This is a genomic window from Microbacterium wangchenii (assembly GCF_004564355.1).
GTDB classification, from domain to species: domain Bacteria; phylum Actinomycetota; class Actinomycetes; order Actinomycetales; family Microbacteriaceae; genus Microbacterium; species Microbacterium wangchenii.
This window is the reverse complement of the sequence record NZ_CP038266.1, coordinates 3,714,612-3,826,407: the sequence shown is the minus strand read 5'-3', so window position 1 is coordinate 3,826,407 and position 111,796 is coordinate 3,714,612. Positions and strand designations below refer to the sequence as shown.

Below are 111,796 nucleotides of genomic sequence, written 5' to 3'. Positions count from 1 at the left end.
CCGCTCGGCGTCGTCATCTACTGGTTCGTCAGCAACCTGTGGACGATGGTCCAGCAGTTCATCGTCATCCGCGAGATGCCCACCCCCGGCTCCGAGGCGGCGAAGGCCCGCGAAGAGCGCCTCGCACGCAAGGGCAAGGCGATCGATTCCAGCGGCAAGGTCGTCTCCATGGAGAAGTACCAAGCTGAGCAGCAGCGCCTTCTCGAGGAGGCGGAGCGCGCGCGTGCCGCCGCCCCCAAGCGCCAGCAGCCCGTCGGTAAGCAGCGCGCCAAGAAGCAGGCGCCCAAGCAGCAGGGACCGAAGCAGCCCGCGCCGAAGCAGCCCGGACCGGGCGCGCAGGGACAGAAGCGCCCCTCTAGCGGAGGTGCGCCCAAGCCAGCGGACGGCTCTTCGTCTCCCGACTCCCCCACCACCTCCTGACGCACGAAGGACGATCATGACCTCCGAATCCACCGACGTCGCCCCCGCCGCTGCGGTCGACGTGAGCGACGAGCAGCTCGAGCAGGAATCCGACGTCGCGGCGGACTACCTCGAAGAGCTTCTCGACATCGCCGACATCGACGGCGACCTGGCGCTCGAGGTCCGCGGGGGTCGCGCCTACGTGTCGGTCGAGGCCGATGCATCCGATTCCCTGTCGCGGATCTCGGATCCCGACACGGTGCAGGCGCTGCAGGAGCTGACACGCCTGGCGGTGCAGAACCGCACGGGACGGTTCTCCCGCCTCATCCTCGACATCGCCGGCTCGCGCGAGACGCGGCAGCGTGAGCTGGAGGAGCTCGTGGACCGTGCCGTCGAGCGCCTTGACACCGGCGCATCGCAGGCATCCCTTCCGCCGATGTCGAGCTACGAGCGGAAGCTCATTCACGACATCGCCGCCGACCGCGGCCTCGCCTCGGAGTCCTACGGCGAAGGCGCGGACCGCCACACCGTGCTGCGTCGCGCTTGACCGTTTCACGTGAAACATCGATGAACGAGATCGAGCCCGAACCGGCAGCCGCTGCGACGCTGTTCGGCGAACGGATCGACCTGGCCCGGAGATTCACCGAGGCGCTTGCGCGCCACGGTGAGGAACGGGGGCTCATCGGGCCGCTCGAACCGGCGCGGATCTGGTCACGCCATGTGCTCAACAGTGCGATCGTCGCTCCGCTGTTCTCCGGCCGCGTTGGCGACGTCGGGTCGGGCGCCGGTCTCCCTGGCCTCGTCCTCGCCATTGCGCGCCCGGACGTGTCATGGGTCCTGATCGAGCCGATGGAGCGCCGTACTGCGTGGCTCACGGAGCAGGTCGAGGCCCTCGGGCTCGACAACGTGGAGGTCGTGCGCTCGCGCGGCGAGGATTGGGCCGGGGCGGGATCCCTCGACGCCGTCACCGCTCGCGCCGTCAGCGCGCTGCGCACCCTGATCCCCTTCACCGCGCCGCTGGTGCGCGATGGTGGCGAACTTATCCTCCTGAAAGGCGCCAGTGCGCAGAAGGAGATCGACGCGGCCGCCAAGCAGATCCGTGCGTATCGCCTGACGGACGTGCGGGTGGAAACCGTGGGCGCCGGCCTCCTCGACGAACCGACACGCGTGGTCCGTGCGCGCGTCCGGGCGTAGCCCACTTCGCGTACTTCCAATTGCGACTTTCGGCACGCGATCGCAGGCCTGAGTTGCCTGCCAGGTTCGGGCCGTGACCGCGGACGCAGCCGCTGTCCGTTTCACGTGAAACATCGCGGACGGTTGTGACCTCGGCGATCGAATCCGCGCGCCTGGGCCGCGGTGCGTCTCATCGCCACGCAGTTCGTCTCATTTGCCTACCGGGGGCTAGGCGTTTCACGTGAAACATCGGCCACCGGGGTGTCCCGCGGATGCATTGCGGCTGCGTTGGTTCTCGGCCCGTTGCGCGTCGGATGCTTCACGCGTGAGCGCTGCAACCCGGTGCCTCACGCAGAACTCAGGCGATTCGCCTTGTCGGGGGCGACGCCAGTCGCGGAGAGTCGATTCGACCTGAGTTCCGAGCGGTGGGACGTTAGGCTCCGCCGGCGTGTGAGCCGTGTGCGCCCCAACACCCCATCCTTCTACGGCGCGAGGCCTGCGGTTTCACGTGAAACATCAGCTCCGGAGTGCGCCGCATGGATTGCAGCTGTGTTGCGCTACGGCGCCAGGGAGGGTCGGACACTTCATCAGAGCCCGCGGCAACACTCGGTCGCTCGCGCAGAACTCAGGCGATTCAGGCTGAGGGTGACCAGTGCGGCGGCGCACACCCGATCGGGTCTGAACTCTGCTCGGAGACGGGTCGTGAACAGCGTTCGCAGCCTGCTGCGGAGTGTCGAGTACGGTGACGAGGACCGCGCCGGGCGGGATGCCTCGTGGGAGCACTGACCCCGAAAGACGGTCTGATTCGGCGCAGCCGTCGCCCGCTGCGCGACCAGCCGCGGTCTGTGGTGGGAGCCGCCATCCGAGCCCGCCCCTCTGAACTCACGCGATGATGCCGTCTAATTTCCGATGACGCCGGAATCTCCCGCATTCGCCCGAGTTCTGCACGGTCTAAGCAACTGCGCCAACCGACCGCCCGACGACCGACGGCGAATAGCCGTCGAACCGACAACCGACAAGCACGGATGCGTCGGGGGTGGTGACGCACGCGCGGCCTTCCTGTCGCCGTGCAGGAGATCCGGTCCCGGGCGCGGGATCAAGCCGCCGGGGGGTGGATCGCGCCTGAGTTCTGCTCCACTGCCGACCGTGGGGACAACTGAGGCGATGACGTCGGTCGTGAGGCACGCGGGGCCGCCGTGTCGATGGGTTCGGAGTGCGGGCGGCGCGACACGGCGCTTCGGCGGGAGGTGAGTTCGTCAGGCCGCCGGTCCAGAACTCGGGCGAATCCAGCTGCTGGCGCCGAAGACCGGGGCGAAACCACCGTTTCGCCTGAGTTCTGCGCGACGCGCGCGGGTGTTGGCGCACCGCTGGCGCCCGAAAGTTTCACGTGAAACATCCGCGGCCGGGATCCGCGCGCGTCAGCCTGCCGTCGGGGGGTGTCACTCGCCGCGGGTAGACTGGAGCGTCTGGATCCGACCGGCAAGGGAGAGCGTTTCACGTGAAACAATCCGACGACTCCGGGTCCGGCATCACGTTCGACTCTCCGATCGCCCGTGAGTTGGCGGATCTCTCCGCCCGGCGACGAGCTCTGGAAGAAGTGGCGGTCGAAATGCCGACGCGCACCCGTGTCTTCACCGTGTCGAACCAGAAGGGCGGCGTGGGAAAGACCACGACCGCAGTCAACCTGGCGGCGGCGCTGGCCGGCGTCGGTGCCCGCGTGCTGGTGATCGACCTCGACCCGCAGGGCAACGCCTCCACCGCACTCGGCGTTCCGCACACGGCCGACACCCCGAGTGTCTACGACGTACTCATTGACGAGTTCCCGCTCGCCGACATCGTGCAGAAGAGCCCGGAGTCCGACAATCTCTTCTGCGCGCCGAGCACGATCCACCTCGCCGGTGCAGAGATCGAGCTGGTCTCCCAGGTCGCGCGCGAGCACCGCCTGCGCACGGCGCTCGACGATTACCTCGCCTCCGATGAGCACCGCATGGATTTCGTGATCATCGACTGCCCACCATCGCTGGGTCTGCTCACGATCAACGCCTTCACCGCAGCATCCGAGGTGCTCATCCCGATCCAGTGCGAGTACTACGCGCTCGAAGGCCTCAGCCAGCTGCTAGGAAGCGTCCGGATGATCCAGCGCCACCTCAACACCGGCCTCCACGTGTCGACCATCATGCTGACGATGTATGACGGGCGCACGCGCCTGGCGCAGCAGGTGGCGGAAGAGGTGCGCTCGCATTTCCCCGAGGAGGTCCTCCGGACGGTGATCCCGCGCTCGGTGCGCGTGTCGGAGGCTCCCAGCTTCGGACAGACGGTGATCGCCTACGACGGGCAATCCGCCGGTGCAGTCGCCTACCGTGAGGCAGCGGTGGAGATCATTCAACGTGGCACGAAAGAGAAGGAATCCTGATGGCGAAGCGGACTGGACTGGGACGGGGGATCGGCGCGCTGATCCCGACGACGGAACTGTCGGAGGCGCGGCCGGTCGACGTCTTCTTCCCCGGCGCGGCGGAGAGTGCATCGGCCGACGCGGCGGCCGAGCGTGCGGCAGCGGAGAAGGCGGAGCAGCAGAGCGACCTGGTTGCCGTTCCCGGGGCGCGCCTGCTCCACATCGACCCGCATTCGGTCGTCCCCAACCCCCGCCAGCCCCGTACCCACTTCGATGCCGATGACCTCGCCGAGCTGGTCCACAGTGTTCGCGAGTTCGGGGTCCTGCAGCCCATCGTCGTGCGCGACGTGGGGGAGGGGCGATATGAGCTCATCATGGGTGAGCGTCGTACCCGCGCCGCGCGGGATGCGGGCCTGACGTCGATCCCCGCCGTCGTCCGCGACACCGCCGACGAGCACCTGCTTCGCGACGCGCTGCTGGAGAACCTGCATCGGTCGCAGCTGAACCCGCTGGAAGAGGCCTCCGCGTACCAGCAGCTGCTCGAGGATTTCGGAATCACACAGGAAGAGCTCGCGTCCCGGATCGGGCGGTCGCGACCGCAGATCAGCAACACGATCCGGCTCCTGCGCCTGCCTGTACCGGTTCAGCAGCGCGTCGCCGCCGGCGTTCTCAGCGCCGGCCATGCGCGTGCGATCCTGTCGCTCGAGGACGAGGCCTCGATGCGCAAGCTCGCCGACAAGATCGTGAACGAGGATCTCTCGGTGCGTGCCGCCGAGGCGGCGGCGAAGAGCACGGACGCCGGCGTGCGCCGCACGGCACCCAAGCCGGGTACCCGGCGCGGTCACCTTGAGGAGGTGGCGGAGCGCCTTGGCGACCGACTGAACACACGCGTCCGCGTGTCTCTCTCGGCCAAGAAAGGCCAGGTCGTGATCGATTTCGCGACCATTCAGGACCTCAACCGGATCCTGGCGGAGCTGGGCGAGGACGGATTCGGCGGCTGAGGCGATCGTTCATGCCTGAGGAGGCATGAACCTGGATTGTCCCCGGTTCGGCCGCGGCGGTCGATGTGACGGCGGGCGGTCGTACGCTGGATGCATGGCATCTCACGACCACTCCCCGCGCCGCAGAGCGAGCCTGGAGTTGTTGCGCGCGGAGGCGGCCGACGAATTGTCGGTGCTGGTGCACGAGCGTCTCATGGGCGGTGAAGACCCGTGGGACTTCATGGAGGACCTCCCTACGGTCGATGAACTCGTCGTGCTCATCCTGAGGGCCGAGAACATCACGGAGAACGGTGGGGTCCGTCCCACTCGCGCACGTCACTACCGGGTCCTGCGTCAGATCGCCATCGATTACCCACCGCTCACGCGCGCGGTATGGCGCCTGCTCGGAGAGGACGAGTCCCACCGGCGGTGGGACGCCTCGGTGAACGCCTCGACCCAGGGCATCTAGGCTCGTGCCGCACACATCCAGTGGCCGGATCCCCTTCCGTGACATGGCGCTGTCGAACGTGAAGAGGAAACCGCCCCTCCGGCTGCCTGGGGACGACGCGACGATCGCGCGCCTGGCTGCGCGGGCGCGCGCGGTCATCGCCGCGGATCCGTCGATGACCGGCCTGCTGACCTCGACGTCCTCGCTCGCCCGTGAGCGTGCGAAGCGGGTCGCCGTCGCCGCGGTCGACGCCGAGAAGCCGCAGCAGCAGGCTGCTACGCCCGTGCCGAGCCCGGACGTGTGGATATGGCTGGCGGGGGTCGGCATTGCGGCGGTCGTCGTCTCGGCGGCGATGATGTACGCGCCGTTGCGGGGTGTCCGTCTCGATCAGACCGAAGCGGTGCCGCTCATGCTGACGTCCTCGATCCTCGCGATCGTCGCCCTCGGCGCTGCCGCGCTGCTGCGGCCACCGGCGCGGGACAGTTCGGGGTCGGCATCGGTGATGTCTGTGATCGCCGCGGGCGCGCTGGTCGTCGTCATCGGGTACCGGACCGTGGTCGGGACGTCCGGGGGAACCGCCTACTCTGCGGCGCAGCTGCAGCTCTGGTTCGTCTTCACATTCGCACAGCTCGCGCTCCTCATCGTCGTCGCCCTGCGGGCGCGGCGTGCGGGCGCGCGCGCGAAGCTCGCCGCGGGCGTCAACTGGCGCGGAGACCCCGAATGGCGCCGTGAGACGAAGCGGCTGCTCGAGTACGCGGCGACGCTGGCCCGCACACAGCCGGACGGGACGGCGGCGCGAGAGGACCTGCGTCAGCGCTGGGAGGCGGACCTCGCCGAGACGACCGACGTCCCGGCCGACGTCCTCGCAGAGGCGCGGGCCATCGGCCCGGGGGGGTGGCTCGTGTGGGCGGCGTACGACGGCGAGATCGACATCAGCGCAGGTGGTGCGCGCCGCTGACCGGCGCGTGAGCGCGGTGAGAGTCTTCCTCCTCGCCTCCCCGGTCGGTCAGTTCACTCCGACGCATCCTGAGCCTCCCGACACGGAGAACCCCCGGTCGCCGTGCGGCGCCGGGGGTTCGTCGAAGGATGCTGCTCAGCCGATGTACTGCGCGAGGTCCTTCTCGAGGGCGAACTTCGGCTTGGCGCCGATGATGGTCGTCTTGACCTCGCCACCCTGGAAGACCTTCATCGCCGGGATCGACGTGATCTGGTACTTCATGGCCAGGTCGGGGTTCTCATCCACGTTGAGCTTGAGAACGGTGATCTTCTCGGGGTTCTCGGCCTGGATCTCGTCCAGGATGGGGGACACCATGCGGCACGGACCGCACCACTCGGCCCAGAAATCCACCAGCACGGGACCTTCGGCGTTCAGCACGTCCTGCTCGAAGGACGCGGAGGTCGTTGCCTTAGCGCTCATCTTGATCTCCTTTTCGGGAAGCTTGTCTTAGCGGTAACGCGCCGGCGCGCGTGATTGTTCCTCAGGCGGCTTCGGCGCCGGGGAGGCCTTCGATCTGGTCTTCGGTCACCTCGGGCTGGCCCGCCTGGCCCCGCGCCGCGAGGTAGTGCTCGACGTCGAGGGCTGCCACCGTGCCGGTGCCGGCGGCGGTGATGGCCTGCCGGTAAGTGGGGTCGATGACATCTCCGGCGGCGAAGACGCCGGGTACCGAGGTGCGCGAGGAGCGGCCGTCGACCCAGATCGTCCCCTCGGGGGTCAGCTCGAGGATGCCGTGCACGAGGTGCGTGCGAGGGTCGTTTCCGATCGCGACGAACAGGCCGTCCAGCGGCAGCTGGCGCGTGGATCCGTCGACGGTGGAGCGCAGCACCACGCCGTTGACCGCATCCTCACCGAGGATGTCGGCGACCTCGGAGTTCCAGATGAACTCGATCTTGTCGTTGCTCATCGCGCGCTCCTGCATGATCTTCGAGGCGCGGAGGGTGTCCTTGCGGTGGATGATGTAGACCTTCGACGCGAACTTCGTCAGGAAGGTCGCCTCCTCCATCGCGGAGTCGCCGCCGCCGACGACGGCGATCGTACGGTCACGGAAGAAGAAGCCGTCGCACGTCGCACACCACGACACGCCTCTGCCGGAGAGGCGCTCCTCGCCCGCAAGGCCGAGCTTGCGATACGCCGAGCCCGTGGCGTAGATGACGGATGCGGCGGTGTGCACCGCCCCGCTGCCCAGCGTGACGGTCTTGACGTCGCCCTTGAGGTCGAGTGAGACGACGTCGTCGTAGACCACCTCGGCGCCGAAGCGCTCGGCTTGCTCCTGCATGCGGGTCATGAGGTCGGGCCCCTGGATGCCCTCGGGGAAGCCGGGGAAGTTCTCCACGTCGGTGGTGTTCATGAGTTCACCACCGGCCTCGACGGAGCTGGCGACCACGAGCGGCTCGAGGTTGGCCCGAGCGGCGTAGATGGCCGCGGTGTAGCCTGCGGGGCCGGATCCGATGATGATGACGTGACGCACGTGCGTCGCCCCCTTCGTGTGTTTCCTCGAGTGTCAACCCATCGTAGCCCCGGGGTATTCCGGGGCTCGGGGGTCATCCGCGTGGCAGAAAACGGCGTAGCATCCCGGCCGCGGGGGTCAGCTCCGGCGCCCGCAGGAGCGCGAGGACGCCGACGTACACGACGAGCACGACGGAGCCGATGATGCCCGCCCCCAGCGCGCCGAGGAACTTGTCGGCGGTGGTCCATCCCCCGACGCCGCCGAGCAGGAGGAAGACGCCCCATCCCGCCGCAGCGGCCGGCAGGGCGGCCAGGACGAAGCGACCCAACGCGGTGAGCCACGTCCGCACGCCGATGTCGCCGAGGCGCCGGCGCAGCAGCACGGTGGCCACGACGACCTGCACGGTGCTGGACAGTGCCTGGCCCAGGGCGATCGCGGCGGCGAGGTGTTCGATGCCCAGAACGCCGGCGTTCAGGGCAGCCTGTGCGCCCAGGGCCGTCCCGGCGACGAGGGCCGCCTGCAGGAGGGTGAAGAAGAAGGGCGTGCGGGTGTCGTCGTAGGCGTAGAACGTGCGCTGCACGACGAACAGCACGGCGAGGGGGATGAGGCACACCAGGAAGCACAGCAGGACGCCGGCGGCGGCGACGGCTTCCTCCGTGCTGCCGGTGAAGATCCGGGAGGCGGGCACCGCTGCCACGGCGAGGGCGGCGGTGGCGGCCACGACGAAGAGTCCAAGGATGCGGATGCTGCGGACGATGTCGGCGCGCACGTCGTCGTCGCGGCCGGCCGCGGCGTGCTGACTGAGACGGGTGAAGAAGGGAGTGCCGATCGAGAGCACGATGATCGAGTAGGGGAGCATGAACAGCAGCCACGCGTTCTGGGACACCATGACGCCCGGGAAGTCCTCGGCGGCGTCGGAGAGCACGCGCGACTGCACCAGACCGGCGAGCTGGCCGACGAGCACCATGAGGAACGTCCACCCGGCGAGCCGCCCGATCTGGTCGAGCCCCACGCCCCGCCACCGGAAGTCCGGGCGCACGCGCAGCCCGGTGCGGCGCCAGAACGCGAACAGGATGCCCGCCTGGATGACGATTCCGAGCGTCGCCGTGCCGGCCAGCACGGCGATCATCTCGGGTGTCCAGGAATCGACGGCGGAGATGGAGCCGAACAGCAGGATGAACCCGCCGAAGCCGGCGATCGAGACGATGTTGTTGACGATGGGCGCCCACGTGAACGGGCCGTAGACGCCGCGCGCGTTGAGTGCCTCGCCCACGAGCGCGTACAGACCGTAGAAAAGGATCTGCGGCAGGCACCAGTACGCGAACGCGGTCGCCAGCGCCTGCTGCTCCGGGGGGAATCCGGGGGCGTAGAGCTGCACGAGAAGAGGGGCGGCGGCGGTGGCGAGGACGGTGACGGCAAGGAGTGCGACGGTGCCCAGGGTGAACAGCTTCGACACGAACGCGCGGCCGCCGTCGTCGTGCGCGGCGGCCTTGACGATCTGGGGAACGACCACGGCGCTGAGGAGGCCCGTGGAGATGATCGCGTAGATGTTGTTCGGCAGCTGGTTGGCGGTCGCGAACGCGTTGCCGGCGCCGGTGGTGGCGCCGACCGCGGAGACGAGGACGATCGCTCGCAGGAAGCCGGTGAGCCGGGAGACGACGGTGCCGGCGCCGATGAGCAGGCTCGCGCGGCCGAGACTGCTCACGGGATGACCTCCGGGCCGGGATCGTCGGTGCGGACCTCCGGTTCGAGCGAGGCTTCGGCCTGCTCGCGCGCGCGGGCGCGGCGGCGCCGCACCGTGCGGAAGATCCCCAGTCCCACGAACAGCACCATGAGGCTCACGAGGATCACGAGCCCGATGGTCTCCCATTCGGCGCGCACTTCGACCTCGGCGCTCTGCACCGTGCCGATCGGCACACCCGTCGGGCTGTACAGCTGCATCGTCAGGGTCACCTTGCCGTTGCCGATGCGGGCCTGCACCGGGATGGTCACGCGCGTGTTCTGGGCGGCGGCGGCGACGACTTCGGTGCGGTCGGTGACGACGAGGCGCGGGTCGTTGGGCTGAGCCATGAGGACCAGGTTCGCCTCGTAGGGGAGGTCGTTGCGCACCCACGGGCCGAAGTTCGCGTCGTAGCTGATGAGGTTGAGCGTGCTGGAGGGCAGGATGCCCACGGCATCGAGGGTTTCCCGTGTCTGTTCGCGGTGTCCCGTCAGCGCGGCGGTGGCCGCCTCCGGCTCCGCCCGCCATGCCACCGCCAGGAGCTGCAGGATCTCCGCGCGCTGGCGCCCGGTGAGCAGCGCCGGGTCCGTCAGGATCGTGGCGAAGCTCGCGATCTGGGCCTCGTCGCCGAGCAGCTGCGTGAGCTCGGCCACGCGGGGTGCGTCGGCGGGGATGTCGCCGACGCCGACGTCGACCGGTTCGGCGGCGGTGAGCACCGGCATCTCCGCCGGGGTCACGCCGGGGGCGAGCGCCGCGGCGTTCAGCGCGGTGCGCAACCCGACGCGCTCACGGTCGGTGCCGCGATCGACGGTGACGAGGATCGGCTGCCCGCCGCTCTCGCGCGCCGCGAACGCCAGGTACGCGGTGGCCTCGGTCAGCGACGCGGCACGGCGGGGCGTGTCGGTCTCGCCGGCCGCGTGGTGCAGCGCCGCCGAGATCTCCGAGTCGTATACGAGCAGCTGCGCACCCGCGGCCGTGGCGCGGGCGCGCACGGTGCGGTTCCCGCTGCCCGCGGAGGTCGTGTCCGAAGGGACGAGGGTGAGGGGGGGAGCCCCCTCCACCGTGGTCGCGCCGAGCGCTGCGACCACGTCGCCGCCGGCGGAGCCGGTCGCCGGCCAGAAGACGCCCGCCTGCGTCGGATTGCCGATGGCCGTCAGCTGTGCGAGATCGGGCAGCGGATCTGTGCCCTCCGGGTCGTCCGCCGGCTCTGTCGGGGAGGGGGACGCTGTCGGGGAGGGGGACGCCGTCGGGTCGGGGGTGGCGGGGGGTGTCTGGGTCGGCGGATCCGCCAGCACCTCGGGGGACAGGTACGACACCAGCGAGGTCGGCTGAAGGGGCGTCGGAAGGCTCGCGTGCACCTGCGTGGCCAGATCGGCGTCGCCGAACTGCAGCGCGAAGCGGGTCAGCGGCAGCGCCTCCAGGCGCGCGAGCCACTCGATGGCGCTCTCCGGCGCTGCGGTTCCGCGCGCCCGGATCGCGGCCGGCAGGGCGGGATCGACGGCGAGGATCGCGCTGGTCCCCTCCACCGCATCCAGTTGCGCCGTGAGCTCGCCGTCGGGTGCCGTGAGCTCGGCGAGGTCGTCGACGCCGAGCAGACCGGCGCTGCCGGGCGGGGCGGTGATGGGCACCACGACGCCCACCGACGCGGTCACCGCGTCGTCGGGAACGATGAACACGCTCGTGGCGGCGATCGTCTGACCCGCCACGACGGCGGTGGCACGCAGCGGATACACCCCCGCGCCCCGCTCGGCGAGGGCCGGCACGTCCGGCGGCACCACGATGGCCGATGTGGCGTCGGCGCCCGAGACCACCGCCGCCAGGGGCGCCTCGGCAACGGGGGGGAGCGCCGCCGGCTCCGTGTCGGCGAGCCACGAGGCCAGACCGCTCCGGTCGGGGATCGGCTCGGTGCCGAGCTCGAGGGTCACCGTCGTCGCCGGCACGGTCGCCTCGGTGCCGTTGGCGATGGTCGCCGACACGGCCAGCTGGTCCCCGGGGCGCACGATGCCGTTGCCCACGGGTGACAGGGTGAGGTCGGCCTCGCCCGACAGCTCGGGCCCCGACGGAGTCGGTGTCGGCGTCGCGTGCGCGGGAACGGCCAGCATCGGCGCCACCAGAGCGGCGACCACCAGCGCGGCGCGCCCGGCGGCGCGAAGGCGCCGCAGCGGGCGGGAACGCGGCGTGCGGGCCGGGGCGGATGTGGTGTCGGTCATGTGGCTCCGGCGCGGGCAAGAGGGCGACCGCACCGCAGCGATTCTACGGGCGGCGCCTCCGAGACCCCCGTGCGCCTCGCGGGACGATTGAATGGACGGATGCTGCCGCACCCCGAACCCGCTCTCGCCGCGGCCCTCGCCGCCGATCTGCGTGCCGCCGGATACACCTCCGACGGCCTGCGCTCGGCGTGGACCGCGCCGGCGGACGAGGCGATCGCGCGTGGCCTGCGCCGACCCGCCCTGCGCGCGCTCCGTGACCGCACCGACGCGCTGGCGGTGCTCGCACGGCTCCTGGGCCTCGGAGTCGCTCAGCCGCGGGCGGCGGTGGACGCCGCCCTCCCGGCCACCGGCGCGGAGGGCCTGACCCGCCTCGGTCTGGCCGAGATCTCCGGCGACACGGTGCGAGCCGCGGCCATGGTCCGGCCGCAGTCGTTCGCCGACGACGCCGGAGAGGGCGAGTGGTGGATCGCGAGCGACCTCGACGAGGCGGCCCGCGGCGGCGGCGCCCTGCCGGAGGACCACGTGCTCGGCGTGGGCGGAGCATCCCTCACCCTCGCCGGGCTGCAGGTGCCGGATGCGGCGGAGACGGGGTTGGACCTCGGCACCGGCTGCGGCATCCAGGCCCTGCGGATGCGGCGGAGCGTCTCGCGCGTCGTGGCCACCGACGTGTCGGAGCGGGCCCTGGCGTTCACGCGGCTGAACGCCCTCCTCAACGGCGTGGACGGCATCGAGACGCGCGCGGGGAGCCTGTTCGACCCCGTCGCCGGAGAGCGATTCGACCGGATCGCCTCGAACCCGCCGTTCGTCATCACGCCGCGGCGTGCCGGCGTGCCCGCCTACGAGTACCGAGACGGCGGGCGCGTCGGCGACGCGCTCGTGGCCGACGTGATCCGCGACGCCGGCGCCCACTTGGCCCCCGGCGGCGTCGCCCAGCTGCTCGGGAACTGGGAGAGCAGCGCCGATGAGGACGGACTCGACCGCGTGCGGGCGTGGGTGGCCGAGGCGGCGGTGCCGCTGGATGCGTGGGTGATCGAGCGGGAGCGGCTCGACCCCCTCGCGTACGCCGAGCTGTGGGTGCGCGACGGCGGCACGGCGGCGGGGACCCCGGAGTTCGCCGACCTCATCGACGCGTGGCTGGACGACTTCGCCGCACGCGGGGTCACCGGCGTCGGGTTCGGATACGTGCTCCTGCGCCGGCCCCTCCAGGGCGGCCCCACCCTCGTCCGGTTCGAGCGCGTGCCCGGCACCGTGGCGGCCGCGCCCGGCGCCCACCTGGCCGCCGCCCTCGCTGCGCACGACCGGCTCACGCGGCTGGACGACGCCGAGCTCGCGGCATCCCGGTTCGTCGTCGCCCCGGATGTCACGGAGGCGCGGCATCACCGCCCCGGTGAAGAGGCCCCCACGGTGATCGAGCTGCGCCAGGGCGGCGGATTCGGGCGGGCGCTGGCCGTGGATCCGGCGCTGGCCGCGCTCGTGGGAGCAAGCGACGGCGACCTCGCCGTGGGCGCCCTCGTCGACGCGATCGCCCAGCTGCTGGAGGTGGATGCGGCGGCGCTGCGCGCAGACCTCCTCCCCCGCGTGCGCGAACTGACGTTCACGGGCTTCCTCCGCTTCGCCGACTGACCCGGCCCCGGGCCGCGGTTAGGCTCGACGCATGCTGAACATGGCCGAGGGTGTCGCGCGCCTGGATGCGCTCGCCGACTCCGCCGTCGTCGCCCGACTGGGCCGCGCCTTCGCCGACGCCGGGCACGAACTGGCCGTCGTGGGCGGGCCCGTGCGCGACGCGCTGCTCGGACGCGAGACCCACGATCTCGACTTCACCACCGACGCCCGCCCCGACGAGATCCTGCGCATCGTCACGCCGATCTCCTCCGCACGGTGGGACGTCGGGCGCGATTTCGGCACGATCGGCGCGCGCGTGTCGGGCGAGCAGGTGGAGATCACGACGTACCGCGCCGACAGCTACGACGGGATCACGCGCAAACCCACCGTCGCCTTCGGCGAGACGCTCGAGGAAGACCTCTCGCGCCGCGACTTCACCGTCAACGCCATGGCCCTGCGCGTGCCCGGCAAGACGCTCGTCGACCCCACCGGTGGCGTGGAGGACCTCATCGCCGGTCGCCTGCGCACCCCCATCGATCCGGCCGTGAGCTTCGGCGACGACCCGCTGCGGATGCTGCGGGCGGCGCGGTTCGCGTCACAGCTCGGCTTCCAGGTCGATCCGGCCACCCTCACCGCGATGGCGGAGCTCGGCGACACGCTCTCGATCGTCAGCGCCGAGCGCATCCAGGCAGAACTGGTGCGCACCCTCACCACCGACGATCCCGTGCGGGGCATCCGGATCCTCGTGGACACCGGGCTCATGGAACGCTTCCTGCCGGAGGTGCCCGCCCTGCGCCTCGAGGTGGACGAACACCATCACCACAAGGACGTCTACGAGCACTCGCTGACCGTGTTGCGTCAGGCCATCGAGCTCGAGCACGCGCGGCACCCGGGGGCCGCCCCCGACGTGCCACTGCGGCTGGCAGCCCTCCTGCACGACATCGGCAAGCCGGCCACGCGACGGCTCGAGCCCGGCGGTGGCGTGACCTTCCACCACCACGACATCAAGGGCTCGCGGATGGCGCGTAAGCGCCTGCAGGCGCTGCGGTTCGACTCCGACACGATCGGCTCGGTCGCGACCCTCATCGAGCTGCACCTGCGGTTCTTCGGCTATGCCGAGGGGGCGTGGACCGATTCGGCGGTGCGCCGGTACGTCCGCGACGCCGGTGAGCAGCTGGAGCGGCTGCACATCCTCACGCGCGCCGACGTCACGACCCGGAACAAGCGCAAGGCCGCTCGGCTGGCCGGCGCCTACGACGACATCGAGTCCCGCATCGCCGCGCTGCGCGAGCAGGAGGAGCTGGACTCGGTGCGTCCCGACCTCGACGGCAACCGCATCCAGGAGATCCTCGGCATCCGCCCCGGGCGCGAGGTCGGCGAGGCGTACCGCTTCCTGCTCGAGCTGCGCCTGGACGAAGGCCCCCTCGGCGAGGAGGAGGCCGAACGGCGGCTGCGGGAGTGGTGGGCCGCGCGCAGCTGATCCGCCGGGTCAGGCGCGCCGGTACTCGTTGACGATCACACCGGAGGCGTACGGCGTCGAGCGCTCCAGCACGAACGACCGAGGGTCATAGACCCCCGAGAACAGCGGAAGCCCCGCACCGAACACGAGCGGATTCACCTTCAGCACGAGGCGGTCGATCTCCTCGATGAGGGCACCGGCGAGAACACCGCCTCCGCACAGCCAGATCCCCACGCCCTCGCCGGCCTTCAGGCGCCGCACCAGCGCGACCGGGTCTTCGTCGGTCAGCGTGATGCCCGCGGGCACGTCGGCATCCAGGTGGCGGCGGCTGAAGACGTACTGGTCCAGGTGCGGGTAGGGATCATCCGTCGCTGCCAGGCCCGCGGCGTAGGTCTCCCAACCCATCACGACCGCGTCGAAGCGCCGGCCGTCGGCTTCGAGTCCGACGGCCTCCAGCCCCACCCGTGGCACGGTGTCGCGCCAATCGCGGAACACCATGTCGATGTGGTCGCCGGTGACGGGGATGGCGTCGAACTCGCCGTCCGGGCCGGCGATGCGCCCGTCCAGTGTCACGGCGACGTAGTACGTCAGTTCACGCACGATTGCTCCTTTACCACGACAGAAGTAGTGGTAGCGAAACTACAACAACTGTTGTGATTTGGCTAGGGTGTGGGCATGGCCCGCAATCCGTCCCGCCGTGCCTCGCTCGCCGACGCGGGCATCTCCGTGCTCGCGCGGGAGGGTGCGCGAGGACTCACGCATCGCGCCGTGGATGCCGAAGCCGGCGTGCCGGCCGGGACGACGTCGAACTACTTCCGCAGCCGTGCGCTGCTCCTGGATGCGCTCGTCGCCCGCATCGGGGAGCGGCTCGCACCCGACCCGCTCGTGCACGCGGAGTTGTCGGAGCGGGCGCCGACGAAGGACCTGTTCGCCGAGTACCTCCGCGACATCGTCCGGCGGCTCAGCACCCAGCGCGACGTGACGCTGGCGCTGTTCGAGCTGCGGCTGGAATCTGCTCGGCGACCGGAGGTGGCCGAGGCGATCGGGACGTGGCTGCGGACGGGATTCGACGGCGACGTCGCATTCAACACCGGCGCGCGGCTGCCCGGCGGCCGTGAGGAGATCGCGCTGTTCCACTATGCGATCGACGGCCTCCTCCTGGACCGGCTGACCACGCCGATCGATCCCGCCACGCCCACCGACGCCGTCGTCGAGGCGCTCGCTGCGCGTCTGCTTCCCCCCGCATCCTGAGGGTGCCCCGGCCGTTGCCGGACGAGGGGGCGGCGGTCAGTGGAAGAGGCCGAGGATCGTGGGCATCGACCACACCACCACCATGACGATCACGACGACGACCGTGACCACCGAGGTCCGGGTCTTCAGGCGCTGGCCGCCGGGGGCGACTCCCGCCGGGGGCGGCGTGATCATCGGAGCGGAGGAGGGGGCGGCGCCCGCGGCCACCGCCGCCGTGTCGACAGAGGGGCCGGATGCCAGCCGGTCGTCGCGCCAGCGGGCCCACTGCGCGAACTTGTCGAGCAGGGCGGCGACCACCGAGAACAGCCACGCCCACGTCGCCGGATCGAGCGTCGAAAGGTCGCGCTTGGCGTACAGGAACAGCCAGTCGTCGACGATCTCGACGTCCAGGGCGGCGGCGTTGTCGATGAAGCGCGCCATGATGTCGGGCGTGAACAGGTACAGCGCGTCGCGTTCGTAATCGGGCGGGCAGTAGAGCGAGAAGAATCGGTCGAAATCACCCTCGAGGCTCAGGCGCTGGTCGCGGTCGAATGCCGCGGGAAGGTTGGAGACGCCGAACAGGCCGTTGTTGCCGACGGCGTCCAGCACGATGTGCGGCAGCGGCACATCGAGTTTCACCGCGACGTATCCCCACCGGTGGGTGGTGCGGTTCTTGCCCGACCCGGTGGTGTAGCGATAGTTCGCGAACTCCACGAAGCGCGGCTGCATCCCGCGGACGATGTCGCTGGACGCCCGGGAGCTGCCGCGCTGGAAGATCAGCCCCGGCAGGGGTGGCTTCGCGACGGTGGGGAGGAAGCTCATGCCGTTCGTGCGCGCGAAGCGGTCCAGCCGGTACCAGCGCTCGCCTCCTCCGCCACCGCGGACAAGGGCCACGATGACCACGGCGATGGCGCCCCCGATGATGAGGAACGGGGCGAAGGTGAACAGCGAGACGAAGCCTCCACCGCTCGCGAGCACGGCCAGCAGCGCCGTGAACACCGTGCCGGACATGCCCAGAACGATGATGCCGAGCACGACGGCCACGGCGATCACCGCGCCCCCGGATCCCGCCATCCAGCCGGGCGCCTTGCCCTGCGCGCGGAGCTCGCGGACGAACGCCTTCGCCGCGGCGCGGTCGACCGGATCGGTCAGCGGCCGCGCGTCGAACGCGACCGGCGCCGGCGCGGTCATCCGCGGCTTCCCCGACGGCGCCCCGGCAGTGGGGCGACACGGGCGGCGACGTCGGCGGTCCACGGCATGCGCCTACGTTATCGAGCAAGCCCCGGGTGAGACACCACATTCCGTCCGAGACATACCGCGTCGCGTGGTGTCTCGGACGCGATGTGGTGTCTCGCGGATGGGGCGGGGCCGGCGATGTGCGAGGGGCGGTGCCATCCGATACACTGTGAAGGTTGTCCGGCGACGCCTGTGCGCGTCTCACCCCGGACGACATGCACACACCCTCCTGCTGACGGGAAATGCCCGGCAGCCGTTCTAGTCCGAAGGAGGTGGGTTAGTGACGCACCAGTACGAACTCATGGTCATCTTCGACCCCGAGGTCGACGAGCGCCAGGTCGCTCCGAAGCTCGACGGTTTCCTCAAGGTCATCACGACCGACGGAGGCACCATCGACAACGTCGACATCTGGGGCCGCCGCCGTCTCGCGTACGAGATCAAGAAGAAGACCGAAGGCATCTACGCCGTCGTGAACTTCACCGCGAGCAGCGAGGCCACGCAGGAACTCGACCGTCAGCTCAAGCTGAACGAGCAGATCATGCGCACCAAGGTCCTCCGTGCCGAAGAGGCCATCGCGCTCGTCGCCTCCGAGGCGCAGCGCAAGGAGGCCAAGGCTGCCCGCAAGGCGGCGGCCGCCGAGACCCGGACGGCCCAGAAGGACGCCTGATGGCCGGCGAAACCGTCATCACCGTCGTGGGCAACCTCACGGCCGACCCCGAGCTGCGCTACACGCAGAACGGGCTGCCGGTGGCGAACTTCACCATCGCATCCACCCCCCGCACGTTCGACCGTCAGGCGAACGAGTGGAAGGACGGCGAGGCGCTGTTCCTGCGCGCATCCGTGTGGCGTGACTTCGCGGAGCACGTGGCCGGTTCGCTCACCAAGGGCGCGCGGGTCATCGCGACAGGTCGCCTGAAGCAGCGTTCCTACCAGGACCGCGAAGGCCAGAACCGCACCTCCATCGAGCTGGAGGTCGACGAGATCGGCCCCTCGCTGCGTTACGCCACCGCTCAGGTGACGCGCGCGGCCAGCTCCGGTGGTGGCGGCGGCGGTGGCCAGCCGCGTCAGCAGCAGGTCGCCGCGGATGAGCCGTGGTCCACGCCCGGTTCCGCCGGCGGCGGTGCCAGCGGCGGTGCAGACGCGTGGTCCGCGCCCGGCAACTACGGGGACGACACCCCGTTCTGATTCACGCTGGATGCCGCGAGCCCTGAGCCGCAGCATCCGCGCTTCATACGAAAGAAGGAAAGATGGCTGGAAAGTCAAGCGGCGACCGCCGCAAGCCGCGGAAGGGTGGCAAGCCCACCGCTCCGGCGAAGCCCACCCGCGTCGGCGTCATTGATTACAAGGACGTCCCGACCCTCCGCAAGTTCATCTCGGAGCGCGGGAAGATCCGCGCCCGTCGTATCACCGGTGTCTCGGTGCAGGAGCAGCGTCTGATCGCCCGTGCGATCAAGAACGCGCGCGAAATGGCGCTCCTGCCCTACGCCGGCGCCGGCCGTTAAGGGGCACCCGCATGGCAAAGCTGATTCTCACGAATGAGGTCGCCGGGCTCGGAAGCGCCGGTGACGTGATCGAGGTCAAGAACGGGTACGCCCGCAACTACCTCATCCCCCAGGGCTTCGCGGTGGCGTGGACCCGTGGCGGGGAGAAGCAGGTGGCGTCCATCCGCGCCGCCCGCGAATCCCGCGCGATCCACGACCACGAAGAGGCCGTGTCGCTCAAGAACACGCTCGAGTCCAACAAGGTCAAGCTGTCGGTGAAGGCGGGTGCCGAAGGGCGCCTGTTCGGATCCGTCAAGACCGGCGACGTCGCCGACGCGGTCAAGGCCGCCGGCTTCGGAGACCTGGACAAGCGCAAGATCCACATCACCTCGCCCATCAAGGCGGTCGGTGAGCACGAGGCGACGATCCGCCTGCGTGACGACGTCACCGCTGTGATCACCCTCCAGGTGGTCGCCGCGAAGTAACGCGTGCAGCGTCCGCCCGTCGGTCGCACCCGGATGCCGCGGACCCGTTGTGGTCCGCGGCATCCGTCGTTTCACGTGCCCCCGTCACGAAAGTGCATCAGGCCCGCGAGAGTGCACCGATTCTGGTGCACTCTCGCCGGGTTCGTGCACTTTCGGCGAGGGGGATGCGCCGGAGTCGGCGCACCGTCTCACGCCGTGGCGCGCCGGAGTGCGAACAACACCGCGCCGCTGACGAGGAGGAGCGTCGCCATCAGCAGCGTCGCGGTCATGCCCGTGCCTCCGGTGTCGGCCAGGGTGGCCGGCGGGGTGGTGGAGGCGGCCAGGGCGACCGGCGCACCGATCACGCCGTCGTCCGCGATGGCGGGGCCCGCCGCGGCCGGCGGTGCACCCGGCATGGTCGGGTCGGCCGGAGTCGCGGGGTCAGCCGGATCCGCCGGGGTCAGCGGCGCGCCCGGATCCGCCGGGTCGACGATGGCCGGCGGTACGACCGTGGTGGAATCCGCCGTCGAGCAGTCGCCCACCCCGCACACCGCGTTGCCGCCCACCGTGACGGGAATCGCGACCGGTGTCACGACCTGCGTGCCGCCCGCGGTGCTGCCCTCGCCGTCCGTCGAAGGCTCCGTGCCGCCCGCGGAAGGCTCCGTGGTTCCCGCGCCCGGCACTGCGACCGTGGTCGCGGTGTCGGTCTCCGCGTCGCCGATCACCGAGACGGCGTTGCCGCCCGCGGTCACCGGAGCGGCGATCGGAGCGAGAACCTGGGTCCCCCCCGCGACGCTGTCGTCGCCGCCCGTGACGGCGTCGCCGGCGGTGCCGCTACCGGGTGAGGCCACCGTCGTGGCACCGGCGGTCGTGCTGTCGCCGAGGACCGAGATGGCGTTTCCTCCGACCGAGACCGGCGCCGTCACCGGCGCCTGCACTTGGGTTCCGCCGAGGATCGCCTCGTCGCCGGATGTGGCAGCGGATCCGCTGCCGGTGGCCGGTGGCGCCGCCGCCCCTGCCGGAGCCGCGGTGGCGGCATCGGAGGACCGGCTGTCACCGAGGACCGAGATGGCGTTTCCGCCGACGGTCACGGGCACGGCCGCATCCACGAGCGCCTGCGTGCCGCCCAGGATGCTCGCCTCTCCCGAGGCCTCCGTCGGCGGCGTCACCGCGACGGTGGGTGCGGGAGGCGCCGTGGCGGCATCGGCGGACGCGCTGTCGCCGATGACGGAGACACCGTTGCCCGTAAGGGTGATCGGAACGGTCACCGCGAGCACCGCCTGAGTTCCGGAGACGGTGCCCCCTGATCCGTCCGTTTCCGCCGTCGCTGCGGGATCCGGTGCCGGCGTCGTGCTGACGGCGTCGCGGGAGGAGGAGTCGCCGAGGACGGAGATGGCGTTTCCGCCCACGGTGACCGGGAGCTCGACCGAGATGAGACCCTGAGTGCCTGACAGCAGACCGTCGTCGCCGGACGTTTCGGCCGCGGATGCGACCCCTGCTCCGAGGACGGCGAGCCCGCCCCCCACGAGCGCTCCGAGAAGCCCTCTCTTGATGAACCTGCGCATAATGTAACCCCTTCGTGAGTGAGTGAGATGGGTGCGCGCGAACGCGCGGGATCGTCTGCCGCGCCCAGGCGCGGCGGAGCACTCACTCAGTCGGGGGAGATGTCGGTGTCGAATACCGGTGCGCCGGGGAGGGCGTCGTCGGCGAGGTGGTGCAACGACGACGCTGCGCGTGCGTGCTGAGCGTCCTCATGGCTCAGCGCGAGCAGTGCGCCGCCGCCCTGGCCGCCAGCCGCCACCATCCCGACAGGCCCATCCGTCGCGCCGTCGGGCGGCGCGGGTGAGCTCGGCCCGCCAGCGGGCGCCTGCGCGGCGGCGGCGGCGGCGACAACGGCGGCCTGCTCGAAGGAGGGCGCCCGCCCCGCGGGCCGGGGCGTCGCGCCGTCAACGGCGGGCGGGTGGACGGATGCTGCGGCGATCGATGTCGCGGCGGGAAGGACGGAAGCTTCGGAGAGGGCGGGATCCGTCCCGGCGCCCGGGGTCGTGCCGGCGTCCGGGGTGCGCAGGGCATCGGTGAGCGCGGTGAGGCCCGAGAGCGGGAGGCTCGGCAGCAGCGGTCCAGCGGATGCCGCGGAGCCGACGACGTCGGCGACGGCATCGTCAACGCCGTCGGCGACCGCGCGGAGCGCATCGTCGATGCCCGTGCCCACGAGGACGTCGGCCACGACCGGGAGCTGAGAGCCGGCGTCGACCACGGGCGCCACGATGGCGGGGACCGCACCCGCGTGCGCAGCATCCGTGATGGCCCCGGTGGTCGCCGACACGACCGTCGATACAGTCTCGTCGGTCGCACCGACCACGGCGTCGCCGGTGCGCACCACGGCGTCCACGACGGCGGTGACCGGCGTGACCACCGGCTCGGCCTCGGGCGGCACCGTGCGCGAAAGCAGCGGGGCCACCTGACTGGCCACGTCCGCCACGACCTCGTCCACCGCGCCGCTGGTGTGCTGCAGCGTGTCACCGACGCCGTCCAGCGACTCCCCCACGGCACCGAGTAGGCCCGAGCCGCGATCGGAAGACCCCTCCTGGGCGGACGCCGAGCCCGCCGAGACGAACATGCTCAGTACGCACCAGGCGAACCCGGCGAGCACCGCGAGCAGCACCAGGCGAGTCGGCCGGAGCCGAGTGCGGTACTGCGCGATGTCCACGTCTTCACCTCCGCGTGAGCGTCGGAGCCGGTGTGCTCGTGGGACAGACCGTAGGGCCTACCACCCCTGGGACTCAAGACGACTTGACAGAGTGCGCGGTTATCACTACGGCGCACGCCGTTATCCCCGGATTTGTACACAACCCCGAACCCGTATCCACGAACCTTCAACCCACACTTAAAGCACATCGACGGCGGTCACCTGTGGAAAGGGAAAGCGCAGGTCATTCGGCGATTCCGTCTTCACTATCCAAAAGTTTTCCGGAGTTGTCCACAGGTGTTGTGCACAGGCTCGGCGGCGTTTCGCGCAGTCCTTCCACAGACTTATCCACAGGCCGGTTTGCATGCCGGAAGACCCCTCCATAGCGTGGGTGCAGTCCATCAAGGACGAGCCGCTGCAGGTCGACGAGGGCGTGTCGGGGGTCCGTGTTCCGATAGGAATGCGGGATGGCGCGTGCCCGGAGACCATTGCTCCCAGCGGCGTCTCGTGCTGCCTTGATGGACCCACCCGTGCCCGACGGAGAATGGAGAGCGCGTGTCGATCGCCGACATCTCGGAAGAGCGCCTCGGCGGACCCCGCCAGGCCGAACGCACGCCCCCGCACGATCTCCTCGCCGAGCAGAGCGCCCTGGGCGGCATGCTGCTGTCGAAGGATGCGGTCGCCGACGTCATCGAGACGCTGCACGGTGCGGACTTCTACATCCCCAAGCACGAGCTGATCTTCGAGGCGGTCCTCTCCCTCTACTCGCACGGTGAGCCCACCGACGTCGTGGCCGTCACCGACGAGCTCATCAAGACCGGTGAACTCCAGCGCGCCGGCGGCGCGGACTACCTGCACACCCTGACATCCATCGTCCCCACCGCGGCCAACGCCGGCTACTACGCCTCCATCGTGGCGGAGCGGGCACTCCTGCGCCGGCTCGTGGAGGCCGGTACGCGCATCGTGCAGATGGGGTACTCGGGGCAGGGCGACGCGCTCGACCTCGTCAACAACGCCCAGGCCGAGATCTACAACGTCTCCGGTGCCGAGACCGCCGAGGACTACGTCCCGCTCACGACCGCCGTCGACGCCGCCGTCAACGAGATCGAGGCGGCGCGCGGCCGGGACGGCCAGATGACCGGCATCCCCACGGGGTTCGCCGGGCTGGACCAGCTCACCAACGGCCTGCACGGCGGCCAGATGATCATCATCGCCGCCCGCCCTGCCATGGGTAAGTCCACCCTCGCGCTCGACTTCGCCCGCGCGGCCGCCATCAAGCACAACCAGCCGACGATCTTCTTCTCCCTCGAAATGGGGCGCAGCGAGATCGCCATGCGTCTGCTGAGCGCGGAGGGCGCAATCCCGCTGCAGAGCATGCGCAAAGGAACGCTGGACTCCCGCGACTGGACGACGATCGCCGCGACCCGCGGCCGCATCAACGACGCGCCGCTGTACATCGACGACAGCCCCAACATGACCCTCGTGGAGATCCGGGCGAAGTGCCGGCGGCTCAAGCAGCGCGAGGGGCTGAAGATGGTCGTCATCGACTACCTCCAGCTCATGACCAGCGGCAAGCGGGTGGAGTCGCGTCAGCAGGAGGTCAGCGAGTTCTCCCGTGCGCTGAAGCTCCTCGCCAAGGAGCTGCAGTGCCCGGTCATCGCCCTGTCGCAGCTGAACCGTGGACCCGAGCAGCGTGCCGACAAGAAGCCGGCGCTGTCCGACCTTCGTGAATCCGGCTCGATCGAGCAGGACGCCGACATGGTGGTGCTGCTGCACCGCGAGGCCGCCTACGAGAAGGACAGCCCCCGCGCGGGTGAAGCCGACCTGATCGTGGCCAAGCACCGTAACGGCCCGACCGACACGATCACCGTCGCCTTCCAGGGTCACTACTCGCGCTTCACCGACATGGCCCCGGAGATGTAGCGACCCGCGTCGTCGGATGAGTGACGCATGGCGCCACCCTTCCGATCCGCATGGTCGTCTACTTCGCGACCGGGAGACCCCGCGCGGCGGCGTCGCGAGCGCTGTCCCGACGCGCAAGCGCCTTTCCCAGGGCCCGGAACACGACGATGCCGACGATCACCACGCCGATCGACGCGAATCGGACCGCCCAGCTCGCGGGAGTAGCGGGATCCGGCCACAGCCCGAGCACGTTCTGCACGAACCCGGGCAGGGACGGCAGATCGACGATGCCGGTCAGCAGGCTCCCCGCCGCTACCATCCAGCCCATCACGACCACGATCAGGACCAGGACTCTGGCGCTTCTCATCGACATTTCCTCTCAGACGATTCGTCGCGGGCCCCTGGACGGTTCCCGCTGAGAGGTAGTCGACACCGTGTTCTCGGAACACACGCAAGGGGCGAGCGGGTCCACAGTTCCCCCCTCGCCGCGGGCGCGCAGTCGGGGTCAATGCGCGCCGAGTCCCCCTTGCCACGACGCTCGGGACAAGTACGAGCGATTCCTGCACCTGGATCTGAATTCCCGCTGGACCTGCCCTTGTCTCCCAATACGAATGTCGCGCTCGGACGCGACTACGTCAGACGAGCTTGGATGGCGCGGATGTTCGCTGCCAGGACGCCTCGGCTGAGGAGACCGGGTCCGAGCGGACCGCTCGTGTCTTCACCGAGGAGCGGCAATCGTCGTAGCGCTGTCGTGGCTTCCGGGCTCAGCTGGTCGAGCTGCCAGCGGATCTCGTCGCGGACGGCGTCGACCTGATTGGGTCTCGACAAGCCCGCAGCTTTGGCCGCGTATGCGGCCGCCCCGAGGGCATGCGCACCCATGTGCGCCACGCCGGCGGCTTGCGCCGCTGCTCGCGCGGCCGCGATGGCCGCCGGGTTCGTGACGTCGTGTGCAGCGCGTCCCGCGACGAAACGGCGACGGATCTCTCCCGCGGCATCGAGCTCGCCGCGCGCGAATGCCCGCGTGCGAGCGATGGCATCACGCGGCCGCGAGTCGGTAGGTGACTCCCACTCGAACATCGCGAGGACTCGTTCGGCGCAGTCCGCCGCCCACCATGCCACGACTCGCCGATCGTTCTCGCTCAAGGCCTGCGGCGATCCCATCACGCAGTGCCGGAACGACGAGAAGCGCGAGCTCGTGCTGCCTCATGCGCGTCGTGGAGCAGTGAGATGGCCTGCTCCGACGTCGAGGCGGCAGGGTTCACCACTGACACCCATCCGGCCGTCCCGTACAGAGGGTGCGAAACGAACACGTCGGTATCCGCAGAGCTCGCACCCTCGTCCACGATCTGCGGTGCACGGTCGCGCCCGACGTGATGTTCACGCGGAACCGACCAGGCTCGTCGAGTCTCGATTCCTCGTCGTCGGGATAGTTCTTCGTCACGATCGTCCCGTACGGCTGAGTCCGCTCCGGCATCACACCATCCGGGGCGTAGTAGAAGAACGCATCACCCCACGCCAGCGCCGGCGAACCGCTCCCCTCTTCCGGAATGACCACGAGCACGCCCTCGAAGCCGCTGACAGCATGGACGATCTCTTTCATCTCCATCCCTCAATCGTCAGCTTCAAGTGCTTATGTGGACCTTGGCTAGATGGGAGCACGGATGCCAGCGACCAAGTCTCAAGAGGCGGGATGGACGACGGCTGCGGCCGCTCGGCTCGTGGGCTACTCCACGCAACAAGTACGCGACCTTGAACGGCTCGGAGTCCTCCCTGCCGCCGAGCGCACCCCCAACGGATACCGGCGCTACCAGGAACGCCACATCCTCGCGCTCCGCGCCTATCGCGCACTGGCCACCGCGATCGGCCCCGTGCCGGCGCGACAGATGATGCCCACGCTCGTGCAGGGCACCCTCGACGCCGCCGCCGAGAAGATCGACGACCTGCACGCCTTGCTCGCCCGCAGCCGAGACCACATTCGCGAAGCAAGCCGCGGTCTCCAAGCCGTCCTCACCGACACGACCCACGTCTTCGACGACCACGACTCCATGACGATCAGCGAGCTCGCAGAGGCACTCGGTGTTCGCGCATCGGCACTGCGCCACTGGGAGCACGAAGGACTCGTCAACCCCGACCGGGTCAGCCGGTCCCAAACCCGTCGATACAACGCCCGGGCAATCACCGAAGCACGTATCGTCGCAGCATTGCGAAGCGGCGGGCACCGCATCCCACCGATCGCGCGCGTACTCGACCAGCTTCGCCAGCACGGCCTGACGGCGGAGGCGCAAGCACTTCTCGACGAGCGGCTGACCGTCCTCAGCCGCCGTAGCGTCGTGCTCCTCGGCGCTTCAGGAGACCTCCACGCCCTGCTGAACGAGCGGGCGCAGACTGCTGCGGCCGGCTGAGACGCCGTCCGGGACATTTCTCACCGACATGGCCCCGGAGATGCAGCACCCCGCGGAGAGGTCACGACCGCGGCATCCGCGGGCCGGTCGTCGTGCCGGGAGCACCCAGGCAGCGGGGCGTCGTGCGGGTCGGCGTCGAGACTCTCGAGGTACTCGATCGAACGGCGTGACCCGCGCACGAGTGAGCGGATGCCGTGCGTGCGCTCGTCCACGTCCGGGCGATACGCCACCGCGAGGTCGTGGGTGATGCCGACGGCCGCACGCCGCAGCAGTTCGACATACGGATGGGGAGAGACGCCGTCGTTCGGCACGACGACGCCGATCGCGGCATAGACGCTCCCGCCGGGGCCGGTGACGGCCACTGCGATGCCTCGGGACTCCGGATGGATGTGCCCGTCCGTCACGGCGAATCCCTCGTCGCGCACCTTTCGCAGGTGTGCGCGCAGCTCGGGTCCGGAGCGGATCGTGCGTTCGGTGTAGGTGCGGAGGCCGTGAGCGATGACATCGTCGACGAGCGTCGCATCCGCGTGGGCCAGGAGAACCAGCCCGCTCGACGACGCGTGGAGGGGGATCCGTCCGCCGACGAGGGTCGCGTTGACGACGGCGTCGCGGGTGGAGACCCGGTCGATGTAGAGCACGTCCCGTCCGCTCAGCACACCGACCTGGGCGTGCTCGCGGACGCGCTCATGCACGGCGCCCAGCCAGGGCCGTGCGATCTCCCGGAGCCCGACGGCGCCGGGGGTGCGGCTGGCGAACTCCCACAGCCGCACGCCGAGGCGGTAGGTGCGATCGGGAAGCCGCTCGAGCAGGCCCTCGCCCTCCAGCGCGGCGACCAGGCGGTGGGCCGTGGAGACGGCGAGACCGCTGGCCTCGGCGATCTCGCTGAGCGTCAGGAAGGGGTGCCACGCATCGAAACTCTCCAGCACGCGCATGTGGCGGCGCAGCACCGATTCGCCGGCTGATTCTCGTGCCACCGCGTCCTCCTCAACGACGCCGCCATGCTAGCCCCCGCTCTGGGTGGCGCCGGCCGTCGATGAGGTCAGGCGTTCTGGCGATACACCGTTCGGGCGTAGTCGTGATACGGCGCCGGGGCGACCGTGGCACGGATGCGCACCTGTCGGTGATCGGCGTCGACCGAGTCCTTGCGCGAGACGGGGCTCTCACCCCACAGCACCTCGACTTCATCGCCGTCTCGCACGTCGGCGTCGAGGGTCGCCAGCGACATGTACAGCTGGTCGTACGACACATACCCGGCATCGGTGGAGATGCCGACCCGTTCGCCATTCCTCTGGATCTCATCCATTTGGTAGAACCCGTATCGCGCCTTGGGGAAGTCGAGGTACTTGGCAGGGGTGCCCGGCTCCAGCTGCGAGCGGACGACCGCCGCCACGTCGTCCGAATTCCAGATCAGTGTGACCTTGCGCCGGCGGACGTTCTCCGCGTGATTCTCGAGGGCCTCGCGACCGTGGAACTCGTGGTCGAAGCGCACTGAGCGACCGAGGCCGATGTCGAAAGGCGTCATGTAGTAGTCGTGGATGTCCGGCGAGTGCAGTGAGCCGCCGACCGATCCGATGCGGGCAGCAGGAAGCCACTCGCGGTACTCAGCGAAGTCGTCGTCGAACACAGCCGGGAACGGTGTCGGCACCCAGCCCGACTCGAGCGGCGACGAGGAGTACGCCTTCGCCCCGACTCGCCGGATACCGTACTCCTCGCCAGCGGCCATGAGTGCGTCGCGCACCGCATCGGCGTCCTCCCACGGTCCGTAGAACTCGAAACCTGGTTGGCCGGCCATGCCGTGGCGGAGGGCTTTCACGGGCCGGCCCGCGATCGTCACGTCGCCGATGTGGAAGAACTTGATGTGGGGCACCGGTCCGCCGAAGACCTTCTCCATGACGGAGTCGGCGTGCGGGCCCTGCAGCTCGTAGCGGTAGAACGTGGGCGGCCCCTGCCGCATCTGAGAGTTCGGCTCCAACCGGTAGCGCACATCCTTGCCGCCCTTCTGCGCCTTCTCGACGTTGAAGCGCACCCAGTCGATGAGGATGTGGTGCCCGATCAACACGAGACCCTCCGGGCCATCGGAGTTGTAGAACAGGATGCCGTCGCCGATGAGGTAGCCGTCCTGGTTGACCGAGATGAGCTGCTTGGCGACGCCGGGACGGAAGGTGGCGAAGGTGTTGGGCGAGATGGAGCTGAGCAGGGCGATGAGGTCCTCTCCGTCGAGGAACAGCTGCGTCATGTGGTGGGACTGGTCCATGAGCGCCACCGTGGTGTTCCAGGCACGCTGTTCGTCGCGCCAGTTGGTGAACTCGGGCGCCACCGGAAACGTGAATGCCGGCCAGTTCTGGTTCCGCAGCAGTTCCGCGGGGCTGCCTGCCCGCTCGATCGCCTGTGCGAGCGACTCGGCCCTGGTGTCGGTTGCGGTTGTCGTGGGATCCGTGGTCATCGTCGACCCTCCGTCTGTGTCGGGGAAGCGGATCCAGGCTACGAACAGAGGCACTCCGCCCCGTCGCGTTTTTCCATTGAGTGGGAATCGAGACCGACGTCACGACGGCCCAGCGGTCGGCTGGGAGGGCGTCGAGAGCACCGGTGCGTCGTGGGTGCCCGTCGGCACCACGGACTCGACGATCATCTCCCAAATCCCCGACGACGCCGACGCGGTCTACGTCGGGCTGGGCGGTGCGGATGCGGCGAGCTGGCGGTGCGGTAAACCGTCGGATGTGGAATCCGCAGCGGGACGCCTCCCCGAGCGGCGCCTCATCGCGCCCGATGCTCGGGGGGATGGCTCTACCCGAACCTCGAGGATCCCCGGGTCTTCACCGCCGCGATGCGCGGGTTTCTCAGCCGCCACGGCCTCTGACCGGAGGCATGGACCGCGCTGACCTTCTCTGGCATCCGCTTCACCGCCACCCGCTCAGCGACCTGCGCGACGGCTCTTGACCGAGCCGGTGACCGAGGGGCTCCAATGGACATTTCGGGCTATCGCAGCCGCATGCGGGACATCACTCACCGGAACGTGCACTTACCCATGAAAGCCCGCGGAATCCCACGGGCTTTCATGGTTTCTCGGACAGCCGGGCTGCGCGCGGCCCGCGACTGACGGGTCAGGCGCGGTCGGCGCGGTCCGTGCCGTCGTCGTAGTCGATCTGTTCCTTGCGGACCTGCTCGGTGACCGTCTCGTCCTCGGTCACCGTTTCCGTTCCCAGGCGGACACGCTCGACCGGAACGGTCTCCTTGGCGACGACGGGCCGCTCCTCCGTGAGGACGACCTCGTGCTCCTCCTCGCTGATGGCCGGCCCGTCCATGGCATCCGCGACGTTGGCGTCGGTGATGGGTTCGCGCTCCAGTCGCACCTCCTCATGGCTCACCGGGACGGTGACGGTCTTCTCCTCCGTGACGACGTACTTCCGCAGCCGTGCGCGACCGGTCTGAACCTTCTCGGTACCGACGCGGAGGCGCTCCTCGGAGCGGGTCATCGCATCGTCGGTGGTCGGACCGGACGTGTCATACCCGGTGCTCGTATCCGCCGCGCCGTCACTGGCGTCCCGGGCGGTACCGGTGCCTTCGTCGACGCTGGCGTTGCGGGAGCCGTTGCCGTAGTAGACGTACAGTTCATCTTCCTGCGCATGCTCCAGCGCCCCGTCCGCGTCGATGCGCGGTGCGTTCTTGACGAACTCCTTCGCGTAGCCCACCCGGAGGTTCTCGCCGTCCTGGTTGGCGTCATCGATGGGCACGAAGGACTCCGAGGTGCCGAAGAAACCGGTGCGCACCGCTGCCCAGGTGGGCGCCCCGGTGTCGGTGTCGAGGTAGATCTGCTGGAGCGTGCCGATCTTCTCCCCGTCGGAGTCGATCACCGCTGCTCCCATGAGACCGCCGATGTTTTCTGTGCTGATCATGACTGTTCCTATCGTTCGTTTGTTCGTACGTGTTGAGACCGGCGCGGGGCCCGCGACCGGAAGCCGTGTCACCGGGTTGTGGTGACCGGCACGGCGGTGGTGTCGGAGTCACGCTTGACGACGCTCCGCACGCCGAGCATCCCGCCGAGGGCCGCGATCACCGCGCCGAGCAGCAGCCCGGCGAAGCCCCACCACGAGGCGGCCTGAGCAGTCTCGGCGGCATCCTCCGCCGTCTGCTGCGCGTCCTGCAGCGCCTCATCGGTCTGCTCCTGCGCTTCTTCTTCGTCGACGTTGCTCTGCACGTCCTCGACGACCTGGGTGACGTCGGTCCCGGACAGTGCCTGGGTGGCGGAGCTGACAACGCCGCCGAGGAGGCTGGCGCTGAGCCACACAGTCAGGGCGAGACCGACAACCAGCGAGGTCGCCCAGGTCAAGAATCCGTGCAGCAGCCCGCTGCGCAAGGCCAGCGCGCCAGCGACGAAGCCGGCCGCGGCAAGAGCGATCACTAGGGCGATGACACTCCAGATGGTCGCCCCGATGCCTGAACCACCCAGGCCGATGCCGGCGGTGACGAGGGAGAGCAGGATGGTGACGGCCAGGAAGGTCACCACCCCGGCGATGACGGACCCCCACGAGATGTTCGCGGTGCGGCCACCCCTTTCGGTGCCGATCAGCGACTCCTTCGCGGCGTCGTCGTTGTGGTCTGCGATGACAGGTCGGGCTGCGGCGCTGTCGGTGCGATTGTTTGCCATTGTTTCGATCCCTTTGGGTTGGGGCGTCGGAGCCGCAGGAGTCGAAACGTGCGGACCGGCTACCAGCCGGCTTACACCGTAAGCAGACTAGCGTGACAGTACAGCGCCCGAAACGACTTGGCGAGGGGGGTTGCGCGTGATGGGAGGGAATGTGCTATGAGCGTCCGGGTGACGAAGAAGCCGACGGGTGCGCAGTCCGGTCGTCTGAGCCGTGGCCTGATCATCGAGACCGCGCTCGCGCAGATCGACCGGCGTGGCGCGCAGGGGTTGTCGATGCGCTCCTTGGGGCAGGAGCTCGGTGTAGAGGCGATGTCGCTGTACCGGCACGTACACGGGCGAGAGGATCTGCTGGAGGGGGTGGTGGCTCTACTGATGGAGAACCTGACCTCGGATCTTGACGATGAGCTCGCCGAGCACTGGCAGGGGTTCCTGCAAACCGTCGCCCACCACGTCCGCCAGATCGCGATTGATCATCCGCTCGCGTTTCCGCTGGTTGCCACCCGGCACCCGGCGGCACCGTGGCTGCGCCCCCCGCTACGCAGCGTCGAAGTGGTCAACACGTTTCTCGGCACTCTCATCGGGCACGGTTTCACCGATCAGCAGGCCGTGGATGCCTACCGGTCCTTCAGCAGCTTCCTGCTCGGCCACCTGCTCCTGGAATCCGCCGTGCGCGGCGCGGAAACCGGCCCGGTCGAAGAACCCCTCGACGAGGGCGACGCCACCATCCCCGAAGGCGACGGGCACGTCAGTTTGGAGGCTGCACCCGAAGTGAAACGCCTCCGAACACTGCTCAGCGAGGACCGCAGCGACGAAGAATTCGAAGTGTCACTGGAGGCACTGCTGGACCGGTTGAACCGCGAGCTCACCCAATAACGGCCCCACACCTGCTTCAGCACGACCCGCCGAGCGTCGGCAGACCACCTCCCGCGCCGTCCAGACGAGGTCTGTCGGGACGGCGCCGGAGGCGAGCGGACGGTGCTCGGTAGCCGCTCACTCCCCGGCGGTTGCCGGGGCGGTCGCGCGGTGGCCGGGGATGACCATCGTCTTGATGGCGACCGGGTCGGTCTTGGACTGCATGAGGGCCTTCTCGACGTCCTCCAGACCGAATCTCCCTGTCACGAGCGAGGCGACCTCGATGGTGCCGCTGGCGACGAGCTGGATCGCGGTGGGCCACGTGTTGACGTAGCGGAACGTCCCGGTGAGCGTGATCTCGCGGTGCTGGATCATGGCGATCGGCACCTCCAGGGTGTTCCCGCCCATTCCCACGAGCACCGCGGTGCCGCCCCGGACGATGGTCGGAAACGCCGACTGCACCGCGCGCGCGTTCCCGGACGCGTCGATGTAGACGTCGAAGTACTCGCTGTACTGGTCGAGGTCGGCTTCTGCCGGATCCAGCACGACGTCCGCGCCGTGGCTGAGGGCAAAGTCGCGGCGATGGGGGATCGGGTCGCTGATCACGACCTCTGCGGCTCCGAACGACTTCACCACCTGCGCGACGATGACCCCGATCGGGCCGGCGCCGGTGACGAGCACCTTGGAGCCCCGGGTGACGCCGCCGCGACGAGCGGCGTGCACGGCCACCGACACCGGCTCGACGAGGGCGGCCTCCTCATCCGTCATGGAATCGGGGATGGCGTGGGCGAAGTCATCGTCGACGATCACGTACTCGGCGAACGATCCGTCGATCGGCCACGCACCGTAGAAGCGGATGTCGCGGCACAGGTGGTAGCGGCCGGTCTTGCAGAACTCGCAGCGGCGGCACGGCGTCTGAGGCTCGACGGCCACGCGGGTCCCCACGCGGGTGTGATCCACGCCGTCACCCACGGCGACGATCTCGCCGGCGGTCTCGTGCCCGAGCACGACGGGGCCGCGGACGATGAGATCGCCGATCGCGCCCGTCTCGTAGAAGTGCGTATCGGAGCCGCACGAACCCACGGCGGTCACGCGCACGAGCACTTCGCCCGGGCCGGCGGCGGGCACGGGCACCTCCTGCAGCTCGATCGTGCCGGGCGTGAGCAGGACGCTGGCCTGCATGGTGGCGGGGAGGGACATGGATGGGGTCCTTTCGGAGTGTCGGTTCTCAGCCCTTGACGGTGCCGGCGGTCAGGCCGCCGACGATCCATCGGAGGGCGAAGAGGGCGAAGAGGATGCCGGGAACCATCGAGACGACGGTCGCGGCGGCCATGGGGCCCCAGTCGATCGACTGGAAGGAGATGTACTGCTGGATGCCGGTCGTGATCACCTGCGTGTTCCGGCCGCTGAGCACGAGCGGCAGCGTGTAGCTGTTCCACGCCCAGATGAACGACAGCATGAGGGCCGCGCCCAGACCCGGGGCGATGAGCCGGAACAGGACATGCCGGAACGCCGTCCAGCGCGTGCCGCCATCCACCGCAACGGCTTCCTCCAGCTCGGTCGGGAGGTCTTCGATGAAGGAGCGCAGCATCCACACCAGCATCGGCAGGGTGACCAGCTGGTAGGCGAGGATCAGCCCGAGGTAGTTGTCGGTCAGGCCGACGTTCTGGAACACGAGGTACAGCGGCAGGATGATCAGCAGCTCAGGGGCGAATCGCAGCGACAGAATGCCGAAGGCGATGTTCTCTTTGCCCCGGAAGGAGAACCGCGCCAGCGCGTAGGCCGTCGGCAGCCCGATCACGAGGGTCAGCAGAAGCGATCCGACCGTCACGATCAGCGAGTTCAGGAACGGTGTCATGAACTCCGGCCCCGTGAAGACGTCCGCATAGTTGGCGAGCGTGGGCGTGAACACGAACTTCGGCGGGTAGGCCACGATGTCCTGCGGAAGCTTCAGCGACATCAGGAAGATCCACACGATGGGCGCCAGCGCGAACACCGTCCAGATGCTCAGCAGAGCGATGACGACGGTGTGCTTGGCGATCTTCTTCCGGCGCCGCCGGGCCTGGGCGGCCAGATGCTGACGCGGATCGACGGTTCGCGCCGGGGCCGAGCGCTGGGTGTCTGCAGCGCCGCCGGCGGCGACCTGTCCTCCGAGATCAACGGTCATTTCACGGCCTCCGCGCGACGTGCCTTCAGCAGGAAGTAGGACATGAGGTAACACAGCACCCACAGCACGACGAGGGCCGCCATGGCCATCCCGAAGTTGAGGTTGCGGATGCCGTCGAGGTATCCGAGCACGTGCAGATTCGTGGTGGCGTCGACGGGTCCACCGGCGGTTGTGGTGTAGATGATGTCGAACATCTTCAGCGAGTCGATGCCGCGGAAGGCGATGATCACGATCAGCACGGGCATCAGCATCGGCAGCGTCACGGAGACGAAGTTGCGGATGGGGCCGGCGCCGTCCATGGCGGAGGCCTCCCGCAGCTCGACGGGCACGCTCTTCAGGCCCGCCTGGGCGAGCAGGATGACGAACGGGGTGAAGATCCACACATCGATGAGGATCACCGACCACAGTGCGCTGTCCGGACCGTTCAGCCACAGCAGCTTCTGCTGCCCGAGGGACTCCAGGATCCAGTTGACGACGCCGTTCTCGGTGAGCATCACCTTCCACATGAGGGCCGCGATGACGGGCGGCAGCAGGAGCGGAAGCACGATCAGGAGGCGGAACACACTGCCGTAGCGGCCGCTGTTCAGCAGCATCGCCAGCGCGATCCCGAGCACGCATTCGACGACGACGACGACCACCGCGTAGGTGAGGGTGACGCCGATGGCGCGCAGGCCTTCACCGCTGGTGAACAGGTCGATGTAGTTCTCGATGCCGTTGAACTCGGGGCCGCCCCGGTTCAGGCGGTAGGAGTTGAACGACCACCAGGCGCCGGTGAGGAAGGGATACAGGATCGCCACCAGGATCGCCAGCGCCGGGAGGACCAGGAGGTAGGGGAGATAAGGCTTATGTCTCATTGACTGCGTCGTCCAGGTCGGGGGTGGGGGCGGTGCGCGTGCGGAAGCACCGCCCCCACGGGCGGATCACTTGATGGCGTCGTCGATCTTCGCCGCGGCGTCGTCGAGCGCCTCCTGCACGGGCTTCTGACCCAGGACGGCGGACTGGATGGCGGTGGCCCAGATGTCGCCGACCTCCGTCCAGGTGGCCGACGGGGCGTACTGCCACGAGGCGTAGTCGGAGAGGATCGTCTTCCACACCTCGTTGTAGTCGCCCCATTCCGCCGTGGCTGCGGCCATCTCTTCGCTCTCGGCGACCGAGATGCGGGTGGGGTTCATGTTCCCTTCGGCGATGGCCGCGGTCAGCTGCTCCTTCGACGTCGCCCACTGGATGAACTGCCAGGCGGCACCCTTGTGCTCGGATGCGGCGTTCATGCCGAGAGACCACAGCCACAGGCTCGACGCCCGGCCCTCCGGACCCTCGGGAGGCAGGGCGTAGCCGACCTTGCCGGCGATCCCGCTGCCCTCCTTCTCGAAGTCGGGTGCCATGTGGTCGGCGTCGATGTAGAACGCCGCGTTGCCGGCGATGAAGTCCTGCTGCGCCTCGTACCAGGTGTACGTGCTCGCTGCGGCCGGCGCGGTCTGCATCAGCTCGACCCACTTCTCGACCGCCGTGACGCCGGCCTCGTCGTTGACCGTGGCCTTGCCGTCGGTGATGTCGCGAGCGCCGTAGGCCCCGGCGAAGGTGGAGAAGGGATTCAGCGTGGGATAGGTCTTGTCGCCGCGGCTGACGAAGCCGGAGATCGTCTTTCCTTCGAACTCGATGCCGTCCAGCTGCTCCGCCGCGGCGATGAGCTCATCGATGGTCTCGGGAACGGCGATGCCGTTGGCCTCGAGGATGTCGGCGCGGTAGAAGAGCGCGTAGCCCTCCTCGTTCGCGGGAATCGCCCACAGACCGCCTTCACCCGCGCCGCCGAAGTCGGTGGTGTCCCACCGCTCCGCCTCGATCAGCGCCGGGAAGAAGTCGTCGAAGTCGTAATCGGGGGCGGTCTGCTTGTCGTCGTCGACCCACGGCTGGAGGTCTTCGATCCATCCGGCGGCGGCGTACTGATAGTTCATGGGCTGCGACGTCATGAAGACGTCGTATGAGCCCGACTGGGACTGCAGTTCGGTCAGGAGCTTGACCATGTAGTCGTTCTCGCTGAGCGTCTCGATGTTGACCGTGACGCCCGTCTGCTCCTCGAACTGCGCGACGTTGCTCTGGATGGCGCCGGCCAGCGGGTGCTGGCTGAGCAGGATGTTCAGCTCCTCACCCTCGTAGTTCTTCCAGTCGAACGATTCGACATCGGCGGCCGACTGCGGTCCGCTCTCGCCCGCCGAGCACCCGGCCGCAGTGATGGCGACCGCCGTGGCGATCGCGGCGGCCGCGAATACTCGAGCCTTTCCGGGGCGGATGACTCTGTTCATGTCGTACTCCCTTGCACTCATGCGGCAGGTCCGCCTCGGTTGCGCGACGACTGCCGGACAAAAGAGTAGAGACACTGCTCCGCCGTGCGGGTAAGTTGCTCAGGTGAGCACAGCGGATATCGCCGACGCGACCCTGCGGGTGTACGTCGCGCTGCAGCACCTGCAGCTGGGACGCCCGACGACGGAGATCGCGGACGAGCTCGGGCTCTCGCGGTTCGCGATCGGGCGCATGGTGAAGCGCGCCAGGGACGAAGGACTCGTGGAGGTGGTCTCGCGGCTTCCCGAGCCGGTCGATCCTGAGCTGTCCGCGACACTGGCACGCCGGTACGGGCTGCGCTCGGCTCTCGTCGTGGTCTCGCACATCGACACCGACGATGTGGTCCGCGGGATCGTGGCGGGCGTGGCGGCAGGGCTGGTGACCGGCATGATCGGCGATGACGACGTGGTGGGCCTCGGACCCGGGCGCACGATCGTGGAGATGTGCGCGCGGATCGTCGACGTCCACACGTGCGACGTCGTGCAGCTCACCGGCGTGGCGACGGATCAGCCCGAGACCTATCTGGACGCCATCCTGCGGTTGCGCACCGTCGCGAAGGGACGCATGTTCCCCCTGCACGCGCCGTTCCTCACCACCGACCGTCGCTCCGCCCGCGTCATCACCGGGCAGGCGCCGGTCACCCAGGCGCTGCAGCGCATGGACCATCTCGACATGGCCGTCCTGACGGTCGGCGGATGGCCGTCCAGCTCGCTGCTGGCCACTCAGCTCGCGCAGAGCGGTGAGCTGGAGGGTCTGCTGGAGGCAGGGGTGGTGGCCGAGATCGGCACCACGCTGCTCGATGAGCACGGGCGGGTGGTCCGCTCGCTGGAGGGGCGGCTCATCGGCGTGACCACCGACCAGCTCGCGCGCGTCCCCACCCGTGTGGCGATCGGGGGCGGGCCGGGAAAGCGGCAGGCGGTCGTCGCCGCACTGAAATCGGGACTCATCGACGCCATCGTCACCGACCAGGTGACCGCACGGCGCGCGATGGACATGTGAGCCGAGCCCACCGGGATGCGTCGGCGCCGAGCGTCCCGAACTCCTCACATCCGTGCGTGGATCCGGCGGGAATCGGCGCACAGGCACCTGCTGGCCGCGCTTTTGAGGAGTTCGGGCGCCCGCCGCGGCCGACCCTAATGTCGAGCAGGACCCTCCGGCGGCGGGGACCCGCGCCGGTGCACCTCGAGAGGACCGCCATGCCCGAATCCATCGCCGTCGCCGGCATGCCCATCGACCTCGTCCCCTCGGACGCATCCGCGTGGTCGGTGGATCCCGCCGGCGACCGCGTGCACGGCACCGCGGCGCCGCGAAGCGACTTCTTCGTCGACCCGGCCGGAACCGGCGCGCCGGCGCACAACGCCGTGACGCTGCTCGGGCCGGCCCCCGACGGCGACTTCCAGTTCAGTGCGCGGGTCACGGTCGACTTCGCCGACATGTACGACGCGGGCGTGCTGATGCTGTGGTGCGATGAGGCCAACTGGGCCAAACTCTGCTTCGAGTACTCCCCCGACGGCGAGGCGATGATCGTGTCGGTGATCAACCGTGACGTCTCCGACGACGCCAACGCCTTCGTCGTCGACGGTGGCGCGGCGTGGCTGCGGGTGTCCCGGATCGGACGTGCGTTCGCCTACCACGCCTCCCTCGACGGGCAGCGGTGGCAACTCGTGCGGAATTTCGCGCTCGCCCCGACCGCGGCACCTGTGCGCGTGGGCTTCGAGGCGCAGGCGCCGGTGGGCGAGGGATGTGCCGTGACGTTCTCCGACATCCGCTTCACCGCCACCTCTCTCACTGCGCTGCGCGACGGCTCCTGACCGCGTCACGGATCGAGGGGCCAGGAGGCCGCTTGTCCACCCCTTGACCACCCCGTGCACGCCTGCGAAAGTGCGCAAGAGGCGGGTGACGCCGGCGACGGGATCGCCTGCCCGACGACTCCGCGGCACGGTCGCCGCGGGTGGAAGGGGCGACAGTGGCTTCGAGATCCTCGACGGGGACGCGCGCGTTGGCCTTCGGCGGAGCAGTCACCCTGGCGGCGGCACTGCTGGCCGGATGCTCCGCCGACGGGCGCGAGACGATCCGGTTCACCTTCAGCAAGCGCGAGGCGCTCGACATCATGGGCGAGCTGGTCTCGGAGTACAACGCGTCGCAGGACCGGGTGCGCGTGGAGATGGACACCTCCGGGATCGACGTGGTCGCGGCCAGCTTCGTGCGCGGAAATCCGCCGGACTTCATGCTCGCGAACTACAACTACGAAGTCGCGCGGTTCGTGGACCGGTGCGCGCTGTCGGATCTGTCCGAGACGGATGCGGCGGCCACGATCCGCGACGACCTCGACGTGCTCATGGCGCAGTACGGCACGTGCGAAGGCCGCACAAGCGCGCTGCCCTACTCGGTGATGGCGTCATCGGTCATCTACAACACGCAGATCTTCGACGACAACGGCATCGAGGTGCCGCAGACGTGGGACGAGTTGATCGCGGCGTGCGAGGCGCTCACCGCCGCCGGTGTCACACCGTTCTACGCCACGTTCAAAGACGACTGGACCGTCGCACAGGGATGGTACGACTACACGATCGGCGGATCGCTGGACCTGGTGGAGTTCTTCAACGCGCTCGCCGACCAGGGCGCCGACGTGGGCGGCGGGTCGGAGGTGTCGTTCGAGGAGGGCTTCGCCGAACCGCTCGCGCAGATGGCCGAACTCGCGACGTATACGAACGACGACGCCGAGAGCCGCGCCTACAACGACGGGAATCTCGCGTTCGGCAAGGGCGAGGCGGCGATGTACCTGCAGGGGCCGTGGGCGCTCGCCGAGATCGCCAAGACCGCCCCCGACCTCGAGCTCGGCACCTTCCCGCTGCCGATGACCAACGACCCCGCCGACCTGAAAGTGCGCGTGAACACCGACCTCGCCGCCATGATCCCGGCGGAATCCCGTCACCAGGAGGCCGCGCGCGACTTCCTGGAGTTCCTCTACCAACCCGAGAACATCCAGTCATACAACGAGTCGCAACTGGGCTTCACCCCTACGGAGGACGCGCCGCCCCCGAGTGATCCACGCGTCGAGGGCATGGCCGCCTACTACGACGAGGGGCGCTTCTATCAGGGCCCCTCCGTACTGGTGCCCAGGACGATCCCCGTCTACGCCTACGCGCAGTCGCTCGCGCTGGGCGCCGATCCGGCCGCCACGCTCCGCACGATGGACGCGGACTGGGCGCGCCTCGCCTTCCGCTCGCCGATCCCCTCGAGCGAGACCGACGCCCAGGCAGAGGAGACCTCCCGATGACCGCCACCGAAACGATCGTGAGCGGCGGTGCACGGGCGGCCAAACGCCCCAAGGGGCGCGTCGAGCCGATCTACTACGTCTTCCTGCTGCCGACCCTCGTCCTGTTCACCCTCGCGATCACGGTGCCGGGCATCGTGGGGATCTTCTTCAGCTTCACCGACTCGATCGGGCTGGGCGAGTGGAACTTCATCGGGTTCACGAACTACATCGCCCTCTTCAGCGACCCTGCCATCCTGCAGAGCTATCTGTTCACCTTCGGATTCTCGATCGCGACCGTGATCGTCGTGAACGTTCTCGCGTTCCTGCTCGCGGTGGGCCTGACCGCCCGCATCCGATTCAAGACCGGCCTGCGCACGATCTTCGTGATCCCCATGGTGATCTCGGGCATCATCATCGCCTACGTCTTCAACTTCCTCTTCTCCAACTCGGTGCCCGCCGTCGGGGAGGCCACCGGCCTCACGTGGCTGCAATCCAGCCTTCTGGCCAACCCCGACCTGGCGTGGATCGCGATCGTGATCGTGACGGCCTGGCAGGCCATCCCGGGAACGCTCCTCATCTACATCGCGGGGCTGCTGTCGGTGCCCGGCGAGGTGTACGAGGCCGCCGACATCGACGGGGCGGGCAAGATGCAGCAGATGCTGCGGATCACGATCCCGCTCGTGGCCGGCTACGTCGTGATCAACGTCATCCTGAGCTTCAAGAACTTCCTCAACGCCTACGACGTGATCGTGGGTCTGACCAATGGCGGGCCGGGCACGGCGACCCGCAGCGTCGCGATGAGCATCATCTTCGGCTTCAACACCGGCGACTATTCCTACCAGATGGCCAACGCCACGATCTTCTTCCTCGTGGCCGTGATCATCTCGCTCCTCCAACTCTCGCTCACGCGTGGAAGGAAGGTCTTCTGATGACCACGCAACCCGCCCTCGCCGCCGAGACCGCCGAAGGCGAGCTGATCGCCGAGCGCGGATCCGCCCCCGCCCCTCCCCGCTCCCGCGGACGTACAGGCCAGGAGCGCACCAGCTGGTCGTGGACGATCATCCTGATCCTGTGCACGGTGACCGTGCTGCTGCCCCTGTACGTGACGATCTCGATGTCGCTGAAGACGTCGGCGCAGGCGGTGGACGGCAACGCCTTCTCGCTTCCCGCTCCGTTCAGCTTCGACGGATTCGTCGAGGCGTGGAACCTGACGAAGTTCCCCGTCGGCGCCGCCGTCTCGCTGTTCGTCACGGCCGGCACCGTCGTCCTGACGATCGTCCTGGCGGCGTTCGCGTCCTACGCGATCGTGCGCAACTGGGACCGCCGGCTCTTCCGGTACTCGTTCTACTACCTGCTGGCGGCGATGTTCATCCCCTTTCCCGTCGTGGCGCTCCCGCAGATCCAGCTGACCGGCCGGGTCGGGCTCGACAACCCGGTGGGGGTCGTGATCCTCGCCACGATGTTCCAGCTCAGCTTCAGCGTGCTGCTGTTCACGGCGTTCCTGCGCTCGATCCCGATCGAACTGGAGGAGAGCGCACGCATCGACGGCGCGTCGACGTGGCAGACCTTCTGGCAGCTGATCTTCCCGCTGCTCGCGCCGATGAGCGCCACCGTCGGCATCTTCGCCTTCCTGTACGCATGGAACGACTTCATGATGCCCTCGCTCATCATCTCCGACCCCGCGATGCAGACGCTCCCCGTGCGCCAGAACCTCTTCCAGAACCAGTTCAGCAACAACTACAACGTCGCCTTCGCGTCATATCTGATGGCGATGGCGCCGGCGATCATCGCCTACCTGTTCACGCAGCGGTGGGTCATGGAGGGCGTCACGCAGGGCGCCGTGAAGGGATGAGTGGAGCATCCGCGCGACCCGTCGTCACCCGCCGGGTCGGCACGCGTCCGGACGCGAGCCTGGCGTACGACGTCCGAGGCAGCGGCATCCCGCTGCTCGCCCTCCACGGTGCGTACTCGGCGCGCGGGGAGGTGCGCGGATTCCTCGAGCCGGTGCTCGAGGGGCTCGCCGTGCGGCGCATCTACGTCGACCTGCCCGGCCACGGCGACTCCCGCCCGTCGGATGGCGTCGACGGCGCGCAGGGCGTGTTCGACCTCGTCGACCGGCTGCTGCAGGCGGAGGGGATCGACGGCCGGTTCCTGCTCCTCGGCCACTCGCTCGGTGGGCTCGTCGCCCGCGCGATGGCAGCGAGATACTCAGACCGCGTCGCGGGTCTGGCGCTCCTGTGCCCGTACCTGGACGGACCCCAGCGCCCGGCGCAGGCGTCCGTCGTGCGCGACGACGGCGTGTCCGGCGACCTCGACCCCGACGCGCGCGACGCCTACGAGGGGTACTTCGTCGTGCGCACGGCCGAGACCCTCGCCCGGTTCCGCGCGGCGGTGGCCCCGGCATCCGGCGCGGTGGATGACGCGGTCTTCGAGCGGGCGCTGGACGCCCTCGACGCCGACGCCGGCGTGATCGAGGCTCCCGTGCTCGTCGCGTGCGGCCGCCAGGACGGGTGGGTGGGGTGGGAGCGGCAGCAGGAGCTGGGCGCGGTCTATCCGCGCGCGACAGTGGTCACCGTCGCCGATGCGGGCCACGCCCTCCCGCACGAGCGCCCCGCCCTTGTGGCCGCCCTCCTCGCCGACTGGCTCGCCCAGGCCGGCGCCTGACCGGCCCCGCGACGCCGAAAGTGCACCATCCGGGCGAGAGTGCATCGGATCCGGTGCACTCTCGCCGAGGTGATGCACTCTCGCCGAGCCGCCGGGGCGGCCAGCGGATCGTTCGCCGGCGAGACGCTCCGCGGGCACTCAGGTAGGCACGACCTACACTGGAGGCATCCTCCTTTCCCTTCTCCAGGACGTGTCGTGACCGCTTCGCCATCCGTCCGCGCCTTCGAGGTGCGGCACCTGCAGCTCGCCCGCGCGCTCTTCGCCGCGCTGGCGGCCGTGATGGTGACGTTCTCGCCCGACCATTCCGCCGCGCTCGGGCTGTCGGTCTTCAGCGGCTTCGCGATCGCGACCGGGCTGGTTTTCGCTCTGGCCGCGTGGCTCGTGTATCCCGCTGGCGGCCGCGCTCCCGCCCTTGTGCTGGCGGCCCTCAACCTCGCCGCCGGCATGGTGGTCGGCGTCGCGCCCTGGCGCACGACGACGATGCTGTTCATCGTCTTCATCGCGTGGGGTGCGCTCACCGGCCTCGTGGAGATCGTCGCGGGCGTGCGCGAACGCCGCGGACAGGCCAAGCGGGGCGCGCCTCGCGACACGCTGAACGTCGGCATCCTCAGCGCCGCCTTCGCCGTCGGCGTCGCGGTCGTGCCCGCCGGATACGCGCTGGAGTACTACATCGAGGAGGTCGGCCAGTCGTTCACCCTGACCGGCACGATCATCGCGGTGGGGATTTTCGGCGTCTACGCCGCGATTCTCGCGGTGTACCTCGGCATCGCCGGATTCTCGCCGCGACGCGACGCGGCGGCGGCCCCCACATCTGCTGAGGAGGTCGGCGCATGACCGACAAACCCACCCGCCGCGATCTGATGCGCCCGCTGCACCTGCTGGGGCTGGCGTTCCTGACGGCGGCGTTCGCCGGCATCGTGACGATGGTCACGATGGGGTTCTTCCAGGACGGCCCCGCCGGCCAGGCCCAGCGCGCCCTGGTCTTCGGCGCCATCGCCGCGGGCATCGCGTTCATCGCGGTGCTGGTGATCGTCGCGCTGCTGCTCCTCGCCGTCGACCCCGCGCAGGTGGCCAAGCCGGTCGACCGCCCCGTGCTGCTGCCAGGCGAGGACGCCGCATCCGACGATCCCGAGGCCCGCGACGGCCGCACTCCGCCCGCGACCTGATCAGCACGCCGCTTCCGCACCCTGAATCCTCGCGATTGCGCCGGGCTCCCCGCGGCGTCGATGAGCATGCGATCGGAGCACCCGCGCTCCGCGCTACGCCGTGTCGCGCAATCGTCACAATGAGTATAAAGAGTCCTACTAGACGTATATAAATATGTTCGTTAGTGTGATCGCGTCCGGTCGGCATCGACGCCGCGGACCCATTCACATCGACGGAGATACGGATGACGCAGCGTGCGGCCCTCGGAATGCTGGCGACAGCGACTCTTGCTCTCAGCGTCGGCATCGCGACGCCGGCGGCAGCCTCGACGGCGGATGATGCCGATCAGGCGTTCGACGCGTTTGTGGACGCGTTCTGGGATCCGGCGAAGAACTACTTCTTCACCAACAGCGACCATGTGATCGACCCCGCGCACGCCTTCGGACCCGAGAAGGGGCTCTACACCGACTTCTGGTGGGAGGCGCAGCTGTGGGAAACGGTGATGGACGCCTATCAGCGCACAGGTGATGCCGAGCAGCGGCCGATGATCGACGACGTCTACGACGGCTTCGTCGCGTATCACCCCGACTTCGAGAACAACTTCAACGATGACATCGGATGGTGGGCTCAGGGTGCCATCCGTGCCTACGCACTCACCAAGGACTGCCGCTACCTTGAGCGATCGAAGCAGCTCTTCGAGGGCATCTGGGCGGAGTGGGATTCCACCTACGGCGGCGGGATCTGGTGGCGGAAAGATCCGCGCGACCAGAAGAACGTCGCCACGAACGGGCCCGCATCGATCACTGCGACGCGGCTGTATCAGGCCACCGGAGACGACGGATACCTCGACAAGGCCGAGCAGCTGTTCGACTGGGTCGACACCCACCTGCAGGTCGACGGACACGTGTTCGACCACCTCGAGGGGCCGGGCGACGGGACGCTGGTGAAATGGGACTTCACCTACAACTTCGGCAATTACATTGGTGCGGCGACTGCCCTGTACGAGGCGACGGAAGACGCGATGTACCTCGACAAGGCGATCGCCGCCGCGGACTGGGCGACCACCTACCTGACCAACGGCGGCACGGTCATCGACGAAGGCATCAACGACGGCGCTGGTTTCAAGACGATCCTCATCCGCCATCTCACCTACCTCGCGACCGTCCATGATCAGCCGCAGTATCTGCCGCTGCTGCAGGCGAACGTCACGCAGGCATGGGACCACCGCCGGGCCGGCGACAACCTGGCCGGGTGGAACTGGTCGGCGCCCACGGAGGACGGTCGCCTCCAGAGCCTCACGGCGGCGGCGGCGGTCAGCGCACTGCAGGTCGTCCCCTCGAATGGGTATTCCGGGCCGCAGCCCGGCACCGGCATCTATGACGCTGAGAACGCGGTCACGACCTCGATCGGCGCGGAAAGCTCGAGCGAGGGCTTCCTCGGCCGCGGATACCTGGCCGGATGGAACACCGACGGTCAGGCGGTGACGTTTCATGTGGACACCGCGGCCGCCGGCGCCCATGAGCTGCGGCTGCGCTACGCCGCCGCAGCGGGCGAGGCGACGCGCCGCATCCTCGTGAACGGCGCGGAAGTGGGGAGCAACCACCGTTTCCCGGGCACGGGCTCGTGGTCGACGTGGGCGGAGACCGACCTCGACAACGTCGACCTCCTCGCCGGGCACAACACCATCCGCGTCGAGTACGCCGGCGGCTCGGGCTCGAGCCAGTACCTCAACCTCGACCGGCTCCTCGTGTCGCGGCAGCTGGAGGCGGAGACCGGCGTCCGCTCGGGCGTCGATGTGGAATCGAACGCGAACGGCCACACCGGCGACGGATATCTCGCCGGATGGAACGGCGACGGCCGGGGAGTGGAGCTCGGGGCCGCCGTGGAGAAGGCGGGTCGCTATGACGTGACGCTGCGGTACGCCGCCGGCGCCGGCGAGGCGTCGCGCCGCGTGGCGGTGAACGGCACAGAGGTCGTCGCCGACCAGGCTTTCCCCGGCACCGGGTCGTGGGAGGCGTGGCAGACCGTCACCGTGCCGAACGTGCCGCTGGCGTCCGGCGAGAACACGATCTCCCTCGTGTTCGACCAGTCGGAAGGCAGTCGCAACTGGCTGAACCTCGACCACCTCACGCTGCGATACGTGCACGACGCGCCGGCGGAGTTCGACGCGCGCGAGCCCGTGTCCTTCCCCGACGGCGCGTGCGACGAGGCACCGGACGGCGCGACCGCGCCTCCCGCGAAGGGCGTGCTCAGCTCCGACAACGGGTGGGACACCGGCCTCCACGACGGCAGCTACACCGTGACGATGAACCTGTGGTGGGGGACGAACGCCGGCACCTACCGCCTCTACGAGAATGGCCAGCTTCTCGTGGAGCGGACGCTGACACCGTCGTCCCCCGACCCGCAGCAGGTGTCCGAGGCGATCAGCGGCCGCGCGAACGGCGAGTACGTCTACACCGCGGAGCTCGTGAACTCCCAGGGCACCACGCCGACCGCGCCCCTCACGGTGACCGTCCGCGACGCTCGGCCCGGAGTGCCGGTGCTGAGTTCGGACAACAACGATGGTGACGGCGACTACACGCTCACCGCGAATCTGTGGTGGGGCACGAACGCCACCTCGTACCGCTTCCTCGAGGGCAGCACCGTGATCACCGAGGGGGCTCTCACCGACGCGACTCCGTCCGCTCAGACGGCCCGCCACTCCGTGACCGGCGCGGTCCCGGGCGCGCACGTCTACCGGGTCGAATTCACCAACGCGGCGGGTGCCACGAGCAGCGCGCCCATCACCGTCACCGTCGCACCAGAGCAGGGAGCCTCGTGAACCTCTACTCACCGGACCTGGCGAACCGGGTGGTCGCCACGGTCGTCGATCGCCTCGGCGCCGATGCGGGCGACGTCTTCCGCCGGTGTTTCCTCGACACCCTCGACCGCACGATCGAGGTGCTCACCGACGGCACGGCGTTCGTCGTGACCGGTGATATCCCCGCGATGTGGCTGCGGGACTCGACCGTGCAACTGACGCCGTACCTGCACTTCCTCGTCGAGGATGAGGCGCTCGCCGACACGGCGGTGGCTGTCTCCCGCCGTCAGCTCGGCTTCCTCCTGCAGGACCCGTATGCCAACGCGTTCAACCGCGCGGCCGACGGCGGTGGGCATCAAGACGACCTCACCGACATGTCGCCGGCGATCTGGGAGCGCAAGTACGAGATCGACTCCCTCGCCTACCCCCTGCAGCTGGCTCACGACATCTGGCGCCTGACGGGTCGCACCGACCACTTGGGCGATTTTCGTGAGGCCGCACGGACCGTCGTCTCGGTGTGGAGAATCGAACAGGAGCATGAGTCCCGGTCGCCCTATCGGTTCCAGCGCACGACCGGCCCGGCGAGCGACAGTCTGGAGCGGAACGGACTCGGCCGGCCCACCGCCGTCACCGGGCTGACGTGGTCGGGCTTCCGTCCGAGCGACGACGCGTGCGTGCACCACTACAACGTCCCCGGCAACATGATGGCGGCCACCGTGCTCGGCGATATCGCCGAGCTCGCCGAGAGTGTCTTCGACGACTCCGAGCTCGCCGCATCCTCCCGGACTCTGCGAGCCGAGGTCGTCGACGCCGTCGCTCGGCACGCCGTGGTGTCTCTCCCATCGGGATCCGAGATCTACGCCTACGAGATCGACGGATGCGGCAACGCGCTGCTGACCGACGACGCCAACACGCCCAGCCTGCTGTCGATGCCGCTGTTCGGATGGTGCGCGGCGGATGACCCCACCTACCTGGCGACCCGCGCATTCGTGCTCAGCGACGCCAACCCCACCTTCTTCCGGGGCACAGCTGCCGAAGGCATCGGGAGCCCGCACACGCCACACGGCTCCATCTGGCCCATCGCGCTGGCTGTGCAGGGGCTGACCGCGCTCGACGACTCCGAGCGTCGACGCGTCTTCGACACGCTGTTGTCGACCCATGCGGGCACCGGTGCCATGCACGAGTCGTTCGACAAGGACGATCCGGCCGTCTACACCAGGCCCTGGTTCTCGTGGGCGAACGCCATGTTCTGCGAGCTCGCGCTGGAGCTCGCCGGCCTGCGCACACACGTGCGGCGCCCGACGGATGCGGAGACACGATGAGCGCCCTCGTCGACGTCACGCAGCGGGTGCTCGCGGAGGAGGAGACGGCGCCCCCGCAGAAGCGCTCCGGATGGCGGCGCCGCCTGCCCGAGCGGGGCGCATCGGGGGTGAGCGCGACCCGTCGTCAGCAGACGCGCAACGCGTGGCTCTTCCTGGCGGTGCCCATCGTGCTCTTCGTCCTGTTCCTGCTCGGCCCGATCGGGATCGCACTCGTGACGAGCTTCACCGACTACGCCGTCATCGGCGACTTCGAATGGGTCGGGGTCAGCAACTACGTCCGGGTGTTCCAAGACCCGATCTTCTGGATCGCGCTGCGCAACACCGCCTATTACACGGCTCTGTTCGTGCCTCTGGGCCTGGTGGTCGCTCTGGGCACGGCGCTCCTGCTCAACCGCAACTCCAAGGCGGTGCGGGTCTTCCGCACTCTCTTCTACATCCCGGTCATCTCCTCCACCGTCGCCACCGCGTCGATCTGGTTCTGGCTGCTGAATCCGCAGTACGGACTGTTCAACGTCGTGCTCGGGTGGTTCGGGATCAAGGGTCCTGCGTGGCTTTACGACTCGCAGTGGGCGATGATCGCCATCGTCCTGATGAGCGTATGGGCCGGCTTCGGCGCCAACATGATCATCTTCCTCGCAGCCCTCCAGGGCGTGCCCAGAGAGCTCATCGAGGCGGCGCGACTGGATGGTGCGAGCAACTGGCGGGTCTTCTGGCACGTGACGCTTCCGGCGATCTCGCGCACGACGTTCCTCATCACCACTCTGCTTCTCATCGCGGCGTTCCAGGTCTTCGACCAGGCCTACGTGCTGACGAAGGGAGGGCCGGGCAACTCCACGCTGACCCTCGTGTACTACATCTACGACCGCGGATTCGGCCGCCTGGAGATGGGCTACGCGTCGGCGCTGTCGTTCATCCTCTTCCTCATCATCCTCGTGTTCTCTCTTGCGAACGCGCGCATCACCCGAAGCAAGGCGGTCTGACGATGACGACCACGACCACCACCTCCCCCGCCGGCCCCGCGATCACCCCCGCCCGGCGCACCGCTCGGCGGCGGCGTTTCGTCGGCAGCAGCATCTGGTACCTCGCGGTCATCGCGGTGAGCATCTCGACGGTGCTGCCGCTGATCTGGACGCTGTCCACCTCGCTCAAGCCGGAGAGCGAGATCCTTTCGAGCCACCTCGAGATCATCCCGCGCACACCGACGCTGGAGAACTACATCGCGCTCTTCGTCGACGGGCCGTTCGCGCAGTACCTCACGAACTCGTTCATCCTCGCCGTCGGCGGCACGCTCACGAACGTCTTCTTCGGCAGCCTCGGGGGATACGCCCTCGCCAAGCTCAAGTTCCGGGGGAGGGTGGCCGTCTTCGGGTCGTTTCTGGCCTCGATGATGATCCCCGCCATCGTCACGATGATCCCGACGTTCCTCGTGCTGCGCTACTTCCCCCTCGCCGGGGGAAACGACCTCTTCGGTCAGGGCGGCAGCGGCTTCATCAACAACTACGGCGCCGTGCTCATCCCGTTCGCGGCGGGGGCGTTCGCGGTCTTCTTCATGAAGCAGGTCTTCGAAGCGCTGCCCGACGAGCTCGGGGACGCTGCGCGCATCGACGGAGCGAGCGAGTTCCGCATCTTCCGCAGTGTCTATTTCCCGCTGTCGACCGCGGGGGCGGCGGTGCTCGGCGTGCTGACCTTCCAGGCCGGATGGAACAGCTTCCTGTGGCCGCTGATCGTGCTCAGGGACCCCGCGATGCTCACCGTGCAGGTCGGGCTGGCCTCCTATGTCAACGAGTACGACACCGACTACGGACCGCTCATGGCCGGAACCATCATCACGAGCCTCCCCGTGCTCATCGTCTTCGTGCTCGCCCAGAAATACATCGTGCAGAACTTCGCCAGCTCCGGCACGAAGTGATCGTGGCGGAGTCGCCGCCCGGCGCTCCGATTCCTCCTACCCACCCAACACCCAACGGAGATCAGCAATGAGAACCACATACCGCTCTGTTCTCGCGGCCGGCGCCGTCGCCGTCCTCGTGGCAGGCCTCGCCGCATGCTCGGGCGGCGACACGGCCGGCACCGGCACCGGCGCCGAGAAGGTCGTCTTCTGGGGCTCCTGGTCGGGCGATCAGGTCGCCCAACTCGAGGCGCAGGCCGACGCCTTCAACGAGTCGCAGGACGACTACGAGGTCACCTATGTCCCGCAGGAACTCGTCGAGGAGCAGCTGCTCACCGGACTGGCGTCGGGTGACGTGCCCGATGTCGTGCTGTGGGACCGGTACAACACACCGATCTACGTTCCCACGAACGCACTCGCCCCGCTCGACGAGTACATCGACGAGGACGGCGTGGACCTCGGACAGTTCTACGACCAGGCGCTCGGCGAGCTGGTCATCGATGACGTCACCTACGGCATCCCGCTTCTCGTGGACAACCGCTCGCTGTTCTACAACGTCACCGCGCTCGCCGAGGCCGGCGTCGAGCCACCGACCAACTGGGACGAGCTGAGGGCGGCCGCCGAGGCGACGACCGTCCGCGACGGCGGGACTCTGACGCGGGCCGGCTTCCAGCTCAACGACCCGGGTCTGTTCAACATGTGGCTCACCCAGGCGGGCGGCCAGATGTACAGCGAGGACGGAGAGACGACGGCGTTCAACAGCCCTCAGGGTCTTGAGGTGCTCGACTTCTGGCAGAGCATGCTCGACGCGGGGGTGTACGAACTCGGCTTCGGTGAAGGAGTCGATGCGTTCGCCGAAGGCAACGTCGCCCTCAAGCTGGACGGGCCATGGGCGCTGTCGGGTCTGGACAAGACAGATACCGAGTACGGCATCGTGCAGCCTCCCGCCGGCCCGACCGGTGACCGAGGCGCCGGAATGGGCGGCTTCGGCCTCGTCATCCCGCAAGGGGCGAAGAACGCCGACGGTGCATGGGAGTTCATCAAGTGGTGGACGACCCAACCGGAGAACGGCGTCTCATTCGGTGAGATCTCGGGCTGGATCCCGGCCAACATCGAAGCGGCGAACGACGCGTACTTCACCGAGAACCCCAAGTACGCCGCCTTCATCGAGACGCTGGAGTACGCCAAGGTGCGCTCCCGCATCCCCGGAGCATCCGATGTCGAGGGCAAGGCGCTCATCCCCGCCCTCGAGAAATTCCTCGCCGGCGAGGTGACCGCCGAGCAGGCGCTCTCCGAAGCCCAGGAACTGGGCGACCAGATCCTCGCCGACAACCGATAGCCGCTGCGGCGCGGCGGGCGGCACGGTGCCGCCCGCCGCGCCATCCGATCCTCTCCAGGAGCCTCCATGACGACCGCCTCGCAGACGACGACGTGGGACGAGCGCGCCACCATCGCGCAGAACAGCCTCGATCACTTCTTCGGCGCCGACCACCCCCAGATGCTTCACAACAGCTACCCCGCCGGTGACGACTCCACCTTCAACTACTGGTGGCTGGCGCATCTCGTCGATGCCCGCATCGACGCGTTCGAACGCACCGGAGACGCCGTGTGGCTCGCCAAAGCGGAGACGGTCTACCGCAACGTGCTCGAGCGCAATGGCGGCTCGCTGTTCAACGATTACTTCGACGACATGCTGTGGTACGGCCTCGCGATCCTCCGGCTGTACGGCGCCTCGGGCGATCGGAGCCACCTCGCCGCTGCGGAGAGCATCTGGACGCACGTCGTGGACCACGGGTGGAACGACACGATGGGGCCCAGCGTGGCGTGGCGCAAGCAGCAGCCGTATTACAAGAACACCCCGGCGAACGGCCCCTTCGTCATCCTCTCCGCACGGCTCTTCCGCCGCGGCCAGGACAGCCGATACCTCGACTACGCCCTCACCGCCTATCGCTGGCTCGGCGCGACGGTCGTGCGCCCGGATGGCTTCGTCGAGGACGGCATCAACCGGGAGGAGAACGGTGAGCTCGACCGGCACTGGCGCTTCACCTACAACCAGGGGCTGTTCGTCGGTGCCGGCGTCGCCCTCTTCGAGGCCACGGGTGAGCGCCGATACCTCGATGACGCGGAGAAGACTGCTCTGGCGGCACTGCGGGAGCTGGCCGAGGAGGGGATCTTCCGGCAGGAAGGAGCCGGCGGCGACGAAGGGCTGTTCAAGGGCGTCTACTACCGCTACGTCGGCACGCTCCTCGAACACCTCGATCCCGCCGGTGAGGCCGCTCGGACGCTGGAGGGGTTCCTCCGCAGCAGCACGGACGCCTTGTGGCGCAACGCCCAGGTCGACTCGTGGCTCCTCCCCGGGGACGACTGGTCGGCGTCCGCGCCGGGCAGGGTGGACTTCTCCACTCACCTCAGCGCCATCATGGCGCTGGAACTGCGGGCACGACGCCAGGCACGGATGCTAAATTAAATATGTTCATTGGGGAGGACGGGGACCCGGAATGGTGGCTCTCTACCAGAAGGTCTTCGACGACCTTCGCGCGGCGATCGAGCGAGGGGACTACCCGGTCGGCCAGCGCCTGCCGTCCGACGCCGAGCTGACCGAGAAGCATGGTGTCAGCGTCATCACGGTGAAAAAGGCGCTCGATCTGCTGCGCAACGACGGGTACATCAGCCGGCGCCCCCGAGTCGGGACGACGGTCATCAGCGACGTCGCCACGGCGGCCCCGGCCTCACACTCCCTCACGCACCCGCTCGTCGGCCTCATCGTGACGAACTTCGACGACACGTTCGGCACGCGCATCCTCGGCGGGCTGCTGGATCGCGCGAACGCGAGCGCCAACCTGCTGGTCAAGCGCAGCCTCGGCGATGCGTCGGCGGAGGACCGACTCATCCGGGCGCTCGTCGATGGCGGGGTCCGCGCGCTCATCCTGCAGCCTAGTTCGTCGGTGTACATTCCGCCGGCCGTGCTGGAACTGGTCACGAAGGACTTTCCCGTCGTCATCCTCGACCGCGGGTTCGACGGGGTGCCGGTGTCGACGGTGTGCTCCGACAACATCGCCGCCGGCCAGCAGGCGACCGAGTATCTCTTCTCCCTCGGCCACGAGCACGTCGGACTCGTCAGCTCCGACAGCACGGTGTCGACACTGCGCGAGCGCCGCGACGGCTACGTGAAGGCGCACGCCATGCACCACATCCCTCACGACGATGCGCTGGTGTTCGACCTGGTCCATTCCACGACCCCGGGCAGCACGATCAGCCCGGCGGAAGACGTGAATCACCTCGAGGCGTATCTGCGGGACCACCCGGAAGTCACCGCCGTGGTGGCGACCGAGTACTACATCGCGGCGATGCTCCGCGTGGCCGCGGACCGCATGCAACGGCGCATCCCCGACGACCTCTCGATCGTCTGCTTCGACCACCCGGATGCGTTCTACGATCCCGGGCGCTACCGCTTCACCCACATCCGCCAAGATCAGGAGGGCATGGGGGATGCGGCGGTGGACCTCACCCTCGCGCTCATCCGCGACCCCCGCGAGGTCCGCAAGGTCACGCTGAGCACCGAGCTGGTGATCGGTGAATCCACCGCTCCTCTGCCCTAGAGCTGGTCGACGACCGCGGAAGCCAAGCCCGTGTACGTCGCGGGGCTGAGCGCGAGGAGACGCTCCTTCGCGGCGTCGCCGATGTCGAGCCCGTGCACGAATTCCGCCAGCTCGGTGGCGCCCACCCGGCGACCGCGCGTGAGCTCCTTCAGGAGCGCGTACGGGTCGGTGATCGAGGAGCGGCCGGCGGCGATCTCGGCGCGCACGACGGTCTGGATGGCCTCGGCCAGCACCTCCCAGTTCGCGTCGAGGTCGGCACGCAGCACGTCGGGCGCGAGGGAGATCTCACGCAGGCCGCGCTCGAGGTTGTCCAGGGCCAGCAGGGAGTGCCCGAACGCGACGCCGATGTTGCGCTGCGTCGTGGAGTCGGTGAGGTCGCGCTGCAGGCGCGAGGTCACGAGGGTCTGGGCGAGCGTGGCGAACAGGCCACCGGAGATCTCCAGGTTGGCCTCGGCGTTCTCGAAGCGGATCGGGTTGATCTTGTGCGGCATCGTGGACGACCCGGTCGCCCCCGCGACGGGGATCTGGGTGAAGTAGCCCATCGAGATGTACGTCCACACATCGGTGGCGAGGTTGTGCAGGATGCCGCCGGCGTGACGGGCGCGGTCGTAGAGCTCGACCTGCCAGTCGTGCGATTCGATCTGCGTGGTCACGGGGTTGAAGCCCAGACCGAGGGATTCCACGAAAGCCCGCGAGATGGCGGGCCAGTCGGCGGTGGGATCGGCGGCGAGGTGCGCCGACCACGTGCCGGTGGCTCCGGAGAACTTCGCGAGGTACTCGGATGCGGCGACCTGGGCGGCCACGCGGCGCAGGCGCCACGCGAACACGCCGATCTCCTTGCCCATCGTCGTCGGGGTCGCCGGCTGCCCGTGCGTGCGCGAGAGCATCGCGACATCGCGGGTGTCGCGGGCCAGCGTGGCCAGCGCATCGGCGACGGCTTCCAGCCGCGGCAGCCACACGCGGGTGACCGCGCGCTGGACGGTGAGGGCATAGGCGGTGGAGTTGACGTCTTCGCTGGTCAGCGCGAAGTGGGTGAGCTCGGCCACCGACTCCAGGCCCAGCGCGGCCAGGCGATCGCGCACGAGGTACTCGACCGCCTTGACGTCGTGACGCGTGACGGCCTCCTTCTCGGCCAGCCAGTCGATCTCGCTCTGGCCGAACTCGAGGTACAGGGCACGCAGCCGCGCCTTGTCGTCGTCGCCGAGGGGTGCGGTGCCGAACAGCGAGCGATCCGTGAGGGCGATCAGCCACTCGACCTCGACCTCGACGCGCGCGCGGTTGAGCCCGGCCTCGGAGAGGTAATCGGTCAGGGGCGACACCGCGGCGCGGTAGCGGCCGTCCAGGGGGCTGAGCGGCTGCGGGGGCAGAGAGGTCACGGGTCTCCCGTCGGGGGCGGTCGAAGCGTCAGACCGCGGAGCGGATCGCGGGCTCGAGCTGGCGGAACAGCGCCCGGCTCGCGCCCTCGATCATACCGAGCACCTCATCGAACATCGCCGGCGACCCGTAGTACGGGTCGGGCACGTCGAGGGACTTCGCCGCCGAATCGAACGACATCAGCAGCGCGATCTTGTCGGCGTCGCCCTCACTGCGGGCCCACCCCCGCAGCACGCGCTCGTGACTGTGGTCCAGCGCCACGACGAGATCGTTGCGGTCGAAGTCGCTCGCGGTGAACTGCCGGGCGCGGTGGCGGGAGCCGTCGTAGCCCCGGCGCATGAGGGCTTCCAGCGTCCGGGAGTCGGCGCGTTCGCCCACATGCCAGTCGCCGGTGGCCGCCGACGACGACGCCACCCGCATGCCCACACCCGACGCATCCGCGAACCAGCGGAACACGACGTCGGCCATCGGTGAGCGGCAGATGTTGCCGCTGCAGACGAAGACGACGCGGAACGGCTGCGTGGCGCTCGCGGTCATCCCCTTATTGTGGCGCCGCCGACCATTCCTGCACAGGCCCAGCCGTCCCGCCGACCGTCCACCGATGCCCGCGCGGCCGCTGCGCGGGCGGTGGTGGCGGGCACCGTGGGGCGATGACCTACCCCGTCCTCAGCCCGGCCTTCGCCCACCTGCACACGATCGACGCCGTCCTGCACACGATGGCCGCCCTCCGGGACGACGTCGACGACCTCGCGGCCGCCGCCACGCATGCTCGTGACGCGGTGCAATGGCAGGCGCCGTCGGCCCGCGCGTTCGCGACCCGGGCGGACGGGCTCGAGCGGATGCTGCGCACCGTCCGGTCCACCCTCGACCAGGCGGCCGACGACCTGCGGCACGCCCGCTACCGGATCGTGGCGTCCGCGGTGGCGCCGTGAGCGACCTGGTCATCCGCTCCGGCGGCGGCATCGAGGTCGACACGGCGTCGCTGCGATCGGCGGGGAGGCGGTTTCGGGCGCTCGCGGGGAAGGCGGATGCGGCGTCGTCGCACGTGCGCGGCGCGCCCGAGCAGCTCCTCACCGTGCCGGGGTCTCCGTCGGTGGGCGAGCTCCTGACGGTGCACACGCTCCTGCGCGACGCCGCGGCCGAGGCCGACGAACTCGCCGCGTCGCTGGAGGAGGCGGCGGACCTGTACGAGGCGGTGGAGCTGCTCGCACAGCGAGCGGTGGCGACGGCGGCCGGGGACGCTGCCGCCGTGGACCGACTCGACGCGAGACTCGAGCGCGTGGTCGCGGACCATCCCGACGTGGCGCGGAGGGCGCAGGAGCTCGTGGCAGCCGGCGGCGACGGCAGCGATCTGTCCCGCCAGGCGTGGTGGGGTTCTCGCGGCCTCGACCCGGTGGTCGGCATGCTCGTTCCCGCCACCCTGGTTGCGCTCGGCTTCGGCGTCGACGCGCTCGGCCTCGGCCCGGTGGCTGCGCGCGACCGGCTGACCGGGGGTGGCGACCCCGTCACCGTCCGGCCGCTGGCCGCGAGCTCCGTCGCACCGCCGGCCACCCTCGCGGCGGCGGCGGCGCGCATCCCCGGTTCGGGGGAGGGGCACGTGCGCGTGGAGCGGTACACGATGCCAGGCGGCTCCCAGCAGTTCGCGGTGTACGTCACCGGCACCCGCTCGGTGGGCGGATCCGATCCGTTCGACGTCCGATCCAATTTGCAGCTGTACGCCGGCGAGAAGTCGGCGTCGTACGAGGCCACTCTGAAAGCCCTGCGCGAGGCCGGCGCACGGCCCGGCGACGTGGTGCACGCGTTCGGGCACTCGCAGGGCGCCATGGTCACCGAGCGCCTGGCGCTGGAGGGTCCGTACGACACCCGCACGCTGGTGTCGTTCGGCGCACCCGTGCAGGCCGACGTGGGCGCCGGCACGCTCGCGGTGACGGTGCGTCACACCGACGACCCGATCGCCGCGCTGCAGGGCGGCGGGCATCCCGGTTCGGTGGGCGCCCCCGGCAGCCTCGTCGTCGAGCGGACGGCGGATCCGATGCCCGGCCTGCACGACGCGACGCTGCCCGCCCACCACATGTCGGCGTACGCCGAGACCGCCGCGCTCGTCGACGGGTCGGACGATCCGCGCGTGCAGCGCCTCACATCCGTCTTCGCGGGCCTGGCCCGTGCGGAGACCGTGGTGGCGCGGGAGTACGCCGCCGAGCGGGTCAGTCCCGGCGGCTCGGGCGGAAGATGAGCCCGAGGATGCCGTTGATGATCGTGATGAGCAGGGCCGCCAGTACGCCCCACCAGAAGCTCTCGACCCGCAGGCCGAAGCTCCACAGCGTCGTGATCCACGCCGTCAGCCACAGCAGGAATCCGTTGATCACGAGGGAGATGAGCCCCAGCGTCAGGATGTACAGCGGAATCGCCAGCACCTTCAGCACCGTGCCGATGATGGCGTTGACGATCGCGAAGATGAGGCCCACCAGCAGCGCCGTCAGGGCCACCTGGAACCAGTCGCCCGGCGCGAACGGGATCAGGTACACCTGCAGCACGGGGATCAGGGACACCAGCCAGATCGCGAAGGCGTTCAGGATGACTCGCAGGAGGAAACTCACGCGCCCACTATGGCAGAGCGCCCTCGGCAGGGACAGGGCGCCCGGTTAGGCTCTACGGGTGATCGACGACGACGCCCCCGTCCTCCCCCGCATCCGGCCCGAGATCGCCTCCCTGCCGGTGTACCGTCAGGGGCGCCAGGCGGCCGCCGACGCGTTCAAGCTCTCGAGCAACGAGAACCCCTTCGAGCCGTTGCCGGGTGTGCTCGACGCCGTACGCGGTGCGGCGGAGCTCAACCGCTACCCCGACGCGATGGCGATGCGGCTGCGCGAACGTCTCGCCGCCCGCTACGGCGTCGCCGTGGAAGCGGTGCACGTGGGCGCGGGGTCGGTGTCCCTCATCGCGCAGCTGATCCTCGCCGCCGCCGGTCCCGGAGACGAGGTGATGTACGCGTGGCGGTCGTTCGAGGCCTACCCGACGCTCGTCGCCGTCAGTGGCGCGACCGCGATCGAGATCCCGCTGACGGACGACTCCCGCCACGACCTTCCGGCGATGGCGGCCGCCGTGACCGAGCGCACCCGCGTCATCCTCGTGTGCAGCCCCAACAACCCGACCGGTCCGGTCGTCACCCACGACGAGTTCGCCGCGTTCCTGGACGCCGTGCCGCGCGACGTCATGGTGATCCTCGACGAGGCGTACGCCGAGTTCGTCACGGCACCCGATGCCGTCGACGGCATGCGGGTCCTGGGCCTGCTCGGCCGGCCCAACGTCGTGGCGCTGCGCACCTTCTCCAAGGCCTTCGGGCTGGCCGCGCTGCGGATCGGCTACGCCATCGGCCATCCCCGCGTGCTGGATGCCGCCCGGGCGACGATGATCCCGCTCTCGGTGACCGCCCAGGCCCAGGCCGCGGCGCTGGCGAGCCTGGACGCCGAGGGCGCCCTGCTCGAGCGCGTCGCCGCGATCGCGGAGCGCCGCGATCGCCTGGCCGCCGGGCTCCGGGAGGCGGGATGGCGCATCCCCGACGCGCAGGGCAACTTCGTGTGGCTACCCGCCGGCGCGCACACCGAGCCGTTCGCGGAGGCCTTCGCCGAGGAGGGGATCATCGTGCGCGCGTTCGCCGGCGACGGCCTGCGGGTGTCGGTCGGCGAGGAGGAGTCTGTCGAGAAGGTCCTACGCGTCGCCGCATCCGTTGTCCGTACCCTCCCAGAACGGCATCCGGGGCGCACGTTAGCGTGGGAACTGTGACAGGGCTCGAAGAGACCGGAACGCACGACGACCAGGAATTGGTGCGCCTGCTGGATGCGGATGGGTCGTTCGCGCCCACGCCGGCCGCCGAGCGGTACCGCGGCATCGCCGAGGCGCTCTCGGACGCCGAGCTGGAGCAGTTCTACCGCGACATGGTCTCCATCCGCGCGTTCGACCGGCAGGCGACCAACCTGCAGCGCCAGGGCCAGCTCGCGCTGTGGCCGCCGAGCTGGGGCCAGGAGGCCGCGCAGGTCGGTTCGGTGCGCGCCGCCCGCGCGCAGGATCACCTCTTCCCCTCCTACCGCGAGCACGTCGTCGCGCGCGTGCGGGGAGTCGACCCGCTGCACATCCTGCGGCTCATGCGCGGTCTCACGCACGGCGGGTGGGATCCCTTCGATCCGGCCAACGGCAACACGCACCTGTACACCCTCGTCCTCGGCGCACAGACCCTGCACGCGACGGGACTGGCGATGGGCCTGGTGTTCGACGGCAAGTGCGGCACCGGTGACCCGGAGCGCGACGAGGCCGTGATCGTCTACTACGGCGACGGCGCCTCCAGCCAGGGCGATGTGCACGAGTCGATGGTCTACGCGGCGAGCTTCAACGCGCCCGAGGTGTTCTTCCTGCAGAACAACCAGTGGGCCATCTCCGTCCCCGTCTCGACCCAGTCGCGCTCGCCGCTGTACCGCCGCAGCGCGGGCTACGGGATCCCCAGCATCCGCATCGACGGCAACGACGTGCTGGCCAGCTACGTCGTGTCCAAGGTCGCGCTGGATGAGGCGCGCGCCGGCGGGGGGCCCCGCGCGGTGGAGGCGATGACGTACCGCATGGGTGCGCACACGACGAGCGATGACCCGACCAAGTACCGCACCTCGGCGGAGGAGCAGTCGTGGGTCGCGCGCGACCCGATCGTGCGGATGCGCGCGTTCCTGGAGTCCCGCGGCGCCTCGCAGGCGTTCTTCGACGACGCGGAGGCCGAGGGCCAGGCGCTGGCCGACGACATCCGCGTGCGCACCACCGACTCCGCCACGACGCTGGACCCCGCACAGATCTTCGCCAACGTGTACTCCGAACCGCATCCGCGCATCGACGAGCAGCGCGAATGGCTCGCCGCGTACGAGGCGTCGTTCGAGGAGGGGGCGTCATGAGCGAGAACATGCCGCTGGGCAAGGCCCTGAACGCGGGCATGCGCCGCGCGCTCGCCGAGAACGACCGCGTGCTGTTGATGGGCGAGGACATCGGGCCGCTCGGCGGGGTCTTCCGCATCACGGAGGGCCTGCAGGCGGAGTTCGGGCCGCAGCGCGTCATCGACACCCCGCTGGCCGAGTCGGGCATCGTGGGCACCGCGATCGGGCTCGCGATGGGCGGGTTCCGTCCGGTGTGCGAGATCCAGTTCGACGGGTTCGTCTTCCCCGCCTTCGACCAGATCACCACGCAGCTGGCCAAGCTCACCTACCGGCACGAGGGCGCCGTGCAGATGCCGGTCGTGATCCGCATCCCCTATGGCGGGCACATCGGCGCGATCGAGCACCACCAGGAGAGCCCCGAGGCGTACTTCACCCACACCGCCGGGCTTCGGGTGGTGAGCCCGTCCACGTCCCACGACGCGTACTGGATGATCCAGGAGGCGATCGCCTCGCCCGATCCGGTCATCTTCCTCGAGCCCAAGAGCAAGTACTGGCAGAAGGGCGACGTCGACACGACGGCGCCGGGCCTGCCGCTGCACGCCAGCCGCATCGTCCGGCGCGGCACGGATGTGACGCTCGTGGGCCACGGCGCGATGGTCACGACGCTGTTGCAGGCCGCCGCGCTCGCGGAGGGCGAGGGCACCAGCTGCGAGGTCATCGACCTGCGTTCGCTGTCGCCGGTGGACTACGGACCGATCCTGGACTCCGTGCGGCGCACGGGGCGGATGGTCTACGCCCAGGAGGCGCCGGGATTCACGAGCCTGGGCAGCGAAGTGGCCGCGACGGTCGCCGAGCGGGCGTTCTACTCGCTCGAGGCGCCCGTGCTGCGCGTGTCGGGGTTCGACACCCCGTTCCCCCCGGCCAAGCTCGAAGCCACCTACCTACCGGATGCCGACCGCATCCTCGAGGCCGTCGACCGCGCCCTCGCTTATTGATCGGTCGCCGGATCGGTCGTCGAAAGGACATGCGATGAGCACTCAGACCTTTCTCCTCCCCGACGTGGGTGAAGGCCTCACCGAGGCGGAGATCGTGTCGTGGCGGGTCGCGCCCGGCGACACCGTGGCCGTCAACGACGTGATCGTGGAGATCGAGACGGCGAAGTCGCTCGTGGAGCTCCCCTCCCCGTTCGCCGGGACGGTCGGCGACCTCCTCGCCGCCGAGGGCGACACCGTCAACGTCGGCGCGCCGATCATCACGATCGCGGATGCCGCGGCCGCTGCGGCTGCGGACACCACCGTCCCCCAGCCCTCCGACCCGGGCGGGGCCGATGCCGGTGGCGCCGTGCTCGTCGGGTACGGCACCGGCGGGCACGTGCAGTCGCGGCGCCGGCGCCCCGCGGAGCGCCCCGTCGCCGCATCCGTCGGGGTCATCGCCAAGCCCCCGATCCGCAAGCTCGCGCGCGACCTCGGCGTCGACCTGTCCGCCGTGAGCCCGAGCGGCTCGGCCGGCGAGGTCACACGCGAGGACGTCGTCCGGCACGCGTCGCAGGCCAGCGTCTTCCGCAACATCGAAACGCCCGAGTGGGGCGCCGTGCGTGAGGAGACGATCCCCGTGCCCGCCGAGGCCGCCCCCGAGCCGGCGGCTGCGGCGCCCGCCGGAGGTGACCGCGAGGAGTCGATCCCCGTCCGCGGCGTGCGCAAGGCGGTGGCCAGCAGCATGGTCCGCACCGCCTACTCCGCGCCGCACGTGTCGGTGTGGACCGACGTCGATGCCTCCCGGACGATGGAGCTGGTCAAGCGGCTGAAGTCCTCGCCCGACTTCGCCGACGTGAAGGTCTCGCCGCTGCTGATCATGGCGCGCGCGGTCATCTGGGCCGTGCGGCGCACGCCCATGGTGAACGCGGCATGGGTCGACGGCGAAGAGGGCGCGCAGATCCGCCTGCACCACTACGTCAATCTGGGGATCGCCGCGGCCACCCCGCGCGGGCTCCTCGTCCCCAACATCAAGGATGCGCAGGACCTCAGCATGCGCGAGCTGGCCCGCGCGCTGGAGAAGCTGACCCTCACCGCCCGCGAGGGCAAGACCACCCCGGCCGACCAGCGGGGCGGCACGATCACCATCACCAACATCGGCGTGTTCGGGATGGATGCGGGCACGCCCATCATCAACGGCGGGGAGGCCGGCATCGTCGCGCTCGGCACGATCCGCCAGAAACCGTGGGTCGTGGACGGCGAGGTGCGTCCGCGCTGGGTCACCACCGTCGCCGGGTCGTTCGATCATCGTGTCATCGACGGCGACGGCATGAGCCGCTTCATCGCCGACGTCGCCTCGATCCTCGAGGAGCCCGCCCTCCTCCTGGACTGACCGCATCCCACGCCCACGGTGTGGTGATAACGATTCTCATTAGCCGGTAGAGTGGCGGCATGACGTCCTCGCGCCTGGCTCCGCTCTCCCTGCTCGCCGTGTCCGCCCTGGCGCTCGCCGGCTGCGCGAGCGGCCCCGACGCCGACGACGGAGCGGTCCGGGTGGTCGCCTCCACCGACGTCTACGGGCAGATCGCCGAGGCGATCGGCGGGGATGCGGTGGAAGTCACCTCGATCGTCACGTCGGGGGCGCAGGATCCGCACTCCTTCGAACCGAGCGCGCAGGACCAGCTCGCGGTGAGCCGCGCCGACCTCATCCTGGAGAACGGCGGCGGCTACGACGGGTTCATCGACGCCCTCATCGAGTCCTCGGGCGTGGATGCGCCGGTCCTGACCGCCGCGGAGTTCTCCCACGACTGGCCCGAGAACGCGGGGCACGAGGCGGAGGCCGCGCACACCGACGACGCCGAAGACGAGCACACCGAGCACGACCACGGCGACCACGCCCACGTCGAGGGGTTCAACGAGCACGTCTGGTACGACCCGCACGCCATGGCGCACTTCGCCGAGGCCATCGCCGACGAGCTCACCGCCCTCGACCCCGACCGGGCGGAGGACTTCGCCGCGAACCTCGAGGAGTTCGAGGCGGGCATCGCCGAGGTCGAGGACGCGCTCGCCGCCGTCGCGACGAGCGACGCGGGCGCCCAGGTGTTCGTGACCGAGCCGGTCGCGCTGTACCTCGTCACCGCCGCAGACCTGCACAACGTCACCCCGCCCGCGTTCACCGAGGCCGTCGAGGAAGGCCAGGACGTGCCGCCGTCGACGCTGCTGGAGGCCCTGCGCCTCCTCGAGGACGGCGACGTGCGCGTCGTGATCGCCAACGCCCAGACCGGCGGGCCGGAGACCGAGGAGGCCATCCGCGCCGCCGAAAGCGCCGGCATCCCGGTGGTGGAGTTCGCGGAGACGCTCCCGGAGGGTCAGACTTACCTTTCGTGGATGGACGAGAACGTCGCGGCGCTGGCCGACGCGCTGAGCCGGTGACGACCGCACCTCCCCTCCAGATCCGCGGGGCAGCGCTGCGTCGCGGAGACCACACGCTGTGGAGCGGGCTGGACCTCGAGGTGCAGCCCGGCGAGCTCATCGCGGTCCTGGGCCCCAGCGGCTCGGGCAAGACGACGCTGCTGCGCGCCATCCTCGGTCTGGAACCGCTCAGCGCCGGCAGCATCCACGCCCTCGGCACCGAGGTCCGCCGGCCCGGCAACCGCCGCATCGGCTACATCCCGCAGCAGCGGCCGCTGCCCGCCGAGACCCCGCTGCGCGGGCGCGACCTCGTCGGCCTCGGCGTCGACGGGCACCGGTTCGGCTTCCCGTTCCCGCGGCGCGGCGACCGCGCGCGGATCGATCGCCTCGTACGGGAGGTGGGCGCCGAGGACTTCGCCGACCGCCCGGTGGGCCTCCTCTCCGGCGGCGAGCAGCAGCGGCTGCGCGTCGGTCAGGCCCTCGCGGATGCTCCGCCGCTGCTGCTGTGCGATGAACCGCTCACGAGCCTCGACCTCGCCAATCAGCAGGCCGTCGTGCGCCTCATCGACCGCCACCGCCGGAACACCGGCGCCGCCGTGATGCTGGTCACCCACGACATCAACCCGGTGCTCGGCAAGGTCGACCGCATCCTCTACCTCGCCGGCGGCCGTTTCATGCTGGGCCGCCCCGACGACGTACTCAACTCCCGCGTCCTCAGCGACCTCTACGGCGCGCCCGTGTACGTGCTCCGCGCCGCCGACCGGCTCGTCGTGGTCGGTGCCCCCGACGCCGAGGACACGCACCACCACCACCACCACCACGACTCCGAGGGCGGGCACTGATGGGCGCGGATGCGTGGGACGCTCTGTTCGGCGGGCTCCCCGATTACGGCGCGATCCTCGCCCTGGTGTCCAACTCCCTCATCGCGGGTGCCGTGCTGGGGCTGGTGGGCGGGCTCATCGGCGTCTTCGTCATGCAGCGCGACATGGCCTTCGCCGTGCACGGGATCAGCGAGCTGTCGTTCGCCGGCGCGGCGGCGGCGCTGCTGCTGGGCTTCGACGTCATCACCGGTTCGATTCTCGGATCCGTGCTGGCCGCCGCGATCATCGGATGGCTCGGTGCCCGCGCGCGCGACCGCAACTCGATCATCGGGGTGCTGATGCCCTTCGGCTTGGGGCTGGGCATCCTCTTCCTGTCGCTCTACGACGGCCGCAGCGCGAACCGGTTCAGCCTGCTGACGGGCCAGATCGTGTCGGTCCAGAGCGGGCAGCTCGGCTGGCTGATCGCGATCGGAGCGGCGGTGCTCGTGGCGCTGCTGCTCATCTGGCGGCCGTTGCGGTTCGACTCCCTCGACCCGCAGTCCGCCGCCGCGCGCGGGGTGCCCACCACCGCGGTCTCGCTCGCGTTCATGCTGCTGCTCGGCCTCGTCGTGGCCGTCGCAGTGCACATCATCGGCGCGCTGCTGGTCATGGCGCTGCTGGTCACCCCCGCCGCCGCGGCCATGCGCGTGGCCTCCGGGCCGGTGTCGGTGCCGGTGCTGGCGGCGGTGTTCGGGTTCGTCTCCGCCGTCGGCGGCATCCTCCTCGCCGTCGCCGGAACCCTGCCGGTGAGCCCCTACATCACCACGATCTCGTTCGTCATCTACCTCGTGTGCCGCGTCATCGGCACCCGGCGCGACCGGGTCGTCCGCGCCCGCGCCTGACGACCGCTACAGGTCAGGCCGCCGGCCCGCGAAGAGCGGCCTGCGTCCGGGCGAGGGCCTCGACGTAGGCGCCGGGGGTGACACCGGCAACCCGGCGGAACTCGTTGGTCAGATGCGCCTGGTCGACGTAACCGAGATCGACGGCGATCCCGGCGATGTCGCCGTCCGCCACGGACAGACACCGCACGACCTCCTGGAGCCGGATGCGGCGCGCGATCTCGCCCGGGCCGCGCCCGACGTGCGTCCGCAGCGCCCGCTGGAGCGTCCGCTCGCTGGTGCCCAGCAGCGCCGCGACGTCGTGGATCCGCTGCACGTGCGGCTGGGCGGTGAGGGCCTCCAGCGCCGCGTTCGCGATCCGCTGAGACGCCCGCAGCGGCCGCTCGGCGAGCCGCGCGCGCACGAGCGCGTCGGCCAGCTCCGCGCGGCGCGCCGGGTCGGGGGCGGACGCGATCCGCTCGAGCAGCGCGTGCGCGCGGGCGTCGAGCGCGGCCGTCAGCTCCTGCTCGGGGCCCAGCGACGCCGGGTCGAGGTCGGACAGGACCGCGAGACCCGCAGGCCGCAGCCGGATCGCGAAGACGTCGCCGCGTCCGGCGAGAGTGCGCGTCCACGCGTGGGAGCGGGCCGAGGTCACGACGAACGGAGCGTCCACGTCGCCGTGCTCGATGCTGAAGGTGACGGAGGGGTGGTCGATGATGCGCTGCGCGATGGACTCGCCGGCGTCGAGATGCCAACGCACCGCCCAGTAGGTGTCCACGATCTCGCGGACGTCGTCGGGCGGGACGATCCACCGCGCATCGAATCGCGCGAGGTTGGCCGGCTGCAGCACGCCGGTGCGCTCGCTCGCGCTGATCGCTCGTGTCCGTCGCGCGCTCATTGGCGCAATTCTGCAATACGCGACGCCCGGCAGGCGACAGGATGAGCGCGTGACCACCAACTACCGGAACACCTTCATCGCCGTCGCGCCGGACTGCCCCGCCCCCGCGGCCGAGGCGCCACCGGCCGGCGCCACGCCCACGGTCGCGTCGCTGCAGTACGACCTTCTCCGCGACCATCCGTACGAACTGACCTCGGACGAGGTCCTCTTCGCGGTGTACGCGATCCGCTCGGGCATCGACGACGCGCGGCGGACCGAGGAGTGGGAGCGGTTCTTCGCGAAGGATCACGCCTGCCTGCGCGCCTCGCCGCTGCCCAAGCGATACGGATGGGGGTTGCACCACGACGGCGAGGGGCGGGTCGCGCTCGTGGGCCTGGGCACCCCCGAGTACGACGAGTTCCAGCGCCGCACCGACCTCACGCAGAAGGCCGCCATGCGCTCCTCCCGGAAGGGATGACCGCGATCCCCCGGCCAGCGACCATTCGATTCGCGCCGAGTCCGCGGCATCCGCTGGCTGCCGCACGGATGCCGCGGCACAATCGCGGATAGCGACAGGAGGCGCCATGACCGCACCCACCCGCCCCTACGAGGTGACCGAACTGGGCGCCCTGGATCAGTGGCGCGCCCACTTCGGCGGCTTCCGGCCGGAGACCTCCCGCGAGGGGCGCCGCGTCGTCGACTTCGATCTGCCGCTGCAGTACATCGGTCTCACCGCCAACGCGCTGGCACCGGGCGAGGAGGCGGGGTACTGGCACACGCATTCCCGCATCGAGGAGGTGTACCTCTTCCTCGACGGCCGCGGGCAGATGGGGCTGGACGAGGACGTCGTCGACGTCGGCCCGGGAACGGTCGTGCGCGTGGGCCAGGGGGTCTGGCGCACGTGGCGCGCCCTGCCCGACGCCGACTCGGAGCTGCGGTGGATCTGCATCCGGGCCGGTGGGTACGAGCTGCCCGAACTGCCCGACGACGCCACGCGCGACGCCGAGCGTCCTGCGCCGTGGTGAGGCGGGCGAGGCGACGCCGCGCCCGCGCCCGGGCTGCGTTCAGGGGGCGCCGGTAGGATTCGGGGCATGGCCCAGCGCAACACGTGGCAGCGCGAACGCGTGCGTGAGGCGCTCACCGACGCCCGCGGCTTCGTGAGCGCCCAGTCGCTGCACGCCACCTTGCGCGAAGAGAACACCGGCATCGGGCTGGCCACGGTGTACCGCACGCTGGCCGGAATGGCCGCGCAGGGCGAGGCCGACTCCCTGCAGAGCCCCGAGGGCGAGAACCTCTTCCGTGCCTGCACGTCGGCGGGCCACCACCATCACCTCATCTGCCGTTCGTGCGGGCTGACGGTGGAGATCGCCGCCACCGACGTGGAGCAGTGGGCGCGCGCCACCGCCGCCCAGCACGGGTTCATCGAAGCCGAGCACGTCGTCGACATCTTCGGCCGGTGCGCGTCGTGCGCGGCCGCGCAGCGAGAGCAGGCGTGACCCAGACCCGACCGGCCCCCGCACGGCAGCGCACGCGCGGTCGCGCGGTGCCCTGGCTCGCCGCCGGCGTCGCCGTCGTGGTGGCGCTGTTCGCGATCGACGCATTCGCGCCGGCGCTGTTCGCCGACGCGCTCCCGAGGCGAGCGCAGGACGGCCTTACCCTCGCCCTCAGCGTCCTGATCGAATCGCTTCCCTTCGTCGTGCTCGGTGTGCTGCTGTCGGTCGTGGTGCAGGTGTGGGTGCCGGCGGGGGCGATCGAACGATGGATGCCGCGGCGGGCGTGGGCGCGGCGTGCCGTTCTGTCGCTGCTGGGGATGCTGCTGCCGGTGTGCGAATGCGGCAACGTCCCCTTCGCCCGCGGCCTCATGATGCGCGGGTTCTCCGTGTCCGACACGCTGACCTTCCTGGTCGCCGCACCGATCGTGAACCCCATCGTGATCCTCACCACCCACGCGGCGTTCGGGTGGAGCGACGGCATCCTGGTGGCGCGCCTGGTCGGCGGCTACCTCGTGGCCAACCTGCTCGGGTGGCTGTACAGCCGCCACCCCGATCCCGACGCGCTCGTGACCGACCGGTTCCGCCAGACGTGCGCCGTCAGCCTGGACGGCCCCGGCGCGAGCGCGACCCGGACGCGGCGGAGCCTCGCCCAGTTCGTCGTCGAGCTGCGCGCGGTCATGCCGGCGCTCGTGATCGGCTCGGGCATCGCCGGGGCGGTGCAGGTGCTCGTCCCGCGCCAGACGCTCCTGGCCATCGGCTCGGACCCCGCCCTGTCGATCGCGACGATGATCGTCCTCGCGATGGTGGTGTCGATCTGCTCGAACGTCGACGCGTTCTTCGCGCTGTCGTTCGCGTCGGCGTTCACGCCGGGGTCCTTGGTCGCCTTCCTCCTTGTCGGCCCCATCGCCGACGTGAAGATGCTCGCGCTGCTGCGCACGACGTTCTCGACCCGCGTGCTCGTGGGGATCACCGCGATCGTCGTGGCGGCCGCCTTCGCCCTCGGAACGGTGGTGAACCTCCTTGTCTGACACCGCGCTGCGCCCGCTCGCGAACCGCTGGCTGGGGGTGGGCCTGGCCGCATCCCTCGCCGTGGTGACGATCGCGCTCGCCGTCACCGACCGCCTCGCGCTCTACATCAACCCCGAGTCGGCCTGGTTCGCCGTCGGGATGGCCGTGCTCGTGCTGATCGGCACCGTGGCGAGCTTCGCGCTGCCGCTGGGCGGCGAAGAGGACCACAGTCACGACCACGGCACCGCGGATGCGGCGGAGCATCCAGCGGAAGCGGCGCACCACCCGCGCCCCCGCCGTGTGGCGACCGTGATGACGGCGACCGGCGGCATCCTGGCGTCGGGCGTCGTCGTGACGATGCTCGTCACGCCCCCCGCGACGCTGTCGGCCGAGCTGGCGATGTCGCGCGACGTGGGAGCGGCGCCGCTGTTCGCGGGCACGGATGTGGTCACCCTCGCCGCCTCCGGCGACACGGCGCAGTTCGGGGTGGGGGAGTGGGCCGGCGTCTTCGCGTCGGCCACCGACCCCGACCGCTTCGACGGCGACCCGGTCACCCTCACCGGATTCGTCACGCCGGGGGACGACGGCGACTTCGCCCTCAGCCGCCTGGTGATCACGCACTGCGTCATCGACGCGCAGTCGGCCAGCCTCCCCGTCACCGCGAGCACACCGCCGCCGGCCACGGGCGAATGGGTGAGCATCACCGGCACGGTGCGCGCCGACTCCGACGGCTCGCTGCGCATCCAGGCCGACGACATCACCCCCATCGACGAGCCGCAGGACCCCTATGAGTACTGACTCCCGGCGCACCCGGGCGCGGCGCCGACGCGGTCGCGGGTTCGCCACGGTCTTCGCCGCCGTCCTCGGAGCCCTCGTGCTCGTGGGCGGAGTGGGCGCTGCCGTGACGGTGGCACAGGGACCGCGGGTGACCGAGGTGCGCGTGGATCCGGAGGCAGCCGTCGCGGCGTCGGGGTCGCGCCTCATCTTCACCACGACGCAGTCGCTGCACGACATCGACCCCGCGCAGGTGGAGGTGGCACCGGCCACGCCGTTCACGGTGGACACCTCCGGGCGCAGCGTCGGCGTGCGATTCGGGCTCCCGCTGCGCGATGACACCGAGTACACCGTGCGCATCCGCGACGTGCGCGGTCTCGGGGCGGGGCCCGCCGCCACGATCGAGGAGACGTTCCGCACGCCGGCATCCGAGGTCTTCCTCCTCCAGCGCGGCTCCGGCGACGATGCCATCTACCGCACGGGGCTGGCGGGGGAGGGCAGCACCGAGGTGTTCTCGCACCCCCACATCGAGGACTACCGTGCCACCGCGTCGCACCTCATCGTCTCCGTCCTGGAGGAGGAGCACTCGGCGCTGCTGGCGGTGGATGCCGCCACCGGCGACGTGCGCACGCTGCCCCTCCCCGGCGAAGGGTTCGTCTCCCACCTCCAGTCCGCGGATCGCGGCGAGCGGATCGGGTACACGTTCTCCGACGCCGCCCTCGGCGAGGACGGGGGCCTGGAGAGCGTGCTGTTCACCGCATCCCTGGCCGAAGGCGCCGCCGACACCCCGCCGACCCGGGTCGCCCTCCCCGGTGCCGACCCCAGCGTGGCGGAGTGGCGGTTCGTACCCGACACCGACAGCATCCTCGCGCTCACCTTCGACGGCGCCCTCGTGCTGGCCGGCGCCGACGGCGCGGATGCCGCGCCCCTGGGCACCGCCCTCGGCATCGAAGGCATCGCCCGCGGATCGAGCCAGGCCGTCATCGAGCGCAACGAGGGCAGAGTCGTGGTCGATCTCACCGACGGGACGGAGGGGGCGCTGCCGGAGCCGGCGGACGACCTCGGCGTGCCCGGCTCGGTGATCCCCGTGCCCGGTGACGACGCGGGCACGATCCGCAACTACGCCCGCATCGGGGAGGGCGCGACGTTGCTGTCCAGCTCGGTCGTGCACGTCGCCGCCGACGGGACGGTGCAGACCCTCCTGGACCTCGACCCCGCCGACGCCCTCGTGCAGACGTGTGTGTCACCCAACGGGCGGTACGCGGCGCTCCTGCTCTCACCCGACGCCGCCGCCAACCCGTACGACCGGTATCGTCTCCCGCTCCCGCAGCGACTGGAGACGCGCGTGATCGCGATCGACACTGCAGTCGAGGTCGCCGCGTTCGGCGGATTCGGGCTGTCGTGGTGCCAGGTGCCGCCGGCATGAGTGCGCACCGCCCCGCCACGCGCGCCGACCTCGGCGGGCTCCCCCTCGAGGTGGCGCCGCGGCTCCTGGGCGCGCTGCTGCGCACCGAGGTGGATGGCGAGGAGGTCGTGGTGCGGGTGAGCGAAGTGGAGGCCTACCACGGCCGCGGTACCGGCGAGGTGCCCGATCCCGGGTCGCACGCGCGGATGGGGCCCACGACGCGCAACGCCACGATGTGGGGGGAGCCGGGCCACCTGTACGTCTACCTCAGCCACGGCATCCACTCGTGCGTCAACGTCGTCAGCGGCCCGGAAGGGGTCGCCGGGGGAATCCTGCTGCGCGGCGGAGAGATCGTCGAGGGCGAGGATGCGGCGACCCGCCGGCGCCTCGAGCGGCGCGGCGTGGTGCGCTCCCCGCTCGACCTGGCCCGCGGACCCGGGCGTCTCGGCGATGCCGTGGGCCTGCGCCATCCGCAGCACGACGGCATCGACGCCGTCACCGGCGCCGTGCAGGCCGGGGCCACCGCGCGTCTGGAGCTGCGCGTGGATCCGGTGCCCGACATCGCGACCGGCCCCCGGGTCGGGGTGGCCGGCGTCGCGGGCACGGCCGCCTTCCCGTGGCGCTTCTGGATCCCCGGAGACCCGACCGTGTCACCCTTCCGGTGGGGCCGCGGCGCTCAGGAGGCTGCGGGCGAGGTCGCGCGGCCGCCCGTGCTAGACTGACTGTTTGTCTGCGCGCACTCCAGCACGCAGTTCGTACCCCTCCTCCTGCCGCAGCCCGGATCCCCGGTGCCTGAGCGTGTCGAAGGGTGCAGACAAGGGATCTTGGGTGAAGCCGTCCGGCTTCACGGTACAGAAGGAGACATCACCATGGCAGCAGTGTGCCAGGTGACTGGAGCGGTTCCCGGCTTCGGTCACAACATCTCGCACTCGCACCGCCGGACGAAGCGCCGCTTCGACCCGAACGTGCAGAAGAAGACCTATTTCGTGCCCTCGCTGGGTCGGAAGATCACGATCAACGTGTCCGCTAAGGGCATGAAGGTGATCGACGCGCGCGGCATCGAATCCGTCGTCAAGGACATGATCGCGAAGGGTGTGAAGCTCTGATGGCCAAGAAGGCTCAGGACGTCCGTCCGATCATCAAGCTGCGTTCGACCGCCGGCACGGGATACACCTACGTGACGCGCAAGAACCGCCGCAACAACCCCGACCGCATCGTGCTGAAGAAGTACGACCCGGTGATCCGCAAGCACGTCGAATTCCGAGAGGAGCGCTGATCTCATGGCCAAGAAGAGCAAGATCGCGCGCAACGAGCAGCGCAAGGTGATCGTCGCGCGTTATGCCGCGAAGCGCGCCGAGCTGAAGAAGCAGCTCGTCGACCCCACCGCCACCGACGAGCAGCGCGAGGCCGCCCGCATCGGCCTGCAGAAGCTGCCGCGCAACGCCTCGCCGGTGCGCGTGCGCAACCGCGACGCCATCGACGGTCGTCCCCGCGGAAACCTCGCCAAGTTCGGCATCTCGCGTGTGCGTTTCCGCGACATGGCGCACCGCGGCGAGCTGCCCGGTGTGACCAAGTCGTCCTGGTGACGCTTCTCACGCCTCAGCACCGCTGACGCGTCAAGGGCGGGGGTTCTTCGGAACCCCCGCCCTTAAGCTTTTCCTCCACCGCTCCCGCACGGAGGTCCCATGCCGCTCGACCCGTTCTTCGCCGAGCGTCTCCGCGTGCATCGCCGGTACCTCCTCGGCCAGGCGTGGCACAAGCTGCGCGCGCGCCTGCCGGGCGCCGCATCCGGTGCCTCCCGTCGTTCAGAACTCAGGAGATCCGGTCCCGGTGACGCCGCTGGAGCCCCGCGCGTCGGCGTGTCTCCTGAATTCCGGACGACGGATGCTGCCGCCGCTCCGGATGCGCCGCCCGCCCCGAAGCGGGGGGCCGCCGCCCCGCTCACCCCGCGCCAGCGTCACCGGCGCGCAGCACTCGCGTGGGACCGTCAGGAGCAGCGTGCCGTGGGCCTGCCCGGCCCGGCCCTGCGGACGGTCGAGCACGAGGTGCCCGTCGACGGGCACCCCTCCGTCCGCATCCGCGTGTACCTGCCGGACGAGCGCGTCGAGCCCTCGCCGGCGTGCCTCGTCTTCGGTGGCGGGGCGTTCCGCATCGGCGGGATCGACTACCCCACAGCCGACGCGGCATGCCGCCGCCGCGCCGCCGCGTCGGGCGTCACGATCATCGCCGTCGACTATGCGCTCGCGCCGGAGCACCGGCATCCGACCCAGATCGAGCAGGCGTACGCCGCGTGGGAGTGGGTGCACGCGCACGCGGGGGAACTGGGGGTGGATCCGCAGCGGATCGGGGTGTCGGGAACCTCCGCCGGCGGGAACATCGCCGCCGTCCTCGCCCTCATGAACCGCGATCGGGCGCGGCTGCCGATGCGGCTGCAGATCCTGGAGGTGCCCGTCACCGACCTCACCGTGCGATGGATCGACCTGCGTGCCACGTGGGCTCTCGGCATCCCCGCGGTCCTGGCGCTGCGCGAACTGCGCTCGGTCGCCCGCACGTACCTGCGCGACCCCCGTCGCGCACGCGCGTCCTACGTCTCGCCCCTGCGTGCCGCCTCCCTCGCCGACCTCCCGCCTGCCGTCATCCTCACCGCGGAGTACGATCCGCTCCGCCGGCAGGGTGCCGCCTACGCGGCGGCGCTTCGTCGCGCCGGGGTCGCCGCCAGCGCCGTGCGGTACCTGGGGGTGACCCACGACACCCCCGTTTTCGTCGGCGCGCTGGCGTCGGCCAGGCGCTGGGAGGACGATGTCGTGACCGCCCTGCGATCGCTGTGACGACGCCTTCCGCGTCCGTTCAGGCCGTCGCAGACGCCACATGTGCCCCATCCGACCCGCGACACGCCTGCAGTTCGGGCCGAAAGGACCCGAGATCCGCGGAATTCCGCGGGTCTGTTGATACATTCGAGGCGGTCGATCCGACCACCGGGGGCATCCGCCCCCGTCCGATGTAACGAAGGCGGCCGCTCGGCCGCCCGGGAGGACCACCGAATGGCTGACAAGTCCATCACCAAGACCGAACTCGTCGCGAGCATCGCCAGCGCGACGGGGCAGAGCCAGTCCGCCGTGTCGGGCGTGCTCGACTCCCTCTTCTCCACCGTGTCCGAGGCAGTCGCCAAGGGCAGCAAGGTCTCGATCCCCGGCTGGATCGCGTTCGAGCAGGTCGAGACCTCGGCGCGCACCGGCCGCAACCCGCAGACGGGTGAGGAGATCGCCATCCCCGCCGGCAAGCGCGTGAAGGTCACCGCGGGCTCCAAGCTCAAGGCTGCCGTCAAGTAAGACGGCGCCGGGTCGAAGGGGGGATGCTGAGGCATCCCCCCTTCGTCTTCCCTCAGGAAGGCGCACGTAGGCTGGAGGGGTGACTCTCGAACCCGCTCCGCACGGCGCTGCACCGTCGCGCGGGGACTCAGGCCCCGCAGACCCGGCGCGGTCGCTGCGCCTGGTGGGCCCGGTTCTCCTGGTCGCGGCCGCGCTGGCAGCCCTCGTGTGGGGGCTGGCCTACGGCGGCGGCGCCGCGCCTCTTCTCCTGGGCGACCCCGGTCCCCTCGTGCGGTGGGGGCTTCCGGTGGCGACCCTTGCGGTCAACCTGTCGGCCGCGGGGATGGTCGGGTCGCTCGTCCTGGCCCTGTACGCCCTGCCCGCGGGGGAGCGGGCCTTCGACGTCGCGCTGGACACCGCATCCGCCAGCGCCGCCGTCTTCACGGTCGCGTCGGCGGCGACGGGCTTCCTCACGTTCGTCAACACGATGAACGCGACCCCCAGCGCCGACGCGCTCTTCGGGCAGCAGCTGGGGCGGTTCCTCGTGGAGGTCGAGGTCGGCCGCACGTGGCTGCTCACGACCGTCGCCGGCGCTGTGCTCACCGTCCTCACCTTCGCGGTGCGCTCCTGGACGCCCACCCTCTTCGTCGGGATCCTCGCCGTCGTCGCCCTCGTCCCGATGGGGACCCAGGGTCACTCCGGGGAGGAGGCCAACCACGATTCGGCGGTGCTGGCCCTCGTCCTGCACATCATCGGCGCCGCGGTGTGGCTGGGCGGCCTCGTCCTGCTCGTCCTCATCCGCCCGCTCCTGGACCGCGCGACCCTGGCCAAGGTCCTGCTGCGGTACTCGAGCCTCGCGCTGGTGGCCTTCGTCGTGGTCGCCGTCTCCGGCACCGTGCGCGCCTCGATCGGCCTGGGCGGATGGGACGCGCTCCTCTCGCCCTACGGCGTGCTCGTGCTGGTCAAGGTCACGGCGCTGCTCGCGATGGGCGTGCTGGGGGCGTGGTACCGCAAGCGGCTCATCGGGCGCACCCACGAGGACGGGTCATCCCGCCGCTTCTGGGGCCTCGTGCTCCTGGAACTGGCGTTCATGGGCATCGCCAGCGGCGCCGCCGCGGCGCTGGCCCGCACCGCCCCGCCCGGATCGGCGACGGCGCCGACGCTTGGCACGCCCGCGGAGATCCTCACCGGCGCGCCGCTTCCCCCCGAACTGACGGTGACGCGGTGGTTCACCACGTGGGACATCGACCTGCTGTGGCTGTTCGCGGTGGCGTTCGGGCTGTTCTTCTACCTCGCCGGCGTGTGGCGCCTGCGTCGCCGCGGCGACTCCTGGCCGGTGTACCGCACGGTCCTGTGGGTCGGCGGCATGCTGCTGCTGCTGTGGGTCACGTGCGGACCCATCAACGCCTATCAGGACTACCTGTTCAGCCTCCACATGGTCGGCCACATGCTGCTGACCATGGCGATCCCGCTGCTGCTGGTGCCGGGGGCGCCGGTGACCCTCGCCGCCCGTGCCATCCGCAAACGGGATGACGGCAGCCGCGGCGGGCGGGAGTGGATCCTGTGGGCGGTGCACAGCCCGGTCGCCCGGATCCTCACCAACCCCTACCTCGCCGCGGGCCTGTTCATCGGGTCGCTGTGGCTGTTCTACTACACCGACCTCTTCCGGTGGTCGCTGTACGACCACCTCGGGCACGAGTGGATGGTGGCGCACTTCCTCATCACGGGGTACCTGTTCGTGCTCTCGCTCATCGGGATCGACCCGGTGCCCTACCGCCTGCCCTACCCGCTGCGCCTCGTGCTGCTCATCGCGGTCATGGCCATGCACGCCTTCTTCGGCGTCGCGCTCATGATGCAGTCCGGGCTCATGGTCGCGGAGTGGTTCGGCGCGATGGGCCGCACGTGGGGCCCCGATCCGCTCGCCGACCAGTACATCGGCGGCGGGGTGGCGTGGTCGATCGGTGAGATCCCGACGCTCATCCTCGCCATCACGGTGGCGATCCAGTGGAGCCGCTCGGACGACCGGATGCAGCGACGCCGCGACCGGCACGCCGACCGCACGGGCGATGCCGAGCTCGAGGAGTACAACGCGCAGCTGGCCGCCCTCGCCGAGCGCGACGCCCGCGCCTCCCGCTGATCCGCTTCTGCGGCGCGGGCTAGGGGGCGTTCTGGCCCTGCACCTGGATGGATGCGGTGCCGTCGGGCAGCACCGTGATGCCGCCGGAGACGACGAAGCGCACGTCTTCCTGCACGGTGCGCACCGAGCCGTCGAACAGCGAACGGACGTCGACGTCGATGTGCGCCACCGCCTCGGCCGGGACGATCCGCCACCCGGCGCCGTCCGGTTCCACCCGGACCTCCGGCTGCTGAACGATCGACCACGCGGGCGCGTCGACGATGCGGTTGCGCACCTGGTATCCGAACGGGCACCCGGTGGGCTGCAGCACCTGCTGCGCCGCGCACGCGCCGAGGAACTCGTTCATCCGCTGCTGCACGACGCCGATGAACTCCTCCGTCGCGTGCGCCTGGATGTCCACCGGCACCGTCGCGCGCGGCGCATCGGCGAGCACGGCCACTCCCGGGGTGGCCGAGATCGCCGTGTCCACGGCCACGGAGTACACCCCCGGTGAGAACACCAGGAGGGGAAGCGTCGCCAGCGGATCGGCGTCGACGCCGTCGGCCGACACCTGCCGCTTGTCGATCTCGAAGCCGTTGACGTCGAACCGCATCGATCCGCGCACCGTGAGGTCGAGGACGGCGAGGGGGCTCGTCGCGAAGCGCCACGACGGGGCGACCCCGGTCCACCCGTCCTGCACGACCGCGAAAGTGGTCTGCCCCTCCACGCCGGCGGCCCGGTAGGCGACCGTCACGCGGGTCAGCTCGCCATCCACGCGCTCCCCCAGGACCTCCACGTCGGTGAGCGTCGCGAGGGTGTCACGGCGCAGCAGTGCATCGGACGCGGTGGCGGGGAGGCCCGCAGCCGCCAGCTGCTCGGCATCCATCGCCACGCCGGGAAGGGCCCGGGCGTCGGTGGCGCGGCCGTCGGCGAGCAGATCGAGGTAGCGCAGGACGAAGGCGGTGGGGCTGTACAGCTCGCGGTACAGGGCCACGCCCCCCGCCGCGAAGGCGGCGATCAGAAGCACGCCCACCAGCGCGAGCGCGGTGAGGTCGGAGGCGAGGCGGCGTCGCCGACGGCGGCGTGCATGACGAGCGTCGTCCGCGACCGCTTCGGGCCGCGGAGCAGGCGTCGTTCCGGGGCTCTCCACCGTCACAGTCTAGGAAAGAGCGCCTCCGAAACCGCTGGTCGGCTCACCCGGCGTCACGGCTGAGCTCGGCGACGGCGAGACCCTGCACGATGTCGAACGCCGCGAGCTGCCCGGTCGACATCGACAGGACGATCGAGGTCAGCGGAGCCGGCCACGCCGAACTCTGGGCCATGTCGCCCACGGCCCACACGCCGTCCACGCTCGTGCGGCCGAGCCCGTCGGTGGCGACGACCCCGAACTCCGTCAGAGCGAGTCCCAGCGCCGCCGCGAACGGTGCGCGCTGCGCGGTGCGCGGTGCCGCGAACAGGCCCGCGACCTGCAGGTCGGTCCCATCGGCGAGGTGCAGGCGCAGACCGTCGGGAGTCTCCTCGACGCGGGCGAGGTCGCCGGGCGCGAGGATGCGGACGTCGGACGCGATCGGGCGGAGCTTGGCGGCCGTCATCGTCGCGTGCGAGGGCGCGTCCATGACCGCGACAGGGCGTCCGGCGAATTCGTGCCCGTGGCAGAACGGGCAGTGGGCGACGCGATCCCCCCACTGCGCGGCGAGCCCGGGGATGTCGGGGAGGGTGTCGGCGAGACCCGTGGCCAGGATCACCGTGCGCGCCGTGACCATGCTGCCGGATGCGGGGGTCACGGCGAACCCGTCCCCCTCCCGCCGCACGGACGTGACCTCGTCGCCCCGCACCTCGATGGAGTCGTACGCGGCGAGCTCCTCGCGGCCGCGCCGGCGCAGCTCGCCCGGCGCCACCCCGTCCAGGGTGAGGACGTTGTGCGCGTGCGCCGTGGCGTCGTTGCGGTACTCGCCGGAGTCGAACAGCACGGCGGTGCGGTGCACGCGGCCGAGCGTGAGCGCGGCCTGAAGGCCCGCAGGGCCGCCGCCGATGATGACCGTGTCGTACATGTCTCTCCTCTGCTCTGGTGCCGGGGAACGAGGCAGACACGGCGAGTATTCCCCCGCACGTGCACCGCCCGCCCGGGCGGGCGGCGAACGCGAACTAGCATGATGCGGTGAGCACGCCGTCCCTCTCCGCCGAACAGGAGGCGCTGTTCCGGCTCATCGAAGACACACGCGAGCACGTGTTCGTCACCGGTCGCGCGGGAACGGGCAAGTCGACGCTCCTGCAGCACCTGGCGTGGAACACGAGCAAGCAGATCGCGGTGTGCGCCCCCACGGGGGTGGCCGCGCTGAACGTCGAGGGGCAGACGATCCACTCGCTGTTCCGCCTGCCCATCGGGCTGATCGCCAACGGCGAGATCGAGCAGTCCGACGCCACGCGCAAGCTGCTCAACGCCATCGACACGCTCGTCCTCGACGAAGTGTCGATGGTCAACGCCGACCTCATGGACGGCATCGACCGGTCGCTGCGGCAGGCCCGCGGACGCCGCGCGGAGCCGTTCGGCGGGGTGCAGATCGTGATGTTCGGCGACCCGTACCAGCTGGCGCCGGTGCCGCCCCGCGGCGATGAGATGCGGTACATCCGCGACCACTACCGCTCGTTCTGGTTCTTCGACGCCAAGGTGTGGGCCGGTGAGGGCGGCGACGACGGGATCCTCGACCTCGGCCGCCACGGCGCCGACCTGAACGTGCGGGAGCTCACCGAGATCCACCGGCAGGCCGACCCCGCCTTCAAGGCGCTGCTGAACGCGGTGCGCTATGGCCGCGTCACGGCGGAGATGGCGGGAGTCCTCAACGGCGCCGGTGCCCGGACCCCGCCCCATCCGGCCGACGGCGAGCACCCCATCATCACGCTGGCCACCCGCAACGACATCGTCAACACGATCAACCGCCGCCACCTGGACGAACTGGTCGGGCGGATGCAGACGGCCAACGCCGAGATCAGCGGCGACTTCGGCCGTGGCGACGCGAACTACCCCGCCGACGTGGAGCTGCGACTCAAGGTCGGGGCGCAGGTGATGTTCCTGCGCAACGACGTGTCGTCGTTCGGGGAGCCGCCCCGGTGGGTCAACGGGACGATCGGCACCGTCACGCGGATCGCCGGCGACACCGTGCGCGTGGAGGTCGACGGCACGGAGCACGATGTCGAACCGGCCGTGTGGGAGAGGTTCCGCTACAACTACCACCCCGGCACGCGCACCCTCTCGCGCGACGTCGTTGCGGAGTTCACGCAGTTCCCGCTGCGCCTGGCCTGGGCCGTCACGATCCACAAGTCGCAGGGCAAGACCTACGAGCGCGCCGTGATCGACCTGGGCTCCGGCGCGTTCGCCCCCGGGCAGACCTATGTCGCCCTCAGCCGCCTGACCTCCCTGGACGGGCTGTACCTGTCGCGGCCGCTGCGGCCGAGCGACATCCGCGTCGACCCCGACGTGCAGCGCTTCATGAGCTCGGCCCTGCGCGCGCGCCCCTGACGCGACCTGCCTAGTGCGCCGCCCGGCAGAGGGCTCAGGCGGCGGCCTTGGCGTGGGCGAGGTCGTCGAACAGGTCGGTGTTGAAGCGGTAGGCCACGAGCACCTCGTCCATCACGCGCTCGCGCTCCGCCGCATCCCAGGGGGCGGCATCCAGCTGCTCGCGGTAGACGTCCTTGAAGGCCTTCGGATCGGCGATGTCGTCGAAGAGGTAGAAGCCGATGCCGTTGGTCTCGAACCCGAATCGTCGCTGCATCAGCCGGCCGATGAAGATCCCGCCGGAGAGGTCGCCGAGGTAGCGCGTGTAGTGGTGGGCGACGAAGCCACCCGGCCACGTCGCGCCGACCGCGCGGATGCGGTCGGCATAGCGCCGGGTCGTCGGGAGTGGCTGGACGCTGTCGCGCCACTGCGGGCCGACGAGGAAGTCGAGGTCGGCCTCCAGCGCCGGCAGCCGCGTGAGCTTGTCGGAGATGAACACCGCGGCCACCGGGTCGTTGCGCATGCGCTCGGCGGCCTGTTCGAGGGCGTCGTAGATGAACCAGTGCTGTGCGACGAGGGCGACGTAGTCCTCCCGCGTCCCCTCGCCCGTCATGAGGTCGGACATGAAGGTGGAGTGCTCGCTGGAGGAGTGGGCGGCGCTCGAGCGCTCGCGCAGCGCGGTCGAGAAGGGGATGACGTCGCTCATAGCCGTCATCATAGGGGACAGGTTAGGGGAGCCTAACCCCGAAGATGCCGCGGGTCAGTCGTGCGGACGCGGCTCGACGCCCGATCGCCGGCACGCCTCGTCGTAGAGGGCGACGATCTCCCGCCGTACTTCGCGGCGCTCCGTGATGGGGCCGCCGGGCCACGCCACACGCAACGGCGCCACGGTGCCGTCCGGACCCGTCACGTCCCAGTCGCCCCCGTCGCCGTCGAAGCCGGTCATGACCGCGGCCGTCGCATCCGCCCTGCCGAAGGCGCGTGCGACGAGCAGATTGTCGTCGGCGTGGTCGTCGTTCATATGGCCGGTCACTCCCGACAGGGCCGCGGCGTCGAAGGCGTGGGGCATGCGCCCCACCTTAAGGACAGATGTGATGTAGACGTGACCGGGCATGCAGTCAAACCCGGGGGAGCGGGCGCGGCGGTGTGTTTCAATGCATATGCGCGTCATCCGGCGCCGGCTCGATTCCACCGGGGGTGAGGATGCGGTCTCTTCGCAGTCGCGGCGTCGTCGCCGTCGCTGCGGGCCTGGTCACCCTCGTCGCCCTGTTGAGCGGATGCTCCGGACGAGACTCGGTCGAGATCGATCTGCCCCCGCAGGTCGAGGGTGCACTGCCGGACGAGACGGCTCAGCAGCTGGAAGCGGCGGTGACCAGCGCCATGACCGCCACCGGATCCTCCGGCGCGATCGTCGGGGTGTGGGCCCCGTGGAGCGGGAGCTGGGTCGCCGGTCTCGGCACGCAGGCCCCCGGCGGCGGCGGCGCCGTCGACACCGACATGGCGTTCCGCGCGGCCGACGTCACTCGCGCCATGACGTGCGACGTGATGTTCCAGGTCGCGGCCGAAGGCACCATCGAGCTCGATGACAGCGTCACCGACTACGTCAACGGGTTCCCCGACCTGGCGGATGTCACCCTGCGCCAGCTGTGCGACGGCACCGCCGGGATCGGCGCCTACACGCCGCAGCTGCAGTCGCAGTTCTTCTCCAACCTCGAGCGGCAGTGGGATCCCCGCGAGCTCGCCGGGTACGGGTTGGGACAGGACCGCATCGAACCGGGCACCGAGTACCGCGACTCCGACTCCGGGTACCTGCTGCTGGGATCGGCTCTCGAGCGCGCCACGGGCATGAGCATGCGCGAGCTCCTCGAGGAGCGCATCGCCGAACCGCTCGACCTCGCCGTGACGGCGCTGCCGACGCGTACGGCCGCACCGCCGGCGGACGGTCCGGTCCTGCCCGGATACTGGTCCACCGCCAACGCCGAGGGCGCGTGGAACTGCACCGAGCCGCCCGAGGTCACGAAGATGTCGGCGAGTATCGGCGGCGCCGACTCCGGCGCGGTCACCGACATCACCGACCTCGGCCGGTACGCACAGGCTCTGGCGACCGGCGCGCTGACGCCCGACGCATCCGATCGCTTCGAGTCCCCGCTTCCCGTCGCCGCTGACCAGCCGACGTGGTTCACCGCGGCCGGGGGCGCTTACCAGGCCGGCGCGCTCATCGGGCAGTACGGGGCGATCCCCGGTTACCTCACCGCGGCCTTCGCCGACCCCCGCACCGGCATGACCGTCGCCGTCGTGCTCAACAACTCCGGCGCGAGCCCCAACATCGGGGCGTGGCTGGCGTGGGAGCTCGCAGCGATCGCGTCGAAGGCTCCCGCCATGGAGGGAGAGACCGTCCCCGAGGCCGGTCTGCCGTGGACGGCGCAGCAGCAGCACGACGCGATCCTCGCCAACGCCATCTGCCAGCCTCCGGCCGAGTGACACGCGGGGGCGGACCGGGCAATCGCGGCTCGAGCGTCGCGGTGCTGTTCGTCGTGGTGGGCCTGGCGTGCCAGGAGGTCGGCGCTTCGCTGGCGGTTCTGCTGTTCCCGCAGCTCGGGCCGCTGGGCATGGTCATGCTGCGGCTGGTGTTCTCGGCGCTGATCCTCCTCGCCATCGCCCGGCCGCGGCTGCGCGGGCACTCCGCTCGCGGATGGCGCGCGGTGGGGCTGTTCGGGCTGGTCCTGGTGCTCATGAACGGCCTGTTCTACCTCGCGCTGGAGCGGCTGCCGCTGGGGGTGACCGTCACGATCGAGGTCCTCGGCCCGCTGACGCTGTCGATTCTCGCGAGCCGCCGCGCGTCGGCGCTGGTGTGGGCAGCGCTCGCGCTGGTCGGTGTGGTCGCCCTGGGTGGCGGCGGATGGGATCGGCTGGACCTGCTCGGCGTGCTGTACGCCCTCGGCGCCGCGGCGGCTTGGGCGTTCTACATCCTGTGCTCGGCCCGGGTCGGCCGGGAGTTCCCGCGACTGGACGGCCTGGCGCTGGCCATGGTCGTCGGAGCGGTGCTGTCGCTGCCGCTCGGGATCGCCGACGCCGGCTCGGCTCTGCTGCGGGTCGACCTGCTGGCGCTCGCCGCGGCCGTGGCGGTGCTCTCCTCCACCATCCCCTACGCCCTGGAACTGATGGCGCTGCGCCGGCTCCCGGCCGCCGCCTTCGCGATCCTCATGAGCCTCGGGCCCGCCACCGCGTCCATCGCCGGGTTCTTCCTCCTCGGTCAGCACCTGTCGCTCCTGGAGATCGCCGGCATCGCGCTGGTGATCGCCGCGAGCATCGGCGCGGTGCGTGCGGGTGCCCGCGGCGCTCGCCGCGACGCCCCGCCGGAGGGCGAGGCGCTGGCCGAGCCGATCGGCTGAGCCGCGAATCCCCCGCGGCGCTCGCCGCTTCGCCGCCGCTCAGCGCTCGCCGCAGGCACCGCAGCCGCGCCACTTTCGTGCATTCGCGCCACATCGAAGCGGCGCGGATGCACCGAAGTGGCGCAAACGTGGTGCCTGCGCGGAGGGCCCCGCAGCGTGAGGGGCGCGATAGCGTGTGGTGTCCGCCGTCGAACGCGCCGCAGCATCCGGTCGCCACACCCCCGTGGAGGAAGCCATCATGTCCGCACGCCGAGCGCTGATCGTCCGCGGGGGATGGGAGGGGCACCGTCCCGTCGAGGCCACCGATCTGTTCGTTCCCTTCCTGGAGCGCGAGGGGTTCGCCGTGCGCATCGAGGAGTCCAACGAGGTTTACGCGGATGCGCAGGTCATGGACGAGACCGACCTGATCGTGCAGTGCGTCACCATGTCGACGATCTCGGACCAGGCGCTGAAAGGCCTGCGCTCGGCGGTCGAACGGGGGACCGGACTGGCGGGCTGGCACGGCGGGATCGCGGATTCTTACCGCAACAGCTCCGACTACCTCCAGCTCATCGGCGGCCAGTTCGCGACGCATCCGTCGAAGCGCCCCGACGAGCGTCGAGGTGACGAGACCGACAACTTCCTGCGCTACCGGGTCGAGGTGACCGACCTCGGCCGCACGCACGGGATCATGGCCGGTATCGACGACTTCACGCTCGACACCGAGCAGTACTGGGTGCTCGCCGACGACCTCAACGACGTGCTGGCCACGACGACGCATCCGGTGCAGCCGTACCACCCGTGGCACCGGCCGGTCGCCTCCCCGGCGGTGTGGACGCGACTGTGGGGTGCGGGCCGCATCTTCGTCGCGACGCCGGGGCACAGCCCCTCGGTGCTCGGCGACGTCAACGTGCGCACGATCGTGGAGAGGGGGATGCTGTGGACGAGCCGCACGGCGTCGGAATAGTCGGTCTGGGCGTCATCTCGGCGCAGTACCTCGCCACCCTCGGCACCCACCCGGGGGTGCGGATCGCGGCGACCGCCGACCTGGATGCGGCACGTGCCGCGGATGTGGCCGCCCGCTTCCCCGGCTGCCGCGCGCTCTCGGTGGAGGAACTCGTGTCCGATCCCGCGGTGGACACGGTGCTGAACCTCACGATCCCCGCCGCGCACGCCGACATCGCCCTCGCGGGGCTCGCGCACGGCAAGAACGTGTACGGCGAGAAGCCGCTGGCGGCGACCTTCGACCAGGCACGCGGCGTTCTGGCCCAGGCCGCATCCGGATGGGTCGGGTGCGCACCCGACACCGTGCTGGGCGCGGGGATCCAGACGGCGCGGGCGGTGGTGGATGCCGGGGGGATCGGCCGCCCGGTGGCCGCGGTGGCCACGTGGGTGTCGCCGGGGCACGAGGCGTGGCATCCGCATCCGGACTTCTACTACCGCCGCGGGGGCGGGCCGCTGTTGGACATGGGTCCGTACTACCTCACGTCGTTGTTCCACCTCCTCGGACCGGTTGCCCGCGTGAGCGGGGCGTCGTCGCGGCCGAAGGAACTGCGCCGCATCGCCACGGGCCCCCGGGCCGGGGAGCAGATCCCCGTCGAGATCGACACGCACATCACCGGAATACTCGAGCATGCGGGCGGGGCGATCTCGACGGTCACGTTCAGCTTCGACGCGGCCGGCACCGATGCGGCCCCGATCGAGGTGCACGGCGAGACCGGGTCGCTGTCGCTGCCCGACCCGAACTACTTCGACGGGCAGGTGCGTCTGCGCCCCTCCGGCGACGAGGACTGGACGCCCATCGGAGTGCGCGCGGGATACGAAGGCGCCGGGCGGGGAATCGGGCTGCTGGACTTCGTCGCCGGTGGGCGCAGGGCCGACGGCGCGATCGCCCTGCACGTGCTGGAGATCATGACGTGCCTCATGGACTCCGCCCGCGAGGGGCGGCGGATCGAGCTGACGACGACGGCAGAGCGTCCGCCGCTCGTGCCGCTCACCCCGGCCGCGCAGTGGCAGGCGGGCTGACCCGCGTCAGTCCTCCGGCGCGGCGCGCACCGCGTGGCGGTCGGCGATGAGCGTGTCACGGACGCGCCGGCGGAGCACCTTCCCGATGAGGGTCGTGGGCAGCTCCTCCCACACGCGGTAGGCGGTCGGGCGTTTGTATTCGGCCAGGTGCTCGCGCGCGGCCGCCCGCACGGCGTCCTCGTCGAAGACGGCACCGGGTTCGAGCACGACGACGGCCGTGACGACCTCGGCGCCGCCGCCGCGGGGCACACCCACGACGGCCGAACCGGCGATGCCCGGCACCGCATCCAGGACCTTCTCCACCTCACTGGGCGAGACGTTCAGGCCCCCCGTGATGATGATCTCCTTCTTGCGGTCCACGACCGTGACGAAGCCGTCCTCGTCCTGCATCACGAGGTCTCCGGTGCGCAGCCATCCGCCTTCCAGCAGCGCCTGGGCCGTCTCCTCTGGGCGGTTCCAGTACCCCTGGAACACCTGGGGGCCCTTGATGAGCAGTTCGCCCGCCTCTCCGAGCTCCACCTCTCGGGCGGGGTCGTTGGGGTCGACCACGCGGATGTCTGTCGAGGGGAACGGGATGCCGATGGTGCCGATCTTCCGCGCGTCGTCGAAGGGGTTGGCCAGGGCCACCGGGCTCGTCTCGGTCAGCCCGTACCCCTCGTTCAGCATGCTGCCGGCCAGCTCCTCCCACCGCTTCACCACGGCGGGGGTCAGGGTCATCGCGCCCGAGATCGAGTACACGACGCCGGACAGGTCGAGCTTGCCCTCGCGGGCCACGCGGGCCAGGCGGTCGAACATGGGCGGGACGGCGGGGATGAAGGTCGGCGGATGCTTCTTCGCCGCCTGCGACACCAACTCGGGGTCGAACGTGGGGAACAGCACCGCGTTGGATCCGGTCTCGACGGCATAGATGACCGACAGCAGCAGGCCGAAGGCGTGGAACATCGGCAGGAGGCCGTAGATGCGGCCGTCGCCGTGCGTGAACCGCGGCATCCACGCGGCGCCCTGGCGGGCGTTGGCCCACAGGTTGCCGTGTGTGATGATCGCGCCCTTGGGCACACCGGTGGTGCCGGAGGTGTACTGCAGGCACGCGATGTCGGTGACGCCGGGGCGGGGAACGGACCCGGCCGGCAGCGGCGCGGACTTCTCCAGCCGTGCGAAGGGCACCATCCCGGGCGCCGCGGCGGTCAGCTTCGCGCGCGACGCGCGGGCCTTGGCCACGGGCAGGCGCAGCGCCAGTTGCGTGGTCCACGGCATCGCGCGCGTGATGTCGACGGAGACGACCGTGCGGATGCCGAGGTCGGCGGGGAAGGAGCGGATGAGGGGGGCCATCTTGTCCCACGAGATGACGTGCGACGCCCCGTGGTCGCGGAACTGCGCCTCGAGTTCGTCGCGCGTGTAGAGCGGGTTGTGCTCGACGACGATCCCGCCCAGGCGCAGCACCGCGTAGAACGCGATGACGTGCTGCGGGGCGTTGGGCAGCACGAGGGCGACGCGGTCGCCGGCGCTCACCCCGAGCTCCCGCAGCCCGTTCGCGACGCGGGAGACCCGGCCGGCGAGCTCGCGATAGGTCAGCGACGCACCGAAGAACGTCACCGCGGGGCGGTCGGCGTACTGCGCCGCGCGTTCATCGAGCAGGTCGACGAGGGAGCCGGTGGGCGCCTCGATGTCGACGGGGGTTCCTTCGGCGTAGAAGCGGTTCCACGCGCGCGAGTCGTTCAGGTGCACTCGTCCAAGGTTACGTGGGCTGCGCGGGCGCTGCGGCGCGGGGCGGCTCGCCGGCCGCGGGCTCAGCCGGCGAGGATCGTGTCGATCAGGTGCTGTCCGATCGAGGACTCGACGTCCAGGACGAGACGGGTGCGGACGCCGTCGTGGTCGCGGACCCCGATGCGCTGGGTGCGGAGATCGGCGATCGTCTGGCCGCGGCCCGGGCCGTCCGAGACGTCGACCACGATGGGCACCCGCGGTGCGCGCGTGGGCGTGACGGCGCCGGCGGCGAGAACCGCCGCGAGCGGATCGTGCAGCGCGCACGTGCGCCGGCCGTAGGTGCCGACGTAGAAGTCGAAGTAGTGGTCGAGGATCTCCCCGACGGTGCGGACGAACGGTCGCTCGTCGGCCAGCAGCATCCCGCGCTGCTCCTCGCTGAGGGTGTGCTCCATCGTCGCGTCCAGTGGGACGAGGGTGACGTCCCAGTCGCCGGCGAGAGCCTCGGCCGCGGCCCGAGGGTCGTTGAAGACGTTCGCCTCGGCCGCGGGGGTGATGTTGCCGGGGGCGAGGGCGGCGCCACCCATGGCGGTGACCTCGGCGACGCGAGCGGGGAGGGTGGGGTCGGCTGCCAGTGCGTGCGCGATGTTCGTCAGCGGCCCGATCGCGAGCACGTGCAGGCGGCCCTCGTACTCGTGCGAGAGGTCGATGAGCAGTTGCACGGCGCTCCGGGCGTCGGGCTCGCCAGGGGCGCGCGGCAGCTCCACGCCGCCGACGCCGTTGTCGCCGTGCACCCACCCCGCGCCGCCGGCGTAGGGGTGGTCGAGGTGGTCGTGCGCGCCGACGGCGACCGGGATGGCGGGGGCGCCGGCGAGGCACAGCAGGTCGAGCGTGTTGCGGGCGGCCTGCGCCGCCGAGGTGTTGCCGCTCACCGTGCCGATGCCCACCAGCTCGACATTCGGCGAGGCCAGCAGGTACGCCAGGGCGAGCGTGTCGTCGACGCCGGGGTCGCAGTCGAGGTAGACGGGGATCGGGGTGGTCATGCGGCTCCTGGAGGTCGTCGCGGATGCGGACCCCGTCGTCCACCTGCCGCCGAAAGCAGCACTGTTCGGTTATACAACCTGCGCCGCCCGATTCCCGCGCGAGCCGCGTGGTGGAATGGAGGGATGGCTTCTCCCCTCGCTTCCCTGTGCGTGGTCGGCAGCATCAACGTGGACGTCACCGCATCCGTCGCCCGCCTTCCGAAGCCGGGCGAGACGGTGCTCGGCGGCACGTTGACCCGCGACCCCGGGGGCAAGGGCGCGAACCAGGCGGTCGCGGCGGCGCGCCTGGGCGGACGCGTGCGGATGGTCGGTGCCGTGGGGGATGACACCGACGGGCGGGCGATGCTGCAGAACCTCAGCGACGCCGGCGTCGATGCCGGCGGCGTGTGGCTCGGCGACGCGCCCACGGGGACGGCCCTCATCACCGTCGACGACGAGGGGGAGAACCACATCGTCGTGTGCCCCGGGGCGAACCACGACGTGACCGTCGACGGGGTGGACTTCGCGCCGGATGAAGCCGTGCTGACGCAGCTGGAGATCCCCCTGACCGTCGTGGCGGCGCTCGCCACCGCCGTGCCGGGGTTCCTCGCCGTCAACGCCGCACCCGCCCAGCCGCTGCCGCCGGAGCTCGTGGATCGTGCCGACCTGTTTCTCGTCAACGAGCTCGAGTACGCGGTGCTCCCCGAGCTCTCGCGGGCCCCGCTCGTCGCGGTCACCTACGGATCGGCCGGAGCGGCGCTGTTCCGTCGCGGGCTCGAGGTGGTGCGCGTCGCTGCGCCGACGGTGCAGGCGGTCAGCTCCGTCGGCGCCGGAGACGCGTTCTGCGCGGCGCTGACCCTCGCCCTCCACGCGGGGTGGGACCCCGAGCGAGCGCTTCGGGCGGCGTGCGCGGTGGGGGCGGATGCGGTCACCAGGCCGGGGGCGCAGCCCGCGCTGCAGCGCCTCGACGCGTACGCCTGAGCCGGCCGATCCGCCGCTGCGTCCAGCCGACGCCGCACTCGACGTCTTCGCCGAAACGAGGCGCTTTGTGTGTTATCCAGAATATATAGTATCGTCATCCCGTCGTGAACGCCCGGTTCCGATCCGAAAGGTATGCAATGAAGCATGGCAAGGCCGCTTTGGCTCTGATCTCCGTCCCGATCCTGCTCGCCGTCTCCGGGTGCAGCGGTACCGACGCCGCCGACTCGGATGACGCGTCGGGCACGGTCTCGCTGGGCGTCATCGCCCCGATGAGCGGCAACTTCGCCCAGGTGGGCGACCATATCAGCGAAGGATTCGCGCTCGGCGTGAAGCACGCGCAGGAGGATGGACTCGCCCCCGACGTCACGTTCGAGATCGACGTCAAGGACGATCAGGCCGACGCGCAGGTCGCCGCGCAGTCCGCTCGAGACTTCATGTCCGACGGCACGATGCTTCTCGGCGGGATGCTGACGACCCCGGCGTGCAGCGCCGTCGCCCCCCTCGCCGATCAGGCAGGCGGCGTGCTCATCACCTCGGTCTGCGCCGGCAACGAACTCTCGGGGGTGTACGCCGATGAGAAGCCTTACGAGCGCACGTTCGCCGTCGCGCCCCGCGACACCATGGTCAGCGACGCTCTGGCGACCGTCCTCGCCGAGCAGTTCCCCACCGTCACCGACTACAACGTGTTCGGCTTCGACTACGCCTGGGGCCGCGACACCTGGTCGGGCTACATCGACGGGGTGAAGGCCGCCGGCGTGGACGCGGCGGTGAATCAGGAGTACTGGGTTCCGCTGGGCGAGACCAACTACCGCTCCCAGGTCTCCGCTCTGTCGAACGGACTCGGCGAGCCCGACTCCAGCGCGATGTTCCTGTCCACCTACGGCGCCGGCACGACCGCGTTCCTGCAGCAGGCGGAAGCGTTCGAGATCGTCGATCGCGTCGCGCTCCTGGCCAGCGCCGGCGGCTACGAGCCCGTCGCCCGCGGACTGGGCGGCGCTGCGCCGGAGATGTGGAACGCGTACGACTACGCATACGCCGCCTACGACAATGAGTTCAACACCCGGTTCGTCGAAGAGTTCCTCGAGGCGGCGGACGAGCGCCCGATGGCGTGGTCTTACGACGGCTATCTCACGGGCTACGCCTACGTGGCGGCCATCGACGCCGCTGGCTCGGCCGACCCCGACGCCGTCGTGGAAGCGCTTGCCGGACTGGAGTTCGAAGGGTCATCCGGCACGCTGCGATTCGATCCCGAGACGCACCAGCTCATCGCCCCCGTCGTGGTCACGCAGTCGATCGGCAACCCCGACGCGCCGGAAGGCGTCGAGTTCCTCGAGACCTTCGTGGTTCCCGCCGAGGACCTGATCGACACGCACTGACAGGCATCCGCCTCATCACCTTCAGAGGAGCGCCGTGAGCGATCTCATATCAGCCATCATTTCGGGGATAGCTCAGGGCGTGCCCCTGTTCATCGTGGCCAGCGGGCTGACGCTGATCTTCGGCGTCCTCCGCATCCTGAACTTCGCCCATGGTGCGTTCTTCATGCTCGGCGCCTTCGTCCTCACCACCCTGCTGAGCGGTCAGTCGGTGAACCTGCCGGTGTTCCTGCTCGCCGCCGTCGCGGCGGCAGGCGCACTGGCGCTCCTGGGCGCCGCCGCCGACACGGTCGTGTTCCGCAAGCTGTACGGCACCGACCACATGATCCCGCTCCTGGCGTCCTACGCGCTCCTGGTGACGCTGGACGGACTGGCGCTGATGATCTGGGGCAATCGCCCGCGGAGCCAGGCGTCGGTGGAGGGTCTGGGTGGTTCCGTCCGTATCGGCGACATCCGGATCGCCTCCTACGACCTCCTGCTGCTGGTCATCGGGATCGTCATCGGCGTGGCGCTCTTCTTCGTTCTGCAGAAGACGCAGATGGGCAAGACCGTTCGTGCCGTTTCGATCGACGAGCAGATGGCGCGCGCCCTGGGCGTGCCCGCCCGCAAGGTGCAGGTCGGCGTCTTCGCCGTAGGTGCCGCGCTCGCGGGGCTCTCCGGCGCGCTCATGGCCCCGCTGGTCAGCGTCGACGTGGGATTGGCTCCCACCTTCGCCATCCAGAGCTTCGCCATCGTCATCATCGGTGGGCTGGGATCGATCGGGGGCGCCCTGACGGCAGCCCTGATCCTCGGAATCGCCGACAGTCTCGCGGTGAACTTCGCGCCCGGGCTCTCCGGATTCAGTCTGTACATCGCGGTGGCGCTGGTACTTCTCCTGCGGCCGCAAGGACTCGCCAAGAAGCGCGTTGGGGGACACTGACATGACCACTCCGACCCAGGCAGTCGTCGCCATCCGGAGGGCGAAGCAGCCCTTGACGGGCTTCCAGGCCCTCCGGGCGAAGGTGCCGCCCTCACTCGAGGTTCTCGTGGCGTGCATCGTGGTGGCGCTGGCAGTTGGTTCCCTCTTCGACGGCTCGCTCCTGTTCCTGCTCACCACGGCCGTCATCTACGCCCTGTTCGCGTCGGCGACGAACATCCTGTTCGGATGGACCGGCGTGTCATCCTTCGGCCAGGCCGCGTACTTCGGGGTCGGTGCGTACACGGTGGGCCTGACCAAGGACTTCATCGACAACCCGATTCTCGCCGTGCTGCTGGCGATGCTCATCGCCGCGGTCGTGGCCGGGGCGTACGCGCTGCTCGCCAGCCGGATCACCGGAACCGAGTTCGCGATGCTGACCCTGATCTTCGGTCAGATCCTGTGGCTGCTGACCTTCCGGGTGCCCGAGTTGCACGGGGAGAACGGCATCCCCGGGATCAGCCGAGGCGAGCTGCTCGGTGTGAACCTGTTCGCCGATCAGGCCTTCTGGTGGTACGTCGTGGTGATCGTGACCATCGCGCTGCTCATCCTGCGGCGCATCCGCGGATCCTCCTTCGGTGCGGCCATGAACGCCGTACGCGACGACCCGATCCGTGCGGAGGCCCTGGGCGTGAGTGTGCGCTCGGTGCGCATCTGGGCGTTCGTCCTCGCCGGCGCCTTCGCGGGGCTGGCGGGTGCTCTGATGGCCCAGCACCAGGGTCTCGTCACGCCCGAGATGCTCGCGTGGGGACTGTCGGGCGAGGTGATCGTGATGTGCCTGATCGGCGGCATGCGCTCGTTCTGGGGCCCGGTGATCGGTGCCATTCTCCTCGTCCTGGTGAAGCACTTCCTGCTGGATGCCACCAGTGCCCCGGACTTCTGGGTCGGGCTGGCGCTGCTGGTGATCGTGCTCGTGGTGCCGGGAGGACTGCTGAGTCTGCCGAAGAAGATCGCTGGAGCTGTGCAGCGTCGCAGGAAGGTGGCAACCCGATGACCGACACGATCCTCCGTGTCCGAGGGCTCAAGAAGTCCTACGGCGCCGTCCACGCGGTCCGCGGGGTCGACCTGGATGTCGCCCCGGCCGAATGCGTGTCGATCATCGGGCCGAACGGTGCGGGCAAATCCACCCTGTTCGGCACGATCGCCGGAGAGCACCGGGCGACAGCGGGCACGATCGAGTTCGAAGGGCGATCCGTCACCTCGTGGTCCGCTGCCCGGCTGGCCCGGCACGGCGTCAGCCGCACCTTCCAGGTGGCGCGCTTGTTCACCTCGCGCACCGTCGAGGACAACCTCGCCATATCGCGGGCCGTTTCCGAGGGCAGGGGTGCACGGTTCTGGGACCGGCTCGGCGGGGCGGCCGCGACGCAGGCCCGCGTGGCCGACGTCATGGACGAGCTCGACCTGCATGACATCGCCCGCGTGCCGGCGGGCGTCCTCCCGCAGGGCGATCGAAAGCGACTGGAACTGGCCATGGCGCTGGTCCAGGATCCCCAGATGCTGTTGCTCGACGAGCCGACAGCGGGGATGTCGCTCGACGACACCGCACGCACCATCGCAACGCTCCAGCGCATCCGGTCCGATCACGGCAATATGACGGTGGTCCTCACTGCCCATGACATGGACGTCGTGTTCGCCCTGAGCGACCGGGTCGTTCTCATGGGTCAGGGGGTCGTGGTGATCGAAGGAACCCCCAGCGAGGTCGAGCAGGCGCCGGAGACGAGAGAGCTGTATCTGGGAGTGGTCGAATCATGAGCGTTCTGCAGCTGAACCGGGTGAGCGCCTCCTACGGCCCCGCCGGAGCGCTGTTCGGGATCGACATCGAGGTGGACGCCGGCGAGATGGTCGGCGTGCTCGGGCGCAACGGCGCCGGAAAGACGAGCACCTTCAAGGCGATCATGGGAATGGAGGTTCGCCGACGCGGGCAGATCCTCTTCGATGGCGCCGACATCACGCGGATGGTGCCCGAACAGATCGCCCGCGCAGGCATCGCGATCGTTCCGGCCGAACGACGCATCTTCTCCGGTCTGTCCGTGCTGGACAACCTTCGGATCGCCGCGCGCATGCGCAAGCAGAAACTCGACGTCGATGAGATCGTCGATCTGCTGCCGATCATGGGCCGACTCATCGATCGCGAGGGATTCCAGCTCTCAGGAGGCGAGCAGCAGGCCGTGGCGATCGCGCGGGCACTGGCGGCCAGACCGCGGGTCCTGCTGCTGGACGAACCCACGGAGGGCCTCGCGCCAGTGGTCGTCCAGGAGCTGCAGGAGTCGATCGCCGCCCTGCCTCAGCGCACGGGCGCGGCCGTCCTCGTCGCCGAGCAGAACTTGAACTTCGTGCTGCAGACGACCTCGCGTGTGTACGTCCTGGAGACCGGCAACGTCGTGCATGCGTCGGATTCCGCCGCTTTCGCCCGGGCGCCGGAACTGCAGCATAAGTTCCTGTCCGTCTCGTCGTCGCATTGACGGGCCGGGGCGGTACCCGATGATGGAGGCAACGACCCCAGGTCCCGGTATCCCAGGAGGAGCCCATGTCGCAGGGTGATGGACAGTCACGGCGTCCGTTGAGCAAGGTGGAGTACGTCCTGGAACGGCTGCGCGACGACATCCAGTCGGGTGCCGTGGCCGCCGGCTCGAACCTGCGGCAGCAAGAGCTCGCCGCCCGTTACGGCGTGAGCGCGACCCCCGTGCGCGAGGCGCTGCGGCTGCTGGAGGCGGACGGGACGATCACCTACTCCCAGCACCGTGGAGTCGTGGTCTCAGAACTGAAGCCGCAGGAGATCCATGACCTCTACCGCCTGCGCTCGGCGGCGGAGGGCAGCACGGTGGAGGCCGCGGTGCAGCGCCTCGAACCCGAGCAGATGGAGCGGATCGTCGCGGCCCACGACCGGCTCGCGGCGACCGAGGGCAAGGGCGATGCCACCGACCTCTCCCATCTGAACCGCGAGTTCCACTTCGCCATCTACGGTGCCGTCTCGCCCATCGTCTCCAACTTCATCGGGCAGCTGTGGACGGCACTGCCGGCGCGTCTGACGATCTGGGAGGTCGAGTCCCAGGCCAAGGTGCTCCTCGCGGAGCACCGGGAGATCCTCGACGCCATCGTGCGCGGGGATGCCGCGGAAGCGGGTCGGCTGATGGCCGCGCACGTCATGACCAGCGAACACTTCCGTCAGGTTCAGCAAGGCTCCTGACGTCACGAAAGGATGGTGGGCTCGATGCCCTCGACGATCGAACACGGGAACATGGTCGCGGACGTCCTGCGCGCCGCGAACCTGCCCGAGATCCTCACCGCCGTCATCGACGGCCGGTGGACCGAGCGGGGTCGCGAGGACACCGAGCAGATCATCGACCCCGGCACCGCGCGGGCGGTGCTGGCCTACGAGCGGTCGGAGCAGGCGCACGTGGACGAGGCGGTCCGGAGCGCCGAGCGCGCCTGGCCGGCGTGGGCGGCGATGGCCCCCGTTGATCGCGGACGCATCCTGATCCGGTGCGCGCAGACCATCCGCGACCACCAGGAAGTCCTGGCCCAGCTGGAATCGATCGACACCGGCAAGCCGCTGTCGCAGGCACGTGCCGACATCGCCGTCAGCGCCCGCTACCTGGAGTACTACGGCGGCGGGGTCGACAAGTTCGGGGGCGAGACGATCCCGCAGGATTCCTCCACGCTCGCCTACACGCGGCGTGAACCCTACGGAGTCATCGCCCACATCACGCCGTGGAACGCTCCCATCAGCCAGATGATGCGCGGTGTCGCCCCCAGCCTGGCGGTGGGCAACTCGGTCGTGGTCAAGCCGGCGGAGGTGACGCCGATCACCTCCGCGTTCGTCGCCGTGCTCATGGCGGAGGCCGGATTGCCTGCCGGGCTCTGCAACGTGGTGCTCGGGCAGGGGTCCGTGGTCGGGGAGGCGCTGTTGCGCCACGCGCTCGTGCAGCACATCACCTTCACCGGGTCCGTCGCCGTCGGCAAGCGCGTCGGCGAGATCGCGGCGTCGCGCATCATCGGGTGCAACCTCGAGCTCGGCGGCAAATCACCCACGATCGTGTGCGAGGACGCGGATCTGGATCGCGCGGCTGAGGCGGGGGCGCTGGCGGTCATCCGCAACTCGGGTCAGTCGTGTTTCGCCACGACGCGTCTGATCGTGCACCGCAGTGTCGAGCAGGAGCTCATCACCAAGATCGCGCAGCGCATGCAAGGTCTCACGATCGGGCACGGGCTGGGCGACCACGACATGGGACCCCTGGCATCCGCGCGGCAGAGGGAGACGGTGCTCGACCTGATCGCCGGAGCCGAAGCGGAGGGCGCCACGGTGGCCTCCGGCGGCGATCTTCCCGAGCGGGACGGGTTCTATGTGCGCCCCACGCTGCTGTCAGGTGTCGAGAACGGCATGACCATCGCCCAGGAGGAGGTCTTCGGCCCCGTCCAGTCGGTCATCGCCTACGACGAGCTCGAGGACGCCATCCGGATCGCGAACGACACTCCCTACGGGCTGTCGGCGGGCGTGTTCACGAGGGACGTGGGTCGCGCCCACCGCGTGGCCGCGCGACTTCAGGCGGGGCAGGTGCAGGTCAACCGCTACGCCGGCGCGGGGGTCGAGGTGCCCTTCGGGGGATACAAGGCCAGCGGGCTGGGACGGGAGAAGGGCATGGAGGCCCTGCACCACTACAGCCAGCTCAAGAGCGTCATCGTGTCGCTCGACTGACGGATCTACGACCAAGCGCGAAGGAGTCACCAATGGTAGTGCGCACACTCGGTTTCATCGGCCTGGGAGTGATGGGGGGTGCGATGTGTGCCAACCTGGTGCGTCGATCCGACCTTCCTGTAGTGGCGTTCGACCGCGTGGCGGCAGCTCTCGACCAGGCGGTGGAGGTCGGCGCCGACCGCGCGGGCAGCGTCGCCGAGGTGGCCCGGCGAGCGGATGTGGTGTTCCTGTCGCTGCCGAGCATCGTGCAGGTGGAGGAGGTCGTCGAGGAGATCCTGGCCGGCGACGACCGACCGCAGATCATCGTCGACATGAGCACGAGCGATGTCAACGGCACCCGGGCGTTGGGGGAGCGTGCATCAGAGGCGGGCGTCGTCTTCATCGACGCTCCGGTTGCGCGGCTGCGTCAGGCCGCCATCGACGGCACTCTGCTCATCACCGTGGGCGCCGAGCGGGAGCACTTCGACACCGTGCTGCCCCTCCTCTCCACCATGGGCAGCGACGTGGTCCATGCCGGCCCACTGGGCAGCGGCCAGGTCATCAAGATCATCAACAACATGGTGGTGTTCCAGAACATCAACGCCCTCGCCGAGGCGATGGCGATCGGCCGCGCCTCCGGCGTCGACGGCAAGGTGCTGTTCGAAACGCTGCAGCTGGGCTCCGCCGACAGCTTCCAGCTGCGCAACGCGGCCATGGACTCGCTCGTGACCGACGAGTACGCTCCGAAGCGGTTCCCCACTCTCTACGCGATCAAGGATCTGCGCCTGGCCCTCACGCTCGCGCAGGAGGCCGGGATCCATGCGCCCGGAGCAACCCAGACGATGGAGCTGCTCGAGCGGACGCGGGATGCCGGGTACGAGGACGAGTACTACCCCGTGATGATCAAGCTCATCGACGGTCGTGGCTGACGTCGGCATCCCGGAGCCGTTCGAGGCGTACGCCGTCCGCCTCGGCAGGATCGATCGCCCCGCGAGGGACAACTTCCTGCACGCCAGGGACCTGACCGGCGAAATGACGATGGACTTCGACATGTGGTTCCTCCGTCGCGGGGAGACGATCATCGCCGTCGACACCGGCATGAGCGACCGCGCGGACCCGCAGCGGGGCAGGCGGCTGGACCGTTTGCCCCGGGATGCCGCCGGTGAGCTCGGCATCGATCCGGATGCCGTGTCCGACCTCGTGATCACGCACTTGCACTACGACCACGCGGGGCGCATAGGAGACTTCCCGGCCGCTCGCGTGTGGGTGCAGAAGAGCGAACTGGACTATGTGCTCGGCCCCGACATGGGGCATCCGTCGCTGAGCCACTTCTTCGACGTCGACGACCTCAAGGTGGTGCTGGAGCGGATCTTCGCCTCCTCGGTACGGGCAATCGATGGGACGAGAGTGCTCGTGCCCGGGGTGGAGCTGCATCACATCGGCGGGCACACCCGCGGCCTGCAGGTCGTCCGCGTGTACACCGAGCGCGGCTGGGTCGTGATCGCGTCTGACGCACTGCACTACTACGCCAACCACGAGCGCCGCGACCCGTTCCCGGCCGTGGTCGACCTCCCGCAGATGCTCGAGGGGTATGTCCGCATCGAAGAACTGGCCGACACGTGGGAGCACATCATCCCGGGGCACGACCCCGAGGTCATGACGAGATACGCGTGCGGCGATCTTCCCGAGGGAATCGTCGCGCTGCACCGGCCGCCCGCCGCGCGCTGAACGTGCGCGGAGGGAACGTCGTGCTCCCTCCGCGCACGCTGCTCAGCGCGAGCGCAGCGCCCTGGCGCGGTCGGCCCGTTCGAGCACCGGCCGGAAGTGGGTCAGGAACGCGGCCGGGTTCTCCGACATCGGGAAGTGGCCGAGGCCGGGCATGATCGTCACCTCATCCGTTCCGATCGCGGCAGCCACCGCGCGGGTGTCGTCCGGTGTGGCGGAGTAGTCGTACTCACCCGAGAGAAGGAAAACGGGGCAGGTCTCGGTGTCGATCCGGCTCACGGTTTCACGGATGTCGCCGTCCTGCTTGTAGAAGTACAGGTCGCCCTTGAAGACCCCGGGGCCGCCCTGCATGTAGTGCCAGAGGGTCTCCCAGCGATCGGCCGACGGCGCCTCAGGGCCCACGAGACCCGAGACGATGCCGGCGCACACCATCCCGCCGTGGACGTCCGGCCGGTTCAGCCACTCCAGGTCGTAGTAGGGCTCCACGTGCGCGCCCGACTGCAGGCCGATGACGCCGCCGAACAGGTCGGGGTGACGCATGGCCAGGTGCAGCACGATGCGTCCGCCGATGGAGCAGCCCATCACGAGGGGGCGATCCAGCTCGAGAGCCGCCGACACGGCCAAGATCGTGTCGATGTACGCATCCGCGGTGAGGGCGTAATCGGGCTCGTCCAGGCTCCACCCCGAGGGGGGTGACGACTTCCCGTGGCGGGGCAGGTCGAAGGCGATGACGCGGTGGTTTGCGGTGACCTCCGGGTCGTTCATGACCCCACGCCACTGGCGCGAATCCGCGCCAGCCGTGTGCAGGCACAGGAGCGGGGTGCCCGACCCCGCCTCCTCGACATAGATGCGGTGGGGTCGCCCGCCGATCTCCAGCGTGACGTAGCGACCGATGATGGGGTCGAAGAGCGCGCTCATCGGCTCGCCTCCGATGCGAGCGCGAGGCGACGCGGCGCCGCAAGCACGTCTTTGAACCAGAGCAGATTCGACATGAACGGGTGCAGATCCCCCTCGGCTACGAGTGTCTTGAACTTGATCATCGCCATCAGGTCGTGCCAGCCGGGGTCGGGTGCGGGCGACCAGAATCGCTGCCAGCTGTCCGATTCCGCGCGCAGGGCGAAACTCCAGCGCGGCGACACGAAGGGTCCGGGTCGGACGGTCAGTTCCCCCGAGTGGACGGAGAACAGGTAATGCTCGTCGCCGGCGGCGGCAAGGAAGGCGGTCGTGACGAAGCGGCCGCGACGACGCAACGCGGCGTCGTCGTTGACCAGCGCGGGGATATGGGTGAACACAGCATCCTCGGTTCCAGGAGTGTACGTTATATATAATGTACAGTAGCCCATCACGACCCGGTGGGGAAGGAGACGACGGTGTCCAACGAGATCCGCATGGAGACGCACGGTGGCGTGGCCGTGCTCACGATCGACCGTCCCTCCGTCCGCAACGCGCTGAACGAGGCGGCGCTGGATGAGATCGTGCGGTGCGCGGTCCGCGTCGAGGAGGACCCCGCGATCAAGGCGCTCATCCTGACGGGGGCCGGGTCGCAGGCCTTCTCCTCCGGGCGGGACTTGAAGGAACGGGCAGCGAGGGACGCGGGCGCCGTGTCAGCCCGTCCGCCGATGCGGGATTTCCGGCGCAACGCCTTCGAGGCGATCTGGGAATGCCGCAAGCCCACCATCGCAGCCATCAATGGGGACGCGGTCGGCGGCGGGTTCGAGGTGGCACTGGCGTGCGACCTCCGCGTCAGCGTCTCGCACGCCCGGTTCGCGCTGCCCGAAGCGAAGCGAGGGCTGGGGGCGGTGTTCGGCTCGACGATCCTCGCGCGCAGTGTCCCGTCCTCGGTGTACTTCGAGTGGGTGTACCTCGGCGACTTCGTCGCGGCGACCGAGCTTCAGAGGTGGGGGCTTCTGAACCGAGTGGTGGAGCACGACGCCCTCGGCGCCGCACTGGAGATGGCGAACGAGATCGCCACCCGCGCCCCTCTCTCGATCGCACGCTTCAAGGCCACGCTCGTGCGGGGACGAGAGCTGCCCGTGGCAGCCGCACTGCGCGCCGACTTTCACCCCGACCCCTACACCAGTGAAGACCGGGTGGAGGGCGTCGCCGCCTTCGCCGAGAAGCGTGCTCCCCGGTGGACCGGTCGATGACACGTATGACACAGCCGATTTGCCACCTGACCGGAACTGGAGCCCATCATGAACTTTGATCTTCCCGACGATGTGAAGGAACTCCGCACGCACGTCGAGTCCTTCGCGGCGAAGATGCTCGCCCCCGGCGCGCTCGAGCGGGCCCATTCCCCCGAGTACCCCTGGGATGTCTCCCGGATGATGGCCGAGCAGGGTCTGCTTGGGCTCACGGTCGCCGAGGACAAGGGCGGTCAGGGCGCATCTCTGCTGGAGGCGATCATCGCCATCCAGGCGATCGCCAAGCATGATCCTCGTAGCGCCGACGTGATACAGGCCGGCAACTTCGGCGCGATCCGCACTCTGGCGGAGTACGCCAGCGACGAGCAGCGCGACCGGTACCTCGCTCCGCTCCTGGCGGGGGAGGCCATCGTCTCCCTCGGGATGACCGAGCCGGGCGCGGGCTCGGCTGTGACCGATCTCGCGACGACGGCAGTTGCGGACGGCGGGGACTTCCTCGTGAACGGGACGAAGATCTTCGGCACGCACAGCGCGGAGGCCAACTTCTACCTCGTCTACGTGCGCTTCGGTCCCGGCGTGGGCGGCATCGGCTCGGTCATCATCGATCGGGACGCGCCGGGACTGACCGTGGGAAATCCTTCCCGGTTCATGAACGGTGAGGAGTGGAGCCAGATCTACTTCGAGGACGTCCGCATCCCCGCCAGCCAGGTCCTGCTGGGTGAGGGCGGCTTCAAGAAGCAGATCAGCGGGTTCAACGTCGAACGCCTCGGCAACGCGGCCCGCTCGATCGCGGTCGGCAAGCACGCGTTCGACTTCGCCGTCGAGCACGTGCTCACGCGCGAGCAGTTCGGGCGTCCGCTCGCGGAGTTCCAGGGTCTGCAGTGGATGTTCGCCGAGCAGGCGGTGCGGCTGGAATCCGCGCAGCTGCTCCTGATGCGTGCCGCGGTCGAAGCCGATGCCGGGATGCCGTCAGCCCAGGCGACGGCCATCGCCAAGTACGCCGCCAACGAGGCGGGCTTCGGCGCCGCCAACCTCGCGGTGCAGGCCCTGGGCGGCACCGGCTTCAGCGACGAGGCGCTCGTGGAGTACTGCTTCCGCCGCACGCGGGGCTGGATGATCGCGGGTGGGTCGACCGAGGTGCTCAAGAACCGCATCGCCGAGGGGGTGTTCGGTCGCCGTTTCTCCCAGCGAGCCGGGGCATGACGATGAAGACGCTTCACGATGCCCTCTTCCATCCCGCCTCGATTGCGATCGTCGGCGCTTCCGACAACCCGGCGAAGACCACGGCGCGTCCCCTGGCATTCCTGCGGGAGGCGGGATGGGCGGGCAGCGTCTACCCGGTCAACCCCACCCGGTCCACGGTGCGCGGCGAGAAGGCCTACCCGAGCGTGACGGCCCTCCCCGAGGTGCCCGACCACGTCTATGTGCTGGCGGCCTCGGACTTGGTCGCCGGGATCGTCCGGGAGTGCGCCGAGACCGGCGTGCCGGTCGTGACGGTCATGGCCGACGGCTTCGTGGAGAGCGACCCTCAGGGCGGTGAACGCATCGCGGCGCTTCGCGCGGCCATCGCCGGCACCCGCACGCGCATCCTGGGGCCCAGCAGTCTCGGGGTCGCAGAGGTGCGCAGCGGGCTCGCGCTGACCGCGAACGCGGCATTCGCCGAGCGCGACCTGCCCGTGGGCGGCGTCTTCGTCGCGTCGCAATCCGGCAGCGTGATCGGCGCGCTGCTGTCGCGCAGCCGGGAGATGGGAATCGGCCTGGCAGCCCTGGTCTCCACCGGCGGCGAGCTGGACCTGTCACTGGGGGAGATCTGCGAGGGCTCTCTCGATGACCCACAGGTCACCAGCTACGCCCTCTTCCTGGAGAACCTCAACGCCTCGGAGGACCTGCGCCGATTCGCGCGCGGCGCCGCCGAGCGAGGCAAGCCCATCGTCGCCTACAAGCTCGGCCGGACGGCCGCGGGGGCCGAGCTCTCGGTGTCCCACACCGGTGCGATGGCCGGCGATGACGCCGTCGCCTCCGCCTTCTTCGCCGACCTGGGGATCGCGCGGGTCGCCAACTTCGAGGCCCTGCTGGAGGCGCAACTTCTCGTCGCCTCCGCGCCGCTCGAGGACCGCCCGCACCGAGCGCCCCGCGTGGCAGTGGTGTCCACCACCGGTGGTGGCGGGGCGATGATGGTCGACTGTCTCGGCGCGGCGGGCGCGGCTCCGACGGCACCCAGCGAGGAGACGGTCGCCCGGCTCGAGGCGCAGGGTGTGCGCGTCGGGCACGGCACCCTGATCGATCTCACCCTGGCGGGCACACGCTACGAAGTGATGAAAGCGGCGCTGGACGTCCTGTGCACGGCCCCCGAATTCGACGTCGTCCTCGCCGTGCCCGGCTCATCCGCGCGGTTCAGCCCCGAGCATGCGGTCAAACCGATCGCGGAGAGCGCGGGGTACGCCAAGCCCGTGGCCGCATTCGTCATGCCCGATGCGCCCGACGCGCTGAAACTCCTTCGCAAGAGCGGGATCGCGGCCTTCCGCACGCCTGAGGCGGCGGCGGATGCCATCGTTTCCGCCTTCTCCCGCCGCAGGCCGCGCGACCTGCATGTGACTGCATCGCGCTGGGAGGGCGCCACGCGGGTGATGGATGAGGCGGAATCCGCCGCGCTTCTCGCCGGCGCGGGCCTGACCTTCGCCCCCTTCGCCGAACTCGCCGTGGGGAGCCTGCCCGAGCATCTGCCGGTGGAGGGTCCGGTCGCCGTGAAGGTCCTGTCGGCCGATCTCCCTCACAAATCCGACGTGGGTGGGGTACGCCTGGGAGTGCAGGACGGCGCGGGGCTGCATGCCGCCGCCGCCGCGATCGTCGCGTCGGTGGCGGAGAAGGCCCCGGGGGTGCCGGTCGAGAGGGTCCTCGTGCAGCAGATGGTCACCGGCGTCGGTGAGGTGCTCATCGGCTACCGTGACGATCCCGCCGTCGGCCCCATCGTCCTGCTGGCCGCCGGGGGTGTGCTCGCCGAGCTGTACCAGGACCGCACCCTCCGTCTCGCGCCGGTGCAACTCGACGTCGCGCGGGAAATGGTGCAGGAGATCACCGCATTGCGCGCGTTGAGCGGCTATCGCAGCCTGCCCGAGGGGGACCTCGAGGGCCTGGCAGAGGCCGTGGTGGCGGTCTCACGTCTGGGTATCGTCTCGGATGGCGCCGTGCAGGAAGCGGAGGCGAACCCGGTGATGGTCATGACGAAGGGCAACGGCGTCGTCGCCGTAGACGCTCTGGTGCGGGTGGCCCAGGAACGGCAGCGGTCATGAGCGGACAGGTGCGCCAGGACGTCGACGGCGAAATCCTCATCCTGACGATTGACAACCCCCCGGTCAACGCGAGCTCGCAGGGCGTGCGTGCGGGCATCGCCGCGGGGATCCAGCGGCTGGTGAGCGACCCGGCGCTGGTCGCCGCTGTCCTCATCGGAGCCGGCGACTCCTTCGTGGCCGGCTCCGACCTCGGGGAGTTCGGCGGCATGGTTCCCGAGCCGCTCCTGCCCTCCGTCATCGCCGACATCGAGGACTGCGCCAAACCCGTCGTGGCGGCACTGGACGGCTTCGCGTTGGGTGGCGGACTCGAGCTGGCCCTGGGCTGCGACGCGCGGCTTGCGTCGCAGCGCGCACAGGTGGGTTTGCCTGAGGTCACCCTCGGCATGGTCCCCGGTGCCGGGGGAACGCAGCGGCTGCCACGGCTGGTCGGCCGGGAAGCGGCGCTCGAGATCATCCTGTCGGGGCGGAGGGTGCCCGCCGTCGAGGCGCACGAGCTCGGGATCGTCGACGAGATCGTCACCGGCGACCTGCTGAGCGCCGCCGTCCGGTACGCCACGACGGCCCGCAAGCGTCGCGTCGCCGAGCTGGCTGTCGCCGACTCCCCCACCGAAGACCTCGAGGCGGTCGCAGGCCGCGTGGTCCGGGGGGCGCGGCGAGCGAACGCGGTGGCAGCGCTGGAGCTCGTCGGCAGCGCGGGCAGCGGCGACATCGAGACGGCGCTGCGCCGGGAGCGAGAGCGCTTCGACGAGCTTCGTCTGTCTCCCGACGCCGCGGCCCTGCGCCACATCTTCTTCGCGGAGCGGGCGGCGTCGCGGCGAGCAGGCACGACGCCCCGGCAGCCGGGCGTGGACCGGGTCGGCATCATCGGCGCCGGAGCCATGGGAGCAGGGATCGGGGCGGCATTCGCCCTCGCCGGGATCGGCGTGCAGTTGATCGACACCGACGCGACGCAGGCCCAGCGCGGCCGCGAGCGCATACAGCAGACCCTCGACAAGGCCGTCGCCCGCGGCCGCCTCAGCGTGGAGGCAGCCGTCGGCGTGTCGGCACGACTGGGTGCTTCGACGGACTCGGCGGATCTGGGCGACGCGGACCTCGTCATCGAGGCGGTCGTGGAGGACCCCGACGTGAAGGTGTCCGTGCTGCGCGCCGCAGCCGTCGCCGCCCCCGACGCGGTGCTCGCCACGAACACGTCGTATCTGAGCGTCTCCAGGCTGGCCGAGTCGCTGGAGGACCCCAGCCGGCTGGTCGGCATGCACTTCTTCAATCCGGCCGACGTCATGAAGCTCGTCGAACTCGTACCCGGGTCGACGGCATCACCGAGGACCCTCGGGGTCGCACTGCAGGCGTCCAAGCAGCTGCGGAAGGTGGCGGTGCTCGCCGGTGACGCGGAGGGCTTCATCGGAAACCGGATCTACTCGGTCTACCGCCGGCATGCCGAGTACCTGCTGGAGGATGGAGCGCTTCCCGAAGACGTCGACGCGGCGATGGAGGGGTTCGGATTCGGGATGGGGCCGTTCGCGGTCGCGGACCTGTCGGGCCTGCAGATCGCACGCTCGCTTCGCGACCGGTGGCGTAGCACCGGCCGTCTCCCCGCTCGGTACGTCGACATCCCCGACCTTCTGTGCGACCGCGGATGGTGGGGACGCCGGAGCGGGCGCGGCTACTACCGGTACGAAGAGGGCCGCCGCATCCCCGACCCTCAGGTGCACGACATGATCGTCGCGGAGTCCGCGCGCAAGTCCATCCGGCGTCGGAGCATCGGGCCGGAGGAGATCGTCGAGCGCCTCATCGGAGCGATGGTCGTGGAAGGCGCGAAGGTCGTGCAGGACGGGATCGCGCGGCACGCCGACGACGTCGACGCCGTCGTGGTGAACGGGTTCGGCTTCCCCAGATTCGCGGGCGGGCCGATGTGGTGGGCGCGCCGGCAGGACGCGGCCACCCTCACCCGGCTGGCCGACGTGGTGGCCGCGGCAGCGCGCGAGGAGGCCGCATCCGGCGCCCTCGCCGAGGTCTTGGGGGGAGCGCAGAGCCGTGCGTGATGCTCCTCTCGCCGCAGTCCTGAGCGACGTCGCCTCGGAGGCGGCTGATCGCGCGTCGTCGCCGGAGGCCGCCCCCGCGATCGGGCGCACCCTCACCGACTGGTTCGCGGTGACCGTGGGCGGAAGTGCGGCTCCCGCCACCGCTCCACTGCTGGCCGCCCTCGGCGCAGGGTCCGGCGACGTCCCGCTGGCCGGAGGCCGCGGCCTGTTCGCGTCTGTGGAGACCGCGGCCCTCATCCACGGCACCGCCGCGCATGCGCTGGAGCTCGACGACATCTATGCCCCGGGGCTCTACCACCCCGGTGCCCCCACGATCGCCGCAGCGATGGCGGTGGCTCACCGCTCTGACGTGACGGGCGCGCAGTTCCTGCGGGGTGTGGTGGCCGGCATCGAAGTAGGGTGCCGAGTGGCCGCCGACCTCGGCCCGGCGCATTATCGCCACTGGCACACCACCGGGACGGCAGGAGCTGTCGGAGCAGCCGTCGCCGCGGCCGTGACGCGGGGCGCGACCCGCGAACAGGTCGCGCAAGCGATCGCCGTCGCCGGCACGATGGCGGGGGGAGTGCAGCAGACCTTCCGACAGGACGGCGGTGCCAAGCCGCTGCACGCCGGGCACGCCGCGCAGTCCGGCGTCGTCGCCGCGGTCACGGCGATCGCGGGTCTGACGGGCGCTCCCGATGTGCTGGAGGGGGAGTCCGGGCTGGGCGTCGCCACCGGGGCGGACACGCAGTGGGCGGCGTGCCGGGCGCCGCTGGGAGATGCCCTCCTCGTGCAGGAGCTCACAGTCAAGCCCTACCCGTGCTGCGGACACACCTTCGCCGCGATCGACGCCGGGCTGCTCCTGCGGCAGCGGGGGGTGCGAGCGGAGGACATCTCGTCCGTACGCATCGAGACGTACTCGGCGGCGGTGGAAACAGCCGGCATCCTTCAACCGCGGAAGTCGTCCGAAGCGCGGTTCAGTCTTCCACATGCGGTGTCCGTGGCGCTGGTCGAGGGCGAGGTGACGCGCTCGTCCTTCGATGAGGAGCGGATCACCGACCCTCGCGTGCGGGATCTCGTGCTGCAGTCCACCGTTCAGGCCGCGGCTGATTTCGATCGGGACTTTCCCCACCGCCGTGGCGCTCGCGTCTCCGTGACCCTCACCACCGGTGACGTCCTCACGGCCGAGGTGCGCGACCGGCTCGGCAGCCCCCAGAACCCCATCGACGACGCGGCGCTGCAGCGGAAGTTCGAGGATCTGACGGTGCCGGTGCTCGGAGTCGAACAGGCGCGACAGCTGCTGCTGGCGACCTCGTCGATCGAGTCGCTCGCCTCGATGAGGGACCTGCCCTGGACCGCGCCGGTGGGACGGTGACGACCGAGCCGATCGCGCTCCGGAGAGGCTGGCGGCGGTGTCACCGCATTCGGTGAGCCCGACGGCTGCCGGATCGTCAGTGCGTCGTGAGTTCCTCCGAGACGCGCAGGTAGACGCTGATCCACAGGCCCGGGAGCACTTCGCTGTCCCCCCAGTGGGCGAAACCGAATGACTCGTACAACCGGCGCGCCGGCGCGTTCTCGCGGCCGGTGGAGACCGTGACGCGCGATCCTTCGGCCAGCACGCGTTTCACGAGTCGCGAGGCGATCCCTCGCCGGTGGAACGACGGATCCACGATCAGTCGATCGAGGTCCACTACGCCCTCCTCCGTGCGGTAGCCGAGCGCGCCGACGACCCGGTCGCCGTCGACTTCGAGCAGCCAGCAGAGGCCGGCCGCGCGCAGATCGGCCTCGTTCTCGTGGAGGGGCGGAATGCGGTCGTCGCCGATCAGGGCGGCTTCGACGGCATACGCCTGTCGCTGCAGCGGGAGCAGGCGGTCGACGAACGCGGGGACATCGCTCTCCGCCAGCTTCAACTCGGCCATGCCCGGCTCTTACGCCGCGGTGCGTTCGGACGGGGGAGCGTTCTCGGGCCGGTTTCCCGCGGCACGGCGCATCCACAAGGTGAGGCCGATGACGGTGAGCGCGGTGAGCGTGGCGAGCGCGTTCGGCGCGGTCAGGAAGATGTCCGCGGTCGCGATCCCGTATGCCACCCACAGGATGAACCCGGGCACCAGCAGCGCGAAGTACCCGAGCGAGATGTCCTCCGCCGACCGGCGCCGCAGCATCCGGATGATCTGCAGCACCGGCGCGATCGCCATCACGATCCCCCACGCGGATGCTGCGGTTCCAAGAATCCAACTCGGCATGACGACGCCTCCCGTAGATCAAGCAGCGCGTTCGACGCTACTCCGGCAACCGATTCCGAGGCGGAAGGTTTCGCGTGTGAGCGAAGCCCGTCCGCGACACAACCGTCGCCTCAGTGTCACCTCAGCAGCCGAGCGCTGGCGAGGGCATCAACCGAAGCACGGTGCTTCCGAAGCCGCATCCTCATTGCGAGGGGTGAACATCCAGAGCCTGTTCGGCGAGAAGTTATCGGGGTCGAGTACCGACTCGAGTGGAAGGCAAGCGCTGAGGTGGCCTTCCTCGTCTCGCCACAGATATGCGACGACGTGAGAATCCGGGCATGAAGTGTCCGTGATGCTCAGCGACACAGTCGGCAAACCTCCCGGCTGTTCTCCTGCGAGGACGGACCACTCGCCGGTGACCGTTGCCGTGGGTTCCGCGGCGAAGTCGTCGACTTCGGGGACGTCCACATTGCGGCAGGTCAGTGGTGCAGGCCACTGCTGCGCTTCGAGAGTTCCATCGGGGTTGAGTACGAGCTCGATTTCCGGGCCGTTGAGCGTCGTCCAGGCTCCGACGACGTCCGATTCCTGGGAACCATATGCGTACTGCCCGGTGCTGGTGCTACAACCCGTCAATATCGCAGCGCATAGGAGCGCAGCCGCTGCCATCAGCATCGAGCGATTCACCGCGAATTCGTCTCCGCCTGCAAGAAAGGGCGACTCGCTGCAAAAGACGGCCCGTCTTGCTCGGGATCGAGTTCAGCTCGCAACTCCTTCACCGAAATTGGCGCGGTCGAGCCGAGGCCAGTGATGCTGTGGGCCGTGTTCTCGATGACGACAGCATGACCGAAGTCGGTCCTCCAGCGACTACCGACACGCTCAAGCGCGTCTGCGTGAGCACTCGGGCATGGAACGAGTGAACAAGGGAGGGTGTGCCGCGGACGGTCGGAGCTAGCTCTCGCGAAGCGCGAGTTGCGACCTTCGTTGTGTCAGGTCTCGCGAGAACGTCTCAACTGGCGTCGAGAACTGACAAGTGGAGGGGCTGACGGGAATCGAACCCGCGCTGTCTGCTTGGGAAGCAGAAGTTCTGCCATTGAACTACAGCCCCGGAAGCCTTGAAATTACTGGGATCGAGGATCCCAGTCAAGGCGACGTGTACAGGTTTGCATACGCGTGAGCGTGGTGCCCGAGTTCGGCGCCACCCCATCAGCTTACCTGTCGGACCGGGGGTTGCCGTTCGCTGACCGCGCAGTGCCGAAGATATCCGGCGTCGGGAGCTCGGATGGTGAGCCCCGTGGGTTCGGCTCTCGGGGGACCCGCTCTAGCGTGGCCGGGCCCCGACGCCTACGATACGCAACCATAGTGGTTCTCTATTACTCGAGGGCGGGGCGTGATGACGACGTTGGCGAACGCCGGGGTGGTGGAGTTCCGTCGCTACCGGCTCCGATCTGCGGCGCATGTGAATGTGTTGCATGACCTCTTTCAGAGGTACTTGATCGCGGGCCAGTCGGCTGCGGGGATGCGAATCGGTCGGCTGTACCGCGATGCTGACGCCCCGGCGGAGTTCGTGTGGTGGCGCGGTTTTGCGGATATGCGGTCTCGCCGCACCGCACTCGAGGCTTTCTACGAGGGGCCGGTGTGGGCGGCGCATCGCGACGCGGCCAACGCAACGATGTTGGAGAGCGATGATGTGCTGCTGCTCCGGTGGGCCGCCCACGCCGCGAGCGCCGAAATCGGCGGACGCGGTCAGGCGTGTGCCGTGGCGGCCGCGATGGTCATCCGGAACCTCCACCACCGCGACGCCGATGAGGTCGCATCCCGAGTTCACGCTTCGCTGATGGCCCGTCTGGACGCTGGGGCATCCGTCCTCGTCAGTGAGACCGCCGTCAACGATTTCGCGCGGCTTCCTGTCCGACCCGAGCCGACCTTGGTCTGGCAGGCCTCTTTTGCCACCGCGCGCGAGCGTGACGACGCGGTAGTGCGGCTGTCAGACGACCTCGAATGGGTCGATCTGATCTCCGGCGTCTGCAGCGACCCGGAGATCGACATCGAACTTCTCCGGCTCGACCCCATTGCCACACAACGATCTATCGATCAGTAATGGAGCAAGATGTTCTCCCCGCAACATATCGAAGCGCTCGAGAAGCGCACGTCCGGGTTCGACTTCCTCATCGGGGAATGGTCGGTCGCCAACCGGCGGCTCAGACGGCCACTCTCGGGTGGCGGCGATTGGTACGAGACCCCCGCCACGGCCCGCTCCACGACGCTTCACAATGGTGCGATCAGTATCGACGAGATGTGGTACCCGGAACTCGGTTTCGCCGGTACATCGATCCGCGTACATGACCGCGTCGCCGACGACTGGACGATCTACTGGGTGAACAGTCAGACCGGCCATCTTCAGGCTCCCGTGCGAGGCGGCTGGGATTCGGACGGCATGTTCACCGCCGTCGGACCGGACACCTTCGAAGACAAGAGGATCCTCGCAAGATACACGTGGCACTCGATCTCTTCTCAGGCGGCGACCTGGGAGCAGGCGTTCTCCGTCGACGATGGGCTGACGTGGGAGACGAACTGGGTGATGACGTGGACGCGGACCAGTTGAGGACCGGCACCTGCTGATGGCAGCGAACAGTCATTTCACGATCGCCGTCCACGCGCTGTGCTGGATCGAGCTCGCTGCCCGGCGAGGCGAGCGCCCTCTGACGTCGGAGCGGATCGCCGACAGCTTGGCGAGCAACCCGGTGCTGGTGCGGCGGCTGCTTGCACCGCTGAGGGACGCCGGCATAGTGGAGAGCGGCCGCGGCCCCGGCTCGGGATGGACGCTCGCGAGACCGACCGACCAGATAAGACTCTCCGACGTCCGACGAGCGTTGGGGTCTGAGCGGCTGTTCGCCATGCATCCGCACGAACCGAAGCAGACCTGTCCAGTGGGCTACGGCATTCGCCCGGTGCTCGGGTCCGTGTACGAGGAGGTCGAAGAGGCGGTCGAGCGAGAACTGAGTCGACGAACGGTCAGCAGCATCCTCGAGTCGATCCTCGTCGATCATCCGCTGCCGGGGTAACCACGCCGTCATGCCTGCCACCGCCACACTGCACCCCACCGGCGAGAGCGCGACATAATGTCGCGCTCTCGCCGGGGGCGTGCAGTCTCGCGGGGCGACGCGGACGGCGCGGGGCGACGCGGACGGCGCGGGGCGACGCGGACGGCGCGGGGCGACGCGGACGGCGCGGGGCGACGCGGGCCGCAGCGGCGCGACGCGGGCGCGCGCCGGAGGGCGGGCGGCTCTAGGCTGGGCGCGTGCTGCTCTCCGACCGTGACATCATCCGCGAACTCGACTCCGGACGGATCGGACTCGCCCCATCCGACGGCACCATGGTGCAGCCGTCGAGCGTCGACGTGCGGTTGGACCGCTACTTCCGCCTCTTCGACAACCACAAGTACCCCTTCATCGACCCGGCCGAAGACCAGCCCGAGCTCACGCGGCTCATCGAGGTGGCCCCCGACGAGCCGTTCATCCTGCACCCGGGGGAGTTCGCACTCGGATCGACGTACGAGCAGATCACGCTTCCGGACGACATCGCCGCGCGCCTGGAGGGGAAGTCGTCCCTCGGCCGCCTGGGCTTGCTCACCCACTCCACCGCGGGGTTCATCGATCCCGGGTTCTCCGGCCACGTCACGCTCGAGCTGTCCAACGTCGCGACGCTGCCGATCAAGCTGTGGCCGGGCATGAAGATCGGTCAGCTGTGCTTCTTCCGGCTGTCCTCTCCCGCCGAGAACCCCTACGGCTCGGGGACGTACGGCAACCGGTACCAGGGCCAGCGCGGGCCCACGGCATCCCGGTCGTTCCTCAACTTCCATCGCACGGACGTCGGCGTCAGCGACGCCGGATCGCCCGGGCGCTGATCGCGGCGGGGGCAGGGGACTAAAGACTCCTGCCCGCTGACGGGATGCGGCGCACACTGACACTGCTGTCGAACGGGTCGCAGCCGATGATGTCAGGAGAACCGCCATGCAGGCCGCCGTCGTCTCATCCTTCACTTCACCCATCACGGTCGAGGACATCCCCATCCCCGAACCCGGCCCCGGGCAGGTGCTCGTCCACATCGAGACGTGCGGGCTGTGCCACACCGACATCCACGCGGCGCACGGCGACTGGCCGGTCAAGCCCGGCCTGCCCTTCACCCCCGGCCACGAGGGGATCGGTCGCGTCGAGAAGCACGGCCCCGGCGTGGATTCGCCGCCGATCGGGCAGCGCGTCGCTCTCGCGTGGCTCGGCAGTGCGTGCGGGTCATGCCGGTACTGCGAGACCGGACGGGAGAATCTGTGCGAGTCGCAGCAGAACACCGGCTACTCCATCGACGGCGGGTGGGCCGAGTACGCGGTGGCGGATGCCCGCTTCGCGGTTCCGGTTCCCGACGAGGTGTCGTCGCTGGATGCGGCGCCGCTGGCATGTGCGGGAGTGACGACGTATGCGGCCATCAAGAATGCGCACGTCGTCCCCTCCGAGCGCGTCGCGATCGTCGGCATCGGCGGACTGGGGCACCTCGCGGTGCAGTACGCACGGCTGGTCGGGGCGGAGGTCATCGCCGTCGACGTGTCCGACGAGAAGCTGCAGCTGGCGAAGGAGCTCGGCGCCGACCACGTGGTCAACGCCGCGACGCAGGATCAGGCCGAGGCGATCCAGGCCCTCGGCGGAGCGGACGTCGTGATCGTCCTCGCCGTCGCGCAGTCGGTGTTCGACCAGTCCTTCCGCAGCCTCAACCGCGGCGGCCGGATGGTGCTCGTGTCGCTGCCCGAGGGCACGACGCTCACGGTGCCGGTCTTCGACACGGTGCTCAAGGGCATCCAGATCATCGGATCCATCGTCGGAACACGGCAGGACCTGAACGAGGTGTTCCGACTGCACGCGCTGGGGCGTACGCGCGTGATCGCCGAGACGCGGCGCCTCGCGGATGCGGCGGAGTCGATCGAGGAGGTGCTGCGCGGTTCGGTTCCCGCGCGGCTCGTGTTCGATCTGACCGACTCCGCGTAGCGGTCGGCGCACCCGGGTGATCCCGCTGCCGCGTGCACTGCGAAGAGGGCGCGCGGCAGCGGTGCCGCTCATGCGACCGGGCGGGATGCTGCGGCGCGGCCCTGCGTGAAACCGGCCGTGAAGCCCCGCTCGAAAGCGGTGTCGGCGTCGTGGTCGGTCCAGAAGCGGTGGTCGACGCAGGGGTGCTCCATCCGACCGGCGTGGCGATGAGGCTCGAACCCGTGCCCGCGGCCCGACCGGGCGCCGGGGCCGAAGCCGCGCTCGAACCGCTCGCCGGGGCCGAAGCCACGCTCGAACCGCTCGCCGGGGCCGAAGCCGCGACCGGACCGCTCGCCAGGGCCGAAGTCGGGCCGGACTCCGCCGCGACGCCCGAATCGGCGCGGATTCGCGGCCGGGACGGGCCGGGTCTCGTCCCATCCCAGCTCTCGGGCGATCGCCTCGAGCGAGGTCAGCATCGAGGCGAAGTCCTCGGGATCGACGGCGCCGGCGACGCGATCGCGGATGCCGCCGACCGCGGTGGCGAGCCGCTCGCGCG

General features: G+C 69.9%; 115 protein-coding genes and 1 tRNA gene (2 of these 116 only partly in view). 79 read left to right on the top strand and 37 right to left on the bottom strand.

Annotated features, from left to right (window positions below; genetic code table 11):
- From yidC to E4K62_RS18530, 7 genes are all read left to right on the top strand, one after another.
- Window positions 1-420: the 3' portion of a membrane protein insertase YidC gene (gene yidC, locus E4K62_RS18560; protein WP_135070637.1), read on the top strand. It extends 720 nt beyond the left edge of the window; 420 of the gene's 1,140 nt are visible here — the last part of the coding sequence; its start codon lies off the left edge, out of view; the stop codon is at window positions 418-420.
- Window positions 421-436: 16 nt separating this feature from the next.
- The gene (locus tag E4K62_RS18555) at window positions 437-946 is read left to right on the top strand and encodes a Jag family protein (protein WP_135070634.1); all 510 of its coding nucleotides are present in this window, start codon (window positions 437-439) and stop codon (window positions 944-946) included.
- A 20-nt stretch (window positions 947-966) separates the two neighbouring features.
- Window positions 967-1,593: a 16S rRNA (guanine(527)-N(7))-methyltransferase RsmG gene (gene rsmG, locus E4K62_RS18550; RefSeq protein ID WP_135070631.1), complete on the top strand. Its 627-nt coding sequence runs from the start codon at window positions 967-969 to the stop codon at window positions 1,591-1,593.
- A 1,588-nt stretch (window positions 1,594-3,181) separates the two neighbouring features.
- Window positions 3,182-3,985 (top strand): ParA family protein, encoded by an 804-nt coding sequence (locus E4K62_RS18545; RefSeq protein WP_187270429.1) that lies wholly within the window; start codon window positions 3,182-3,184, stop codon window positions 3,983-3,985.
- The gene (locus E4K62_RS18540; RefSeq protein ID WP_135070625.1) at window positions 3,985-4,965 is read left to right on the top strand and encodes a ParB/RepB/Spo0J family partition protein; all 981 of its coding nucleotides are present in this window, start codon (window positions 3,985-3,987) and stop codon (window positions 4,963-4,965) included. The genes E4K62_RS18545 and E4K62_RS18540 overlap by 1 nt, the downstream gene beginning before the upstream one ends.
- 94 nt (window positions 4,966-5,059) lie before the next feature.
- The gene (locus E4K62_RS18535) at window positions 5,060-5,413 is read left to right on the top strand and encodes a tryptophan synthase subunit alpha (RefSeq protein WP_135070622.1); all 354 of its coding nucleotides are present in this window, start codon (window positions 5,060-5,062) and stop codon (window positions 5,411-5,413) included.
- A 43-nt stretch (window positions 5,414-5,456) separates the two neighbouring features.
- Window positions 5,457-6,350 (top strand): hypothetical protein, encoded by an 894-nt coding sequence (locus E4K62_RS18530; RefSeq protein WP_135070619.1) that lies wholly within the window; start codon window positions 5,457-5,459, stop codon window positions 6,348-6,350.
- 135 nt (window positions 6,351-6,485) lie between these two features.
- Here E4K62_RS18530 and trxA read toward each other — a convergent pair whose 3' ends face one another.
- The 4 genes from trxA to E4K62_RS18510 all read right to left on the bottom strand — a co-directional run bounded on the left by trxA (window position 6,486) and on the right by E4K62_RS18510 (window position 11,766).
- Window positions 6,486-6,809 carry a thioredoxin gene (gene trxA / locus E4K62_RS18525; protein WP_135070614.1) on the bottom strand — a complete coding sequence of 108 codons (324 nt, stop codon included), beginning with the start codon at window positions 6,807-6,809 and terminating at the stop codon, window positions 6,486-6,488.
- Between the two features lie 61 nt (window positions 6,810-6,870).
- Window positions 6,871-7,857, bottom strand: a complete 987-nt coding sequence (gene trxB / locus E4K62_RS18520) for a thioredoxin-disulfide reductase (protein WP_135070611.1) — start codon at window positions 7,855-7,857, stop codon at window positions 6,871-6,873.
- A gap of 73 nt (window positions 7,858-7,930) precedes the next feature.
- Window positions 7,931-9,541 (bottom strand): murein biosynthesis integral membrane protein MurJ, encoded by a 1,611-nt coding sequence (gene murJ, locus E4K62_RS18515; RefSeq protein ID WP_135070608.1) that lies wholly within the window; start codon window positions 9,539-9,541, stop codon window positions 7,931-7,933.
- Window positions 9,538-11,766, bottom strand: a complete 2,229-nt coding sequence (locus E4K62_RS18510) for a DUF6049 family protein (protein WP_135070605.1) — start codon at window positions 11,764-11,766, stop codon at window positions 9,538-9,540. The genes murJ and E4K62_RS18510 overlap by 4 nt, the downstream gene beginning before the upstream one ends.
- A gap of 99 nt (window positions 11,767-11,865) precedes the next feature.
- Here E4K62_RS18510 and E4K62_RS18505 point away from each other — a divergent pair, with 99 nt between their 5' ends.
- Window positions 11,866-13,389, top strand: coding sequence for a DUF7059 domain-containing protein (locus tag E4K62_RS18505; protein ID WP_135070602.1), 1,524 nt, complete (start codon window positions 11,866-11,868; stop codon window positions 13,387-13,389).
- A 31-nt stretch (window positions 13,390-13,420) separates the two neighbouring features.
- On the top strand, window positions 13,421-14,848 hold the full coding sequence (locus tag E4K62_RS18500; RefSeq protein ID WP_135070599.1) for a CCA tRNA nucleotidyltransferase: 1,428 nt from the start codon (window positions 13,421-13,423) through the stop codon (window positions 14,846-14,848).
- 9 nt (window positions 14,849-14,857) lie between these two features.
- Here E4K62_RS18500 and E4K62_RS18495 read toward each other — a convergent pair whose 3' ends face one another.
- Complete coding sequence (locus E4K62_RS18495; protein ID WP_135070596.1) at window positions 14,858-15,427, bottom strand: dihydrofolate reductase family protein; 570 nt, start codon at window positions 15,425-15,427, stop codon at window positions 14,858-14,860.
- 75 nt (window positions 15,428-15,502) lie between these two features.
- Between E4K62_RS18495 and E4K62_RS18490 the strand changes: the two genes are divergently transcribed.
- The gene (locus tag E4K62_RS18490) at window positions 15,503-16,078 is read left to right on the top strand and encodes a TetR/AcrR family transcriptional regulator (protein ID WP_135070593.1); all 576 of its coding nucleotides are present in this window, start codon (window positions 15,503-15,505) and stop codon (window positions 16,076-16,078) included.
- Between the two features lie 36 nt (window positions 16,079-16,114).
- On the opposite strand, the gene E4K62_RS18485 is transcribed toward E4K62_RS18490, so the two are convergent.
- Window positions 16,115-17,248, bottom strand: a complete 1,134-nt coding sequence (locus E4K62_RS18485) for a hypothetical protein (protein ID WP_135070590.1) — start codon at window positions 17,246-17,248, stop codon at window positions 16,115-16,117.
- Between the two features lie 325 nt (window positions 17,249-17,573).
- Here E4K62_RS18485 and rpsF point away from each other — a divergent pair, with 325 nt between their 5' ends.
- The 4 genes from rpsF (at window position 17,574) to rplI (ending at window position 19,259) form a co-directional block, all read left to right on the top strand.
- Window positions 17,574-17,960, top strand: a complete 387-nt coding sequence (gene rpsF / locus E4K62_RS18480) for a 30S ribosomal protein S6 (protein WP_135070587.1) — start codon at window positions 17,574-17,576, stop codon at window positions 17,958-17,960.
- Window positions 17,960-18,478, top strand: coding sequence for a single-stranded DNA-binding protein (locus tag E4K62_RS18475; protein WP_135070584.1), 519 nt, complete (start codon window positions 17,960-17,962; stop codon window positions 18,476-18,478). Before rpsF ends, E4K62_RS18475 begins: the two co-directional genes overlap by 1 nt.
- 62 nt (window positions 18,479-18,540) lie before the next feature.
- Window positions 18,541-18,795, top strand: a complete 255-nt coding sequence (rpsR, locus tag E4K62_RS18470; RefSeq protein ID WP_135070581.1) for a 30S ribosomal protein S18 — start codon at window positions 18,541-18,543, stop codon at window positions 18,793-18,795.
- 11 nt (window positions 18,796-18,806) lie between these two features.
- Window positions 18,807-19,259: a 50S ribosomal protein L9 gene (gene rplI, locus E4K62_RS18465; RefSeq protein ID WP_135070578.1), complete on the top strand. Its 453-nt coding sequence runs from the start codon at window positions 18,807-18,809 to the stop codon at window positions 19,257-19,259.
- A gap of 188 nt (window positions 19,260-19,447) precedes the next feature.
- Here rplI and E4K62_RS18460 read toward each other — a convergent pair whose 3' ends face one another.
- Window positions 19,448-20,803 (bottom strand): chaplin family protein, encoded by a 1,356-nt coding sequence (locus E4K62_RS18460; protein ID WP_135070575.1) that lies wholly within the window; start codon window positions 20,801-20,803, stop codon window positions 19,448-19,450.
- Between the two features lie 86 nt (window positions 20,804-20,889).
- Window positions 20,890-21,948 carry a hypothetical protein gene (locus E4K62_RS18455; protein WP_135070572.1) on the bottom strand — a complete coding sequence of 353 codons (1,059 nt, stop codon included), beginning with the start codon at window positions 21,946-21,948 and terminating at the stop codon, window positions 20,890-20,892.
- 534 nt (window positions 21,949-22,482) lie between these two features.
- On the opposite strand from E4K62_RS18455, the gene dnaB reads away from it, so the two are divergent.
- Window positions 22,483-23,850: a replicative DNA helicase gene (gene dnaB / locus E4K62_RS18450; protein WP_135070569.1), complete on the top strand. Its 1,368-nt coding sequence runs from the start codon at window positions 22,483-22,485 to the stop codon at window positions 23,848-23,850.
- A 58-nt stretch (window positions 23,851-23,908) separates the two neighbouring features.
- On the opposite strand, the gene E4K62_RS18445 is transcribed toward dnaB, so the two are convergent.
- The 4 genes from E4K62_RS18445 to E4K62_RS18435 form a co-directional block, all read right to left on the bottom strand.
- Window positions 23,909-24,196, bottom strand: a complete 288-nt coding sequence (locus E4K62_RS18445; RefSeq protein WP_135070565.1) for a hypothetical protein — start codon at window positions 24,194-24,196, stop codon at window positions 23,909-23,911.
- Between the two features lie 263 nt (window positions 24,197-24,459).
- Complete coding sequence (locus E4K62_RS18440; protein ID WP_338036964.1) at window positions 24,460-24,972, bottom strand: putative immunity protein; 513 nt, start codon at window positions 24,970-24,972, stop codon at window positions 24,460-24,462.
- Between the two features lie 17 nt (window positions 24,973-24,989).
- Window positions 24,990-25,139: a DUF6194 family protein gene (locus tag E4K62_RS19005; protein ID WP_261799195.1), complete on the bottom strand. Its 150-nt coding sequence runs from the start codon at window positions 25,137-25,139 to the stop codon at window positions 24,990-24,992.
- Window positions 25,088-25,435 carry a DUF6194 family protein gene (locus E4K62_RS18435; protein ID WP_240742759.1) on the bottom strand — a complete coding sequence of 116 codons (348 nt, stop codon included), beginning with the start codon at window positions 25,433-25,435 and terminating at the stop codon, window positions 25,088-25,090. Before E4K62_RS18435 ends, E4K62_RS19005 begins: the two co-directional genes overlap by 52 nt.
- A gap of 55 nt (window positions 25,436-25,490) precedes the next feature.
- On the opposite strand from E4K62_RS18435, the gene E4K62_RS18430 reads away from it, so the two are divergent.
- Window positions 25,491-26,231, top strand: a complete 741-nt coding sequence (locus E4K62_RS18430; protein ID WP_135070559.1) for a MerR family transcriptional regulator — start codon at window positions 25,491-25,493, stop codon at window positions 26,229-26,231.
- A 20-nt stretch (window positions 26,232-26,251) separates the two neighbouring features.
- On the opposite strand, the gene E4K62_RS18425 is transcribed toward E4K62_RS18430, so the two are convergent.
- From E4K62_RS18425 to E4K62_RS18410, 4 genes are all read right to left on the bottom strand, one after another.
- On the bottom strand, window positions 26,252-27,205 hold the full coding sequence (locus tag E4K62_RS18425; protein WP_135070556.1) for an IclR family transcriptional regulator: 954 nt from the start codon (window positions 27,203-27,205) through the stop codon (window positions 26,252-26,254).
- A gap of 65 nt (window positions 27,206-27,270) precedes the next feature.
- Window positions 27,271-28,674, bottom strand: a complete 1,404-nt coding sequence (locus E4K62_RS18420; RefSeq protein ID WP_135070553.1) for an aminomethyltransferase family protein — start codon at window positions 28,672-28,674, stop codon at window positions 27,271-27,273.
- A gap of 658 nt (window positions 28,675-29,332) precedes the next feature.
- Window positions 29,333-30,124, bottom strand: a complete 792-nt coding sequence (locus E4K62_RS18415; RefSeq protein ID WP_135070549.1) for a DUF2382 domain-containing protein — start codon at window positions 30,122-30,124, stop codon at window positions 29,333-29,335.
- 68 nt (window positions 30,125-30,192) lie between these two features.
- Window positions 30,193-30,876, bottom strand: a complete 684-nt coding sequence (locus E4K62_RS18410; protein WP_205805837.1) for a hypothetical protein — start codon at window positions 30,874-30,876, stop codon at window positions 30,193-30,195.
- Between the two features lie 168 nt (window positions 30,877-31,044).
- On the opposite strand from E4K62_RS18410, the gene E4K62_RS18405 reads away from it, so the two are divergent.
- Window positions 31,045-31,749 carry a TetR/AcrR family transcriptional regulator gene (locus E4K62_RS18405; RefSeq protein WP_240742758.1) on the top strand — a complete coding sequence of 235 codons (705 nt, stop codon included), beginning with the start codon at window positions 31,045-31,047 and terminating at the stop codon, window positions 31,747-31,749.
- A 117-nt stretch (window positions 31,750-31,866) separates the two neighbouring features.
- Here the strand turns inward: E4K62_RS18405 and E4K62_RS18400 are convergent, their stop codons facing one another.
- From E4K62_RS18400 to E4K62_RS18385, 4 genes are all read right to left on the bottom strand, one after another.
- Window positions 31,867-32,928 carry an NAD(P)-dependent alcohol dehydrogenase gene (locus tag E4K62_RS18400; protein WP_135070543.1) on the bottom strand — a complete coding sequence of 354 codons (1,062 nt, stop codon included), beginning with the start codon at window positions 32,926-32,928 and terminating at the stop codon, window positions 31,867-31,869.
- Window positions 32,929-32,956: 28 nt separating this feature from the next.
- Complete coding sequence (locus tag E4K62_RS18395; protein WP_135070540.1) at window positions 32,957-33,895, bottom strand: carbohydrate ABC transporter permease; 939 nt, start codon at window positions 33,893-33,895, stop codon at window positions 32,957-32,959.
- Window positions 33,892-34,749 (bottom strand): carbohydrate ABC transporter permease, encoded by an 858-nt coding sequence (locus tag E4K62_RS18390; protein ID WP_135070538.1) that lies wholly within the window; start codon window positions 34,747-34,749, stop codon window positions 33,892-33,894. Before E4K62_RS18390 ends, E4K62_RS18395 begins: the two co-directional genes overlap by 4 nt.
- Before the next feature lie 66 nt (window positions 34,750-34,815).
- Complete coding sequence (locus tag E4K62_RS18385; protein WP_167747846.1) at window positions 34,816-36,195, bottom strand: ABC transporter substrate-binding protein; 1,380 nt, start codon at window positions 36,193-36,195, stop codon at window positions 34,816-34,818.
- A gap of 103 nt (window positions 36,196-36,298) precedes the next feature.
- On the opposite strand from E4K62_RS18385, the gene E4K62_RS18380 reads away from it, so the two are divergent.
- The 15 genes from E4K62_RS18380 to E4K62_RS18310 all read left to right on the top strand — a co-directional run bounded on the left by E4K62_RS18380 (window position 36,299) and on the right by E4K62_RS18310 (window position 52,910).
- Window positions 36,299-37,231 carry a sugar-binding transcriptional regulator gene (locus tag E4K62_RS18380; RefSeq protein WP_135070532.1) on the top strand — a complete coding sequence of 311 codons (933 nt, stop codon included), beginning with the start codon at window positions 36,299-36,301 and terminating at the stop codon, window positions 37,229-37,231.
- Window positions 37,232-37,428: 197 nt separating this feature from the next.
- Window positions 37,429-38,043 (top strand): DUF1349 domain-containing protein, encoded by a 615-nt coding sequence (locus E4K62_RS18375; RefSeq protein ID WP_135070529.1) that lies wholly within the window; start codon window positions 37,429-37,431, stop codon window positions 38,041-38,043.
- Between the two features lie 155 nt (window positions 38,044-38,198).
- Window positions 38,199-39,512, top strand: coding sequence for an ABC transporter substrate-binding protein (locus E4K62_RS18370; RefSeq protein WP_135070526.1), 1,314 nt, complete (start codon window positions 38,199-38,201; stop codon window positions 39,510-39,512).
- On the top strand, window positions 39,509-40,420 hold the full coding sequence (locus E4K62_RS18365; RefSeq protein WP_135070523.1) for a carbohydrate ABC transporter permease: 912 nt from the start codon (window positions 39,509-39,511) through the stop codon (window positions 40,418-40,420). The genes E4K62_RS18370 and E4K62_RS18365 overlap by 4 nt, the downstream gene beginning before the upstream one ends.
- Complete coding sequence (locus E4K62_RS18360) at window positions 40,420-41,343, top strand: carbohydrate ABC transporter permease (protein ID WP_240742757.1); 924 nt, start codon at window positions 40,420-40,422, stop codon at window positions 41,341-41,343. The genes E4K62_RS18365 and E4K62_RS18360 overlap by 1 nt, the downstream gene beginning before the upstream one ends.
- Window positions 41,340-42,155 carry an alpha/beta fold hydrolase gene (locus E4K62_RS18355; RefSeq protein ID WP_135070520.1) on the top strand — a complete coding sequence of 272 codons (816 nt, stop codon included), beginning with the start codon at window positions 41,340-41,342 and terminating at the stop codon, window positions 42,153-42,155. The genes E4K62_RS18360 and E4K62_RS18355 overlap by 4 nt, the downstream gene beginning before the upstream one ends.
- Before the next feature lie 195 nt (window positions 42,156-42,350).
- Window positions 42,351-42,989 (top strand): acyl-CoA synthetase, encoded by a 639-nt coding sequence (locus E4K62_RS18350; RefSeq protein WP_135070517.1) that lies wholly within the window; start codon window positions 42,351-42,353, stop codon window positions 42,987-42,989.
- Window positions 42,986-43,321, top strand: coding sequence for an amino acid transporter (locus E4K62_RS18345; RefSeq protein ID WP_135070514.1), 336 nt, complete (start codon window positions 42,986-42,988; stop codon window positions 43,319-43,321). Before E4K62_RS18350 ends, E4K62_RS18345 begins: the two co-directional genes overlap by 4 nt.
- A 224-nt stretch (window positions 43,322-43,545) precedes the next feature.
- Window positions 43,546-46,122 (top strand): glycoside hydrolase family 76 protein, encoded by a 2,577-nt coding sequence (locus E4K62_RS18340; RefSeq protein ID WP_135070511.1) that lies wholly within the window; start codon window positions 43,546-43,548, stop codon window positions 46,120-46,122.
- Window positions 46,119-47,423 carry a glycoside hydrolase family 125 protein gene (locus E4K62_RS18335; protein WP_135070508.1) on the top strand — a complete coding sequence of 435 codons (1,305 nt, stop codon included), beginning with the start codon at window positions 46,119-46,121 and terminating at the stop codon, window positions 47,421-47,423. Before E4K62_RS18340 ends, E4K62_RS18335 begins: the two co-directional genes overlap by 4 nt.
- Complete coding sequence (locus E4K62_RS18330; RefSeq protein ID WP_135070504.1) at window positions 47,420-48,403, top strand: carbohydrate ABC transporter permease; 984 nt, start codon at window positions 47,420-47,422, stop codon at window positions 48,401-48,403. Before E4K62_RS18335 ends, E4K62_RS18330 begins: the two co-directional genes overlap by 4 nt.
- A gap of 2 nt (window positions 48,404-48,405) precedes the next feature.
- Window positions 48,406-49,332 (top strand): carbohydrate ABC transporter permease, encoded by a 927-nt coding sequence (locus E4K62_RS18325; RefSeq protein ID WP_135070501.1) that lies wholly within the window; start codon window positions 48,406-48,408, stop codon window positions 49,330-49,332.
- Window positions 49,333-49,399: 67 nt separating this feature from the next.
- Window positions 49,400-50,650 (top strand): ABC transporter substrate-binding protein, encoded by a 1,251-nt coding sequence (locus tag E4K62_RS18320; RefSeq protein ID WP_135070498.1) that lies wholly within the window; start codon window positions 49,400-49,402, stop codon window positions 50,648-50,650.
- A 66-nt stretch (window positions 50,651-50,716) separates the two neighbouring features.
- The gene (locus E4K62_RS18315) at window positions 50,717-51,778 is read left to right on the top strand and encodes a glycoside hydrolase family 76 protein (RefSeq protein WP_135070495.1); all 1,062 of its coding nucleotides are present in this window, start codon (window positions 50,717-50,719) and stop codon (window positions 51,776-51,778) included.
- A 31-nt stretch (window positions 51,779-51,809) separates the two neighbouring features.
- Window positions 51,810-52,910, top strand: coding sequence for a GntR family transcriptional regulator (locus E4K62_RS18310; protein WP_135070492.1), 1,101 nt, complete (start codon window positions 51,810-51,812; stop codon window positions 52,908-52,910).
- Here E4K62_RS18310 and purB read toward each other — a convergent pair.
- Both purB and E4K62_RS18300 read right to left on the bottom strand, forming a co-directional pair.
- Window positions 52,907-54,286 (bottom strand): adenylosuccinate lyase, encoded by a 1,380-nt coding sequence (purB, locus tag E4K62_RS18305; RefSeq protein WP_135070489.1) that lies wholly within the window; start codon window positions 54,284-54,286, stop codon window positions 52,907-52,909. The two genes, E4K62_RS18310 and purB, sit on opposite strands and share 4 nt — an antisense overlap.
- A gap of 28 nt (window positions 54,287-54,314) precedes the next feature.
- Window positions 54,315-54,821 carry a low molecular weight protein-tyrosine-phosphatase gene (locus E4K62_RS18300; protein ID WP_135070486.1) on the bottom strand — a complete coding sequence of 169 codons (507 nt, stop codon included), beginning with the start codon at window positions 54,819-54,821 and terminating at the stop codon, window positions 54,315-54,317.
- Window positions 54,822-54,934: 113 nt separating this feature from the next.
- Here E4K62_RS18300 and E4K62_RS18295 point away from each other — a divergent pair, with 113 nt between their 5' ends.
- Both E4K62_RS18295 and E4K62_RS18290 read left to right on the top strand, forming a co-directional pair.
- Window positions 54,935-55,216 carry a hypothetical protein gene (locus E4K62_RS18295; RefSeq protein WP_135070483.1) on the top strand — a complete coding sequence of 94 codons (282 nt, stop codon included), beginning with the start codon at window positions 54,935-54,937 and terminating at the stop codon, window positions 55,214-55,216.
- Window positions 55,213-56,517, top strand: a complete 1,305-nt coding sequence (locus E4K62_RS18290; protein WP_135070480.1) for a hypothetical protein — start codon at window positions 55,213-55,215, stop codon at window positions 56,515-56,517. The genes E4K62_RS18295 and E4K62_RS18290 overlap by 4 nt, the downstream gene beginning before the upstream one ends.
- Here the strand turns inward: E4K62_RS18290 and E4K62_RS18285 are convergent.
- A complete protein-coding gene (locus E4K62_RS18285) occupies window positions 56,489-56,881 on the bottom strand; it encodes a phage holin family protein (RefSeq protein WP_135070477.1) in 393 nt (130 codons plus the stop codon). The two genes, E4K62_RS18290 and E4K62_RS18285, sit on opposite strands and share 29 nt — an antisense overlap.
- Window positions 56,882-56,939: 58 nt before the next feature.
- Between E4K62_RS18285 and E4K62_RS18280 the strand changes: the two genes are divergently transcribed.
- Genes E4K62_RS18280 through E4K62_RS18250 form a run of 7 tightly spaced genes read left to right on the top strand, consistent with a single transcriptional unit; the run spans window position 56,940 to window position 64,276 of the window.
- Window positions 56,940-58,064 carry a histidinol-phosphate transaminase gene (locus E4K62_RS18280; RefSeq protein ID WP_240742756.1) on the top strand — a complete coding sequence of 375 codons (1,125 nt, stop codon included), beginning with the start codon at window positions 56,940-56,942 and terminating at the stop codon, window positions 58,062-58,064.
- Window positions 58,061-59,212 (top strand): thiamine pyrophosphate-dependent dehydrogenase E1 component subunit alpha, encoded by a 1,152-nt coding sequence (locus E4K62_RS18275; RefSeq protein WP_240742755.1) that lies wholly within the window; start codon window positions 58,061-58,063, stop codon window positions 59,210-59,212. The genes E4K62_RS18280 and E4K62_RS18275 overlap by 4 nt, the downstream gene beginning before the upstream one ends.
- The gene (locus tag E4K62_RS18270) at window positions 59,209-60,186 is read left to right on the top strand and encodes an alpha-ketoacid dehydrogenase subunit beta (RefSeq protein WP_135070474.1); all 978 of its coding nucleotides are present in this window, start codon (window positions 59,209-59,211) and stop codon (window positions 60,184-60,186) included. Before E4K62_RS18275 ends, E4K62_RS18270 begins: the two co-directional genes overlap by 4 nt.
- A gap of 34 nt (window positions 60,187-60,220) precedes the next feature.
- Window positions 60,221-61,555, top strand: coding sequence for a dihydrolipoamide acetyltransferase family protein (locus tag E4K62_RS18265; RefSeq protein WP_135070471.1), 1,335 nt, complete (start codon window positions 60,221-60,223; stop codon window positions 61,553-61,555).
- Between the two features lie 59 nt (window positions 61,556-61,614).
- Window positions 61,615-62,595: a metal ABC transporter solute-binding protein, Zn/Mn family gene (locus E4K62_RS18260; protein WP_135070468.1), complete on the top strand. Its 981-nt coding sequence runs from the start codon at window positions 61,615-61,617 to the stop codon at window positions 62,593-62,595.
- On the top strand, window positions 62,592-63,416 hold the full coding sequence (locus tag E4K62_RS18255; RefSeq protein WP_135070465.1) for a metal ABC transporter ATP-binding protein: 825 nt from the start codon (window positions 62,592-62,594) through the stop codon (window positions 63,414-63,416). The genes E4K62_RS18260 and E4K62_RS18255 overlap by 4 nt, the downstream gene beginning before the upstream one ends.
- Window positions 63,416-64,276 (top strand): metal ABC transporter permease, encoded by an 861-nt coding sequence (locus tag E4K62_RS18250; protein ID WP_135070462.1) that lies wholly within the window; start codon window positions 63,416-63,418, stop codon window positions 64,274-64,276. Before E4K62_RS18255 ends, E4K62_RS18250 begins: the two co-directional genes overlap by 1 nt.
- 13 nt (window positions 64,277-64,289) lie before the next feature.
- Here the strand turns inward: E4K62_RS18250 and E4K62_RS18245 are convergent, their stop codons facing one another.
- Window positions 64,290-65,150 (bottom strand): helix-turn-helix transcriptional regulator, encoded by an 861-nt coding sequence (locus E4K62_RS18245; RefSeq protein WP_135070459.1) that lies wholly within the window; start codon window positions 65,148-65,150, stop codon window positions 64,290-64,292.
- Window positions 65,151-65,199: 49 nt separating this feature from the next.
- Here E4K62_RS18245 and E4K62_RS18240 point away from each other — a divergent pair, with 49 nt between their 5' ends.
- The 13 genes from E4K62_RS18240 (at window position 65,200) to E4K62_RS18180 (ending at window position 75,254) form a co-directional block, all read left to right on the top strand.
- Window positions 65,200-65,607, top strand: a complete 408-nt coding sequence (locus E4K62_RS18240) for a DUF6157 family protein (RefSeq protein WP_135070456.1) — start codon at window positions 65,200-65,202, stop codon at window positions 65,605-65,607.
- A 106-nt stretch (window positions 65,608-65,713) separates the two neighbouring features.
- Window positions 65,714-66,154 carry a cupin domain-containing protein gene (locus tag E4K62_RS18235; protein ID WP_135070451.1) on the top strand — a complete coding sequence of 147 codons (441 nt, stop codon included), beginning with the start codon at window positions 65,714-65,716 and terminating at the stop codon, window positions 66,152-66,154.
- Window positions 66,155-66,220: 66 nt separating this feature from the next.
- Entirely contained in the window at window positions 66,221-66,625 is a 405-nt protein-coding gene (locus E4K62_RS18230; protein ID WP_135070448.1) for a Fur family transcriptional regulator, read from the top strand.
- Complete coding sequence (locus E4K62_RS18225; RefSeq protein ID WP_135070445.1) at window positions 66,622-67,650, top strand: permease; 1,029 nt, start codon at window positions 66,622-66,624, stop codon at window positions 67,648-67,650. Before E4K62_RS18230 ends, E4K62_RS18225 begins: the two co-directional genes overlap by 4 nt.
- Window positions 67,643-68,428: a TIGR03943 family putative permease subunit gene (locus E4K62_RS18220; RefSeq protein WP_240742754.1), complete on the top strand. Its 786-nt coding sequence runs from the start codon at window positions 67,643-67,645 to the stop codon at window positions 68,426-68,428. Before E4K62_RS18225 ends, E4K62_RS18220 begins: the two co-directional genes overlap by 8 nt.
- Window positions 68,418-69,830, top strand: a complete 1,413-nt coding sequence (locus E4K62_RS18215; protein ID WP_135070442.1) for a hypothetical protein — start codon at window positions 68,418-68,420, stop codon at window positions 69,828-69,830. Before E4K62_RS18220 ends, E4K62_RS18215 begins: the two co-directional genes overlap by 11 nt.
- Window positions 69,827-70,531, top strand: a complete 705-nt coding sequence (locus tag E4K62_RS18210) for a DNA-3-methyladenine glycosylase (RefSeq protein WP_135070439.1) — start codon at window positions 69,827-69,829, stop codon at window positions 70,529-70,531. The genes E4K62_RS18215 and E4K62_RS18210 overlap by 4 nt, the downstream gene beginning before the upstream one ends.
- Before the next feature lie 147 nt (window positions 70,532-70,678).
- Entirely contained in the window at window positions 70,679-70,915 is a 237-nt protein-coding gene (gene rpmB, locus E4K62_RS18205; protein WP_135071608.1) for a 50S ribosomal protein L28, read from the top strand.
- Entirely contained in the window at window positions 70,915-71,085 is a 171-nt protein-coding gene (gene rpmG, locus E4K62_RS18200; RefSeq protein WP_005051772.1) for a 50S ribosomal protein L33, read from the top strand. Before rpmB ends, rpmG begins: the two co-directional genes overlap by 1 nt.
- Before the next feature lie 4 nt (window positions 71,086-71,089).
- On the top strand, window positions 71,090-71,395 hold the full coding sequence (gene rpsN, locus E4K62_RS18195) for a 30S ribosomal protein S14 (protein ID WP_135070436.1): 306 nt from the start codon (window positions 71,090-71,092) through the stop codon (window positions 71,393-71,395).
- Window positions 71,396-71,494: 99 nt separating this feature from the next.
- Window positions 71,495-72,637, top strand: coding sequence for an alpha/beta hydrolase (locus tag E4K62_RS18190; RefSeq protein WP_135070432.1), 1,143 nt, complete (start codon window positions 71,495-71,497; stop codon window positions 72,635-72,637).
- A gap of 213 nt (window positions 72,638-72,850) precedes the next feature.
- Window positions 72,851-73,138: an HU family DNA-binding protein gene (locus E4K62_RS18185; protein ID WP_125133173.1), complete on the top strand. Its 288-nt coding sequence runs from the start codon at window positions 72,851-72,853 to the stop codon at window positions 73,136-73,138.
- A gap of 160 nt (window positions 73,139-73,298) precedes the next feature.
- Window positions 73,299-75,254 (top strand): bifunctional copper resistance protein CopD/cytochrome c oxidase assembly protein, encoded by a 1,956-nt coding sequence (locus tag E4K62_RS18180; RefSeq protein WP_135071605.1) that lies wholly within the window; start codon window positions 73,299-73,301, stop codon window positions 75,252-75,254.
- A gap of 19 nt (window positions 75,255-75,273) precedes the next feature.
- Here E4K62_RS18180 and E4K62_RS18175 read toward each other — a convergent pair whose 3' ends face one another.
- Window positions 75,274-76,383 (bottom strand): hypothetical protein, encoded by a 1,110-nt coding sequence (locus E4K62_RS18175; RefSeq protein ID WP_135070429.1) that lies wholly within the window; start codon window positions 76,381-76,383, stop codon window positions 75,274-75,276.
- 43 nt (window positions 76,384-76,426) lie between these two features.
- Complete coding sequence (locus tag E4K62_RS18170; RefSeq protein WP_135070426.1) at window positions 76,427-77,284, bottom strand: NAD(P)/FAD-dependent oxidoreductase; 858 nt, start codon at window positions 77,282-77,284, stop codon at window positions 76,427-76,429.
- A gap of 107 nt (window positions 77,285-77,391) precedes the next feature.
- Between E4K62_RS18170 and E4K62_RS18165 the strand changes: the two genes are divergently transcribed.
- Window positions 77,392-78,750: an ATP-dependent DNA helicase gene (locus tag E4K62_RS18165; RefSeq protein ID WP_135070424.1), complete on the top strand. Its 1,359-nt coding sequence runs from the start codon at window positions 77,392-77,394 to the stop codon at window positions 78,748-78,750.
- Window positions 78,751-78,784: 34 nt separating this feature from the next.
- Here the strand turns inward: E4K62_RS18165 and E4K62_RS18160 are convergent, their stop codons facing one another.
- Window positions 78,785-79,432 carry a biliverdin-producing heme oxygenase gene (locus E4K62_RS18160; RefSeq protein WP_135070420.1) on the bottom strand — a complete coding sequence of 216 codons (648 nt, stop codon included), beginning with the start codon at window positions 79,430-79,432 and terminating at the stop codon, window positions 78,785-78,787.
- A gap of 54 nt (window positions 79,433-79,486) precedes the next feature.
- Window positions 79,487-79,795: a DUF2470 domain-containing protein gene (locus E4K62_RS18155; RefSeq protein ID WP_135070417.1), complete on the bottom strand. Its 309-nt coding sequence runs from the start codon at window positions 79,793-79,795 to the stop codon at window positions 79,487-79,489.
- 134 nt (window positions 79,796-79,929) lie between these two features.
- Between E4K62_RS18155 and E4K62_RS18150 the strand changes: the two genes are divergently transcribed.
- The 4 genes from E4K62_RS18150 (at window position 79,930) to E4K62_RS18135 (ending at window position 84,122) form a co-directional block, all read left to right on the top strand.
- Window positions 79,930-81,207, top strand: a complete 1,278-nt coding sequence (locus E4K62_RS18150; protein ID WP_135070414.1) for a serine hydrolase domain-containing protein — start codon at window positions 79,930-79,932, stop codon at window positions 81,205-81,207.
- On the top strand, window positions 81,204-82,118 hold the full coding sequence (locus E4K62_RS18145; RefSeq protein WP_135070411.1) for an EamA family transporter: 915 nt from the start codon (window positions 81,204-81,206) through the stop codon (window positions 82,116-82,118). The genes E4K62_RS18150 and E4K62_RS18145 overlap by 4 nt, the downstream gene beginning before the upstream one ends.
- 238 nt (window positions 82,119-82,356) lie before the next feature.
- Window positions 82,357-83,064 carry a ThuA domain-containing protein gene (locus E4K62_RS18140; RefSeq protein WP_135070408.1) on the top strand — a complete coding sequence of 236 codons (708 nt, stop codon included), beginning with the start codon at window positions 82,357-82,359 and terminating at the stop codon, window positions 83,062-83,064.
- Complete coding sequence (locus E4K62_RS18135) at window positions 83,037-84,122, top strand: Gfo/Idh/MocA family protein (protein ID WP_135070405.1); 1,086 nt, start codon at window positions 83,037-83,039, stop codon at window positions 84,120-84,122. Before E4K62_RS18140 ends, E4K62_RS18135 begins: the two co-directional genes overlap by 28 nt.
- Before the next feature lie 6 nt (window positions 84,123-84,128).
- Here E4K62_RS18135 and E4K62_RS18130 read toward each other — a convergent pair whose 3' ends face one another.
- Together E4K62_RS18130 and E4K62_RS18125 are read right to left on the bottom strand one after the other, a co-directional pair.
- On the bottom strand, window positions 84,129-85,847 hold the full coding sequence (locus E4K62_RS18130) for a long-chain-fatty-acid--CoA ligase (protein ID WP_135070402.1): 1,719 nt from the start codon (window positions 85,845-85,847) through the stop codon (window positions 84,129-84,131).
- 62 nt (window positions 85,848-85,909) lie between these two features.
- Window positions 85,910-86,866, bottom strand: coding sequence for a nucleoside hydrolase (locus E4K62_RS18125; protein ID WP_135070399.1), 957 nt, complete (start codon window positions 86,864-86,866; stop codon window positions 85,910-85,912).
- A 123-nt stretch (window positions 86,867-86,989) separates the two neighbouring features.
- Between E4K62_RS18125 and E4K62_RS18120 the strand changes: the two genes are divergently transcribed.
- From E4K62_RS18120 to E4K62_RS18075, 10 genes are all read left to right on the top strand, one after another.
- Entirely contained in the window at window positions 86,990-87,826 is an 837-nt protein-coding gene (locus E4K62_RS18120; RefSeq protein ID WP_135070396.1) for a ribokinase, read from the top strand.
- Window positions 87,827-87,963: 137 nt separating this feature from the next.
- Window positions 87,964-89,202 carry an ABC transporter substrate-binding protein gene (locus E4K62_RS18115; protein ID WP_135070393.1) on the top strand — a complete coding sequence of 413 codons (1,239 nt, stop codon included), beginning with the start codon at window positions 87,964-87,966 and terminating at the stop codon, window positions 89,200-89,202.
- 34 nt (window positions 89,203-89,236) lie between these two features.
- Window positions 89,237-90,118, top strand: a complete 882-nt coding sequence (locus E4K62_RS18110) for a branched-chain amino acid ABC transporter permease (RefSeq protein WP_135070388.1) — start codon at window positions 89,237-89,239, stop codon at window positions 90,116-90,118.
- A gap of 1 nt (window position 90,119) precedes the next feature.
- Window positions 90,120-91,148 (top strand): branched-chain amino acid ABC transporter permease, encoded by a 1,029-nt coding sequence (locus tag E4K62_RS18105; RefSeq protein ID WP_135070385.1) that lies wholly within the window; start codon window positions 90,120-90,122, stop codon window positions 91,146-91,148.
- Window positions 91,145-91,906 carry an ABC transporter ATP-binding protein gene (locus E4K62_RS18100; RefSeq protein WP_135070382.1) on the top strand — a complete coding sequence of 254 codons (762 nt, stop codon included), beginning with the start codon at window positions 91,145-91,147 and terminating at the stop codon, window positions 91,904-91,906. Before E4K62_RS18105 ends, E4K62_RS18100 begins: the two co-directional genes overlap by 4 nt.
- Complete coding sequence (locus E4K62_RS18095) at window positions 91,903-92,616, top strand: ABC transporter ATP-binding protein (protein ID WP_135070379.1); 714 nt, start codon at window positions 91,903-91,905, stop codon at window positions 92,614-92,616. The genes E4K62_RS18100 and E4K62_RS18095 overlap by 4 nt, the downstream gene beginning before the upstream one ends.
- A gap of 65 nt (window positions 92,617-92,681) precedes the next feature.
- Window positions 92,682-93,341, top strand: coding sequence for a GntR family transcriptional regulator (locus E4K62_RS18090; protein WP_135070376.1), 660 nt, complete (start codon window positions 92,682-92,684; stop codon window positions 93,339-93,341).
- A gap of 24 nt (window positions 93,342-93,365) precedes the next feature.
- Window positions 93,366-94,850, top strand: a complete 1,485-nt coding sequence (locus tag E4K62_RS18085) for an aldehyde dehydrogenase family protein (protein ID WP_167747844.1) — start codon at window positions 93,366-93,368, stop codon at window positions 94,848-94,850.
- Between the two features lie 32 nt (window positions 94,851-94,882).
- Window positions 94,883-95,758, top strand: coding sequence for an NAD(P)-dependent oxidoreductase (locus E4K62_RS18080; protein ID WP_135070369.1), 876 nt, complete (start codon window positions 94,883-94,885; stop codon window positions 95,756-95,758).
- Complete coding sequence (locus tag E4K62_RS18075; RefSeq protein ID WP_135070366.1) at window positions 95,751-96,557, top strand: N-acyl homoserine lactonase family protein; 807 nt, start codon at window positions 95,751-95,753, stop codon at window positions 96,555-96,557. The genes E4K62_RS18080 and E4K62_RS18075 overlap by 8 nt, the downstream gene beginning before the upstream one ends.
- A 42-nt stretch (window positions 96,558-96,599) precedes the next feature.
- Here E4K62_RS18075 and E4K62_RS18070 read toward each other — a convergent pair whose 3' ends face one another.
- On the bottom strand, window positions 96,600-97,472 hold the full coding sequence (locus E4K62_RS18070; RefSeq protein WP_135070362.1) for an alpha/beta fold hydrolase: 873 nt from the start codon (window positions 97,470-97,472) through the stop codon (window positions 96,600-96,602).
- Window positions 97,469-97,846, bottom strand: coding sequence for a hypothetical protein (locus E4K62_RS18065; RefSeq protein WP_187270428.1), 378 nt, complete (start codon window positions 97,844-97,846; stop codon window positions 97,469-97,471). Before E4K62_RS18065 ends, E4K62_RS18070 begins: the two co-directional genes overlap by 4 nt.
- A 78-nt stretch (window positions 97,847-97,924) precedes the next feature.
- On the opposite strand from E4K62_RS18065, the gene E4K62_RS18060 reads away from it, so the two are divergent.
- From E4K62_RS18060 to E4K62_RS18040, 5 genes are read left to right on the top strand one after another with little or no spacing between them, the layout of a single operon-like run.
- On the top strand, window positions 97,925-98,701 hold the full coding sequence (locus tag E4K62_RS18060; protein ID WP_205805834.1) for an enoyl-CoA hydratase/isomerase family protein: 777 nt from the start codon (window positions 97,925-97,927) through the stop codon (window positions 98,699-98,701).
- Window positions 98,702-98,749: 48 nt separating this feature from the next.
- The gene (locus E4K62_RS18055) at window positions 98,750-99,901 is read left to right on the top strand and encodes an acyl-CoA dehydrogenase family protein (protein WP_135070359.1); all 1,152 of its coding nucleotides are present in this window, start codon (window positions 98,750-98,752) and stop codon (window positions 99,899-99,901) included.
- A gap of 2 nt (window positions 99,902-99,903) precedes the next feature.
- The gene (locus E4K62_RS18050; protein WP_205805832.1) at window positions 99,904-101,988 is read left to right on the top strand and encodes an acetate--CoA ligase family protein; all 2,085 of its coding nucleotides are present in this window, start codon (window positions 99,904-99,906) and stop codon (window positions 101,986-101,988) included.
- Window positions 101,985-104,027, top strand: coding sequence for a 3-hydroxyacyl-CoA dehydrogenase NAD-binding domain-containing protein (locus E4K62_RS18045; protein ID WP_135070353.1), 2,043 nt, complete (start codon window positions 101,985-101,987; stop codon window positions 104,025-104,027). Before E4K62_RS18050 ends, E4K62_RS18045 begins: the two co-directional genes overlap by 4 nt.
- On the top strand, window positions 104,020-105,381 hold the full coding sequence (locus E4K62_RS18040; RefSeq protein ID WP_135070350.1) for an MmgE/PrpD family protein: 1,362 nt from the start codon (window positions 104,020-104,022) through the stop codon (window positions 105,379-105,381). The genes E4K62_RS18045 and E4K62_RS18040 overlap by 8 nt, the downstream gene beginning before the upstream one ends.
- A 76-nt stretch (window positions 105,382-105,457) precedes the next feature.
- On the opposite strand, the gene E4K62_RS18035 is transcribed toward E4K62_RS18040, so the two are convergent.
- The 4 genes from E4K62_RS18035 to E4K62_RS18020 form a co-directional block, all read right to left on the bottom strand.
- Window positions 105,458-105,925 (bottom strand): GNAT family N-acetyltransferase, encoded by a 468-nt coding sequence (locus tag E4K62_RS18035; protein WP_135070347.1) that lies wholly within the window; start codon window positions 105,923-105,925, stop codon window positions 105,458-105,460.
- Between the two features lie 9 nt (window positions 105,926-105,934).
- Window positions 105,935-106,249 (bottom strand): SemiSWEET family sugar transporter, encoded by a 315-nt coding sequence (locus tag E4K62_RS18030; RefSeq protein WP_135070344.1) that lies wholly within the window; start codon window positions 106,247-106,249, stop codon window positions 105,935-105,937.
- A gap of 147 nt (window positions 106,250-106,396) precedes the next feature.
- On the bottom strand, window positions 106,397-106,900 hold the full coding sequence (locus E4K62_RS18025; protein WP_135070341.1) for a hypothetical protein: 504 nt from the start codon (window positions 106,898-106,900) through the stop codon (window positions 106,397-106,399).
- A 359-nt stretch (window positions 106,901-107,259) separates the two neighbouring features.
- Window positions 107,260-107,333: transfer RNA gene (locus tag E4K62_RS18020), tRNA-Gly, on the bottom strand.
- Window positions 107,334-107,618: 285 nt separating this feature from the next.
- Between E4K62_RS18020 and E4K62_RS18015 the strand changes: the two genes are divergently transcribed.
- The 5 genes from E4K62_RS18015 to E4K62_RS17995 all read left to right on the top strand — a co-directional run bounded on the left by E4K62_RS18015 (window position 107,619) and on the right by E4K62_RS17995 (window position 111,261).
- Complete coding sequence (locus E4K62_RS18015) at window positions 107,619-108,326, top strand: NIPSNAP family protein (RefSeq protein WP_135070338.1); 708 nt, start codon at window positions 107,619-107,621, stop codon at window positions 108,324-108,326.
- 9 nt (window positions 108,327-108,335) lie between these two features.
- Complete coding sequence (locus E4K62_RS18010) at window positions 108,336-108,830, top strand: hypothetical protein (protein WP_135070335.1); 495 nt, start codon at window positions 108,336-108,338, stop codon at window positions 108,828-108,830.
- A 16-nt stretch (window positions 108,831-108,846) separates the two neighbouring features.
- Window positions 108,847-109,290, top strand: coding sequence for an Rrf2 family transcriptional regulator (locus E4K62_RS18005; protein ID WP_135070332.1), 444 nt, complete (start codon window positions 108,847-108,849; stop codon window positions 109,288-109,290).
- 236 nt (window positions 109,291-109,526) lie between these two features.
- On the top strand, window positions 109,527-110,132 hold the full coding sequence (gene dcd / locus E4K62_RS18000) for a dCTP deaminase (RefSeq protein WP_135070329.1): 606 nt from the start codon (window positions 109,527-109,529) through the stop codon (window positions 110,130-110,132).
- Between the two features lie 106 nt (window positions 110,133-110,238).
- The gene (locus tag E4K62_RS17995) at window positions 110,239-111,261 is read left to right on the top strand and encodes a zinc-dependent alcohol dehydrogenase (protein WP_135070326.1); all 1,023 of its coding nucleotides are present in this window, start codon (window positions 110,239-110,241) and stop codon (window positions 111,259-111,261) included.
- A gap of 68 nt (window positions 111,262-111,329) precedes the next feature.
- Here E4K62_RS17995 and E4K62_RS17990 read toward each other — a convergent pair whose 3' ends face one another.
- Window positions 111,330-111,796, bottom strand: partial view of a MarR family winged helix-turn-helix transcriptional regulator gene (locus E4K62_RS17990; protein WP_135070323.1) — the 3' portion only. Its footprint extends 286 nt past the window's final position; only the last 467 of its 753 coding nucleotides appear in the window; the start codon falls outside the window, past its right edge; the stop codon is at window positions 111,330-111,332.

What these genes read in the sequence shown, in the direction of transcription:
- E4K62_RS18555 (WP_135070634.1), top strand. Translation starts at nt 437, where the DNA reads ATGACCTCCGAATCCACCGACGTCGCCCCCGCCGCTGCGGTCGACGTG.
- rsmG (WP_135070631.1), top strand. Translation starts at nt 967, where the DNA reads ATGAACGAGATCGAGCCCGAACCGGCAGCCGCTGCGACGCTGTTCGGC.
- E4K62_RS18545 (WP_187270429.1), top strand. Translation starts at nt 3,182, where the DNA reads ATGCCGACGCGCACCCGTGTCTTCACCGTGTCGAACCAGAAGGGCGGC.
- E4K62_RS18540 (WP_135070625.1), top strand. Translation starts at nt 3,985, where the DNA reads ATGGCGAAGCGGACTGGACTGGGACGGGGGATCGGCGCGCTGATCCCG.
- E4K62_RS18535 (WP_135070622.1), top strand. Translation starts at nt 5,060, where the DNA reads ATGGCATCTCACGACCACTCCCCGCGCCGCAGAGCGAGCCTGGAGTTG.
- E4K62_RS18530 (WP_135070619.1), top strand. Translation starts at nt 5,457, where the DNA reads ATGGCGCTGTCGAACGTGAAGAGGAAACCGCCCCTCCGGCTGCCTGGG.
- trxA (WP_135070614.1), bottom strand. Translation starts at nt 6,809, where the DNA reads ATGAGCGCTAAGGCAACGACCTCCGCGTCCTTCGAGCAGGACGTGCTG.
- E4K62_RS18510 (WP_135070605.1), bottom strand. Translation starts at nt 11,766, where the DNA reads ATGACCGACACCACATCCGCCCCGGCCCGCACGCCGCGTTCCCGCCCG.
- E4K62_RS18505 (WP_135070602.1), top strand. Translation starts at nt 11,866, where the DNA reads ATGCTGCCGCACCCCGAACCCGCTCTCGCCGCGGCCCTCGCCGCCGAT.
- E4K62_RS18500 (WP_135070599.1), top strand. Translation starts at nt 13,421, where the DNA reads ATGCTGAACATGGCCGAGGGTGTCGCGCGCCTGGATGCGCTCGCCGAC.
- E4K62_RS18490 (WP_135070593.1), top strand. Translation starts at nt 15,503, where the DNA reads ATGGCCCGCAATCCGTCCCGCCGTGCCTCGCTCGCCGACGCGGGCATC.
- E4K62_RS18485 (WP_135070590.1), bottom strand. Translation starts at nt 17,248, where the DNA reads ATGACCGCGCCGGCGCCGGTCGCGTTCGACGCGCGGCCGCTGACCGAT.
- E4K62_RS18475 (WP_135070584.1), top strand. Translation starts at nt 17,960, where the DNA reads ATGGCCGGCGAAACCGTCATCACCGTCGTGGGCAACCTCACGGCCGAC.
- rpsR (WP_135070581.1), top strand. Translation starts at nt 18,541, where the DNA reads ATGGCTGGAAAGTCAAGCGGCGACCGCCGCAAGCCGCGGAAGGGTGGC.
- rplI (WP_135070578.1), top strand. Translation starts at nt 18,807, where the DNA reads ATGGCAAAGCTGATTCTCACGAATGAGGTCGCCGGGCTCGGAAGCGCC.
- E4K62_RS18460 (WP_135070575.1), bottom strand. Translation starts at nt 20,803, where the DNA reads ATGCGCAGGTTCATCAAGAGAGGGCTTCTCGGAGCGCTCGTGGGGGGC.
- E4K62_RS18445 (WP_135070565.1), bottom strand. Translation starts at nt 24,196, where the DNA reads ATGAGAAGCGCCAGAGTCCTGGTCCTGATCGTGGTCGTGATGGGCTGG.
- E4K62_RS18435 (WP_240742759.1), bottom strand. Translation starts at nt 25,435, where the DNA reads ATGGAGATGAAAGAGATCGTCCATGCTGTCAGCGGCTTCGAGGGCGTG.
- E4K62_RS18430 (WP_135070559.1), top strand. Translation starts at nt 25,491, where the DNA reads ATGCCAGCGACCAAGTCTCAAGAGGCGGGATGGACGACGGCTGCGGCC.
- E4K62_RS18420 (WP_135070553.1), bottom strand. Translation starts at nt 28,674, where the DNA reads ATGACCACGGATCCCACGACAACCGCAACCGACACCAGGGCCGAGTCG.
- E4K62_RS18415 (WP_135070549.1), bottom strand. Translation starts at nt 30,124, where the DNA reads ATGATCAGCACAGAAAACATCGGCGGTCTCATGGGAGCAGCGGTGATC.
- E4K62_RS18410 (WP_205805837.1), bottom strand. Translation starts at nt 30,876, where the DNA reads ATGGCAAACAATCGCACCGACAGCGCCGCAGCCCGACCTGTCATCGCA.
- E4K62_RS18400 (WP_135070543.1), bottom strand. Translation starts at nt 32,928, where the DNA reads ATGTCCCTCCCCGCCACCATGCAGGCCAGCGTCCTGCTCACGCCCGGC.
- E4K62_RS18395 (WP_135070540.1), bottom strand. Translation starts at nt 33,895, where the DNA reads ATGACCGTTGATCTCGGAGGACAGGTCGCCGCCGGCGGCGCTGCAGAC.
- E4K62_RS18390 (WP_135070538.1), bottom strand. Translation starts at nt 34,749, where the DNA reads ATGAGACATAAGCCTTATCTCCCCTACCTCCTGGTCCTCCCGGCGCTG.
- E4K62_RS18385 (WP_167747846.1), bottom strand. Translation starts at nt 36,195, where the DNA reads ATGAACAGAGTCATCCGCCCCGGAAAGGCTCGAGTATTCGCGGCCGCC.
- E4K62_RS18375 (WP_135070529.1), top strand. Translation starts at nt 37,429, where the DNA reads ATGCCCGAATCCATCGCCGTCGCCGGCATGCCCATCGACCTCGTCCCC.
- E4K62_RS18365 (WP_135070523.1), top strand. Translation starts at nt 39,509, where the DNA reads ATGACCGCCACCGAAACGATCGTGAGCGGCGGTGCACGGGCGGCCAAA.
- E4K62_RS18360 (WP_240742757.1), top strand. Translation starts at nt 40,420, where the DNA reads ATGACCACGCAACCCGCCCTCGCCGCCGAGACCGCCGAAGGCGAGCTG.
- E4K62_RS18355 (WP_135070520.1), top strand. Translation starts at nt 41,340, where the DNA reads ATGAGTGGAGCATCCGCGCGACCCGTCGTCACCCGCCGGGTCGGCACG.
- E4K62_RS18345 (WP_135070514.1), top strand. Translation starts at nt 42,986, where the DNA reads ATGACCGACAAACCCACCCGCCGCGATCTGATGCGCCCGCTGCACCTG.
- E4K62_RS18340 (WP_135070511.1), top strand. Translation starts at nt 43,546, where the DNA reads ATGACGCAGCGTGCGGCCCTCGGAATGCTGGCGACAGCGACTCTTGCT.
- E4K62_RS18330 (WP_135070504.1), top strand. Translation starts at nt 47,420, where the DNA reads ATGAGCGCCCTCGTCGACGTCACGCAGCGGGTGCTCGCGGAGGAGGAG.
- E4K62_RS18325 (WP_135070501.1), top strand. Translation starts at nt 48,406, where the DNA reads ATGACGACCACGACCACCACCTCCCCCGCCGGCCCCGCGATCACCCCC.
- E4K62_RS18320 (WP_135070498.1), top strand. Translation starts at nt 49,400, where the DNA reads ATGAGAACCACATACCGCTCTGTTCTCGCGGCCGGCGCCGTCGCCGTC.
- E4K62_RS18315 (WP_135070495.1), top strand. Translation starts at nt 50,717, where the DNA reads ATGACGACCGCCTCGCAGACGACGACGTGGGACGAGCGCGCCACCATC.
- E4K62_RS18310 (WP_135070492.1), top strand. Translation starts at nt 51,810, where the DNA reads ATGGTGGCTCTCTACCAGAAGGTCTTCGACGACCTTCGCGCGGCGATC.
- E4K62_RS18300 (WP_135070486.1), bottom strand. Translation starts at nt 54,821, where the DNA reads ATGACCGCGAGCGCCACGCAGCCGTTCCGCGTCGTCTTCGTCTGCAGC.
- E4K62_RS18295 (WP_135070483.1), top strand. Translation starts at nt 54,935, where the DNA reads ATGACCTACCCCGTCCTCAGCCCGGCCTTCGCCCACCTGCACACGATC.
- E4K62_RS18270 (WP_135070474.1), top strand. Translation starts at nt 59,209, where the DNA reads ATGAGCGAGAACATGCCGCTGGGCAAGGCCCTGAACGCGGGCATGCGC.
- E4K62_RS18265 (WP_135070471.1), top strand. Translation starts at nt 60,221, where the DNA reads ATGAGCACTCAGACCTTTCTCCTCCCCGACGTGGGTGAAGGCCTCACC.
- E4K62_RS18260 (WP_135070468.1), top strand. Translation starts at nt 61,615, where the DNA reads ATGACGTCCTCGCGCCTGGCTCCGCTCTCCCTGCTCGCCGTGTCCGCC.
- E4K62_RS18250 (WP_135070462.1), top strand. Translation starts at nt 63,416, where the DNA reads ATGGGCGCGGATGCGTGGGACGCTCTGTTCGGCGGGCTCCCCGATTAC.
- E4K62_RS18245 (WP_135070459.1), bottom strand. Translation starts at nt 65,150, where the DNA reads ATGAGCGCGCGACGGACACGAGCGATCAGCGCGAGCGAGCGCACCGGC.
- E4K62_RS18235 (WP_135070451.1), top strand. Translation starts at nt 65,714, where the DNA reads ATGACCGCACCCACCCGCCCCTACGAGGTGACCGAACTGGGCGCCCTG.
- E4K62_RS18230 (WP_135070448.1), top strand. Translation starts at nt 66,221, where the DNA reads ATGGCCCAGCGCAACACGTGGCAGCGCGAACGCGTGCGTGAGGCGCTC.
- E4K62_RS18215 (WP_135070442.1), top strand. Translation starts at nt 68,418, where the DNA reads ATGAGTACTGACTCCCGGCGCACCCGGGCGCGGCGCCGACGCGGTCGC.
- E4K62_RS18210 (WP_135070439.1), top strand. Translation starts at nt 69,827, where the DNA reads ATGAGTGCGCACCGCCCCGCCACGCGCGCCGACCTCGGCGGGCTCCCC.
- rpmB (WP_135071608.1), top strand. Translation starts at nt 70,679, where the DNA reads ATGGCAGCAGTGTGCCAGGTGACTGGAGCGGTTCCCGGCTTCGGTCAC.
- rpmG (WP_005051772.1), top strand. Translation starts at nt 70,915, where the DNA reads ATGGCCAAGAAGGCTCAGGACGTCCGTCCGATCATCAAGCTGCGTTCG.
- rpsN (WP_135070436.1), top strand. Translation starts at nt 71,090, where the DNA reads ATGGCCAAGAAGAGCAAGATCGCGCGCAACGAGCAGCGCAAGGTGATC.
- E4K62_RS18190 (WP_135070432.1), top strand. Translation starts at nt 71,495, where the DNA reads ATGCCGCTCGACCCGTTCTTCGCCGAGCGTCTCCGCGTGCATCGCCGG.
- E4K62_RS18185 (WP_125133173.1), top strand. Translation starts at nt 72,851, where the DNA reads ATGGCTGACAAGTCCATCACCAAGACCGAACTCGTCGCGAGCATCGCC.
- E4K62_RS18170 (WP_135070426.1), bottom strand. Translation starts at nt 77,284, where the DNA reads ATGTACGACACGGTCATCATCGGCGGCGGCCCTGCGGGCCTTCAGGCC.
- E4K62_RS18160 (WP_135070420.1), bottom strand. Translation starts at nt 79,432, where the DNA reads ATGAGCGACGTCATCCCCTTCTCGACCGCGCTGCGCGAGCGCTCGAGC.
- E4K62_RS18155 (WP_135070417.1), bottom strand. Translation starts at nt 79,795, where the DNA reads ATGCCCCACGCCTTCGACGCCGCGGCCCTGTCGGGAGTGACCGGCCAT.
- E4K62_RS18150 (WP_135070414.1), top strand. Translation starts at nt 79,930, where the DNA reads ATGCGGTCTCTTCGCAGTCGCGGCGTCGTCGCCGTCGCTGCGGGCCTG.
- E4K62_RS18140 (WP_135070408.1), top strand. Translation starts at nt 82,357, where the DNA reads ATGTCCGCACGCCGAGCGCTGATCGTCCGCGGGGGATGGGAGGGGCAC.
- E4K62_RS18125 (WP_135070399.1), bottom strand. Translation starts at nt 86,866, where the DNA reads ATGACCACCCCGATCCCCGTCTACCTCGACTGCGACCCCGGCGTCGAC.
- E4K62_RS18120 (WP_135070396.1), top strand. Translation starts at nt 86,990, where the DNA reads ATGGCTTCTCCCCTCGCTTCCCTGTGCGTGGTCGGCAGCATCAACGTG.
- E4K62_RS18115 (WP_135070393.1), top strand. Translation starts at nt 87,964, where the DNA reads ATGAAGCATGGCAAGGCCGCTTTGGCTCTGATCTCCGTCCCGATCCTG.
- E4K62_RS18105 (WP_135070385.1), top strand. Translation starts at nt 90,120, where the DNA reads ATGACCACTCCGACCCAGGCAGTCGTCGCCATCCGGAGGGCGAAGCAG.
- E4K62_RS18100 (WP_135070382.1), top strand. Translation starts at nt 91,145, where the DNA reads ATGACCGACACGATCCTCCGTGTCCGAGGGCTCAAGAAGTCCTACGGC.
- E4K62_RS18095 (WP_135070379.1), top strand. Translation starts at nt 91,903, where the DNA reads ATGAGCGTTCTGCAGCTGAACCGGGTGAGCGCCTCCTACGGCCCCGCC.
- E4K62_RS18090 (WP_135070376.1), top strand. Translation starts at nt 92,682, where the DNA reads ATGTCGCAGGGTGATGGACAGTCACGGCGTCCGTTGAGCAAGGTGGAG.
- E4K62_RS18085 (WP_167747844.1), top strand. Translation starts at nt 93,366, where the DNA reads ATGCCCTCGACGATCGAACACGGGAACATGGTCGCGGACGTCCTGCGC.
- E4K62_RS18080 (WP_135070369.1), top strand. Translation starts at nt 94,883, where the DNA reads ATGGTAGTGCGCACACTCGGTTTCATCGGCCTGGGAGTGATGGGGGGT.
- E4K62_RS18070 (WP_135070362.1), bottom strand. Translation starts at nt 97,472, where the DNA reads ATGAGCGCGCTCTTCGACCCCATCATCGGTCGCTACGTCACGCTGGAG.
- E4K62_RS18055 (WP_135070359.1), top strand. Translation starts at nt 98,750, where the DNA reads ATGAACTTTGATCTTCCCGACGATGTGAAGGAACTCCGCACGCACGTC.
- E4K62_RS18050 (WP_205805832.1), top strand. Translation starts at nt 99,904, where the DNA reads ATGAAGACGCTTCACGATGCCCTCTTCCATCCCGCCTCGATTGCGATC.
- E4K62_RS18045 (WP_135070353.1), top strand. Translation starts at nt 101,985, where the DNA reads ATGAGCGGACAGGTGCGCCAGGACGTCGACGGCGAAATCCTCATCCTG.
- E4K62_RS18035 (WP_135070347.1), bottom strand. Translation starts at nt 105,925, where the DNA reads ATGGCCGAGTTGAAGCTGGCGGAGAGCGATGTCCCCGCGTTCGTCGAC.
- E4K62_RS18030 (WP_135070344.1), bottom strand. Translation starts at nt 106,249, where the DNA reads ATGCCGAGTTGGATTCTTGGAACCGCAGCATCCGCGTGGGGGATCGTG.
- E4K62_RS18025 (WP_135070341.1), bottom strand. Translation starts at nt 106,900, where the DNA reads ATGCTGATGGCAGCGGCTGCGCTCCTATGCGCTGCGATATTGACGGGT.
- E4K62_RS18015 (WP_135070338.1), top strand. Translation starts at nt 107,619, where the DNA reads ATGACGACGTTGGCGAACGCCGGGGTGGTGGAGTTCCGTCGCTACCGG.
- E4K62_RS18010 (WP_135070335.1), top strand. Translation starts at nt 108,336, where the DNA reads ATGTTCTCCCCGCAACATATCGAAGCGCTCGAGAAGCGCACGTCCGGG.
- E4K62_RS18005 (WP_135070332.1), top strand. Translation starts at nt 108,847, where the DNA reads ATGGCAGCGAACAGTCATTTCACGATCGCCGTCCACGCGCTGTGCTGG.
- E4K62_RS17995 (WP_135070326.1), top strand. Translation starts at nt 110,239, where the DNA reads ATGCAGGCCGCCGTCGTCTCATCCTTCACTTCACCCATCACGGTCGAG.